107 protein-coding genes (2 of these 107 cut by a window edge) are annotated in these 114,436 nt (G+C 71.0%); 38 read left to right on the top strand and 69 right to left on the bottom strand.

Translation table 11 applies throughout. The annotated features are described in order from the left end of the window. From ruvX to Q0Z83_RS53410, 6 genes are all read right to left on the bottom strand, one after another. Window positions 1-421 carry the 5' portion of a Holliday junction resolvase RuvX gene (ruvX, locus tag Q0Z83_RS53435; protein ID WP_317791244.1) on the bottom strand. The gene continues 35 nt to the left of window position 1, outside the view, so 421 of the gene's 456 nt are visible here — the first part of the coding sequence; it begins with the start codon at window positions 419-421; the stop codon falls past the left edge of the window. Between the two features lie 266 nt (window positions 422-687). Then, window positions 688-3,369 carry an alanine--tRNA ligase gene (alaS, locus tag Q0Z83_RS53430; protein WP_317791243.1) on the bottom strand — a complete coding sequence of 894 codons (2,682 nt, stop codon included), beginning with the start codon at window positions 3,367-3,369 and terminating at the stop codon, window positions 688-690. Continuing rightward, a complete protein-coding gene (locus tag Q0Z83_RS53425) occupies window positions 3,366-3,656 on the bottom strand; it encodes a hypothetical protein (RefSeq protein ID WP_317791242.1) in 291 nt (96 codons plus the stop codon). The genes alaS and Q0Z83_RS53425 overlap by 4 nt, the downstream gene beginning before the upstream one ends. A gap of 32 nt (window positions 3,657-3,688) precedes the next feature. Beyond that, complete coding sequence (locus Q0Z83_RS53420) at window positions 3,689-4,138, bottom strand: DUF948 domain-containing protein (protein WP_317791241.1); 450 nt, start codon at window positions 4,136-4,138, stop codon at window positions 3,689-3,691. Between the two features lie 79 nt (window positions 4,139-4,217). Next, window positions 4,218-4,943, bottom strand: coding sequence for a hypothetical protein (locus tag Q0Z83_RS53415; protein WP_317791240.1), 726 nt, complete (start codon window positions 4,941-4,943; stop codon window positions 4,218-4,220). Window positions 4,944-5,179: 236 nt separating this feature from the next. Continuing rightward, window positions 5,180-5,821 carry a hypothetical protein gene (locus tag Q0Z83_RS53410; RefSeq protein WP_317791239.1) on the bottom strand — a complete coding sequence of 214 codons (642 nt, stop codon included), beginning with the start codon at window positions 5,819-5,821 and terminating at the stop codon, window positions 5,180-5,182. 757 nt (window positions 5,822-6,578) lie between these two features. Between Q0Z83_RS53410 and Q0Z83_RS53405 the strand changes: the two genes are divergently transcribed. Next, a complete protein-coding gene (locus tag Q0Z83_RS53405; protein WP_317791238.1) occupies window positions 6,579-7,070 on the top strand; it encodes a hypothetical protein in 492 nt (163 codons plus the stop codon). 890 nt (window positions 7,071-7,960) lie between these two features. Here the strand turns inward: Q0Z83_RS53405 and Q0Z83_RS53400 are convergent. The 9 genes from Q0Z83_RS53400 to Q0Z83_RS53360 all read right to left on the bottom strand — a co-directional run bounded on the left by Q0Z83_RS53400 (window position 7,961) and on the right by Q0Z83_RS53360 (window position 17,752). After that, window positions 7,961-8,467, bottom strand: coding sequence for a hypothetical protein (locus Q0Z83_RS53400; RefSeq protein WP_317791237.1), 507 nt, complete (start codon window positions 8,465-8,467; stop codon window positions 7,961-7,963). 534 nt (window positions 8,468-9,001) lie between these two features. Then, window positions 9,002-10,816 carry a replication-associated recombination protein A gene (locus Q0Z83_RS53395; protein WP_317791236.1) on the bottom strand — a complete coding sequence of 605 codons (1,815 nt, stop codon included), beginning with the start codon at window positions 10,814-10,816 and terminating at the stop codon, window positions 9,002-9,004. Window positions 10,817-10,979: 163 nt separating this feature from the next. Beyond that, the gene (locus Q0Z83_RS53390) at window positions 10,980-11,201 is read right to left on the bottom strand and encodes a hypothetical protein (RefSeq protein ID WP_317791235.1); all 222 of its coding nucleotides are present in this window, start codon (window positions 11,199-11,201) and stop codon (window positions 10,980-10,982) included. An 18-nt stretch (window positions 11,202-11,219) separates the two neighbouring features. Further along, entirely contained in the window at window positions 11,220-12,422 is a 1,203-nt protein-coding gene (locus Q0Z83_RS53385) for an MFS transporter (RefSeq protein WP_317797372.1), read from the bottom strand. Window positions 12,423-12,472: 50 nt separating this feature from the next. Then, window positions 12,473-13,060 carry an ArsR/SmtB family transcription factor gene (locus tag Q0Z83_RS53380; RefSeq protein WP_317791234.1) on the bottom strand — a complete coding sequence of 196 codons (588 nt, stop codon included), beginning with the start codon at window positions 13,058-13,060 and terminating at the stop codon, window positions 12,473-12,475. Between the two features lie 99 nt (window positions 13,061-13,159). Continuing rightward, window positions 13,160-14,962 (bottom strand): aspartate--tRNA ligase, encoded by a 1,803-nt coding sequence (aspS, locus tag Q0Z83_RS53375; RefSeq protein ID WP_317791233.1) that lies wholly within the window; start codon window positions 14,960-14,962, stop codon window positions 13,160-13,162. A 97-nt stretch (window positions 14,963-15,059) separates the two neighbouring features. Further along, window positions 15,060-15,869, bottom strand: coding sequence for a hypothetical protein (locus Q0Z83_RS53370; protein WP_317791232.1), 810 nt, complete (start codon window positions 15,867-15,869; stop codon window positions 15,060-15,062). Window positions 15,870-15,998: 129 nt separating this feature from the next. Continuing rightward, on the bottom strand, window positions 15,999-16,520 hold the full coding sequence (locus Q0Z83_RS53365) for a GNAT family N-acetyltransferase (RefSeq protein WP_317791231.1): 522 nt from the start codon (window positions 16,518-16,520) through the stop codon (window positions 15,999-16,001). Window positions 16,521-16,564: 44 nt separating this feature from the next. Beyond that, window positions 16,565-17,752, bottom strand: coding sequence for an alanine racemase (locus tag Q0Z83_RS53360; protein WP_317791230.1), 1,188 nt, complete (start codon window positions 17,750-17,752; stop codon window positions 16,565-16,567). Between the two features lie 29 nt (window positions 17,753-17,781). Between Q0Z83_RS53360 and Q0Z83_RS53355 the strand changes: the two genes are divergently transcribed. Further along, window positions 17,782-18,702: an aminoglycoside phosphotransferase family protein gene (locus Q0Z83_RS53355; protein WP_317791229.1), complete on the top strand. Its 921-nt coding sequence runs from the start codon at window positions 17,782-17,784 to the stop codon at window positions 18,700-18,702. An 11-nt stretch (window positions 18,703-18,713) separates the two neighbouring features. Here the strand turns inward: Q0Z83_RS53355 and Q0Z83_RS53350 are convergent, their stop codons facing one another. From Q0Z83_RS53350 to Q0Z83_RS53335, 4 genes are read right to left on the bottom strand one after another with little or no spacing between them, the layout of a single operon-like run. Then, window positions 18,714-20,063, bottom strand: a complete 1,350-nt coding sequence (locus Q0Z83_RS53350; RefSeq protein ID WP_317791228.1) for a beta-N-acetylhexosaminidase — start codon at window positions 20,061-20,063, stop codon at window positions 18,714-18,716. A gap of 41 nt (window positions 20,064-20,104) precedes the next feature. Continuing rightward, window positions 20,105-20,944 (bottom strand): carbohydrate ABC transporter permease, encoded by an 840-nt coding sequence (locus tag Q0Z83_RS53345; RefSeq protein ID WP_317791227.1) that lies wholly within the window; start codon window positions 20,942-20,944, stop codon window positions 20,105-20,107. Continuing rightward, a complete protein-coding gene (locus Q0Z83_RS53340) occupies window positions 20,941-21,822 on the bottom strand; it encodes a carbohydrate ABC transporter permease (RefSeq protein WP_317791226.1) in 882 nt (293 codons plus the stop codon). Before Q0Z83_RS53340 ends, Q0Z83_RS53345 begins: the two co-directional genes overlap by 4 nt. After that, window positions 21,819-23,081 carry an extracellular solute-binding protein gene (locus Q0Z83_RS53335; protein WP_317791225.1) on the bottom strand — a complete coding sequence of 421 codons (1,263 nt, stop codon included), beginning with the start codon at window positions 23,079-23,081 and terminating at the stop codon, window positions 21,819-21,821. The genes Q0Z83_RS53340 and Q0Z83_RS53335 overlap by 4 nt, the downstream gene beginning before the upstream one ends. A 160-nt stretch (window positions 23,082-23,241) precedes the next feature. On the opposite strand from Q0Z83_RS53335, the gene Q0Z83_RS53330 reads away from it, so the two are divergent. From Q0Z83_RS53330 to Q0Z83_RS53315, 4 genes are read left to right on the top strand one after another with little or no spacing between them, the layout of a single operon-like run. Then, window positions 23,242-24,537, top strand: coding sequence for a MarR family transcriptional regulator (locus Q0Z83_RS53330; protein WP_317791224.1), 1,296 nt, complete (start codon window positions 23,242-23,244; stop codon window positions 24,535-24,537). Beyond that, on the top strand, window positions 24,534-25,772 hold the full coding sequence (locus tag Q0Z83_RS53325; RefSeq protein ID WP_317791223.1) for an amidohydrolase/deacetylase family metallohydrolase: 1,239 nt from the start codon (window positions 24,534-24,536) through the stop codon (window positions 25,770-25,772). The genes Q0Z83_RS53330 and Q0Z83_RS53325 overlap by 4 nt, the downstream gene beginning before the upstream one ends. Beyond that, a complete protein-coding gene (locus tag Q0Z83_RS53320) occupies window positions 25,772-26,152 on the top strand; it encodes a RidA family protein (protein ID WP_317791222.1) in 381 nt (126 codons plus the stop codon). The genes Q0Z83_RS53325 and Q0Z83_RS53320 overlap by 1 nt, the downstream gene beginning before the upstream one ends. Window positions 26,153-26,199: 47 nt before the next feature. Then, window positions 26,200-27,837, top strand: coding sequence for a serine/threonine-protein kinase (locus tag Q0Z83_RS53315; protein WP_317791221.1), 1,638 nt, complete (start codon window positions 26,200-26,202; stop codon window positions 27,835-27,837). A 657-nt stretch (window positions 27,838-28,494) separates the two neighbouring features. Here the strand turns inward: Q0Z83_RS53315 and Q0Z83_RS53310 are convergent. Beyond that, complete coding sequence (locus Q0Z83_RS53310; protein ID WP_317791220.1) at window positions 28,495-31,638, bottom strand: bifunctional cytochrome P450/NADPH--P450 reductase; 3,144 nt, start codon at window positions 31,636-31,638, stop codon at window positions 28,495-28,497. Between the two features lie 47 nt (window positions 31,639-31,685). Here Q0Z83_RS53310 and Q0Z83_RS53305 point away from each other — a divergent pair, with 47 nt between their 5' ends. The 8 genes from Q0Z83_RS53305 to Q0Z83_RS53270 all read left to right on the top strand — a co-directional run bounded on the left by Q0Z83_RS53305 (window position 31,686) and on the right by Q0Z83_RS53270 (window position 39,169). Further along, the gene (locus tag Q0Z83_RS53305; protein WP_317791219.1) at window positions 31,686-32,255 is read left to right on the top strand and encodes a TetR/AcrR family transcriptional regulator; all 570 of its coding nucleotides are present in this window, start codon (window positions 31,686-31,688) and stop codon (window positions 32,253-32,255) included. A gap of 204 nt (window positions 32,256-32,459) precedes the next feature. Continuing rightward, window positions 32,460-34,484, top strand: a complete 2,025-nt coding sequence (locus Q0Z83_RS53300) for an acyltransferase family protein (protein WP_378079122.1) — start codon at window positions 32,460-32,462, stop codon at window positions 34,482-34,484. Between the two features lie 136 nt (window positions 34,485-34,620). Beyond that, window positions 34,621-34,923, top strand: coding sequence for an urease subunit gamma (locus Q0Z83_RS53295; protein ID WP_317791217.1), 303 nt, complete (start codon window positions 34,621-34,623; stop codon window positions 34,921-34,923). Further along, window positions 34,920-35,327: an urease subunit beta gene (locus tag Q0Z83_RS53290; protein WP_317791216.1), complete on the top strand. Its 408-nt coding sequence runs from the start codon at window positions 34,920-34,922 to the stop codon at window positions 35,325-35,327. Before Q0Z83_RS53295 ends, Q0Z83_RS53290 begins: the two co-directional genes overlap by 4 nt. Then, window positions 35,324-37,042: an urease subunit alpha gene (locus Q0Z83_RS53285; RefSeq protein ID WP_317791215.1), complete on the top strand. Its 1,719-nt coding sequence runs from the start codon at window positions 35,324-35,326 to the stop codon at window positions 37,040-37,042. The genes Q0Z83_RS53290 and Q0Z83_RS53285 overlap by 4 nt, the downstream gene beginning before the upstream one ends. After that, window positions 37,043-37,687, top strand: a complete 645-nt coding sequence (locus Q0Z83_RS53280) for an urease accessory protein UreF (RefSeq protein WP_317791214.1) — start codon at window positions 37,043-37,045, stop codon at window positions 37,685-37,687. It begins immediately after the preceding gene. A gap of 38 nt (window positions 37,688-37,725) precedes the next feature. Continuing rightward, window positions 37,726-38,424: an urease accessory protein UreG gene (gene ureG / locus Q0Z83_RS53275; RefSeq protein ID WP_317791213.1), complete on the top strand. Its 699-nt coding sequence runs from the start codon at window positions 37,726-37,728 to the stop codon at window positions 38,422-38,424. Between the two features lies 1 nt (window position 38,425). Next, window positions 38,426-39,169, top strand: coding sequence for an urease accessory protein UreD (locus tag Q0Z83_RS53270; protein WP_317791212.1), 744 nt, complete (start codon window positions 38,426-38,428; stop codon window positions 39,167-39,169). A 32-nt stretch (window positions 39,170-39,201) separates the two neighbouring features. Here the strand turns inward: Q0Z83_RS53270 and Q0Z83_RS53265 are convergent, their stop codons facing one another. From Q0Z83_RS53265 to Q0Z83_RS53230, 8 genes are all read right to left on the bottom strand, one after another. Next, window positions 39,202-40,104: a sigma-70 family RNA polymerase sigma factor gene (locus Q0Z83_RS53265; RefSeq protein ID WP_093613916.1), complete on the bottom strand. Its 903-nt coding sequence runs from the start codon at window positions 40,102-40,104 to the stop codon at window positions 39,202-39,204. Window positions 40,105-40,314: 210 nt separating this feature from the next. After that, window positions 40,315-40,569: a hypothetical protein gene (locus Q0Z83_RS53260; protein WP_317791211.1), complete on the bottom strand. Its 255-nt coding sequence runs from the start codon at window positions 40,567-40,569 to the stop codon at window positions 40,315-40,317. Between the two features lie 251 nt (window positions 40,570-40,820). Then, window positions 40,821-42,827 carry a serine/threonine-protein kinase gene (locus Q0Z83_RS53255; protein ID WP_317791210.1) on the bottom strand — a complete coding sequence of 669 codons (2,007 nt, stop codon included), beginning with the start codon at window positions 42,825-42,827 and terminating at the stop codon, window positions 40,821-40,823. Window positions 42,828-43,190: 363 nt separating this feature from the next. Further along, window positions 43,191-45,920 (bottom strand): cyanophycin synthetase, encoded by a 2,730-nt coding sequence (gene cphA / locus Q0Z83_RS53250; protein WP_317791209.1) that lies wholly within the window; start codon window positions 45,918-45,920, stop codon window positions 43,191-43,193. Beyond that, window positions 45,917-46,723 (bottom strand): cyanophycinase, encoded by an 807-nt coding sequence (locus Q0Z83_RS53245; RefSeq protein WP_317791208.1) that lies wholly within the window; start codon window positions 46,721-46,723, stop codon window positions 45,917-45,919. Before Q0Z83_RS53245 ends, cphA begins: the two co-directional genes overlap by 4 nt. A 54-nt stretch (window positions 46,724-46,777) precedes the next feature. Beyond that, on the bottom strand, window positions 46,778-47,707 hold the full coding sequence (locus Q0Z83_RS53240; protein ID WP_317791207.1) for an acyl-ACP desaturase: 930 nt from the start codon (window positions 47,705-47,707) through the stop codon (window positions 46,778-46,780). Between the two features lie 37 nt (window positions 47,708-47,744). After that, window positions 47,745-49,055, bottom strand: coding sequence for a histidine--tRNA ligase (gene hisS, locus Q0Z83_RS53235; protein ID WP_317791206.1), 1,311 nt, complete (start codon window positions 49,053-49,055; stop codon window positions 47,745-47,747). A 24-nt stretch (window positions 49,056-49,079) separates the two neighbouring features. Continuing rightward, the gene (locus Q0Z83_RS53230) at window positions 49,080-49,778 is read right to left on the bottom strand and encodes an MBL fold metallo-hydrolase (RefSeq protein WP_317791205.1); all 699 of its coding nucleotides are present in this window, start codon (window positions 49,776-49,778) and stop codon (window positions 49,080-49,082) included. Window positions 49,779-49,968: 190 nt separating this feature from the next. Here Q0Z83_RS53230 and Q0Z83_RS53225 point away from each other — a divergent pair, with 190 nt between their 5' ends. Both Q0Z83_RS53225 and Q0Z83_RS53220 read left to right on the top strand, forming a co-directional pair. Further along, the gene (locus Q0Z83_RS53225) at window positions 49,969-50,853 is read left to right on the top strand and encodes a peptidylprolyl isomerase (RefSeq protein WP_317791204.1); all 885 of its coding nucleotides are present in this window, start codon (window positions 49,969-49,971) and stop codon (window positions 50,851-50,853) included. 32 nt (window positions 50,854-50,885) lie between these two features. Further along, window positions 50,886-51,761: a peptidylprolyl isomerase gene (locus tag Q0Z83_RS53220; protein WP_378079128.1), complete on the top strand. Its 876-nt coding sequence runs from the start codon at window positions 50,886-50,888 to the stop codon at window positions 51,759-51,761. A gap of 138 nt (window positions 51,762-51,899) precedes the next feature. Here the strand turns inward: Q0Z83_RS53220 and Q0Z83_RS53215 are convergent, their stop codons facing one another. From Q0Z83_RS53215 to ruvC, 8 genes are all read right to left on the bottom strand, one after another. Then, window positions 51,900-54,296 (bottom strand): RelA/SpoT family protein, encoded by a 2,397-nt coding sequence (locus tag Q0Z83_RS53215; protein ID WP_317791203.1) that lies wholly within the window; start codon window positions 54,294-54,296, stop codon window positions 51,900-51,902. Between the two features lie 133 nt (window positions 54,297-54,429). After that, entirely contained in the window at window positions 54,430-54,972 is a 543-nt protein-coding gene (locus Q0Z83_RS53210; protein ID WP_317797370.1) for an adenine phosphoribosyltransferase, read from the bottom strand. A 79-nt stretch (window positions 54,973-55,051) separates the two neighbouring features. Further along, window positions 55,052-56,224, bottom strand: a complete 1,173-nt coding sequence (gene secF, locus Q0Z83_RS53205; protein ID WP_317791202.1) for a protein translocase subunit SecF — start codon at window positions 56,222-56,224, stop codon at window positions 55,052-55,054. Between the two features lies 1 nt (window position 56,225). Continuing rightward, the gene (gene secD / locus Q0Z83_RS53200) at window positions 56,226-58,106 is read right to left on the bottom strand and encodes a protein translocase subunit SecD (RefSeq protein ID WP_317791201.1); all 1,881 of its coding nucleotides are present in this window, start codon (window positions 58,104-58,106) and stop codon (window positions 56,226-56,228) included. A gap of 165 nt (window positions 58,107-58,271) precedes the next feature. Then, window positions 58,272-58,670 carry a preprotein translocase subunit YajC gene (gene yajC / locus Q0Z83_RS53195; protein ID WP_317791200.1) on the bottom strand — a complete coding sequence of 133 codons (399 nt, stop codon included), beginning with the start codon at window positions 58,668-58,670 and terminating at the stop codon, window positions 58,272-58,274. Window positions 58,671-58,827: 157 nt separating this feature from the next. Further along, the gene (gene ruvB / locus Q0Z83_RS53190; RefSeq protein WP_317791199.1) at window positions 58,828-59,874 is read right to left on the bottom strand and encodes a Holliday junction branch migration DNA helicase RuvB; all 1,047 of its coding nucleotides are present in this window, start codon (window positions 59,872-59,874) and stop codon (window positions 58,828-58,830) included. Continuing rightward, the gene (ruvA, locus tag Q0Z83_RS53185; protein WP_317791198.1) at window positions 59,871-60,473 is read right to left on the bottom strand and encodes a Holliday junction branch migration protein RuvA; all 603 of its coding nucleotides are present in this window, start codon (window positions 60,471-60,473) and stop codon (window positions 59,871-59,873) included. The genes ruvB and ruvA overlap by 4 nt, the downstream gene beginning before the upstream one ends. Beyond that, the gene (gene ruvC / locus Q0Z83_RS53180) at window positions 60,470-61,000 is read right to left on the bottom strand and encodes a crossover junction endodeoxyribonuclease RuvC (RefSeq protein WP_317791197.1); all 531 of its coding nucleotides are present in this window, start codon (window positions 60,998-61,000) and stop codon (window positions 60,470-60,472) included. Before ruvC ends, ruvA begins: the two co-directional genes overlap by 4 nt. 140 nt (window positions 61,001-61,140) lie before the next feature. Here ruvC and Q0Z83_RS53175 point away from each other — a divergent pair, with 140 nt between their 5' ends. Continuing rightward, window positions 61,141-61,659, top strand: a complete 519-nt coding sequence (locus tag Q0Z83_RS53175) for a hypothetical protein (protein WP_317791196.1) — start codon at window positions 61,141-61,143, stop codon at window positions 61,657-61,659. Here Q0Z83_RS53175 and Q0Z83_RS53170 read toward each other — a convergent pair. The 3 genes from Q0Z83_RS53170 to pdxT all read right to left on the bottom strand — a co-directional run bounded on the left by Q0Z83_RS53170 (window position 61,656) and on the right by pdxT (window position 63,626). Next, window positions 61,656-62,192, bottom strand: coding sequence for a Uma2 family endonuclease (locus tag Q0Z83_RS53170; RefSeq protein WP_317791195.1), 537 nt, complete (start codon window positions 62,190-62,192; stop codon window positions 61,656-61,658). The two genes, Q0Z83_RS53175 and Q0Z83_RS53170, sit on opposite strands and share 4 nt — an antisense overlap. Window positions 62,193-62,258: 66 nt before the next feature. Continuing rightward, entirely contained in the window at window positions 62,259-63,011 is a 753-nt protein-coding gene (locus Q0Z83_RS53165) for a YebC/PmpR family DNA-binding transcriptional regulator (protein ID WP_317791194.1), read from the bottom strand. Between the two features lie 18 nt (window positions 63,012-63,029). Next, window positions 63,030-63,626 (bottom strand): pyridoxal 5'-phosphate synthase glutaminase subunit PdxT, encoded by a 597-nt coding sequence (gene pdxT / locus Q0Z83_RS53160; RefSeq protein WP_317791193.1) that lies wholly within the window; start codon window positions 63,624-63,626, stop codon window positions 63,030-63,032. A gap of 114 nt (window positions 63,627-63,740) precedes the next feature. Here pdxT and pdxS point away from each other — a divergent pair, with 114 nt between their 5' ends. Next, complete coding sequence (pdxS, locus tag Q0Z83_RS53155) at window positions 63,741-64,637, top strand: pyridoxal 5'-phosphate synthase lyase subunit PdxS (protein ID WP_317791192.1); 897 nt, start codon at window positions 63,741-63,743, stop codon at window positions 64,635-64,637. Between the two features lie 75 nt (window positions 64,638-64,712). Here pdxS and Q0Z83_RS53150 read toward each other — a convergent pair whose 3' ends face one another. From Q0Z83_RS53150 to pgsA, 4 genes are read right to left on the bottom strand one after another with little or no spacing between them, the layout of a single operon-like run. Next, entirely contained in the window at window positions 64,713-65,273 is a 561-nt protein-coding gene (locus Q0Z83_RS53150; protein ID WP_317791191.1) for a hypothetical protein, read from the bottom strand. A 30-nt stretch (window positions 65,274-65,303) separates the two neighbouring features. Further along, window positions 65,304-66,440 (bottom strand): glycosyltransferase family 4 protein, encoded by a 1,137-nt coding sequence (locus tag Q0Z83_RS53145; RefSeq protein ID WP_317791190.1) that lies wholly within the window; start codon window positions 66,438-66,440, stop codon window positions 65,304-65,306. A gap of 8 nt (window positions 66,441-66,448) precedes the next feature. Continuing rightward, window positions 66,449-67,315 carry a phosphatidylinositol mannoside acyltransferase gene (locus Q0Z83_RS53140; protein WP_317791189.1) on the bottom strand — a complete coding sequence of 289 codons (867 nt, stop codon included), beginning with the start codon at window positions 67,313-67,315 and terminating at the stop codon, window positions 66,449-66,451. Beyond that, complete coding sequence (gene pgsA / locus Q0Z83_RS53135) at window positions 67,312-67,932, bottom strand: phosphatidylinositol phosphate synthase (protein ID WP_317791188.1); 621 nt, start codon at window positions 67,930-67,932, stop codon at window positions 67,312-67,314. Before pgsA ends, Q0Z83_RS53140 begins: the two co-directional genes overlap by 4 nt. A gap of 177 nt (window positions 67,933-68,109) precedes the next feature. Between pgsA and Q0Z83_RS53130 the strand changes: the two genes are divergently transcribed. Continuing rightward, entirely contained in the window at window positions 68,110-70,272 is a 2,163-nt protein-coding gene (locus tag Q0Z83_RS53130) for an elongation factor G-like protein EF-G2 (protein WP_317791187.1), read from the top strand. On the opposite strand, the gene Q0Z83_RS53125 is transcribed toward Q0Z83_RS53130, so the two are convergent. Further along, on the bottom strand, window positions 70,269-71,438 hold the full coding sequence (locus Q0Z83_RS53125; protein ID WP_317791186.1) for an FAD-dependent monooxygenase: 1,170 nt from the start codon (window positions 71,436-71,438) through the stop codon (window positions 70,269-70,271). The genes Q0Z83_RS53130 and Q0Z83_RS53125 overlap by 4 nt on opposite strands. A gap of 53 nt (window positions 71,439-71,491) precedes the next feature. On the opposite strand from Q0Z83_RS53125, the gene Q0Z83_RS53120 reads away from it, so the two are divergent. Continuing rightward, the gene (locus tag Q0Z83_RS53120) at window positions 71,492-72,091 is read left to right on the top strand and encodes a TetR/AcrR family transcriptional regulator (protein WP_317791185.1); all 600 of its coding nucleotides are present in this window, start codon (window positions 71,492-71,494) and stop codon (window positions 72,089-72,091) included. Here Q0Z83_RS53120 and Q0Z83_RS53115 read toward each other — a convergent pair. From Q0Z83_RS53115 to Q0Z83_RS53105, 3 genes are all read right to left on the bottom strand, one after another. Further along, the gene (locus tag Q0Z83_RS53115) at window positions 72,041-72,574 is read right to left on the bottom strand and encodes an HIT family protein (protein ID WP_317791184.1); all 534 of its coding nucleotides are present in this window, start codon (window positions 72,572-72,574) and stop codon (window positions 72,041-72,043) included. The genes Q0Z83_RS53120 and Q0Z83_RS53115 overlap by 51 nt on opposite strands. Window positions 72,575-72,634: 60 nt before the next feature. Beyond that, the gene (gene thrS / locus Q0Z83_RS53110; RefSeq protein WP_317791183.1) at window positions 72,635-74,632 is read right to left on the bottom strand and encodes a threonine--tRNA ligase; all 1,998 of its coding nucleotides are present in this window, start codon (window positions 74,630-74,632) and stop codon (window positions 72,635-72,637) included. 108 nt (window positions 74,633-74,740) lie between these two features. Beyond that, on the bottom strand, window positions 74,741-75,661 hold the full coding sequence (locus tag Q0Z83_RS53105; protein ID WP_317791182.1) for an ADP-ribosylglycohydrolase family protein: 921 nt from the start codon (window positions 75,659-75,661) through the stop codon (window positions 74,741-74,743). 96 nt (window positions 75,662-75,757) lie between these two features. Here Q0Z83_RS53105 and Q0Z83_RS53100 point away from each other — a divergent pair, with 96 nt between their 5' ends. From Q0Z83_RS53100 to Q0Z83_RS53085, 4 genes are all read left to right on the top strand, one after another. Beyond that, window positions 75,758-76,447, top strand: a complete 690-nt coding sequence (locus tag Q0Z83_RS53100) for a response regulator transcription factor (protein WP_043525920.1) — start codon at window positions 75,758-75,760, stop codon at window positions 76,445-76,447. 2 nt (window positions 76,448-76,449) lie between these two features. Further along, on the top strand, window positions 76,450-77,871 hold the full coding sequence (locus tag Q0Z83_RS53095; RefSeq protein WP_317791181.1) for a HAMP domain-containing sensor histidine kinase: 1,422 nt from the start codon (window positions 76,450-76,452) through the stop codon (window positions 77,869-77,871). A 251-nt stretch (window positions 77,872-78,122) separates the two neighbouring features. Continuing rightward, entirely contained in the window at window positions 78,123-80,351 is a 2,229-nt protein-coding gene (locus Q0Z83_RS53090) for an RICIN domain-containing protein (protein WP_317791180.1), read from the top strand. A gap of 15 nt (window positions 80,352-80,366) precedes the next feature. After that, the gene (locus Q0Z83_RS53085; protein ID WP_177319708.1) at window positions 80,367-80,513 is read left to right on the top strand and encodes a hypothetical protein; all 147 of its coding nucleotides are present in this window, start codon (window positions 80,367-80,369) and stop codon (window positions 80,511-80,513) included. On the opposite strand, the gene Q0Z83_RS53080 is transcribed toward Q0Z83_RS53085, so the two are convergent. Both Q0Z83_RS53080 and Q0Z83_RS53075 read right to left on the bottom strand, forming a co-directional pair. Then, window positions 80,504-81,526, bottom strand: a complete 1,023-nt coding sequence (locus Q0Z83_RS53080; protein ID WP_317791179.1) for an adenosine deaminase — start codon at window positions 81,524-81,526, stop codon at window positions 80,504-80,506. The genes Q0Z83_RS53085 and Q0Z83_RS53080 overlap by 10 nt on opposite strands. Before the next feature lie 11 nt (window positions 81,527-81,537). Next, window positions 81,538-82,278: a methyltransferase domain-containing protein gene (locus Q0Z83_RS53075; RefSeq protein ID WP_317791178.1), complete on the bottom strand. Its 741-nt coding sequence runs from the start codon at window positions 82,276-82,278 to the stop codon at window positions 81,538-81,540. 64 nt (window positions 82,279-82,342) lie between these two features. Between Q0Z83_RS53075 and Q0Z83_RS53070 the strand changes: the two genes are divergently transcribed. Then, window positions 82,343-83,320: an aldo/keto reductase gene (locus tag Q0Z83_RS53070; RefSeq protein ID WP_317791177.1), complete on the top strand. Its 978-nt coding sequence runs from the start codon at window positions 82,343-82,345 to the stop codon at window positions 83,318-83,320. After that, window positions 83,314-83,544 (top strand): hypothetical protein, encoded by a 231-nt coding sequence (locus Q0Z83_RS53065; RefSeq protein ID WP_317791176.1) that lies wholly within the window; start codon window positions 83,314-83,316, stop codon window positions 83,542-83,544. The genes Q0Z83_RS53070 and Q0Z83_RS53065 overlap by 7 nt, the downstream gene beginning before the upstream one ends. A 114-nt stretch (window positions 83,545-83,658) precedes the next feature. On the opposite strand, the gene Q0Z83_RS53060 is transcribed toward Q0Z83_RS53065, so the two are convergent. The 7 genes from Q0Z83_RS53060 to Q0Z83_RS53030 all read right to left on the bottom strand — a co-directional run bounded on the left by Q0Z83_RS53060 (window position 83,659) and on the right by Q0Z83_RS53030 (window position 87,860). Then, entirely contained in the window at window positions 83,659-83,862 is a 204-nt protein-coding gene (locus tag Q0Z83_RS53060; RefSeq protein ID WP_011905669.1) for a cold-shock protein, read from the bottom strand. A gap of 356 nt (window positions 83,863-84,218) precedes the next feature. Then, window positions 84,219-84,491, bottom strand: coding sequence for a DUF4235 domain-containing protein (locus Q0Z83_RS53055; protein WP_317791175.1), 273 nt, complete (start codon window positions 84,489-84,491; stop codon window positions 84,219-84,221). Further along, window positions 84,491-84,856 carry a DUF3618 domain-containing protein gene (locus tag Q0Z83_RS53050; RefSeq protein ID WP_317791174.1) on the bottom strand — a complete coding sequence of 122 codons (366 nt, stop codon included), beginning with the start codon at window positions 84,854-84,856 and terminating at the stop codon, window positions 84,491-84,493. Before Q0Z83_RS53050 ends, Q0Z83_RS53055 begins: the two co-directional genes overlap by 1 nt. A 6-nt stretch (window positions 84,857-84,862) precedes the next feature. After that, a complete protein-coding gene (locus Q0Z83_RS53045; protein ID WP_317791173.1) occupies window positions 84,863-85,312 on the bottom strand; it encodes a phage holin family protein in 450 nt (149 codons plus the stop codon). Between the two features lie 48 nt (window positions 85,313-85,360). Next, window positions 85,361-86,542, bottom strand: a complete 1,182-nt coding sequence (locus Q0Z83_RS53040; RefSeq protein ID WP_317791172.1) for a mechanosensitive ion channel family protein — start codon at window positions 86,540-86,542, stop codon at window positions 85,361-85,363. Between the two features lie 125 nt (window positions 86,543-86,667). Then, on the bottom strand, window positions 86,668-87,489 hold the full coding sequence (locus Q0Z83_RS53035) for a DUF1206 domain-containing protein (protein WP_317791171.1): 822 nt from the start codon (window positions 87,487-87,489) through the stop codon (window positions 86,668-86,670). A 44-nt stretch (window positions 87,490-87,533) separates the two neighbouring features. Further along, window positions 87,534-87,860 (bottom strand): hypothetical protein, encoded by a 327-nt coding sequence (locus Q0Z83_RS53030; protein ID WP_317791170.1) that lies wholly within the window; start codon window positions 87,858-87,860, stop codon window positions 87,534-87,536. A gap of 42 nt (window positions 87,861-87,902) precedes the next feature. On the opposite strand from Q0Z83_RS53030, the gene Q0Z83_RS53025 reads away from it, so the two are divergent. Continuing rightward, window positions 87,903-88,190, top strand: coding sequence for a GNAT family N-acetyltransferase (locus tag Q0Z83_RS53025; RefSeq protein ID WP_317791169.1), 288 nt, complete (start codon window positions 87,903-87,905; stop codon window positions 88,188-88,190). Between the two features lie 168 nt (window positions 88,191-88,358). Here Q0Z83_RS53025 and Q0Z83_RS53020 read toward each other — a convergent pair whose 3' ends face one another. Next, complete coding sequence (locus Q0Z83_RS53020) at window positions 88,359-89,927, bottom strand: glycoside hydrolase family 3 protein (protein ID WP_317791168.1); 1,569 nt, start codon at window positions 89,925-89,927, stop codon at window positions 88,359-88,361. A gap of 123 nt (window positions 89,928-90,050) precedes the next feature. On the opposite strand from Q0Z83_RS53020, the gene Q0Z83_RS53015 reads away from it, so the two are divergent. The 6 genes from Q0Z83_RS53015 (at window position 90,051) to Q0Z83_RS52990 (ending at window position 97,882) form a co-directional block, all read left to right on the top strand. Next, complete coding sequence (locus Q0Z83_RS53015) at window positions 90,051-90,176, top strand: hypothetical protein (protein WP_275413259.1); 126 nt, start codon at window positions 90,051-90,053, stop codon at window positions 90,174-90,176. Between the two features lie 16 nt (window positions 90,177-90,192). Then, the gene (locus tag Q0Z83_RS53010; RefSeq protein WP_317791167.1) at window positions 90,193-91,143 is read left to right on the top strand and encodes a TIGR03557 family F420-dependent LLM class oxidoreductase; all 951 of its coding nucleotides are present in this window, start codon (window positions 90,193-90,195) and stop codon (window positions 91,141-91,143) included. A gap of 10 nt (window positions 91,144-91,153) precedes the next feature. Further along, entirely contained in the window at window positions 91,154-92,797 is a 1,644-nt protein-coding gene (locus Q0Z83_RS53005) for a RecQ family ATP-dependent DNA helicase (RefSeq protein ID WP_317791166.1), read from the top strand. Between the two features lie 75 nt (window positions 92,798-92,872). Beyond that, window positions 92,873-94,027 (top strand): LCP family protein, encoded by a 1,155-nt coding sequence (locus tag Q0Z83_RS53000; protein ID WP_317791165.1) that lies wholly within the window; start codon window positions 92,873-92,875, stop codon window positions 94,025-94,027. A 94-nt stretch (window positions 94,028-94,121) separates the two neighbouring features. Next, window positions 94,122-95,894, top strand: coding sequence for an HSP90 family protein (locus Q0Z83_RS52995; protein ID WP_317791164.1), 1,773 nt, complete (start codon window positions 94,122-94,124; stop codon window positions 95,892-95,894). After that, complete coding sequence (locus Q0Z83_RS52990) at window positions 95,891-97,882, top strand: hypothetical protein (RefSeq protein WP_317791163.1); 1,992 nt, start codon at window positions 95,891-95,893, stop codon at window positions 97,880-97,882. The genes Q0Z83_RS52995 and Q0Z83_RS52990 overlap by 4 nt, the downstream gene beginning before the upstream one ends. Before the next feature lie 20 nt (window positions 97,883-97,902). On the opposite strand, the gene Q0Z83_RS52985 is transcribed toward Q0Z83_RS52990, so the two are convergent. Both Q0Z83_RS52985 and Q0Z83_RS52980 read right to left on the bottom strand, forming a co-directional pair. Further along, on the bottom strand, window positions 97,903-98,577 hold the full coding sequence (locus Q0Z83_RS52985; RefSeq protein ID WP_317791162.1) for an MBL fold metallo-hydrolase: 675 nt from the start codon (window positions 98,575-98,577) through the stop codon (window positions 97,903-97,905). A 70-nt stretch (window positions 98,578-98,647) separates the two neighbouring features. Next, on the bottom strand, window positions 98,648-101,356 hold the full coding sequence (locus Q0Z83_RS52980) for a helix-turn-helix transcriptional regulator (RefSeq protein WP_317791161.1): 2,709 nt from the start codon (window positions 101,354-101,356) through the stop codon (window positions 98,648-98,650). Between the two features lie 97 nt (window positions 101,357-101,453). Between Q0Z83_RS52980 and Q0Z83_RS52975 the strand changes: the two genes are divergently transcribed. Beyond that, window positions 101,454-102,509 (top strand): class I SAM-dependent methyltransferase, encoded by a 1,056-nt coding sequence (locus Q0Z83_RS52975; RefSeq protein ID WP_317791160.1) that lies wholly within the window; start codon window positions 101,454-101,456, stop codon window positions 102,507-102,509. A 115-nt stretch (window positions 102,510-102,624) separates the two neighbouring features. Here Q0Z83_RS52975 and Q0Z83_RS52970 read toward each other — a convergent pair whose 3' ends face one another. Further along, complete coding sequence (locus Q0Z83_RS52970; protein ID WP_317791159.1) at window positions 102,625-102,843, bottom strand: HXXEE domain-containing protein; 219 nt, start codon at window positions 102,841-102,843, stop codon at window positions 102,625-102,627. Between the two features lie 184 nt (window positions 102,844-103,027). Here Q0Z83_RS52970 and Q0Z83_RS52965 point away from each other — a divergent pair, with 184 nt between their 5' ends. After that, window positions 103,028-103,531 (top strand): hypothetical protein, encoded by a 504-nt coding sequence (locus Q0Z83_RS52965; RefSeq protein ID WP_317791158.1) that lies wholly within the window; start codon window positions 103,028-103,030, stop codon window positions 103,529-103,531. 135 nt (window positions 103,532-103,666) lie between these two features. Here Q0Z83_RS52965 and Q0Z83_RS52960 read toward each other — a convergent pair whose 3' ends face one another. Together Q0Z83_RS52960 and Q0Z83_RS52955 are read right to left on the bottom strand one after the other, a co-directional pair. Further along, entirely contained in the window at window positions 103,667-104,074 is a 408-nt protein-coding gene (locus Q0Z83_RS52960) for a VOC family protein (RefSeq protein WP_317791157.1), read from the bottom strand. A 157-nt stretch (window positions 104,075-104,231) separates the two neighbouring features. Next, window positions 104,232-105,023, bottom strand: a complete 792-nt coding sequence (locus tag Q0Z83_RS52955; RefSeq protein WP_317791156.1) for an AraC family transcriptional regulator — start codon at window positions 105,021-105,023, stop codon at window positions 104,232-104,234. Window positions 105,024-105,068: 45 nt separating this feature from the next. Between Q0Z83_RS52955 and Q0Z83_RS52950 the strand changes: the two genes are divergently transcribed. After that, a complete protein-coding gene (locus Q0Z83_RS52950) occupies window positions 105,069-106,178 on the top strand; it encodes an FAD-dependent monooxygenase (protein WP_317791155.1) in 1,110 nt (369 codons plus the stop codon). On the opposite strand, the gene Q0Z83_RS52945 is transcribed toward Q0Z83_RS52950, so the two are convergent. The 5 genes from Q0Z83_RS52945 to Q0Z83_RS52925 form a co-directional block, all read right to left on the bottom strand. Then, a complete protein-coding gene (locus Q0Z83_RS52945) occupies window positions 106,175-106,801 on the bottom strand; it encodes a response regulator (protein ID WP_317791154.1) in 627 nt (208 codons plus the stop codon). The genes Q0Z83_RS52950 and Q0Z83_RS52945 overlap by 4 nt on opposite strands. Next, window positions 106,798-108,066, bottom strand: coding sequence for a sensor histidine kinase (locus Q0Z83_RS52940; protein ID WP_317791153.1), 1,269 nt, complete (start codon window positions 108,064-108,066; stop codon window positions 106,798-106,800). The genes Q0Z83_RS52945 and Q0Z83_RS52940 overlap by 4 nt, the downstream gene beginning before the upstream one ends. A gap of 2 nt (window positions 108,067-108,068) precedes the next feature. After that, window positions 108,069-108,809, bottom strand: coding sequence for an ABC transporter permease (locus tag Q0Z83_RS52935; RefSeq protein WP_317791152.1), 741 nt, complete (start codon window positions 108,807-108,809; stop codon window positions 108,069-108,071). 5 nt (window positions 108,810-108,814) lie between these two features. Next, the gene (locus Q0Z83_RS52930; protein WP_317791151.1) at window positions 108,815-109,708 is read right to left on the bottom strand and encodes an ABC transporter ATP-binding protein; all 894 of its coding nucleotides are present in this window, start codon (window positions 109,706-109,708) and stop codon (window positions 108,815-108,817) included. Between the two features lie 82 nt (window positions 109,709-109,790). After that, window positions 109,791-110,930, bottom strand: a complete 1,140-nt coding sequence (locus Q0Z83_RS52925; RefSeq protein WP_317791150.1) for a glycosyltransferase — start codon at window positions 110,928-110,930, stop codon at window positions 109,791-109,793. Window positions 110,931-111,050: 120 nt separating this feature from the next. Between Q0Z83_RS52925 and Q0Z83_RS52920 the strand changes: the two genes are divergently transcribed. Then, window positions 111,051-111,479 (top strand): SRPBCC family protein, encoded by a 429-nt coding sequence (locus Q0Z83_RS52920; protein WP_317791149.1) that lies wholly within the window; start codon window positions 111,051-111,053, stop codon window positions 111,477-111,479. Here the strand turns inward: Q0Z83_RS52920 and Q0Z83_RS52915 are convergent. Further along, complete coding sequence (locus Q0Z83_RS52915) at window positions 111,470-113,032, bottom strand: phytoene desaturase family protein (RefSeq protein ID WP_317791148.1); 1,563 nt, start codon at window positions 113,030-113,032, stop codon at window positions 111,470-111,472. The genes Q0Z83_RS52920 and Q0Z83_RS52915 overlap by 10 nt on opposite strands. A gap of 81 nt (window positions 113,033-113,113) precedes the next feature. On the opposite strand from Q0Z83_RS52915, the gene Q0Z83_RS52910 reads away from it, so the two are divergent. Further along, a complete protein-coding gene (locus Q0Z83_RS52910; protein ID WP_317791147.1) occupies window positions 113,114-113,578 on the top strand; it encodes an SRPBCC family protein in 465 nt (154 codons plus the stop codon). Between the two features lie 241 nt (window positions 113,579-113,819). On the opposite strand, the gene Q0Z83_RS52905 is transcribed toward Q0Z83_RS52910, so the two are convergent. Beyond that, window positions 113,820-114,436: the 3' end of a hypothetical protein gene (locus Q0Z83_RS52905; RefSeq protein WP_317791146.1), read on the bottom strand. It continues 634 nt past the right edge of the window; the window shows 617 of its 1,251 coding nt (coding positions 635-1,251); its start codon lies beyond the right edge, outside the window; it ends in the stop codon at window positions 113,820-113,822.

The raw sequence follows: 114,436 nt of genomic DNA, 5'->3' as shown, positions 1-114,436 counted from the left end.
GCAGGATCTCCACAGCAGCCGCCTGGTCCACCACCGCCCGCTGGCGCTTGCCTTTCACACCACGCTCCGACAGGCGCCGGCTCGCCACCACCGTCGACATCCGCTCGTCGGTCAGCAGCACCGGCACCGGCGCGAGCACCGCGCCGAGCCGATCCGCATACGCGCGAACGTGGCCGGCCGCCACACCCTCACGCCCGTTCAGCGCCACCGGCAGCCCGACGACGACCTCGGTCGCCTCGTGCTCGGCCACCAGCCGGGCCAGCTCCGTCATGTCCTTCGGAGTGCCGTCGTCACCGGTCTCCCGGTCCCGCGACACGGTCACCACCGGGCTGGCCAGGATCCCGTCCGGGTCGCACTTGGCGACACCGATCCGTACCTGACCCACGTCCACACCCAGGCGGACGCCCCGAGTGAAGCGCATGTTCACGCTCCCACCCTGCACAGCAGCAACCCGCATCTCCCGTCCCCGATTACGCACTGATGCGAAGAGTAGCGATCGGCCTCTTCGATGATCGTCACCGATCGCGACCAAGAGCTTAGCCCCAACGCCCGCCGAACCGCCGCCACCCGGGGCAAGGCCTAAAGATCCGCTAAGAAATGGGGTACCCAAACAACAACGACCGATCACCGAAAGTGATGAGAAGAGCGCCCCGGAGGATCCTCCGGGGCGCTCTCTTCAGTGCGATCTCACGCCTTGTCGGCGACTGCCTGCTCGATCGCGACGAGCAGGCGAGGCGCCTCCTCGGCCGGGACACCGCCGCCCTGCGCCAGGTCGGCGTTACCGCCGCCACGGCCGGACAGCGCCGCCTTCACCAGGTCCTGCGCCGAGATACCCCGGCTCTTCGCCGTACCGTTGATCGCGACGATCAGCGACGCCTTGCCGTTGGACCGGGCGGTCACCGCGACCACCGCGGGACGCGCCGCGTCGATCTTGCCGCGGATCTCCTGCGCCAGCGTCCGCACGTCGTTGACGGCCGCACCCTCCGGCGCCTCGGTGCCGACGTACGCCACACCGCGCACGTCCTTCGCCTGGCCGGCCAGCGCGGCCGCCCCGCCGAGGACCATCTGCGCCCGCAGCTTCTCCAGCTCCTTCTCCGCGTCGCGCAGCGCCGTGACGGTCTGCTCGACCCGGTCGGCGACCTGCTCGCCGGGCACCCGGAACAGATCGGCCAGACGGGACACCAGCAGGTGCTCCTTGGCCAGGAAGCTGAACGCGTCCAGGCCGACGAGCGCCTCCACGCGGCGTACCCCGGAGCCGATCGACTGCTCGTTGAGGATCTTCACCAGGCCGAGCTGGCCGGACCGCGCCACGTGGGTGCCACCGCACAGCTCACGGGCGTAGTCACCGACCTCGACCACCCGGACCTCGTCGCCGTACTTCTCGCCGAACAGCGCCATCGCGCCGAGGCGCCGCGCCTCCTCCTGCGAGGTGACGAACGCGTTCACCTCCAGGTCGCGCAGCAGCACCTCGTTGATCTGCTGCTCGACGTCGAACAGCACCGACGGGTTCACCGCGCCCGGCGTGTGGAAGTCGAACCGCAGCCGGCCCGGCGCGTTCAGCGAACCCGCCTGGGTCGCCGACTCGCCGAGGAAGTTACGCATCGTCTGGTGCACCAGGTGGGTCGCGGTGTGCGAACGGGAGATCGCCTTACGACGGTTCACGTCGATCTCGGCGAGACCGGTCTCCCCGGCGCGCACCTCGCCACGGACCACCCGCGCCTTGTGCACGATCAGGCCGGGCAGCGGCTGCTGCACGTCGACGATCTCCAGCCGGCCGCCGCCGACGTTGATCACACCGGTGTCGGCCTGCTGGCCACCGCCCTCCGCGTAGAACGGGGTGGTGTCCAGGACCAGCTCGACGAACTCGCCCTCACCGGCCACCTCGACCCGACCGGAGTCACCGATCAGCGCCCGGACCCGCGACTCGCGGGTGATCTCCTGGTAGCCGGTGAACTCGACCGGGCCGCCCGCGTCCAGCGCCGAACGGTACGCCGACAGGTCCGCGTGACCGGTCTTGCGCGCCGCCGCGTCCGCCTTCGCCGCCGCCTTCTGCTCCGCCATCAGCCGGCGGAAACCGTCCTGGTCGACCTGCAGGCCCTGCTCCTGCGCGATCTCCAGGGTCAGGTCGATCGGGAAGCCGTACGTGTCGTGCAGTTTGAACGCCTGCGAGCCGGACAGCTGGGTCTTGTTCGACGCGCGGGTCTCGGCGATCGCGGTGTCCAGGATCGTGGTGCCCGCCTTCAGCGTGGAGAGGAACGCGTCCTCCTCCGCGTAGGCGTAGGTGGAGATCCGGCCGAACTCCTTCGCCAGCTCCGGGTACGACGGGGACATGCAGTCCCGCGCGATCGGCAGCAGGATCGGCAGTGCCGGCTCCTGCCAGCCGAGCAGCCGGATCGCCCGGATCGCCCGACGCATGATGCGGCGCAGCACGTAGCCACGGCCCTCGTTGGACGGCACGATGCCGTCGCCGATCAACATCAGCGCGGTACGGACGTGGTCCGCGATCACCCGCAGGCGCACGTCGTCCGGGTGGCTCTCGGACGCCGCGTGGCCGGAGCGCTTGCCGTACTCCTTGCCGGTCATCTCCGCGGCCCGGGACAGGATCGGCCGGACCTCGTCGATCTCGTACAGGTTGTCGACGCCCTGCAGGATCGACGCGATGCGCTCCAGGCCCATACCGGTGTCGATGTTCTGCTTCGGCAGGTCACCGACGATCGTGAACTCTTCCTTCGACTTCACGTCGGTGATCTCGTGCTGCATGAAGACCAGGTTCCAGAACTCCAGGTACCGGTCCTCGTCGACCTCCGGGCCGCCCTCCTTGCCGTACGCCGGACCGCGGTCGTAGTACAGCTCGGAACACGGCCCCGCCGGGCCGGGGATGCCCATCGACCAGAAGTTGTCCTTCTTGCCGCGGCGCACGATCCGCTCCGCAGGCAGGCCGGTCTGCTTCCAGATCTCGATCGCCTCGTCGTCGTCGAGGTAGACGGTCGCCCAGATCTTCTCCGGGTCCAGGCCGAAACCACCCTGCTCGACCGGCTTCGTGGACAGCTCCCACGCCAGCGGGATCGCGCCCGCCTTGAAGTAGTCGCCGAACGAGAAGTTGCCGTTCATCTGGAAGAACGTGCCGTGCCGGCTGGTCTTGCCGACCTCGTCGATGTCCGGCGTCCGGATGCACTTCTGCACGCTCGCCGCACGTGAGTACGACGGGGTCTGCTGCCCCAGGAAGAACGGGACGAACTGCACCATGCCGGCGTTGATGAACAGCAGGTTCGGGTCGTCGATAGCCGGCAGCGGGGCACTCGGGACCACCGTGTGCCCGTTCGCCTCGAAATGCGCCAGGAAGCGCCGCTTGACCTCTGCCGTCTTCATCGATTTCCCTCCTGCGAGCCGGGCTGCGCGTCGTCACGCAGATCGGCGAATTTGTCCTCATACAGCTCACCCGCGGCGAACGCCTCGTGGATCTGCTGCTCCCGCTCGGCCATCCCCTCGCGGACGTCCTCCACGAAGCTACGCAGCGACTCGACGAGGCCGCCAGCGGATTCCGACAGGGACGTGGCGATGCCCGTCGGGGTGAACTCGTTGGCCTTCTGATTCAGCTTGCGGACGACGAGGGCGCCGACGGCCAAGCCGACGCCGAGCCACAGTAGGCGCTTCATGACGGCGTACTACCTCTCTCGCGCTCGGCGCCTCAGCGGGCGGCCTTGCGGCGCTGCTTGATCGCGGCGCGAACCTCGCGCTCCTCCTCGGCGTGCCGGCGAGCGGCCGCCGCCTTGCGCAGCCCGTAACCGAACGAGGCGACCTTGACCAGCGGGTTGGCCGCGGCCGCGGACACGACGGTGACCAGGTTCGCGACGTTCGCGGACACGTTCTGCGCGTGCTCGGTCATCGTGTCGACCTTCGCGAGCTGCACGTTCACACCGTCCAAAGAGACCTGAACCTGTCCCAGAGCGACGTTCACGTTCTCCACCGTGGTGTTCACGTTCGTCAGCAGCGGGCCGGTCCGGTCCACGGTGTCGTTGATCGCGTGCGTGGTGGCGTCGATCGTGCGCCCCAGCTTGAGGATCGGCACGGCCAGCACGAGGACGAGCATCAGGAAGGCGCCCGCCGCGATCAGACCTGCGATATCTCCGGCATCCATGTGGCGCGTTCTCCTATTCGGGTGGTCACGGTTCGGCGGGTCGACCAACAGACCCTACCGTCCGTGACCACCACACGCGTCACGACGTCGCGGGTGTCGGCTCGCTCTGCTGGAAGATGGAATCGTCCGTGGGCAGAACCTGGTCCGGCTGCACACCCTGCGGGCCCGGTGCCGGGTCCGTCTTACCGCGTTCGTCCTCGATCGCGTTCCACACCTTGATGCTCACCGTCGATCCCACGCACGAGGCCGGATCGATCGGTTCCGGGGCCTCCGCACCCGCCTGCGGGTTCTGCTCCGCCGAGACCTGGTCCACCGCGCAGCCCGGCAGGCCGACCGCCAGGTCCAGGGTCAGTTCGTCGCGCTGCCAGCAGGTGTAGGTGCCCTCCTCGGCCTTCACCGGCATCTCCGGGCAGCCCGCGACCTTACGCTCGCTCCACCCGGCCTTGGTCAGCGCCTGCGAGTAGACCTTGGTCGTCTCCTTGAACGACTGATCCGACTCGGACACCCGCTCCCGGAACTCGCACACCCCCAGACACAGGCTGTTGCCGGTCTCGAAGTCCTTGTCGTTCTTCGACGCCCACGCCGGAACCTCCAGCGCGTCCAGCGAGGCCAGCACCGGGTCGCTGGACGCCGCCCGTACCCCGAAGAACGCCGGCAGGACCAGCAGCACCAGCGCCGCGAGCGACACCAGCGTGATCACCCGCAACCGGCGCTGGGTGCGCAGCTTGTGCCGCAACTCGGCACGCAGGCCGTCCGGCCCGTCCTCGCCCTCCGGGCTCGGCTTCCCACCGGTCCCGGTCCGCACGTCATCATCGTCATCGGACGGTACGGCCGGAGCGCCCGCCCGGGCACCGGCGACCACACGGCCGCTCGCGCCCGCCGAACCGGCCGGCTGACCCGGGACGCCGGCTGCACCGCGCCCGGCCGGAGCTGCGGTCCCCACGCCTGCCTTGCCCGACGTGATCGTCCCGGTGGCCCGTCCGGGAGTGACAGCCCCGACGGACGCGGCACCCACCGAGGCGGCGCCCACGGACGCGGCACCTACAGACGCGGCTCCCACGGACGCGGCTCCCACGGCACCGGTGACCGAGCCCACTGCCGGTCCACCGTCGGAACCCGGTCCGCCACGACCCGGCACAGCCGCGCCACCACGGGCGGCACCCGGCCCACCCGGGCCCATGCCCCCTGGTCCACCGGGACCACCAGGCCCACCGGGACCGCCTGGTCCACCGGGGCCCATGCCGTCGCCGGGCCCACGGCCGCCGTTGCCATCCGGCCCGCGGCCGCCTCGGCCGTCCGGCCCGTCGAGTCCACGACCGGGGACGGACGCGCCGCCGAGCGCTCGCGACGGACCATCCGGCCCGTCACCACGACCGGGAACAGCAGCGCCACCCATCGCCCGCGACGGACCATCCGGACCTGCTGGGCCACGGCCGGGCACCGCCGCACCGCCCGCCGCCCGCGACGGACCATCCGGACCTCGGCCGGGCACGGACGCGCCACCCATCGCCCGGGACGGACCATCCGGCCCGTCACCACGCCCAGGAACAGCAGCGCCACCCATCGCCCGCGACGGACCATCCGGGCCATCCGGACCCACCGGCCCACGACCAGGGACAGCGGCACCGCCCATCGCCCGCGACGGACCGTCGGGACCGGCCGCGCGACCGGGGACGCCGCCACGCGAAGGGCCGTTCGGGCCGCGACCGGGCAGACCGGAAGGCTCGCCGTCGGGGCCGCCGCCCATCGAGTTGATCTGATCGTCGTCCGGGCCGGCGTGACCCGGAGGCCTGATCGACCGCGAGGGTCCCTCGTCCGGACTCCGCCCGGGCAGCCCCGAGGGTCTGCCACCAGGACCGGCCCCACGACCGCGCGGTCCGCCGGGCCCACCGTCCGGACCGGCCATACCCGGGCCACCATCCGGACCCGCCATACCGGAACGGCCACCATCGGGCCCACCCATACCGGGACGGCCGGAGTCAGGCCCACCCATACCGGGACGGCCGGAGTCTGGTCCCATGCCGCGGGGCGGCATGCCGTCGGCGTCGCCGGGGCCTCGGCCCGGGCCGCCGTTGGGGCCGGGGCGTCCGCGGCCGGGTGCCATCGCACCCGCCGGGGCCGCGCCCATCGCTGTCGGGGGCATGCCGTCCGGGCCGGTCGGCGGTCGTCCGGGGACAGCCGCGCCGCCTCGGGCCGGTCCCTGGCCGCGGCCCGGTCCCTGACCCGGTACACGGGCTCCGCCTCGCGGTGGCCCGTCCGGACCGCCGTCGGGGCCGGGACGACCGACCGCGGCACGTCCGGGAGCGCCCGGGCCCATCCCCGATGCCGGTCCGGCACCCGGCGGGAGTGCCGGAGCGCCGCCACGTGCGGCGCCCGGGCCGGGTGGGAGAGCCGGTGCGCCCGCTCGTGCGGTGCCGGTGTTGTCCGGGCGCAGACCACTGTGCCGGCCGGTGTGTTCCTCGGGTTCGGACGGGAATCCGCCCTGGGGGCCCGATCCGTCGGCACGAGCCGCCCGGCGGCCCGGTCCGGCCTGTTCGGGCACGATGACGGCGCCCGTGCCACGGTCCTCGCCGGGCTGCGGGCCACGACCGGGACGCTGGATCACACCGGAGGTGCTGTCGGCCATCGCACCGGCCCGGCCGGGAACAACCGGGGTGCGGGCACCCTGACGACCGGGGACGACCGGTGGGACGACCGCCGCGCCGCGGACCGGCCGGCCGTCGCCGGGGCCGATGCGACGCGGGGCGGGAACGTCCGGGGTCCCGGTGAAACCGCCCGCCTCGGGCTCGTCGGGGTCGGCACCCTGGTGCGCGTTACGACGACGGCGTTCCTCACTCCTGGTGAGGCCCTCGCCTCCGGGGCGGCCCGGCGCGCCGCGGCGGGTGACGTTCTGGGTGCCGCTCTCACCCGTGGGCGGCACGAAAGCATGTGAACCGGTGTCCGAGCCGGTCTGCACGAACGAGTGTGAGCCGGTGTCGGAGCCGGTCTGCACGAACGAGTGCGAGCCGGTGCCGGAGCGCAACGCGCCGTCCGGGGCGCCGTGCCGACCGGCGCCGGGACCGGCCGGAGCCGCATGTCCCGGACGGTGAGCGCCGTCGCCGTCGACCGGCTGACCGCCACGACCGGAGTGCCGGCCGGTCGGTCCTTCGGCGGTGCCTTCTTCGGCCGGAGCACGGCGAGCCCGGGCCCGGCCGGAACGGTCGCCACCGGCGCCGGGCCCGCCGGGCACCGCCGCCGCACCATAGGTGCCGGGAGCGCCCCGGCCGCCCTGCTCATAGCCGTTCGGAATGGCCCCGGACTGGTGAACGGGGTCATACCCACCCGGGACGGGCCCGGACTGGTGAACCCCATCCCGACCGCCCGGAATCGGACCGGACTGATGGACGGCGTCCCGACCGTTCGGGATCGGACCGGACTGATGGACCGCGTCCCGACTGTTGGGGATCGGACCGGATTGGTGACCACCGTCGTAGACGTTCGGAATCGGCCCGGACTGGTGCCCGGCGTCGTAGACGTTCGGGATCGGACCCGACGAATGCACGGCGTCGTAGCCGGTGGGAATCGGCCCCGACTGGTGGACGGCGTCGTAAGCGTTCGGGATCGGGCCGGACTGGTGAACAGCGTCGTAGCCGCTCGGGATCGGGCCGGACTGGTGGATACCGTCGGGACGGCCCGGCGACACCGGGTCTGATGGGCGGAAACGGTCTCGGGCCGGGGCGCCGGGCGACACCGGCCGCACCCCCGGTGAGACCGGCCGCACACCTGGTCCGGCGGGTCGGGCGCCCGGGGAGACGGGTCGCGCACCGGGCGGGGCGGGGCGGCTCATCGGGATCTCGGGCGCGTTGCCGGACGGCGGCACGACCGGGGCACCGGCCGGCGGCTGCCCGGGGAACACCTGCCCGGACGGATCGGGGGTGATCGGCCGACGGCCACCACCGGCCTCCGGCCCGGCCACGGCGCGCCCACCCTGCGGCGGCCCACCCCGGCGAGCACCCGGCGGCATCTGACCAGGCGGAGGACCACCCGGCGGCATCTGCCCGGGCGGAACAGCACCGGACTGAAGAGCACCGGGCGGACGAGCGCCAGGCTGATTAGCACCAGGCGGAACAACACCAGGCGGAACAGCGCCAGGAGGAACAGCGCCCGGCTGACGAGCGCCAGGAGGAACAGCGCCAGGTTGACGAGGGCCAGGAGGAACGGCGCCGGGCGGAACAACACCAGGCGGAAGGCCTCCGGGCGGGCCCCCGGCGGGCCGCGGCCCGCTCGGCCCCGGCCCACGGCGACCACGGCCCTGCTGATCGAACGGAACCTGCCCGGCGGGATCCCCACCGGGCGGCATCTGCCCCGGACTGACCGGTCGAGCCGGCATCTGACCGGCCGGAGCCTGCCCCGGCGGCATACCAACCGGACGCTGACCGGGCGCCGGATTACCCGGACGCTGGCCACCCCGTCCCGGCGGGACCTGCCCGGGCGGGAAGGCCCCGGCCGGCGGCGCGCCGGGTGAGACCTGAGCGGCTCGCGGCGCCTGCCGGCCACCGGTGCCCTCGGCGTCGCCCGGACCGTCACCGGGGAAGCCGTCCTCGGAACCGCCGGGGAACGCGAAGTCGTCGTCGGGAGCCTCGTCCGGACCCGGGGCCATCCGCCCCGACTTGCTGGTCCGGGCCTCTCCGGGACGGACACCGGGGCCGATCGCCCCGGCTTCCTCCTTGGCCGTGCGCAGGTCGTCGAGCCAGCCGGTCTCCTCGCGCGGGACCTCCTGGGGAACGGCCGGCTGCTCGGCACGGCCGCCGCCACGCCCGAAGCGCCGACGGTTCTTACCGCCCTGGCCGGCTTCGTCGTCGGGCCGTTCGGCACCCCGCCCTGTCACCGCTGTTCCTTCCCGGCACTGTCGCCGCTGTCGTCACTGCTCCCGGCACCACCCGCGACCGGTCCACTCCCGGCCACCACAGCAGCACCGTCACCACTCCCGGCCGGATCAGCCGAGCCGGTCCCGGCATCCGAGGCGCCTCCGGCATCCGAGACCGAGACGGTCCCCGTGGCCGAAGAGTCCCCGGCTTCGGTGACCGAACCGCCCCCGGCCGAGTCGCCTCCAACCGAGCCGCCTCCAACCGAGTCGACCCCGGCCGAACCGACCCCGGCCGAACCGACCTGAGCCGATTCGCCCGGTCCGTTCCCGGCCGAACCGCCCGGTGACGAGTCCGCCGAAGACGATGACTCATCCGCGGCCCGAGCACCACCCGCCGCGCGGTCCGCCGTACTCACCGAAGCGGTGACCGGCCCGTTCGCCGGTGTCCGCGTCGTGGGGCCGAGGCCTCGCACGATCCGGCGAAGTCGCGGCACCCGTTCACCGACGGCGCGTTCGGCGCCATGATCGGTCGGCCGATAGTAGTCGGTACCGACCAGATCGTCGGGGACATACTGCTGGCGGACCACACCGCGTGGATCGTCGTGCGGGTAGCGGTAGCCCCGGCCGTGACCGAGACCACGTGACCCCGGATAGTGCGCGTCACGCAGGTGAGGCGGGACCGGACCGCCGCGACCGGCGCGGACGTCGGCCATCGCCTCGCCGAGGGCGACCGTGACGCTGTTGGACTTGGGCGCGGTGGCCAGGTGCACGACGGCGTGGGCCAGGTTGAGCCCGGCCTCGGGCAACCCGACGCTCTGCACGGCCTGGGCGGCCGCGGTCGCCACGAGCAGCGCCTGCGGATCGGCCATGCCGACGTCCTCACTGGCGAAGATGACGATGCGCCGGGCGATGAACCGCGGGTCCTCACCGGCGACGAGCATCCGGGCCAGGTAGTGCAGGGCCGCGTCGGGGTCGCTGCCGCGCATGCTCTTGATGAACGCGCTGATCACGTCGTAGTGCGCGTCGCCGTCACGGTCGTAGCGGACGGCGGCCACGTCGACGGCTTTCTCCGCCGTGGCGAGATCGATCTCGGTGACGTCCTGCGCGAGTGCCGATCCGGCCGCGGCTTCGAGGGCGGTCAGGGCTTTGCGGACGTCGCCGTTCGCCAGCCGTACCAAATGGTCCTCGGCATCTGCGGTAAGGGTGACGGCGCCGCCCAGGCCGCGCTCGTCGGTGGTCGCGCGGCGGAGCAGGTCGCGGACGTGCTCCTCGCCGAGGGACTGGAGGGTGAGCAGCACGCAGCGGGAGAGCAGGGGCGAGATGACCGAGAAGTACGGGTTTTCGGTGGTCGCCGCGAGCAGAGTGACCGTCCGGTCCTCGACGGCGGCAAGCAGCGAATCCTGCTGGGTCTTGCTGAAGCGGTGCACCTCGTCGATGAACAGCACGGTCGGCGGCCCGCCATAACGCCGCTCACGCCGGGCCGTGTCGATCACCGCGCGCACGTCCTTGACCCCGGCGGTCAGCGCGGACATCGCGACGAACTTGCGGTCGGTGGCGTTGGCCACCAGATGCGCGATGGTGGTCTTGCCGGTGCCGGGCGGGCCCCAGAGGATCACCGACATCGGGCTGGCGCCGGTGACCAGCTGGCGCAGTGGAGCGCCGGGGGCGAGCAGGTGCTCCTGGCCGATCAGCTCGTCAAGGGTGACGGGACGCATCCGCACCGGCAGCGGCGCGTCGCCGGCCGGCCGCCCGAAACCGGCCGTCGCGGCATCGGCCGGAGCCGCTGCCCGTGCGTCCGGCGGTGCGAGGGAGAAGAGCCCGTCCGTTTCCATCACGACCGACAGTACCGGCCATCCGGACCTGATCCGAAACGCCGCCTTCCGTCCTGTGGATAACCTTCGAGCAGCAACGACAGCCTCACCGAGAGTGGCGGAAAACACCTCCGGCCCGCCCCCGGGGGAAGGGCGGGCCGGAGTAGCCGGAGGGCCGGGGCGGTCAGCCGCGGCCCGGGCGGCGGCCGTAGAAGCGGCGGCCGGAGCCGTTGCCCGCACCGGCGCGCGGGCCGCTGCCGATGCCCGCCAGGTAGAGGGCGAGCAGCAGCAGGCCGAGCGAGGCCATGGTGGAGAAGTTGAACAGGTCGGGGGCGCCGAAGTTGGTGTCGAGCAGGTCGGCGAGCAGGTAGATGCCGAAGACTACGGCGGCGGCGATGGCGAGCATCGGTTCCTCCGGGGGGTGTCAGAGAGCCAGTGACTCGCTGGTACCCGAATGGGAGGGCTCCCGAAACACGGTCTTCGATTTCACCAGATAGAGCGGAGCCGCGGCGGCCAGCACGACCGCTCCGGCGAGGATCGCGACGGTGGTGCCCGCGCCGGCGGCGACCGCGGTGAGGACGACCGCGCCGATCGCGAAGCCCGGTGCGGCGACCATCGAGTTGAGCGAGAGCAGGCTCGCCCGGTACGGCCCCTCGGCCTGCCGGTGCAGCAGCCCGGAGTGCACCGGATTGGCCGCGCCGTGCACGGCGTAGCAGATCAGGAACGCGCCGATCACCCCGACCGGTCCGGCGAACAGGCCCATCCCGGCGACTGTCAGTCCCTGCGTGATCCGCAGCGTGAATCCGGCCCAGCGGGCGCCGACCCGGCGGATGAGCAGCGGCGCGAGGGCGGCTCCGGCCGCGGACGCGCCCCAGGCGGCCGAGCTGACCGGACCCAGCAGCGGGCCGGCCGCGGTGGTCACCTCACTGAGCCGCACCGGCATCAGTTTCTCGAAGGTGACCATGCCGAAACTCCACAGGAACTCCACCCCGACCAGCGCCTGCACCACCCGCGAGCGCCGGGCCAGACCCAGCGCGCCACGGATCGCCACCGGCACACCACGGAGCGAGGCCACGAATGCGGCCTTTCCGCGAGCGGGGCGATCCTCGGTCATCAGCAGCGCCACGGCGATCGTGCTGAGCAGGCTCAGACCAAGGGCGGCCAGCACGGGTACGGCCAGAGCGCTCACCGCCCCGAGCGGCCCGAGCCAGACCAGGCCGCCACTGGCCAGGGCCGCACCCGCCATCGCCAGGCTGCACGCGACCTCACCGCGGCTCAGTCCGCCCTCGATGTCGGCTTCCGGGTCGGCGGCCAGGGACTGGTCGACGAACCAGGACTCCAGCGGCCCGCTGTCCAGCGCGCGGTAGACGCCCTGGAGCAGATAGGAGACCGCGAGCAGGGCGACCGTGTCGGCGACCACGAACAGGGTGAGCGCGGCCAGGTTGACCAGGCCGGCGGCGAGCAGCACCGGTCGTCGGCCGAGCGCGTCGGCCAGCCCGCCGGTGGGCAGCTCCAGCATCAGCACGACGACGCCTTGGACGGCGACGGCCGCACCGATCTGGGCGATGCTCAGCCCTCGCCCCAGTGGCAGCAGGACCAGGACCGGGATGAGCAGCCCGACCGGCATCCAGCGCAGGCTCAGCAGGATCAGGTAGCGGGATCGGACCTGGGCCGCGGTCACTTCGCCTCCTCCACATAGGGCATGGCGCCGTAGAAGAACAGCACCGGTCGCGCGTCCGGCTGGGGATCAGCCAGCGCACGTGATCGATGATTTTCTATCAGTTGCTCCAGATCGGCATGCATCTCGCGTAGCTGCTCCGCGCCGAGAGTGAGCGCGTAGTCACCCATGCCGGCGACATCACGCCACTCCGGGGACTCGCCGGGCGCGCGCAGGCGCCACGCCTCGACCCGCCGGACGAGCTGATTGAGCTGGTACGACTCCAGCCAGTCGACGGCGGCGGCGGCATCCGGATCGTCCGGGTAGTCGCTGCGCTGCCAGGTGGACAACTGGTGCAGGGCCCGCCACCAGCGCTGCCGGCCGCTGCCGGGTCGGTCCTCCTCGACGACCAGGCCGGCCTCGGCGAGCTGGCGCAGGTGGTAGCTGGTGGCGCCGGTATTCGTCTCGAGGGCCTCGGCCAGGCGGGTGGCGGTGGCCGGGCCGTCCAGCCGCAACTGCCCGAGCAGGCGGATCCGCAAGGGGTGGGCGAGCACCCGGATCTGTCGGGAGCTCAGGTGCACCTCGGTCATGCGCTCATCGCTCGTCATGCATCAACAATAACTGTGCACAAAATCTATGCACAACTTCTTTGCATGGAGCCGACGAAAAAGGCCGGCGACCCGGGTCGCCGGCCTTGCTCGGTGGAACTAGTTGGAGTGCTGGACCGGCGCCGCCTGGCCGTCGGTGCCGGGCGTGCCCGCCGCCGCCTTCGGTTTCGCGTCGATGCCCGCCTCCAGGCGCTGCTGCGCCGTGATCGGGGTCGGCGCGGTGGTCAGCGGGTCGAACCCGCCCCGCGTCTTCGGGAAGGCGATCACCTCACGGATCGACTCGTTGCCACTGAGCAGCATGCACGTCCGGTCCCAGCCCAGCGCGATGCCGGCGTGCGGCGGCGGGCCGTACTTGAACGCCTCCAGCAGGAAGCCGAACTTGTCCGCGGCCTCCTCGGGCGTGATGCCCAGCAGGTCGAACACCCGGCTCTGCACGTCACCGCGGTGGATACGGACCGAGCCGCCGCCGATCTCGTTGCCGTTCACCACGATGTCGTACGCGTACGCCAGCGCCTTGTCCGGAGCCGACTCGAAGTTGTCGATCCACTCCTCGTTCGGCGAGGTGAACGGGTGGTGCACGGCGGTCCAGCCACCCTCGTCCGTCTTCTCGAACATCGGCGCGTCGACCACCCAGCAGAACGCCCAGGCGGACTCGTCGATCAGGTTCGCCCGCTTGGCGATCTCGATCCGGGCCGCGCCCAGCAGCTCCTGCGCCTCCCGACGCTCGGTCGCCGCGGCGAAGAAGACCGCGTCACCCGGCTTCGCGCCGACCTGGTCGGCCAGGCCGGACAGGTGCTCGGGCGACAGGTTCTTCGCGACCGGGCCCTTCGGCTCACCGGTCTCCGCGTCCAGCACCACGTAGGCCAGGCCGCGGGCGCCCCGGGCCTTCGCCCAGTCCTGCCAGCCGTCCAGCTCCTTACGGGTCTGCGCGGCGCCACCCGGCATCACCACCGCACCGACGTAGCCGCCGGCGTCGATCGCACCGGCGAACACCCGGAACGCGGTGCCACGCAGGTAATCGGTCAGCTCGACCAGCTCGACGCCGTACCGCAGGTCGGGCTTGTCGGAGCCGTAGCGGTTCATCGCGTCGGTCCAGGTGATCCGCGGGATCGGCAGCTGGACCTGGTAGTCGGCGAGCTCGCTCCACAGGCGGGCGACGATCTCCTCGCCGAGCTCGATGATGTCCTCCTGGGTGACGAAGGACATCTCGATGTCGAGCTGGGTGAACTCCGGCTGCCGGTCGGCGCGGAAGTCCTCGTCGCGGTAGCAGCGGGCGATCTGGTAGTAGCGCTCCATGCCGGCGACCATCAGGAGCTGCTTGAACAGCTGCGGGGACTGCGGCAACGCATACCAGGTACCGGGCTGGAGACGGACCGGCACCAGGAAGTCGCGGGCGCCCTCCGGCGTCGAGCGCGTCAGCGTCGGCGTCTCGATCTCGTTGAAGTCGCGGGCGTGCAGCACCTCGCGGGCGATCTGGTTGGCCCGGCTGCGCAGGCGCAGCGCCTTGGCCGGGCCGGAACGCCGCAGGTCCAGGTAGCGGTACTTGAGGCGGAGGTCGTCGGAGGCGGTGATGGTGTCGTCGACCGGCAGCGGCAGCGGAGCCGCCTCGGAGAGCACGATCAGCTCGGCGGCGACCACCTCGATCTCGCCGGTGGCCAGCTCCGGGTTCTCGTTACCGGCGGGGCGGGCGTTGACCTCGCCGACCACCTTCACACAGAACTCGTTGCGCAGCGCGTGCGCGTCCTCCTCGCGGAACACGACCTGGACCACGCCGGAGGCGTCACGGAGGTCGACGAAGATGACACCGCCGTGGTCGCGCCGACGCGCGACCCACCCGGCGAGCGTCACCGTCGTGCCGGCGTCGCTCGCGCGCAGAGTGCCGGCGTCATGGGTACGGATCACGGAAACGTCTCCTAACAGGGATCGCGTCCTTAACAGGGTTCGCGGGGCGCACCCGACATTCTGTCAGGAGCGCCCCGCGCCGCGTGCCACGGGCCGGTCACCGGTCCTCGGGAACCCGCCAGGCTGTGGCACGCAGGCCGGCGGTGCCGGAGCCGCCGACGTCGATGATCTCCACCAGGACCAGGCCGGCCGGGGCCGCCGCGGTGAGCACACACAGCGCGGTGCCGGCCTTGACCTCCACCTGCAGGCCCCGCCCGAGCGGGCCGGTGCGGATCGCCCGGTCACAGTCGGCCGCGTCGGCGTCGGCGCTCACCTGGCGGCTCCCGCCGGTCGCGCCCACGCCGAGGCTGAGCTGTGCCGGCCGGGTCCCGCAGCCGCCGTCGTAGCGGAGATCGGCGAGCACCTCGGCCGCGTCGGCCCGAGGTTCGTCCAGGTCCATGTGCAGCACGCCGGCACACGCCACCTGCAGGCGGAGCGGCTCCTTGGCGTACGCCACCGGGTAGCGCTCGGGCTCCGGCGGCCGGCTGCGGACCGGCTCCGAGGCCATCGGGGCGAACGACGGCCGGGGCGTCGCGGCGGCCCGGGTCGTCTCCAGTACCCGCCAGGAGAACCAGCCGGCGGCGCCCGACGCGAGCAGCGCCAGCAGGCTGAACAGCACCGCCACGACCACGCCGGGTCGGCGCCGCGCCCGCACCGGTCCGGTCGGGACCACGATGTCCCGCGCCACATTCCCCCGGGCGGCCCGCTCGCGCGCCGCACGTTCACGGGCGGCCTGACCCTCCTCGGCGGCGGCGAGCGGCTCGGTCGGGCCGTCCGGATAACCCGGGTCAGGGGTGCGCTGATGGGGCACCCGATGGTCGGGTCGGTGGGCGGCGGGTTCCCGGGGAGCTGCGCGGAATACGGACATGGCGGACTCCCATGGCGCAGACGGTTGAAGTGCTCTTTCGACGCTCAATCACCGTAAACACCATCGATCCACTGGGCCATCCCCCACGAGGGGACGACCACCCGCGAGTACGGCGATCCCGCCGACGATTCACCCGACCGCCGCAGTGACCACCGTCGTCAGATCGCGGCGCCAGTCGTGGCACCGCAGCGGGTTGCCCTTGGGGAACTCGAAGTCCACCGCACCGAGCAGCTCGAACCCGGTCCGGCGGCAGAGCGCGTTGGAGGGCCCGTTGTCGACCCGTGGGAAGGCGTGGCCCCACCGGATCCGGTCCTGGCCGGCCGCGTGCGCCAGGGTCCGGGCCAGCGCCCGCCCGGCCAGGCCCCGGCCCTGGAACTCGGGCAGCACCTTCCAGCCGAGCTCGTAGACGAGTTCGCCCCGCCACTCCTTCTCCCAGTAGCCGACCGACCCGACCGGCCCGGACTCGCCGACCACGATCAGGAACATCTCGGTGGTGCCGTCGGCGATGCCCGCCAGGATCCGCCGGTGCCGGGCGACCAGAGCCTCCTCCGGCTCGACCCCGGCGAGGAACGCCTGCATCTGCGGGGTGTTCGCCCGACGCTGGAGCTCCGGCGCCCGTTCGTCCCATCGCTCCAGCCGGAAGTCGGTCACAGCGCCTCCTGGAAACTCCAGCCGGAAGTCGGTCACAGCGCCTCCTAGAAATAGGTGTGCAGCACGTCCACGACCCGCCGATCCTCGTCGACGACCGGGATGTCGCGCCACTTGTCGAAGGCGGTGCACGGGTGCGAGATCCCGAACCGGATCAGGTCCCCGGGCGTCAGGGTCGTGCCCTCCACAGTCAGGTAGGTGTGGTGGTCGTTGAGCTTCGTCACCCGTACCCCGGTGGCCGGCTCGATCCGCCCGTCGGCCCGGCGCAGTTCCCGCGGCTCGGGCAGCCCTTCGTCGAACGGCGCGTCGCGTTTGCCCATCCCGGCGATGGCCAGGCCCGGCTCGGGCGCCGAGATCACCTGGGCCCAGATCTCCAGCGCCGCCGCCAGCGACCCCTCGCCGGGTACCCGGTTGAACGGTGTCCGCTCCCGGTAGAACCCGTCGTCGTGGCTGACCGTGGCGCCGCTGCGCAGGATCAGCCGGGCCGTCTCGCGGAGCCCGCCGAGACGGTCGACGACCCGGTCGAACCAGGCGCTGCCCCCGGCCGCGACGATCGGCCGGCCGGGCAGCAGACCGGCCGCGACCAGCCGGTGCACGCCTTCGGCGAGCTGATCCAGGTACGCGTCCACGGCGTCCTGATCACGCAGTTGCCCCTCGTAGCCGGCCACCCCGGCGAGCTCCAGCCCGGGGGCCGCGACCACCGCCCGGGCGACCGCCTCCAGCTCGTCGAGACCCCGGACCCCGGTCCGCCCGCCGTCGTGGCCGAGCTCGACGAGCACCCGTAGCGGCCCCCCGGTCCCGGCCGCGGCGGCCACCCCGGCCGGCGAGTCGACCTGGAAGTACGCCTCCCACCCGGCGGCACTCTCGGCGGCCAGCCAGCGCAGCGCCGTCCGGTCGAGGACCTCGTTGGCGATCAGTACCCGGTCGATGCCGAGCCGCCGGAGCACGAGCGCCTGGTTCGGGGTGGCCACGGTCAGCCCCCATGCCCCGGCCGCGGTCTGGGCCGCCAGGAGCCCCGGCGCCATCGTGGTCTTGGCGTGTGGTGCGAGGTCGAACCCGTGCCGCCCGGAGTACGCGGCCATGGTCGCGATGTTGGCCTCCACCGCCGCCCGGCGCACCACCAGTAGCGGCCAGGTGAAACCGCCGTCGAACAGCCCGAGCCCCCGTGGATCGACCGGCCCGTCCGGCGCCCAGAAGCCTTTGCTCCGCCAGTCGACGGTCATGTCGATCGTCATATCGCCCTCCGGTTGTCAGACTTCTCGTCATGGTCGACACCACGCTCTCCGCCGGATTCCGCCGCAACGTCGAGCAGACGTGGGGTGCCGCCGGGCGGGCGTGGTTGTCGGAGCTGCCCGGCCTGGCCGACCGGCTGATGACGGAGTGGGAGCTGTCGCCGGTCGGCCCGCTGCCACTGAGCATGAACTGGGTCGGCCGGGTCCGCCGGGCGGACGGCACCGCGGCCGTGTTGAAGCTGGGTGTGCCGGCGAGCGGTCATCTCGCCGACGAGGCCACGGCGCTGGAGTGTTTCGGCGGGCGGGCGGCCATCCGGGTGCTGGCCCGCGACGACGAGCGGGGTGCGCTGCTGCTGGAGGAGGCCCGGCCGGGCACCCCGGCCACGTCGCTGACCCCCACGGACGACCCGGCGGCGACGGCGGTACTGATCGAGGTGATCAGGCGGCTGCACCGGCCCGCCCCGGACGGGGTCGCGCTGCCGGAGCTGTCCGGCCGCATCGCGTCGTTCCGTAACCACCTGCGGCGTTTTCCGGGTGACGATCCGCTGCCCCGGCACCTGGTGGAACGGGCCGCCGGGCTCTTCGAGGAACTGTGTGCCAGCGCGACCGGGCGGGTGGTGCTGCACGGCGACCTGCACCACGACAACGTGCTGGCCGCCGAGCGGGAGCGGTGGCTGGCGATCGACCCGCACGGTGTCGTCGGCGATCCCGGGTACGAGGTGGGCGCGATGCTCTACAACCCGGATCCGCACGCGCCCGGCGACACCGTCCTGAACGCCGTCGAGGCCCGGATCGAGCAGCTCGCCGACGGTCTCGGCATGCCGCGTGAGCGGGTGCTGGCGTGGGGTTTCGTCCAGGCGGTGCTGTCCGAGGTCTGGTCCTGCGAGGGCGACGGCATGGTCAGCGGGCGGCCGCTGCGGCTGGCCCGTCGCCTCCTGCCGCGGCTGCCCTGACCGGGCTCCGGTCACCCCGGCTCGCCGCGCAGGTCGGCGGTCATCTCGTGCAGTTCGGCGAGACGGTCGACGAGGTCACGGGGGTGACCGGGCGCGTTCGGGCGGGCGTGCTCCGGGCGTGGCCCGGTGAGTGGGCGGTAGTCGACGCCCAGCGCGTCCAGGTGTTCCAGGTGCCGGGGCAGGCGGGCGGCGAAGTCGGCGAAGTCGCGCTCAGCCGGCCCCCAGAGCACCTCGGCCAGGGCGCACAGCCGGGGGAACGCCATGTACTCGACCCGGCGCAGCGACTCCATGTGCTCGGTCCAGAGGTTCGCCTGGGCACCGAGGACGAGCGGGGAGTCCGGCGGCTCGTAGGCGTAGACGTCCTCGAGGGTGAGGAGCGTGCCGACCGGGGTGGGCTCGCCCGGGTCGTCGGACTGCCGGTAGTCGAGGTAGAGGTGCACGTCCGGGCAGCAGACGACCTGGTGCCCGGCCCGGATCGCCACAGTGGCCGGTTCGATGCCACGCCAGGCGGCGATCACCGCACCGTCCGGTGCCCCACCGGCCAGGACCTCGTCCCAGCCGTAGACACGACGGCCCCGGGCGGCCAGGTGGGCGGCCATCCGCGCGGTGAAGTCGACCTGCAGCTCGCGGCCGCCAGGCCACTCGTCGGTCGGGCACTCGTCGCCGCCGATGCCGATGACCTCGGACGGGAAGACGTCGCAGACGTGGTCGAGGACCTGCCGGCAGAAGTCCAGGGTCGCCTCGGACAGGTTGAGGACGTGGCGGGAGATGCCCCAGCCGGTCCGGACCGGACCGTCGAACCCGTTGCCGAGCTCCGGGTACGCCGCGATGGCGGCCTGCATGTGCCCGGGCATGTCCACCTCGGGCACCACGGTGACGTGCCGCTGCGCCGCGTACTCGACGATCCGCCGCAGGTCGGCGGTGGTGTAGAAGCCACCGTGCGGCTGATCGTCGTAGCGGTCGTGGATCCGGGAGCCGAGCATCGTCGACGAGCGCCACGCGCCGACCGAGGTGAGCCGCGGCCAGGCCGGCACCTCGATCCGCCACCCCTGGTCGTCGGTGAGATGCAGGTGCAGCACGTTGAGCTTGTGAAAGGCGATCAGATCAACGAACCTGAGCACATCGGGTACGGGCATGAAGTGCCGGGCCACGTCGAGCAGGACACCCCGCCAGGTGAACCGGGGCGCGTCCTCGATCCGGCCGCACGGCACCGGCGACCCCAGCCGATCGAGGGTCTGCCGGCCGTAGAACAGGCCGGCCTCGGAACCGCCCCGCAGGACGACGCCCTCGGGCGCGAGCTCCAGCACATATCCCTCGGGTGCGAGGTCGTGATCGAGACGCGCGTCGACGAGTGCACCCACGGTGGTGCCGGGCTCCACCCGTACCGAAGAAGGCTTGGGAATCAATCTTTGACCGCCCCTCCGAGACCCGCGACGAGGCGGCGCCGGACGATGAGGAAGAAGATCAGCACGGGCAGCGTCATCAGCGTCGAGGCGGCCATGATCGCACCCCAGTCGTTCTGGTCGGGCTTGAAGAAGACCAGCAGCGCCATCGGCAGCGTCTGACGGTCCGCCTCGCTGATGATGAAGGTCCGCGCGAACAGGAAGTCGTTCCACGCGTGAATGAAGGAGAACACGCTGGTGGCGGCCAGCCCCGGGGCGGCCAGCGGGAGAAGGATCCGGCACAGCACGGTGAACCGGCCGGCGCCGTCGAGCTGGGCCGCCTCGTCCAGTTCGTCGGGGATCGCCTGCACGAAACCGCGCAGCATCCAGATCGCGAACGGCAGGGTGAACGCGGTGTGCACCAGCACCAGCGAGCCGAGCGTGTTCAGCCCGATCCCGGGTACCACCGTGCCCACGTCACGGACCAGGAAGAACAGTGGAATGGTGAGCGCCTCGATCGGCACCATCTGGGCGATCAGGAAGGTCACCAGCAGGGTGGTCCGGAACCGGAACCGGAACCGGGTCAGCGCGACCGCGGCCAGGAACGCGATCAGGCCGGAGACCAGCACCACGACGAGCGCCACGACCAGGCTGTTGAGCAGGTAGCGGCCGAAGTCCTCGACCGCGAGGACCCGGCGGAACGCGTCCAGTGATGGGGCGAGCGTCCACGGCTTCTGGTCCAGTGACTGGATCTCGCCGGCCGGTTTCACCGCGGCCAGCACCATCCAGTAGATCGGGAAGACGGTGACCAGCGCGATCAGCACCGCCACCGAGTCGAGCAGACGACGTCCGGCTCTCACCACTGTTCTCCCGACCGGCGCAGCGCCCGCAGGTAGACGAGGGTGACGGCGAGCAGGATCAGCATCGTCACCACGCCGATCGCGGCGCCACGGCCGTACTCGCTGGAGGCGAAGGCCTGCTGGTAGGCGTACACGTTGAGGGTGAGGTTCTGCCCGGCCAGGCCGCCGCCCCGGGTCATCACGTAGATCTGGGTGAAGACCTTGAAGTCCCAGATGATCGACTGGATGACGACGATCGCCAGCACCGGCCGCAGGATCGGCACCAGGATCCGCCAGAACGTGCGCCACGTGCTCGCGCCGTCCAGGGCGGCCGCCTCCAGCACCGATTTCGGGACGGCTTCGATCCCGGCGTACAGGGTGACCATCACGAACGGGAAGGACGCCCACACCACCACCGCGCCGACCAGGCCGAACGCGGTGTACCTGTCGTACATCCAGTTGAAGCCCTCGATGCCGAACAGTTGGTTGACGAAACCCAGGTCGGTGTCGAAGAGGAACATCCAGGTGGTCGAGCCGGAGACGGCCGGAACCGCCCAGGCGGCCATCGCGGCCAGCGACAGCAGCAGACGCGGGATCCGGCTGATCCGGGTCAGCAGCACCGCCAGGCCCGCACCGACGGCCAGGGTGGCCAGCACGCACCCGGCCGCGAACAGCACGGTGGCCAGCAGCACGTCCCAGAACCGGGCGTCGGCGAACAGCCCGGTGTAGTTCTCCGCCGCCACGAACCGGGTCGGTTGTCCGCCGCTGACCTGCGCCTGGGTGAAGTCGAGCACCGAGAGCAGGCCGAGCTGGTACATCGGGTAGAGGAAGAGACCACCGAGCACCACCAGGGCCGGCAGAAGCAGCCACAGTGGTGCCCGGGTGCGTACTCGGCTCACTTGGTCAGGGCCTCGTCGATCAGCTCGGCGGCCTCAGCGGTGGCCTCGTCGACGCTCGCCTTACCGGTCGCCACCTTCTCGATCATGGTGGGCAGCACGGCCGAGGCGTCGATCTTGCCCCAGCCCGGGTCGAGTGGGACGAACTTCGTACCGGCGTCGATGGTGTCGATGAACGGCTTGACGAAGGGGTCCTTGGCGACCACCTCGGCACTGGCCGCCTTCAGGGTCGGCAGGTTGCCCATCGCGTCGTACATCTCGGCCTGGTACTTCCGGCCGGCCAGCAGGGTGAGGAAGTCGGCCGCCAGGGCCGGGCGCTGCGCGTTCTTCATGATGCCGAGGTTGTTGCCGCCGGCGAAGGCGGGCGCGATCGAGCCCGCGGTCAGACCGGGCAGCGGCACGACCGTGTACCTGCCCTTGGCCGCACCGGCGTCCACGGCGGCCCGGTTGAAGTTGCCGAGGATGCCCATCGCCGCCTTGCCACTGGCGAACAGTTCGACGGTCTTGCCGCCGGTCAGGTCGGCGCAGTTCGGCGGCGGGCAGTTGTCCTCGGCGATCAGGTCGGTGTAGGCCTTGAGACCGGCCCGGGACGGTGCCGAGTCGATCGAGGTGATGTCACCGCCGTTGGCCCAGACGAAGGGCATCGCGGCGTACGTGTACTTGCCGCCCACCGCGACTCCGAACAGCTCCGGTCGCGCCGCCCGGACCGCCCGTGCCGTGGTGGTCAGCTCGGCCAGGGTGGCCGGCGGCTTCAGCCCGAGCTCCTGGAGCACGTCGTTGCGGTAGTAGAGCGCCCGCACCCCGACGTACCACGGCACCCCGAGCAGGGTGCCCTGGTAGGTCGCACTGGCCTTGGCGTCGGCGGCCAGGTCGGCGCCCTCCGGCCAGTCGGTGACCACCGTGCCCAGGTCGGCGAGGCCACCGGCGGTGGCGTACTCGGGCAGGTCGGTGTTGCCGTATTCGACGACGTCGGGCGCGCTGGCCGGGTCGTTGAAGGCGCCCTTGAACCGCTCGCTGCGGGTGTCCACCGCGATGTACTGCACGTCCACCGTGGTGTCCGGGTGGGCGGCGGTGAACTCGGCGATCGCCTCGTCGACCACGGCCTCCTTCGGCGCGCGGTTCGGCTCGTCGAAGAGCCACACCTTGAGGGCGCCGGTCCGCGGCCCGCCGTCGGTCGCGGCGGTTCCCGGCGTGGAGGTGGAGGGGGCACAGGCGGTGACCGTCAGGGCCAGTGCGGCAGCCGCCGCGAGTCGCAGTCTCATCAGCACTCCATACGAACCAGGTTCGTTAATAGTTCGTTTTCGATGCGCCCTAGCGTGCGGCCCTGACCATGCGATCGTCAAGAGTGACTTGACCCGGCGAGGTTGGTCGGCGACGCTACGACGGCAATAACGAACTACTTGAGAACGAGACGGGGCCGGCATGATCGGATTGGTGGTGCACGCCAGCCACCGGGCACGCTTCGCCGACGCGGCCGGCACGCTCACCGGCGTCGAGTTCGCCTGGGCGGTCTACGAGCGCGAGGACGAGATCCGCGACCGGGTGTCCGGCCTGCTCCGCGACCACCGACCGGCCGGACTGCTCCTCGGCCTGGTGCCCTACGCCCGGGCCCGCGACCTGATCCCGGCCGACCTCCCGGTCACCGTCACCCGCTCGGCCGCGCTCGACCTGGCCCTGGCCTGGGCCCGCGCCCGCGGTAACGGATGGCCCGCCACCCCGGTCAGCGTCGACACGTTCACCACCGAGACGATCGACGAGGTGGCCGCCGCCCTCGACCTGGACCGGACGGCGATCTCGGCGCTCCCGTTCGACCCGGACCAGCCGGTCGCCGAGGTCGCCGACTTCCACCGGGAACACCTGGAACGCACCGGCGCGCCCTACGTGATCAGCGTCCGGATGGGTGTGGCCGCCGCCCTGGACGGCCGGACCGCCGTGCTGCACGCCCTGGCCACCCCCGGCACCATCCGCGCCGACCTGCACGAACTCGCCCTGCGCATGCACACCAAACGGGCCGACGGCCAGCGTTTCGCGGCCGCGCTGTTCCTGGTGGCGAAGCCCGAACAGAGCAGCGATCTGGACCGGGCCCGGGTGGGGCTGCAGCACCTGCTGCTGAACACCCCCGAGTTCGCCGACGCCTGGATCGACCATCGCGGCGCGCGCGGGGTGCTGGTCTTCGCGCCCGCGTCGCTGTTCGAGAGCGTCACCCAGCACTGGGTGGGCCTGCCCGTCCTGGCCGAAGCCCGCGAGACGCTCGGCATCCGGGCCGTCGCCGGGTTCGGCATCGGCGCCTCGGCACGGCTCAGCGTCACCCTCGCCGAGCGGGCCGCGGCCCGGGCCGAACAGGACGCCGACCCGGGCGCCTACCTGTTCACCGGCGACGGGATGTCGATCGGCCCGATGGGCGCGTCGGCCACCCCGCTCACCTACACCTACCGGGAGCACGGCGAGATCGAGCGCCTGGCCGGGCGGGCCGGCCTCAGCCCGGCCACCCTGTCCCGGCTCGCCGCGATCGAACGGAACCTGGACGGCCAGCCGCTGTCCCCGGCCGAACTCGCCCGTACGCTCGGCATCACCGACCCCAGCGGGCGCCGGCTGATCCGCAAGCTGACCGGCGCGGGCCTGGTGACCGAGACGGGCAGCGCACAGGAGAGCCGCAAGGGCCGCCCGACCCGGCTGTACCGGCTCGCCATCACTACGGCCCTGGACGCCGCCCGATGATCTGGGACCTGCTACTCACCGGCGGCACGCCCGGCGACGTCGCGATCCGGGACGGCCGGATCGCCGCGATCGGCGACCTGCCCCGGACCGCCCGCACCGTCACCGACGTCACCGGCTGCCTGATCACCCCCGGCCTGATCGACGTACACACCCACGTCGGGCCCGGCTACTGGGGCATCGACCCGGATCCGATCGCCTGGCGGTCAGGCGTCACCACCTGGGTGGACGCCGGGTCGGCGGGCGCGTACACCGCGGCCGGGCTGCGCGCGGTCGCCCGGTCCGCCGCGGTCCGGGTCCACGCCCTGCTCAACATCTCCGCCGTCGGCCTGGCCGGACGCACCGGCGAGAGCCGCGACCTGGACAACTGCGACGTCGCGCTGGCGATCGACACCATCCAGGCCGACCGTGACCTGTTCCACGGCGTCAAGGTGCGCATCGACCGGGAGACCGTCGGCGCCAACGGGGTCGAACCGCTGCGCCGCGGACTGGCCGCCGCCGAGGCGTGCCGGGTCCCGGTCATGGTCCATATCGGCACCGCACCGCCCGCCCTGGACGAGGTGCTCGACCTGCTGCGGCCGGGCGACCTGGTCACCCACTGCGCGAGTGGCATCGCCGCACCGCTCGGCCCGGCGGTCCGCGACGCCGTCGGCCGGGGTGTGCTGCTCGACCTCGGGCACGGCTCCGGCGGCTTCGCCTTCGACGTCCTGGAAGCCCAACTGGCGGCGGGCCTGCGGCCGTTCACGATCTCCACCGACCTGCACGCCCGGTCCCTGCACGGCCCGGTCTTCGACCTGCCGACCACGATGGCCAAACTGCTCGCCTGCGGCGTCGCGCTGCCCGAGGTGATCGCGGCGGTCACCGAACACCCGGCGCGGGCGTTGGGCCTGCCCGGCGGTTCCCTCACCGTCGGCGATCCCGCCGACCTGGCGATCTTCGAGGTACGGGACGAGCCGCTCACCGTCGTCGACGCGCACCGGCAGGTCCGGGTCGCACCGATCCGACTGCACAACCGGGCGACGTACGTGGCCGGCCGTCCCCTGCCGCCCCGGCTGCCGGCCGCCGCACCGCCGTGGATCCCGCTCACCGATGCGCAGCGGGCCGCCCTGGCCCGCCGCGAGCACGACCTCCGTGCCCTGCTCGCCACGCCACTCGTCGACGTCGACGGACTGGCCGAACAGTTCCCCCGAACCTCCCCAGATCCGACCCTGCCCCGATCCGAACCGAGGAGTTCCTGATGCCCAAGCGCGCTGTGATGACCGACAAGGCGGCGCCCGCCGGTGGCCCGTACTCGCACGCCGTCGTCGCCGGCGACACCATCTACCTGGCCGGCGCGATCCCGGCGCTGCCCGACGGCACCCGGGTGACCGGTGACTTCGCCGAGCAGGCGCACGCCGCCTTCCGCAATCTGGCCGCCGTCGCCGAGGCGGCCGGTGCCAGCCTGGACGACGCCGTCCGGGTCGGTGTCTACCTGCGCGACTTCGGCGACTTCCCGGCGATGAACGAGATCTACCGCGAATACATCAAGGGCGACCACCTGCCGGTCCGCACCACCCTGCCGGTACCCCTGGTCGGCTTCGACATCGAGATCGACGCCGTCCTCTACACCGGCGAGTAGACACCCGTCACGGGTAGCCGGGCGCTCTCCTGGGTAGAGGGACATCCATGCCTCACACCGGAGAGTTGCTCGGCGGACGTTACCGGCTCGACGATCGGATCGCCGCCGGTGGCATGGGTGAGGTCTGGCAGGCCACCGACACCGTGCTCGGCCGGGCGGTCGCGGTGAAGACGCTGCTCGCCGACCGGGCCACCGATCCCGGCTTCCAACGCCGGTTCCGGCACGAGGCACAGGCCCTGGCCGCGCTGCGCCACCCGGGTGTGGTGCCGGTCTACGACTTCGGGAACACCGCGGTCGAGGACGCCTACCTGGTGATGGCCCGGGTCGAGGGGCAGCCGCTGAACCGGATACTCGCCGAACGCGGGCGGCTCTCCCCCGCCGAGACCATGTCGGTGGTGGCGCAGGCGGCCCAGGCCCTCGAAGCGGCGCACGAGGCCGGGATCGTCCACCGCGACGTCAAACCCGGCAACCTGCTCATCGAACCGGACGGCACGGTAGTGCTCGTCGACTTCGGGGTGGCCCGCTCGGCGCACTCGGGCACGGTCACCGGCGCGGGCGAGGTGGTCGGCACCGCCCTCTACATCGCACCCGAACAGGTCGCCCAGCATGTGGCCGGTCCGGCCGCCGACGTGTACGCGCTCGGCGCCCTCGCCCACCACTGCCTGGCCGGCCACCCGCCGTTCGAGGGCCGCAACCCGATCGCGATCGCCCTGCAGCATCTGGAGGACGAGCCGCCGGAACTCCCGGCCGACGTGCCACCGGAGGTCCGCGAGATCGTCCGGATCGCCCTGTCCAAGAAACCCGAGGACCGTTTCTCCTCGGCCGGCCTGATGGCCGAGGCGGCTCGCACGGCGGCCGCCGGCCTCGATGCCGGATCGCCGGTGGCGGAGGTTCCGGTGACCGGCCCGGACGACGACCTCGCCGCCACTCGGGCCGGATCACCGTGGATCGGCGTCCTTGGGATGCAACCACTCGACGACACCGCAATCAGCGCCGCCCTTGTCGACACTGCTCCCGGCACCGCACCCGACCACCCCACTCCCGGCATCACACCCGACCATCCCACTCCCGGCATCACACCCGACCGGACCGCTCCCGGCCGCACGGCGCCTGGCGCCGCACTCGATCACACGGCTCCCGGTGCCGCGCCCGGCCGCGCCGCTTCCGGTGCCACGCCCGGAAGCGCCGCTTCCGGTGCCGTCCCGGTGGTTGTTCCCCTACAGCGGCCGGCGACGCCGGATCGGACCGGGCCGGGCACCGGGGCCCGCGCTGACCGGCGGCGCCTTCTTCCGCTGTTCGTGCTGGCCGCGGTCGCTTTGCTGGGCGGTCTGGGGGTGCTGGTCGCGACCGACCCACTGGGCTGGTTCGGCGGCGGGCCGCAACCGACGACGAACGCCCCGGCCGCTCCGGTGAGCTCGGCGCCACGATCCGCCGACGCCCCGGCGGGCGGCGACGGGGGTAAGGAGACGACCCGGCCGGAACGAACCGAGCAGACGGAGAACGACGACCGGCCGACGAACACGACGACGACCACCCGGCCGGCCGAGCCCACGGCGACCACCGCACCGACCGTGACCGAGACGACCGGCGAGACCGCCACCCCGACCGCGACGGCGACGACCCCGGCCGAGACCGGCGAACCGGGCGACGACGAGACGGACCCGGGCGACAACACCGAAAACTAGAGAGGGCCACTGCCGACCTGCCGTTGATCTTGTGAGTATGCGCCCGTCGAGCAGCCCTAACCCTCACAAGATCGCCGGCAGTCGGCGCCCACCGCATCGATCCTGTGACGTTTCGGCCGGCCGGCCGGCCGGCGCAACCTCACAAGATCGTGGCAGCAAACCACGACCTCGACTGCAAAGACCCCGGAGGCCATCCCAACGACACGGGAGGAACTCCTAAAACGCCCCACCAGCGACGCGGGAGGAACCCTAAAGCGCTTCACCAGACATCTGAGCGACGCGGGAAGAACCCTAAACGCCGCCGAAGCAGCCATACCGTGCCGCCGACTGATCGCCTTACGTCCGGAGGCAGCCCAGGCGTGCCGCTCGCCGGTCAACCAGGCCCTGGAGACAGCCCTACGATGCCGTCGGCCGCTCGGCCCACGACTTCGTCGGTGCCGGATCACGGACGGACCGATCACGGCTCGCACCGGCGAACCGACCAGACCCTGACTCCGGAGGGTCTCTGGAGAGGGCCACTGCCGCCCGGCCGTCGATCTTGGTGAGGTCACGCCCGTCGAACAGCCCTGACACTCACAAGATCGCCGCCAGCCGTACCCACCGTGCCGGCCTACGGTCTGATCCGGACCGCCGGCCGGCACAAGGGATGAGAACCGATCAGGCGAAGACGTCCTGCTGGTAGCGGCCCGCCGCCTCCAGGGAACGCAGCCACGCCTCCGCCTCGACCGCGGTCGCCCCGGTGTGCCGGCGGAAGATGGCGTACAGCTCGTCGCGGACGGCCGGGGCCATCCGGGCGCCGTCACCGCACAGGTAGATGTGACCGCCCTGTTCGAGCAGCTCCCACACGGCGTCACCCTGGGCGGCGAGGGCCTCCTGGACGAACCGGTGCGGGTGCCCGTCGACCGCGGAGAACGCCAGGTGCAGGTCGGTCACACCGTCGGCGGCCCACTGTTCCATCTCGGCCCGGTACAGCCAGTCATGCGACGGATGCCGGCAGCCGTAGAACAGCTTGGCGGGGCCGCTCCCGGCCGTACCGGCACGCTCCTGAAGGAAGCCGCGCAGCGGAGCGAAACCGGTGCCCGGCCCGATCAGGATCATCGGGGTGGCCGGGTCGGCGGGCAGCCGGAACGGCGGCGCCGGCACCCGGACGTGGCCGTAGAAGACGTCACCCGGTGACAGCCGCGCCAGGTACTGCGAGCACATGCCGCGGTAGCGCCCGTTGCCGGTCCGGGACGGCCCGTCGACCAGGCCGACCGTGATCGTCACCAGGGACGGGTCGACGGTCGGCGACGACGAGATCGAGTAGAACCGCGGCTTGATCGTGCCGACCAGTTCGAGGAAGACCGCGAACGGCAGCTCGACCGCCGGGAACCGCTCCAGCAGCGACAGCACCGAGACCCGCTTGGCCAGGATCTCGTCGGCGTACAGGTCGGCCGAGGTGGTCCACGCGGTCAGCTGCCGGGTCGTCCACGGGCACTCGGTGTGCTCGGCGAGGACCGCGATCTGCCCACGGGTGGCCGGCTCCTGCAGTTCGACGAAGTCGGTGAGCAGGAGCCCGGCGGTGACCGGCACACCGATCGGCAGCCCGGTCGGCCGCTCCCCCGCTTGTCCGAGACGGATCACCAGGTCGCGGGAGACTCGCAGGGTGTGCAGGGCCCAGTCGACGAGCTCGGGATCGTTCTTGGCGTAGACGGCCAGGTGATCGCCGGCCGTGTAGGTGACACCCTCGGGCAGCTGGACGGTGATCGCCTTGACACCGGGCCGGGGCGCCTCACGGCTGAAGTCCCAGAGGCCGGTCGGGTCGCCGACCAGTTCCTCCACCGACATGACCATGACCGGGTGCGCCTGGTCGGAGACGACGGCGGGCCGGATCTGGTCCTCGCCGAGTACCTCGACGCTGTACCTCGGGCCGTCGGCGGCCTTCGATTCGGCGCCGAACTCGGTGGCGAGCGCACTCCACAGCCCGTTCAGCCAGCTCTGCGCCATGCCGTCGAAGTCGGCCGAGGCGTCGGTCTCGCCACGCTCGACGATGGGCTGCGCGCCCGCTCCGGCGAGCTTCGCAAAAACGCGACGGGGGTACGCCTGGTAGGTCGCCCACTGGGTGTTGCCGTTGCCCAGCACCGCGAACCGCACGGAGTCCAGCGTCCCGGCCGGGATGTCGAGGTCGTCGAAGGCCTGCGCGTTGTCCGGCGCCTTGCCGTTGTAGCTGGACGTGACGACGGCGAGCAGCCCGTCGGCGGGCAGGTCGGCGGCGAGTTCGTCGAGCGTCTGCACGGTCACGTCGAAACCCGACCGGCGGGCCCGGTCGGCCAACTGCTGGGCGAGGTCCTCGGAGGTGCCCAGGTTGGACCCGAAGGCGACGCGTAGCCGTACCCCCGAAGCTTGAACCTCGGCGGTCTCGGACGTCTCGGCGACCGGCTCGTCGAAGGAGAGGCGCTCGTGCGCGAGACGGGGACGGACCCGCAGCCGGAAGCCGTCCGGCTTGATGGTGAGGGTCTGCTTGATCCGCAGCCGGTGGCCGGCCGGGTCGGCGATGGCGAAGCGCTGCAGCAGCATGGCCAGCGCGAGGCGGGCCTCGGTCAGCGCGAACTGTCGGCCGATGCAGGCCCGCTCGCCGTTGCCGAACGGCTTGTACGCGTGCGGGTGGTGTTGGGCCTTGGCCTCGGGCAGCCACCTGTCGATGTCGAACGTCTCCGGGTCGGACCACGCCGACGGGTGGGTGTGCAGCGGTTTGAGGATGACCGCGATCTTCTGGTCGGCCGGGATCTCGTAGCAGCCACCGAGCGTGGTCGCCTCTCGCGAGGCCAGGCCGATCGCGGTGATCGGCGAGTGCAGCCGCAGCGTCTCGTCGAGGATCCGCGGGATCACGTCGAGCTTCATGATCAGCTCGTAGGTGGGCACGGTGTCGCCGGGCAGGATCCGGTCCACCTCGGCGTAGGCCTGGGCCAGGACGTGCGGGTTGCGCATCAGGTGATGCAGCGCGAAGGAGAGGGTGCCGCTGGTGGTCTCGTGCCCGGCGATCAGGAAGGTGAGGACCTGGTTGCGGATGTTCTCGTCGGAGAGCCGGGCGCCGGTCAGCGGGTCACTGGCCTCCAGCATCAGGCCGAGCAGGTCGTTCGACTTCTCGCCGGAGGCCCGGCGCACCCGGATCACCTCGTCGACGGTGTCCTGCATGACGGCGATATCCGATTTGTACGCCGCATCGGCCCGCTTCTTCAACCCGGTGACCATCGGCAGCTGCCGGGTCCGGTTCATCGCCTCGGTCAACGCGTTGCCCATGGCCTGCAGGAACGGATGCAGCTCGGCCTGCTCGAAGGACCGGAACTGCTGCCCGAACCCGGCGAGCGTGATGGTGTCGAGGGCGAGCCGGGTCATGTCGTCGGCGACGTCCACCTCGGTGCGCCCGGACCACGCGCCGACCAGGTTGCCGGCGATCTCCAGCATCTGCGGGAAGTACGCCTTCATCGACCGCTGACTGAAGGCGGGCAGCAGGATCCGGTGCGCCTGACCCCACACCTCCTCTTCCTCACGCGCGGTGAAGAGGCCGTCACCGGCGAAGTCGCGGACGTGCGCGAGCGGCGGGTCGATCGGCTTGTAGAAGCGGGACTCGTCGCAGACCTCGGCGACCAGGTCGGGGTCGTGGACGAAGACGACGTGCCGGCCGGCCAGATTGAGCCGGTAGATGCCGTCGGGGTGCTGCGCGGCCAGGTCGGCGAAGAACCGGTGTGTGCCCTCCACCGGCACCTGCAGTCCATTGCCGACGATCGGCAGTCCGCGGGGGGTGGGAATCGCGGCGCTCACGGGGGTCCTCCTCAGCCATACGGTGTATGGCTACTACCATACGGCGTATGGCTGAATCCGCTAAGTCCGGTGATCAACGTTTAACAAAGGGCGCAATCCTCCAAGCGGCTCTGAACATCGTCGACACCGACGGCGTGGACGCGCTGAGCATGCGCAAACTCGCAGGCCAGCTGGGTGTCAACCCGATGTCGATCTACCACCACGTGGAGAACAAAGCGGCCCTTCTGGACGGACTGACCCGCCTGGTCACCGATGGCGCACGTCACATCGCGGTCGGGGAGGGAACATGGCAGGAACAACTGCGCAATCTGGCGTACGAGTTCCGGTCGCTGAGCCTCGCCCACCGCAACCTGATCCGGTACGCCTTCGCGAGTGACGACTTCATCCAGCGCGACGGCCCGATGTGGCGGACACTCTGCACCGTGCTGCGCACCGCGGGACTGCCCGAGAGCGAGGTCGAGCGGACCGGTGCGGTTCTCGCCGTGCTCGTCGGCGGACTGCTGCACACCGAGGTCAACGGCACGATGCGGCGCCTGATCGGTTCCGGCCAGGCGGACGACGCCGGTTTCGCGCTCGCGGTCCAGTTGTTGATCGACGGAGTGGCCGCCCGAGTGTGAGCTGTCCTCACTATGAAGTTGTGATGAACCGGCTGTGGAAGACCTGTGTCGCCGCAGGTAAGCTCGGCCCCCGATCCCGGCCGGTCACTCATCGCTAGGTAGGACATGTCGGTCACTTACGACGCCCAGCTCCACAGTGCGCGGCCGGGGACAGCCTCCCCTCCCGCGCCCCCGCACCTCGGTTTCCGACCGGACATCGAGGGAATGCGCGCCATCGCGGTGACCCTCGTCGTGCTCTCGCACGCCGGCATCACGAGCCTCGAAGGCGGATACGTCGGTGTCGACGTGTTCTTCGTGATCTCCGGCTTCCTGATCACGACCCTGCTACTCAAGGAGCTGAGCCGCACCGGGACCGTCTCGCTGGCCACCTTCTACGCCCGGCGCGCCACCCGGCTGCTGCCCGCGTCGACCGTGGTCCTGCTGGTCACCGTGACCGCGGCCTGGCTGTGGCTGCCGGCCACCCGGTTCAAGTCGATCTCACTGGACGCGATCTACGCGACCTTCTACGGCATCAACTGGCGCCTGGCGAACGAAGGCGTCCAGTACATGAACGCCAGCGCCGAGCCCTCCCCGCTGCAGCACTTCTGGTCGCTCGCGGTGGAGGAGCAGTTCTATCTGGTCTGGCCGCTCCTCCTGCTGATCTTCGCGCTGGCCTTCGGCAAGCGCCGGGCCCCGGTGATCATCACACTCGTGCTCGTGGTCGCGGCGTCACTCACGGTCAGCGTCCTGCAGACCTCGACGTCGGCGCCGTGGGCCTACTTCGGAGCGCACACCCGTGCCTGGGAGCTGGCGGTCGGCGCGCTGATCGCGGTCGGCGCGACCCGGCTGGCCGGGCTGCCCCGCGGCCTGGCCGCCGGCATGACCTGGGCCGGCATGGCAGCGGTGATCGCCTCCGCGTTCCTCTACAACGAGGAGACGCCGTTCCCCGGCTACGCCGCCCTGCTGCCGGTGCTCGGCGCGGCCGCGATCATCGCCGGTGGCACGTCCGGCCCGAGCGGCAGCGCCGCCACCGTCCTGCGCACCTGGCCCTTCCAGCAGATCGGCCGGTACTCGTACAGCTGGTACCTGTGGCACTGGCCGGTCCTCATGATCGTCCCGCACATGCTGGACGTCGAGCCGAACGTGCCGCTCAACCTCGGTCTGGCCGCCGGGGCGCTGGTGCTGGCGATCGGGTCGTACCACCTCATCGAGAACCCGGCCCGCAACCAGTCCTGGGTGAAGGCCAAGGCCCGCCGCGGTCTGGCCGTCGGACTGGCCCTGTCCTGCTTCGCCGCCCTGGTCGCCCAGGCCGGTGCGATGAAGCCGCCGCAGCTGGCCAAGGGCGCCCCGGCGGTGGACACGGCCGAAGCCGTCGCCGGCGCGACCGACCCGGAGGCGGAGCTCCGGCGGATCATCGCGGCCTCGGTCGGCACCGGCAAGCTGCCGTCGAACACCACGCCCAAGGTGCAGAACGCGCGCAAGGACAAGCCGAACTACTACAACGACCGGTGTCACCTGGACTATCTGGACGCCGCGGCACCCAACCCGTGCCTGTACGGCGACCCGGCCGGCGCGCGGACCGTGTTCCTCTTCGGTGACTCGCACGCCGCGCACTGGTTCCCGGCGGTCGACGCGGTCGCCAAGGAACGCGGCTGGAAACTCGAGGTCCGTACCAAGAGCGCGTGCAACGCCGCCTCGGTGGTCACCTTCAGCCCCGGGCTCAAGCGCGTCTACAGCGAATGCCCGACCTGGCGCGCCGAGGTGCTCGCCGAGATCAAGCAGGCGCAGCCGTACCTCGTGGTGATGTCCTCCAGCGGCAACGACGGCAACCCGCTCGTCGACGACGCCGGCACCCGGCCGAGCGGCGCGCAGCTGGACGCCGCGTGGGCGGCCGGCTGGGACGCCACCTACAAGGCGATCAAGGGGACGCGGACGAAGCTGGTGCAGATCCGGGACACCCCCTGGCCCGGCTACAACGCGCCGGAATGCCTGGCCGAGCACTCGGACAAGGTCTCCCGCTGTGTCGCTCCGGCGATCGAGTCGATCGTCCAGCCGCAGCGGCAGGTGCTGGTCGAGCAGAACGCGAAGCGCAACGGCGTCCAGATGATCGACGCGCTCCCCTGGTTCTGCACCACCGACTCCTGCCCGGCCCTGGTCGGCAACGTGCTGGTGTGGCGCGACGACGACCACATCACCACGAAGTACTCGGCGATGTTGGCGCCCCTGCTGAGCGCGCGGCTACCGAAGTAAACAATTCGGAAACGGCCCCGGCACCGCGTGGAAGCACGCGATGACGGGGCCGTTCCATGTTTTGATCAATCCAGGGTTACACGTCCGAAACTTCCACCTGCGAGCATTCCGTGGCGCGATCAGCAGGAGGTTCCCTTTGTTCCTCAGCCAACACGAGCAGGAACGCCTGCTCATCCACGTCGCGGCCGACGTCGCCCAGCGTCGCCGAGACCGGGGCCTGCGGCTCAACTATCCGGAAGCCACCGCCATCATCACCGCCTTCCTGCTGGAGGGGGCACGCGATGGGCGTACCGTGGCCGAGCTGATGGATGCCGGGCGGCGGGTGCTCACCCGGGCCGACGTCCTGGACGGCGTGCCCGAGATGCTGGCCGAGGTACAGGTCGAGGCCACCTTCCCGGACGGCACCAAGCTGGTCACCGTGCACGGGCCGATCTCGTGATCCCGGGCGAGATCCTCTTCGGGGACGGCGACATCGAGATCAACGCCGGCCGCCCGGTCATCGCGCTGACCGTCCGCAACACCGGAGACCGGCCGGTGCAGGTCGGATCGCACTTCCACTTCGCCGAGTCCAATGCGGCCCTGGAGTTCGACCGGACCGCGGCCTGGGGCCACCGGCTCGCCATCCAGGCCGGCACGTCGGTCCGGTTCGAACCGGGCATACCCCGCGACATCACCCTCGTGGCGCTGGCCGGCAACCGCATCGTCCCCGGCCTGCGCGGCCTGGCCGGCGGGCCACTCGACCAGCCCGCGCCACCGCCGGAGCCCGACCCCACCGACATCGAACCGGCCGGCTCCCTCGACGAGGACACCGGCGAGGGCGAACACAACGGGAGCCCACGATGACTTCTCTGGACCGGAGCCGCTATGCGGCGCTGCTCGGGCCGACCAAGGGTGACCGGATCCGGCTCGCCGACACCAACCTGCTGATCGAGATCGAGGAGGACCGCAGCTCCGGCCCGGTCCCCGGCGACGAGGTCGTCTTCGGCGGCGGCAAGGTGATCCGCGAATCGATGGGCCAGGGCCGGGCCACCCGGGCCGAGGGCGCCCCGGACACCGTCATCACCGGCGTCGTCGTCCTCGACCACTGGGGCATCGTCAAGGCCGACGTCGGCATCCGCGACGGGCGGATCGTCGCCATCGGCAAGGCCGGCAACCCGGACACCATGGACGGCGTACACCCCGACCTGGTGATCGGCCCCGGCACCCAGATCCTCGCCGGCAACGGCAAGATCCTCACCGCCGGTGCGATCGACAGCCACGTCCACCTGATCAGCCCGACCATCCTGGACACCGCGCTGGCCGCCGGCATCACCACCATCATCGGCGGCGGCACCGGCCCGGACGAGGGCACCAAGGCCACCACCGTCACGCCGAACTCCTGGCACCTGGCCCGGATGCTGGAGTCCCTGGACACCTGGCCGATCAACGTGCTGCTACTCGGCAAGGGCAACACGATGTCCGCCGAGTCGATGTGGGAGCAGCTGCGCGGTGGCGCCGGCGGTTTCAAACTGCACGAGGACTGGGGCACCACTCCGGCCGCGATCGACGCCTGCCTCAAGGTGTGCGACGCGTCGGGCGTGCAGGTGGCGATCCACACCGACACCCTGAACGAGGCCGGATTCGTCGAGGAGACGCTGCGCGCCATCGCCGGCCGGTCGATCCACGCCTATCACACCGAGGGCGCCGGGGGCGGTCACGCGCCGGACATCATCACCGTCGCGTCGCACCCGAACATCCTGCCGTCGTCGACCAACCCGACCCGGCCGTACACCCGCAACACCCTCAGCGAGCACCTGGACATGCTGATGGTCTGCCACCACCTGAACTCGTCGGTGCCGGAGGACCTGGCGTTCGCCGAGAGCCGGATCCGGCCGTCGACCATGGCCGCCGAGGACTACCTGCACGACCTGGGCGCCATCTCGATGATCGGGTCGGACTCGCAGGCCATGGGCCGGGTCGGTGAGGTGGTCACCCGTACCTGGCAGACCGCGCACGTGATGAAGGCCCGGGTCGGCGCCCTGGCCGGCGACGGCGCCGCGGACAACAACCGGGCCAAGCGGTACGTCGCGAAGTACACCATCTGCCCGGCCCGCGCCCACGGCATGGACGCCCAGGTCGGCTCGGTCGAGCCGGGCAAGCTCGCCGACCTGGTCCTCTGGGACCCGGCGTTCTTCGGGGTACGGCCGGCGGTCGTCCTCAAGGGCGGCATGATCGCGTACGCGCAGATGGGTGACGCGAACGCCTCGATCCCGACGCCGCAGCCGATGCTGCCCCGGCCGATGTTCGGTGCCTACGGTGTGGTCCCAGCGCAGACGTCCCTCGCGTTCGTCGCCCCGGCCGCCATCGACGCCCTGCTCAGCGACCGGATCGGGGTGAAGCGGGCGCTGGTCCCGGTCGGTGACACCCGCTCGGTGGGTAAGGCCGACATGCCGCTGAACGACGCCATGCCCCGGATCGAGGTCAAGGCGGACACGTTCGAGGTACGCATCGACGGCCAGGTGATCGAGCCGGATCCGGTCGACGTGCTGCCGATGGCCCAGCGCTACTTCCTGTTCTGAATGAGCCTCGCCACGCTGCTTCTGCTCGCCGACGGGCGGCTGCCCTCCGGTGGGCACGCGCACTCCGGCGGGCTGGAACCGCAGATCGCCAACGGGCGGGTCCGCGACATCGGCGGCCTGGACGGGTTCCTGCGCGGGAAGCTCGCCACCAGCGGCCTGGTCTCGGCGGCGTTCGCGGCCGCGGCCTGCGCCGACGTCGAACGGGCAGCCGAACTGGACGCCGGTCTGGACGCCCGTACCCCCTCGCCGGCCCTGCGGAAGGCGTCCCGGGCTCAGGGCCGGGCGCTGCTGCGGGCCGGTCGGGCGATGTGGCCGATCGCCACGATCGGCCGGGAACCGCATCAGCCCGTCGCTCTGGGCGCTCTGGCCGCGGCGGCCGGGCTGACACCGGCCGAAGCCGCGATCGCCGCGGCGCACGGTCTGGTGACCGGTTCGGCGAGCGCCGGGGTCCGGCTCCTCGGTCTTGATCCGTACGCCGTACACGCGCTGCTGGCTCGGCTGGCCCCCGAATGTGACCGGATCGCGGCGGCGGCCACGGCCCGGTCCGGCGACCCGGTCGACGAGTTGCCGGCCGCGGGCGCCCCCCTGCTCGACATCGGCGCCGAGCACCACGCCACCTGGGAGGTCCGGCTCTTCGCGTCATGAGGAGGACCGGCCACCCGCACCCTGAAGGGCAGGAGACAATGCATCCCGAACTGCACGAACACGGTCCCGACGAGGTTCCGCACACCCACCCCGACCCGGGCGTCGACCCGCACACGCCGCTGGGCGAGGGTCCCCGGGCGCTGCGCATCGGCATCGGCGGACCGGTCGGCTCGGGCAAGACCGCCCTGGTCGCGGCACTGTGCCGGGCCCTCGGTGCGGAGATCCGCCTGGCCGTCGTGACCAATGACATCTACACCACCGAGGACGCCGACTTCCTGCTGCGCAACGGCGTCCTGCCGGCCGAGCGGATCCGCGCCGTGGAGACCGGCTGCTGCCCGCACACCGCGATCCGCGACGACATCTCGGCCAACCTGGACGCCGTCGAGGATCTCGAGGAGAAGCTCGGCCCGCTGGACCTGGTGCTGGTGGAGAGCGGCGGCGACAACCTCACCGCCACCTTCAGCAAGGGCCTGATCGACCAGCAGATCTTCGTGGTCGACGTGTCCGGCGGGGACAAGGTGCCCCGCAAGGGCGGCCCCGGTGTGACCACCGCCGACCTGCTCGTGATCAACAAGACAGACCTGGCCCCGATGGTCGGCGCCGACCTGTCGGTGATGGACCGCGACGCGAGGGCCCGGCGGCACGAACTGCCCACGGTCTTCCTGTCGCTGGCCGAGGACAAGCAGGCCACGCCGGTCGCCGACTGGATCCGCGGCCTGGTCGCGGCCCGGGTCTGAGGTGCGGGCGGAAGCTCGGGTCGTCGCCGAGTACGACGGGCGGGGCGGTACCCGGCTCGCCGTACTGCGCGGCGAGTCGCCGCTGCTGCCGCGCCGGACCGGGCGGCCCGCCGACGGCGGTGTGACGGTTCATCTGGTGGGTGGCGCGGCCGGGCCGCTGCGCGGCGACGAACTGCGGCTGGACGTCGTGGTCGGTCCCGGCGCCCGGCTGGAGATGCTGAGTGTCGCGGCCTCCCTGGCGCTGCCGGGCCGGGCCGCGCCGCCGTCCCGGCTGACCGTCACCGCGTCGGTGGCGGCCGGTGGGACGCTGCGATGGTCGCCGGAACCGCTGATCGCGGCCGCGGGCTGCGACCACGACGTGGTGACGCGGGTGGACGTGGCCGAGGGCGGGACGCTGCTGTGGCGCGACGATCTGGTCTGCGGGCGGCATCGGGAGGCGTCCGGCGCGGTCCGGGCGGACACCCTGATCCGGTACGGCGGAGCCGTCCTCTACCGCCATGAGCTGGCCGTCGGCCCCGGTGCTCCGGGCTGGGACGGCGCGGCGGTGCTCGGTGGGGGACGGGCGATCGGCACCGTCGTGATGGCCGGGCCGGAACTACCGGAACCGGCCGTCCTCGGCCCGGATGCCGCGTCGATGCGGCTGGCCGGACCAGGTCTGCTGGCGACCGCGGTGGGTGAGGACATCCGCCAGGTCAAGACGGCACTCGATGCGGTGGGGCTCGCACCGCTGTCGCAAGCGTGTTGAGACAGCGGCACGAGCCGTACCGGTGACCGAGCTCAGGCGGCGACCGCTATCGGCACGCCGTGGCTGTCGGTCAGTGCCAGCCTGGTGTGCAGGCTGCCCTGCTGGGCGACCTTCGCGAAGTACTCGCTGCGCCGACGCTGGAGGCAGCCCTTCCTGGTCCGTGGTCCCCCCGCCGCCACGGTCAGCAGTTCCGGTGCGAGCGAGCTGTTCAGGCCCTCCCGGAGCAGCCTCAGCGCCTCGGTGCGCAGCTGGGAGATCCGGGATTCGGTGACGCCGAGCCGGGCCGCCACCTCGCTCAGCGGTTGTTCCTGCAGAAAGGATTCCTGCACCACCTGCCGGAGCCGTTCCGGCAGGGCCTGGATGGCCTGGTGCAGATACCCGAGGCGTTCCCGCTTGAGGAGCAGATCCTCGGGCCCTTCAGAAGTCTCCGGCACCATCTCCTCGGCTGCTCCGGTGGGGAATCCCTGGAGGCTGAGCAGGGAGGCCTTCTGCACGTCGTCCTCGACGCTGGCCAACTCGTTGACGCCGATGCCGAGCATCTCGGCCACTTCGGCGTCGCTGGGCGTACGGCCGAGCGCCGCGGTGAGCTCCTGCCTGGCCGTCGCGGCACGCCGGGCCCGGGCCCGCACCGATCGGCTGGCCCAGTCCTGCCCGCGCAGTTCGTCGAGCAGGGCGCCGCGGATCCGGACCGCGGCGAAGCGGTGGAAGGGGATCCCACGGGTCACGTCGAAGGAACGGGCCGCGCCGAGCAGAGCCGCGAAACCGGCCGACGAGAGGTCATCTGCGTGGACATGGCCGGGCACCCGGTTGAGCAATTCCCGGACCAGATGGCCAACCATCGGCATGTTCTCGCGGATCAGGTCCTCGATGTCACGCGCGGACGGCGCGTCATGGATCATGCCGATGGTGGCGGGGAGTTCGGTCGTGGTGGTCACGTAGTCCTCCTCGCTGGTACTAACCGGCTGGTGAAACCGGCTTACGAGAAGAACAGTGAGCGCCTACGGGTGCAGCGTCAGCCGAACTTGGTTGCTTTTGTGGAGTTTTTTCATGAAAAACCTCAGGCCTGAGAGGACCACCACGGACCAACGAGGTTTAAACACGGAACCCGGCCGCGGTTCACGGCCGGGTTCGCGGAAATCGAGTGATCAATGCAGCACCGGGGCACGGAGCGCCGACACCTCGGCCAACTCCTCGTGCACCCACACCATCCGCTGCACCGCGATCTCCGGGTGATCGCCGAACTCCTCCGCCACGCCGGCGGCACAACCGTCACTGCCGTACCGCAGGATCATGGTGGTGATCGCTTCCTCCACCGCCGTCCGGGAGGGACTCTGGGACGGCTGGAGGTACGAGACGAACAGCGCCTCGGCGGCCAGATCCTTCACTGCTGTGCTGATCATTTCTGTCGAACTCCCCGATGTCGACGACCTGCTTGAACTCGGCTGACACCACGATCTACCCGGGCTCTCGCCCATCATCCGCTCGGGTGCCTTACGGGCCGGCAGCCACGCCGTGCCAAAGTGCCGCAATCCGGACTCCCGGATCGGAGCAGAAGCGCCTGTCGGTCTAGGTTCACCGTAACTCTACGGTCGGACCTTCGGCCTCCGGTTTTCCGCCGCCGATCGGGTGGACTGCCTGCCCGTTCCTACGATCAGGTGGTCGGGCAGACGTCGACTTCCTCGTCGCAGTCGTCGTTTCGGACCGGCGGTGTGGCCGGCGTGGTGGTGACCGGCGGGGTCGTGGTCTCACCCACCCCGGGGTTCTCGGAGGCGGTCGACGGCGGCGGCAGCGAGGGTGGCGGCGGCGTGGTGGGCGTCGTGGTGCCGCCGGTCGGGTCGGTGCCGGTCGTCGTGGTCGAGGTGCCCGGTTGCGGGTTCACACTCGGCTTCACCGACCCGGAGCGGGTCGGCGACGGCTTGATGACCACGTTGCCGCTCGGGCCGACCGAGATGGCCGGTGACGTCGCCGGGTCGGCGAACCTGGCCTCCCCGTTCTCCAGGATCTCGACCGGTCGAGCCGGGTCGCCCGGCTTCTCCGACACATACGTCTCGCAGGTCTCGTCGTTGAGCTTGAAGACCAGCGGGGCCAGGTTGCTCTCTCCGTAGCGCCCGGTGAGCTGCATGGTGACGGTGCGCTGCGATGGAATCGGCGCGTGCGAGGCGACCGTGACCATCCGGTCCTGCTGGGTCAGGGCGACCTTGCCGTTGCCGGAGAGGGTCTGGTCACCGTTCATCAGGAACCAGAGGCTCCAGCCGTTGATCGGGGTCTTGGCTCGGTTGGCCAGGGTGACCTGCGCCTTGAACCGGACGCCGTCATCCGACCAGACCGCGTAGCTGACCACACAATCGCCGGTGGGCGGGACCACGGCCGGGCCGGGCGTCCCGTTGGCCTGCGGTTCGCCGGTGCGCGGACCGCCGAGAGCCGTCCAGCCGTAGGTGAGAGCGCTCAGCACGGCGACCGTGCCGGCGACCACGACGATCCGGCGGATCCGGCCCTGCGCACGGTTCGGCGGGCGACCGGCCGGCGGCGCCGACGACGACCCACTCGCACCGTGCCGCAACGACGGTGATGGTGAGGGTGAGGGTGAGGCGGTGGTGTGGGCGGGCGGCGTGAACGGCTCGGGAGCGGCCGCAGCGGCGTGCTGAGCCGGTTTCGGGGCGGTGGTCGGCTCGGCGCCCATGGTGGTCCGGTCGCCGGCCGCCATGGCCGCCGCGGCGGCCGCCGGGCCGAAACCCGAATACGGGTAGCCGGACGGCAGGATGAAGGTGTCCTCGCCGTCCTCCCAGTCCGCGTCGAACCCGGAGGTGACCAGCGGCGCGCCGGCCGAGATGGTGGCCAGCGCACCGGCCAGCTCGGCGCTGGACGGCCGGTCGCCGGGCAGCTTCTCCAGGCAGCGGGCGATCAGCGCGTCGACCGAGTGGGGCAGGCCGTCCACCGGGGGCAGCGGCTCGGGCTCCACGTACTGATGGGCGCGCAGCAGGGCGGTGGTGGTGCCGACGTCCCACGGCAACTGGCCGATCAGCATCCGGTAGATCAGCAGGCCGACCGCATACACGTCGGTGGCCGGGCTGACCTGGCCGCCCTCCAGCCGCTCGGGAGCGAGGTAGGCCGGGGTGCCCATCAGGCTGCCGTCGGGGTCGGTGTCGTTCTCCCCGATCAGGGCGGAGATGCCGAAGTCGACCACCTTGGCGCCGGACGGGGTGAGCATGACGTTGGCCGGGGTCACGTCGCGGTGCACGATGCCACGCGAGTGGGCCGAGGCCAGGGCGGCCGCGACCTCGGCGGCGATCCGGGCCGCGGTGGGCCACGGCAGGGTCCGCACCCGGGCCAGGACGGCGGCCAGCGACTCGCCGTCGACGAGCTCCATCACGACGTACGGCACCGGCTCACCGTCGACCGTGGTGGCCTCGCCGTAGTCGTACACATTGGTGATGTGTGGATGGGTGAGCCGCGCCGCGGCCTGGGCCTCCGCCCGGAGCCTGCGCCGGAACGACGGGTCGGCGCTCGTCGAGGGTGGCAGGACCTTGACCGCGACCTGCCGCCCGAGCACCTCGTCGAACCCACGCCAAACCACTGACATCCCGCCTGCGCCGAGACGCTCGACCAGTCGGTATCGACCGGCGAGCAATCCCGAACCGGGCAGGTCCGCCGTGCTCATGTGCCCCCACATGCGCGCTTCAAGAGGAAAACGCCGGACCGCACCGCCATGCCGTCCGACGCCGGGCGAGTCGGGCCCGACCATCGGACTCCGAGCATCCCCCATCGACGGCGAGGATGTTAGTCCCTATCAGCCGCCAGTACGACCCGTCACATTGCGATCTACCTGCGGGTCGTTACGGTGCGTCGGCCCATGTGATCCCCCCTTTAGAGGGACGCCGAACGCGCAGCGTGACCGAGAGTGCACCTATTGCCCGCTTCGTCAGAACTTTCGCTCTCAACCAATCGAGTGACTTCATCACGCAGGGGATCACTGAAGGTCAAATGATCACTACGCAGGGAGATCAAATCTGTCCATGATCTGTCAACCGCGAACCGGGGTTCCGGCCAGTCTGCGTGCCGAATGCCGGGACGGCAGCGCCGCGACCCCGGCCCGCACCGGTGTCCCGCCGGCCGGGGTCGCCCCCAGCTCGGCCAGCCAGGCCCGGATCGGCGCCCACTTCTCATAGATCACCAGGACCACCTCACCCGGTACGGCCAGCCGCAGCGCCGCCGTGACCGCCTCCCGGTAGCCGTCCGCCCGTACCGCGGTGAGCTGCGGACGACGGGCCCGCATCTCCCTCTCCACCAACCCGGACACCTCGCCGACCGGCCGGCCGCGCGGATCGGTGTCCTCGTAGAGCACCACCCGGGTCAGGCCGTCCGCGAGCACCTGGGCCGACGCGGCCAGCAGGTCGTCGCGCCGGTCGCCGGGCAGCGTGACGGCGGCCACGCAGCGCTCCGGACCCCACAGCCGGTGCAGGGTGCGCAGCGTGGTGGCCAGCGCCGCCGGGTTGTGGGCGTAGTCCACGAACACCGACACGTCACCGAGCCGGAACAGGGTGCCCCGGCCCGGGTTGGCCACCGCCGGGTCGAACTCGGCGAGCCGGTCGGCCAGGCTCTCCGGCCGGGCGCCGAGGGCCCGGGCGGCGGCGATGGCGGCCAGCGTGTTCGCCGCGACGTGCAGGGCCGCTCCGCCGTACGCCCCGGGCACCTCGGCCAGCCGGAGCAGAGGTGTCCGCCGCGCCCCGGTCGCCTGCACCAGCCAGCCGTCGTGCAGCACGTAGGCCGCCCCGCCGCGGGCCAGGTGCTCGGTCAGCACCGGGCTCTCGGTGTCGAGGGAGAACCAGACCAGGCGCTTGCGGTCGGCCCGCACCCGAGGCCGGTCGGCCAGGCTCCGCACCCACGGGTCGTCGGCGTTGAGGACCAGCGTCCCGCCGTCCCGGACCCGCTCGGCCACCACCGCCTTGACGTGCGCCAGATCCTCGACGGAGTCCAGCCCGTCCTGGCCCAGGTGGTCGGCGGTGATGTTGGTGATCACCCCGACGTCCGACCAGTCGTAGCCGAGCCCGCGCCGCAACAGGCCGCCACGGGCCGTCTCCAGCACCGCCACCTCGACGTGCGGGTCGCCGAGCACCATCTGCGCCGACCTCGGCCCGGTGGCGTCGGCCACCTGGACCGTGCGCCCGTCGATGACCACCCCGTCGGTGCTGGTCACGCCGGCCCGCATGCCGCTGCCCGCGAGCAGGTGGGCGATCAGCCGGGTGACGGTGGTCTTGCCGTTGGTCCCGGTGACCGCGACCGCCGGGATCCGGCCGTCCGACCCGCTCGGGAACATCGCCCGCACGATCGCGTCGCCCACGTCCCGGGGTCGGCCGTGCGCCGGCGCCAGGTGCATGCGCAGGCCGGGGACCGCGTTGACCTCGATCACTCCGGCGGTGACCGGCTCGCCACCGGGCTGGAGCGGAGCGCCGATGTCCGGCAGCCGCAGGTCGATGCCGGCGATGTCCAGGCCGGTCAGTGCGACGATCCGCTGGCAGAGCCGGGTCACGTCCGGGTGCACCTGATCGGTGACGTCCCGGCTGGTACCGCCGGTCGAGAGGTTCGCGGTGTCGCGCAGCCAGACCGTACCGCCCTCGTCGGGCACCGACTCCGGGGTCAGCCCGGCGCGGCGCAGCACCCGGTCGGTGGTCTCGTCCAGGTCGATCCGGGTCAGCACCCGGGAGTGCCCGGGGCCGCGCCGCGGGTCGGCGTTGACCCGCTCGACCAGCTCGGCGACGGTGGCCGTGCCGTCGCCGAGGACATGCGCGGCGACCCGTTCGGCGGCCGCCACCACCTCGCCGGAGACCACCAGCACCCGGTAGTCACGGCCGTCGAGCTGCTGCTCGACCACCGCCTCACCACCGATCGCGGCGAACGCCTCGGCCACCTCCTCTGCGGTGTTCAGGTGCAGGGCCACGTCCCGCCCCTGGCGGCCGTGCCGAGGCTTCACCACCACCGGCGCGGTCAGCTCGCCGAACAGCCGCAGGGCGTCCTGGACGGTGGCGGCCGCACCGCCCGGGGCGACCGGAACGCCCGCCTCGTCGAGCAGCCGCCGGGTGACGTGCTTGTCCCCGGCGATGTCCACGCCGACCGCGCTGGTCCGGTCGGTCATCGCGGCCCACGCGAGCCGACGCCGGTGCCCCCAGCCGAGTCGGAGCAGGCTGAGGTCGTCGAACCGTTCCACCGGGATGCCGCGGCGCCGGGCGGCCGCGATGATCGACCGCGTGCTGGGCCCGGTGGCCTCGCGTTCGGCCAATTCGGCGAGGCCGGTGAGCCGCTCCGACAGCACGGCGGCGGACGGGCCGGCACCCCCGTGCACCTCGAGGACCAGGTCGATCGCGGCCCGGAACAGCTCACCGGGCACCGACGACTCGGGCGACTCGTCGACCGGGCACTCCATGATCACGTCGTAGGTGCCGGTCTCCCCGGTGCCGACCGTTCGGCCGAAGCCGACCTCCCGGCCGATCAGCTGGGAGAGTTCGATGGCGACGTGTTCGGTGACGTGCCCGAAGTAGGTGCCACCACGCAGCCGGCTGACGAACCCGCCCGGTGTGCCCGCCGCGCAGTGGTGCTCGGCCAGGCCCGGCACGGCCCGGAGCAGCCGCTCGGTGAACCCGGTGACGTCGGTGGTCTCCACCCCGGTCAGGTCGCCGAGGAGGAGCCGGGCCACCACGGCGGGCCGGGAGAGGTAGACGTTGGGGCCGCGCAGACGGCGCAGGCTTTCGATCTTCATGCGGCTCGTTCCCGTTCTGGGGAAGGCGGGCCGGTGACGGGTCGGCGGCCCGTGAGGTGAAAGGTGCAGCCGGCCGGCAGCACATGGATCCGGGCTCCGGCGAGCGCGATCGGCCCGGACGGCGGAACCCGGATGTCGGTGGCGGTTCCGGCGTCGACCACCGTCACCGCCCCGCTGCCGAGGACCTCGAAACTGTCGCCCCCGGTCAGGATGGCGGTGTCCTCGTCGATGCCCACACCCAGCTCATGGGGGTAGCAGGCGACCGCGCTGAGCAGCCGGTTGAGTCGGCCCCGCTCGGCGAAGTGCTGATCGATCAGCACGCACGGCAGGAATTCCAGCCCGGGGCCGGTGCGCACGCTGTCCGCGGCCACCCCGGGACGGTCTCCGCCAGTGATCATGGTGGCCGACATCATCGCGGCGCCCGCGCTCGTCCCGGCCAGGATCACCCGGCCCTCGGCGACGAGCGCGTGCAGCAGCGTGTCGACGGCGGTGCCGCCCAGGACGGTGATGATGCGCTCCTGATCGCCGCCGGTGAAGAAGACGCCGGTGGCGTCGCGCAACGCGGCCTCGGCCTCGGCGCTGTTCGCGTCGGCACGGCAGGCGAGAGGCAGGGCGCGGACCGCACCGGCACCGAGATCGGCGAACCTTTCGCGGTACGCGTCGGCCGTCGTCGCCGGCGATTCACTGGCCGTCGCGATGACCACGATCCGGGCCGCGGCCGCCCCGGCCAGCTCGACGAACCGGCCCAGCAGGGCGGGACCGGCAGCCCCACCCATGATCAACAGCCGGCTGTTCCCCTCCACACTGCTGAGGTTAATCGGAACAAAACCGAAACATCCGGCCAATCCGAATGCGGCTCAGCTTTCCCCAAGCCGTTTCCGCCGGGCCTCGCGCTTCTCCTCGAACCGGACCGCCTGCGTCTCCAGCTCGCTCATCTGCGCGGCCAGTTCCTCCCGCGCCCGCTCGCCGTCACCGCGCAGATCGGTCCGGTCCCAGACGTTCCACTGGCGCAGCACCGGCTGGAGCACCTCGTCCCGGTGCTGGCGCAGGTCGTAGATGCCGGCCAGCGCGATCAGCACCGCCTTGCGGCCGAAGCCGGCGATGTTCGCCCCCGGCATCTGGAAGTTCGCCGTGACGTTCGCGACCGCCCGCATCGCCTGGTCCGGCGCCAGCTCGAAGGCCGCCGCCAGCAGGTTGCGATAGAAGACCATGTGCAGGTTCTCGTCGGCCGCGACCCGGGCCAGCAGCTGCTCGGCGATCGGGTCGCCGGTCGCCTTGCCGGTGTTGCGGTGCGAGATCCGGGTGGCCAACTCCTGGAACGCCACGTAGGCGAGAGAGTGCATGATCTCGTGGCCGTTGACGTTCACATACCCGGACTGCATGTGGTCCATCCGGGCCCGCTCCAGCTCGACCGGGTCCACCCCGCGGGTGACGGTCAGATAGTCACGGATCGCGATGCCGTGCCGGCCCTCCTCCGCGGTCCACCGGTGCACCCAGGTACCCCAGGCGCCGTCCCGCCCGAAGAGCGTGGCGATCTCGTGGTGGTAGGAGGGCAGGTTGTCCTCGGTCAGCAGGTTGACGATCAGCGCGGTCCGCGCCACGTCCGGCAGCTTCGAGTCGTCCGGCCGCCACGGCTCGCCGTCGAGCAGCCCGTCGAAGGTACGCCCCTCGCTCCACGGCACGTACTCGTGCGGGAACCACTCCTTGGCGAGCGCCAGGTGCCGGTCGAGGTTGGTCGCGACGACGGGCTCCAACTCGATCAGCAGCGCGGTCTGGTCCAGCGGCATCCGCTCACGGTAACCGCCGGACCATCCTCACGTAGCGTCAGCGCGCCGACACGTTCGGGTAGAGGTCGGCGGTCGGCGGCTGCCAGGTCGCCGCGTCCGCCTCCACCTGCTCACCGGAGCGGATGTCCTTCACCGTGTCCGGCTCCCCCGGGAACCAGACGAACGGGATGCCCCGACGGTCGGCGTACTGGATCTGCTTGCCGAACTTCGCCGCCGTCGGCGCCACCTCGGTCGCGATCCCCCGCCGGCGCAGCGACGACGCGATCCGGTCGCACTCGACCCGCTTGTCGTCACTGGCCAGGGCGATCACCACACAGGTCGGCACCGACCGGGAGACGGTCAGCGCGTCCTGCCCGAAGAGCAGGCCGAGCAGCCGGGACACCCCGATCGAGATGCCGACGCCGGGGAACCTCGTGTTACCGACCGAGGCCAGGTTGTCGTACCGGCCCCCGGAGGTGATCGAGCCGAACCGCTCGTACCCCTGGAGCATCGTCTCGTACACCGTGCCGGTGTAGTAGTCGAGCCCACGGGCGATCTTCAGCTCGGCCCGGACCAGGCCCGGCGCGTGCTCGTTGGCCGTCTCGACGACCTGGAGCAACTCGGCCAGGCCCTCGTCCAGCAGCGGGTCGGTGACCCCCAGCGCCCGGACCCGGTCGGCGAACGAGCCGTCGGTCGCCGAGATCTCCGCCAGCGCCAGACAGGCCGCGGCCTGCGCGTCGGTGGCGCCGGCCGTCTCGACCAGGGCCGCCGCCACCTTCTCCGGGCCGATCTTGTCGAGCTTGTCGACCGTACGCAGCACCTGCGCCGTGTCGGCCAGGCCGAGGCCCCGGTAGAAGCCCTCGCAGACCTTGCGGTTGTTGACCAGGATCGTCGCGTCCGGAATGGGCAGTGACTTGAAGACGTCGCCGATCACCAGCGGCATCTCGGTGTCGAAGTGGAACGGCAGGGTGTCCCGGTTCACCACGTCGATGTCGGCCTGCAGGAACTCCCGGTAACGACCCTCCTGCGGGCGCTCACCACGCCACACCTTCTGGATCTGGTAGCGCTTGAACGGGAACTGCAGCCTGCCGTTGTTCTCCGTGACGAACCGCGCGAACGGCACCGTCAGGTCGAAGTGGAGGCCCAACTGGTCCTCGCGCTTGGCGTTCTCCTCCTCCTGCAGGCGGTGCAACAGGTAGACCTCCTTGGAGGTCTCGCCCTTGCTGAGCAGGGTGTCCAGCGGTTCGACGGCGCGCGTCTCCAGGGAGGCGTAGCCGTACAGCTCGAATGTGGATCTGATCTTGTCGAGCACCTGCTGCTCGATGATGCGCTGGGGCGGCAGCCACTCGGGAAAGCCGGAAATGGGCACTGGGGTCTCTCCTACCGGGAACGACTACAGGAAGCGACCGGGCGCGGCGATCAGATCCCGCAGGTACGGGTTCGACGCGCGCTCACGGCCGATGGTGGTGGCCGGTCCGTGGCCGGGCAGCACGACGGTCTCGTCGGCCAGCGGCAGGACCTTGTCCCGCAGACTGGCCATCATCGTCGGGGTGCTGCCACCCGGCAGGTCGGTGCGTCCGATCGAGCCCGCGAAGAGCACGTCTCCAGAGAGACAGATCTCCTCCGCGTCCCAGGAGGAGTTCGCTCCGGGCAGGCGGAACAGCACCGACCCGCCGGTATGGCCGGGCGCATGGTCGACGGTCACCTCGATGCCCGCGATCGTCAGGACCGCGCCGTCGGTCAGCTCGGCCACGTCCGCCGGCTCGGTGTAGGGCAGGCGCCCGCCGAACATCGAGGTCAGATCGGCACTCAGGCCCTTGGCCGGGTCGGCCAGCATCTCCCGGTCGGCGGGGTGCACATAGGCGGTGATGCCCCGCGCGCCGCAGACCGGCGCCACCGAGAAGGTGTGGTCCAGGTGCCCGTGCGTGAGCAGGACCGCGGCCGGCGACAGCCGGTGCTTCGCCAGGGTCTCCTCGAGCTGGTCGAGCACCCCGATGCCCGGGTCGACCACCAGACACTGCTCCCCCGGACCGGCGGCGACCACATAACAGTTGGTGCCGAAGGCCTGGGCCGGAAAGCCGGTGACGAGCACGGTGGTTGCCTCTCAGGAATCTGGGTGCGAATCGTAACGAGAGTAGCCGGGCGGGCGCACGCCACTTTCTCAGGAGGTACCCGTACACTCTTGCGGGCGTGTGGCGTGCCGCACCCCTTGACATGTAGAGGTGCTCCTGTGATTCCGGGCAGGCGTTCCTGTGATCCCAGGCAGGGAAGGACAGCGTTCGGTGGCTTCCAGCAAGGACCGGCAGCGCAAGCTCGCGCGGGCCAAATTCGACCGGCAGCAGGCCCGCCGGGCTGAGCGCGAGCGCCGCCGTCGCCGGGTCTCGGCGGGCGTCGGCACCACCCTCGCGGTCCTGCTCATCGCCGCCGGCGGTGCCTGGATCGGCGGTGCCTTCGACAGCGACGAGGCGACCACCGACACCAGCGCCCTCGACCAGTGCCTCTGGACGCCGCTGAGCGTGGAGAGCAACGCCGACCTCAAGGAGGTCGGCACCCCGCCGACCACCGGCCTGCCCGAGTCCGGCACCGAGACCATGACGATCAGCACCGACAAGGGTGTCCCGATCGTGGTCGACATCGATGTGGCCGCCTCGAAGTGCACCGCGGCCAGCTTCTCGTACCTGGCGGGCAAGCAGTTCTTCGACAACACCGAGTGCCACGAGCTCACCACCGAGGGCGCGCTGCGCTGCGGTGACCCGAGCGGCACCGGCCAGGGCGGGCCGACCTACAGCTACTACGACGAGAACCCGCCGGCCGCACCCACCCCGGAGCCGAGCGCCTCGACGGCTCCCGCCGCGACCGTGCTCTACCCCAAGGGCACCGTCGCCGTGGTCGGCAACCCCAAGGGTGTCAACGGCAGCCAGTTCCTGATCTTCCACAAGGATTTCGCCACCGCCGACCCGCAGTACTCGATCCTCGGCAAGGTCACCAGCGGTCTCGACACCCTGGACGCGATCGCCAAGGTCCCGACGGTCGAGAACAGCTCCGGTGACAAGGTCAAGCCCAAAGACAAGATCACCATCAAGACCCTGACCGTCGGCGCGGCGGCCACCGGCACGGCCCCGTCCGCTGCCGCCAGTGTCGCTCCCTCAACAGGCGCCCAGTCGTGAGCGAAGGTAGAGACAGCAGCATGGAGGAGACCGTGTCGTCGACCAAGGACCGGCAGCGCGCGGCGGCGCGGGCCCGGCTCGAGAAGGAGATGGCCGAGCGCGCCTCGGCCGCTCGTAAGCGCCGGCAGCGGCAGGCGATCATCGGCTCGGCCCTCGCGGTCGTCGTCATCGCCGGCGCGGCCTTCTTCGTCGTCCAGGCGATGAAGGACGACAAGACCACCGAGGCGGCCGCTCCGGACTCCTCGGCCAGCGCCGACCCCGCGGCGAACGTGCCGCCGGCCGGCCCCGGCACGGTCAACTGCGTCTGGACGCCGGCTGACGAGTCGGGCGGCGGCAAGGTCAAGGACGTCGGTCTCCCGCCGGTCAACGTGCCGAACACCGGCAAGTCGACCCTGACCTTCGAGACCAACCTCGGTGCCATCTCGGCCGACATCGACCTGAGCAAGGCCCCGTGCACCGGCGCGAGCTTCAAGCACCTGGCCGAGAAGAAGTTCCTCGACAACACCAAGTGCCACCGCCTGGTCAACAAGGACGGCTTCAAGGTCCTCCAGTGCGGCGACCCGTTCGCCACCGGCGAGGGCTACCGCGACACCGACGGCACCGGCGGGCCGAGCTACACCATGGTCGAGGAGAACCTGCCGACCGACGAGAAGAAGCCGTACCCGGCGGGCTCGATCGCGATGGCCAACACCGGTCAGCCCGGCAGCACCGGCAGCCAGTTCTTCATCTGCTCCGAAGACACCGTGCTCCCGGCGAATTACACGCTGCTCGGCACCATCAACAAGGGCCTGGACATCGTCCGCAACGTGGTCAAGGCCGGCGACGACGGCGCCTTCGAGCCGTCGCCCGGTGGTGGCCGCCCGAAGACCGAGGTCCTGATCAAGACGATGACACTCGCCGCGGCCTGATCTTCGCAGCGCATCCCGGGCCGGCATCGAGGTTCCCACCTCGGCGCCGGCCCGATCGTTTTCCGACATGAAAACGGCGGGCCCTCCGATCCGGAGGGCCCGCCGTTTCTCGTTTCGTCAGGCGCCGTTCTCGTTTCGTCAGGCGCCGGAGGTGACCCGATAGGCGTCGAAGACGCCGTCCACCTTGCGGACCGCGGCGACCAGGTGACCCAGGTGTTTCGGGTCGGCCATCTCGAAGGTGAACCGACTCACCGCCACCCGGTCCCGGGTGGTGGTGACCGTCGCGGACAGGATGTTCACCCGCTCCTCGGACAGCACCCGGGTCACGTCGGCCAGCAACTTGTGCCGGTCGAGCGCTTCCACCTGGATGGCCACCAGGAAGGTGGACGCCGACGTCGGTTTCCAGCTGACCTCGACCACCCGCTCGGACTGGTCACGCAGGTCCTGAGCGTTCGCACAGTCCTCCCGGTGCACGCTCACCCCACCGGAGCGGGTGACGAACCCGAAGACCGCGTCGCCGGGCACCGGGGTGCAGCAGCGGGCCAGTTTGACCCAGACGTCCGAGACGCCCTTCACCACCACACCCGGGTCCTGCGCGGAACTGCGGTTACGCGGCGGGCGGGTCGCGACGGCGGTCTCGGCGATGTCCTCGACCGCGCCCTCCTCGCCACCGAACCCGGCGACGAGTTTCTGCACCACCGACTGGGCGGAGACGGCGCTCTCGCCGACTGCGGCATAGAGCGACGCCACATCCGGCAGGTGCAGGTCGCGGGCGATCGTCATGAGGTTTTCGCTCGTCAGCATGCGCTGCAGGGGCAGGCCCTGCTTACGCATCGCCTTGACGATCGCCTCCTTGCCGTCCTCGATCGCCTCCTCGCGGCGCTCCTTGTTGAAGAACTGCCTGATCTTCGTCCGGGCGCGCGGGCTCTTCACGAAACCGAGCCAGTCCTGCGTGGGACCGGCGGTAGCCGACTTCGACGTGAAGATCTCGATCACATCGCCGTTCGACAGCGGCGACTCCAGCGGCACCAGCTTGCCGTTGACCCGCGCGCCGATGCACTTGTGCCCGACCTCGGTGTGCACCGCGTAGGCGAAGTCGACAGGCGTCGAGCCGGTCGGCAGCGGGATCACGTCACCCTTCGGCGTGAAGACGTAGACCTCCTGGCTGGACAGGTCGAACCGCAACGCGTCCAGGAACTCGGACGGGTCACTCGCCTCCCGCTGCCAGTCCAGCAGCTGCCGCAGCCAGGTCATCTCGTCGATGTGCGCCGGCGGGCCGACGATCGTCGCGCCCTTCTGCTCCTTGTACTTCCAGTGCGCGGCGATGCCGAACTCCGCCGTACGGTGCATGGCGAAGGTCCTGATCTGCATCTCGACCGGCTTGCCGGTCGGACCGATCACCGTGGTGTGCAGCGACTGGTACATATTGAACTTCGGCATCGCGATGTAGTCCTTGAACCGGCCCGGCACCGGCTGCCAGTTCGCGTGGATGACACCCAGCGCGGCATAGCAGTCACGGACCGTGTCGACCAGGATACGGACGCCGACCAGGTCGTAGATGTCGTTGAAGTCGCGACCCCGCACGATCATCTTCTGATAGATCGAGTAGAGGTGCTTGGGACGGCCGGTCACCTCGGCCTTGATCTTCGCCGATTTCAGGTCGAGCTGGACCCGGTTGGTCACCTGGCGCAGCAGCGCCTCACGCTGCGGCTGGTGCTCCCCGATCAGGCGGTTGATCTCCTCGAACCGCTTGGGGAACAGGGTGCCGAAAGCCAGGTCCTCCAGCTCCCACTTGATCGTGTTCATACCGAGGCGGTGGGCCAGCGGGGCCAGGATCTCCAGCGTCTCCTTGGCCTTCTGCTCCTGCTTGGCGCGAGGCAGGAAGGTCAGGGTGCGCATGTTGTGCAGCCGGTCGGCCAGCTTGATCACCAGGACGCGCGGGTCCTTGGCCATGGCGACGACCATCTTGCGGATCGTCTCCGCCTTGGCGGCGTCACCGAGCTTGACCCGGTCGAGTTTCGTCACGCCGTCGACCAGCAGCGCCACCTCGGCACCGAAGTCGTTGCGCATGCTCTCCAGCGAGTAGTCGGTGTCCTCGATGGTGTCGTGCAGCAGCGCCGCCACCAGGGTCGTGGTGTCCATGCCGAGGTTGGCCAGGATCGTCGCGACCGCCAGCGGATGCGTGATGTACGGATCGCCGGACTTCCGATACTGCCCGGAATGCCACCTGGCCGCGACATCGAACGCCTTCTGCAGCGCCCGACCGTCGGCCTTGGGATGGCTGGCCCGATGCGTCGCGATCAGCGGCTCCAGGACCTCACTGACCTGCGTGCTCTGCCACGGCGCATTGAAACGGGCGAGACGGGCGCGGACCCGCCGCCCGGTGGGTGCGCTCGCCAGGCCGGCGAAGCCGCTGCCGGGCTCATCCGCGGGCGCGAGTGGCTGGGTGGTCTCAGGATCGCCAGTCGGGCTCTCGCCCGGACTCTGGGTCGGTTGCACCGTGCCCTCCGCCGGAGGGGCGACGTCGCTGGACACCGGCCTCCTCACACGTTCGCCGGGATCATCTGGTCTGTTCGGAACGCCCATCCTACCCGCACCGCCTCACCGAATACCCCGGCCGAACCTACGAATAAGCAGGCCCGAGCGGGCGAATAGCATCGAAGACGGATCAAACGGTCAACAGCGCGTGTACCTTGCGGGGGCTGAGCCGCTCCCGACCGTCCAGGAAGCCGAGCTCCATCAGCACGGTGAAGCCGGCCACCACGCCACCGGCCCGCTCGACCAGGTCCATGGTCGCACCCGCGGTGCCGCCCGTCGCGAGGACGTCGTCGACCACCAGAACGCGCTGTCCGGGCACGAACGCGCCCTCGCTGACCTCCAGGGTGGCCTCGCCATACTCCAACCCGTACGACGCGGAGAAGGCCGGTCGTGGCAGTTTGCCGGCCTTGCGCACCGGGACCACACCGGTGCCGGTCGCATACGCGATCGCCGCCGCCATCACGAAACCGCGCGCCTCGACCCCGGCCACCACGTCGAAAGACCCGGCCCCCCAGTGCGCGACGATGCCGTCGATCACCTTGCGGAACGTGGGCCCGTCACCGAAGAACGGCATCAGGTCCTTGAAGACGATGCCCGGTTTCGGGAAATCCGGCACGTCGACCGTGCCTCCGGCGACCAGGGCCGCCATCTCCGGGCCGCTGTCGCCGGTCATCTCGCTACTCACGGCGGCCAGCCTAGTGGAACGGCCCGCCACCCCGATGGGGTGGCGGGCCGTAGTCCGTACTCCAGGATCAGCGACGCTTGCCGCCGGGCCGGTTGCCGGCCCCGCCGCCCTGACGCTTGGCCACCGGGCGGGCGCCCGGCCGCGGAGTGGTGCCGCCGGCGAACGCCGGCACCTCGTCCGAAGCGGTGCGGTTGCCCGAGCGGGTACGCTCGCCGCCCGCTGCCACGTCGTCGGAGCGCTGCGCCCGGCGGGCCAGCACCCGGGCGTTGTGGCTCTTGATCTTCGGCTCCTGGTCCTTCAGGTAGCTGAGCACCGGAGCGGCGAACACGATCGACGAGATGACACCGACGCCCATGCCGACGAAGAGCACCAGACCGAGGTCCTTCAGCGTGCCCGCGCCGAGCAGACCGGCACCGATGAACAGCACGCCACCGACCGGCAGCAGCGCCACCAGACCGGTGTTCAGCGAACGCATCAGGGTCTGGTTGACGGCCAGGTTGGTCGCCTCGGCGTAGGTCCGGGTGCTGCCCGCGGTGATGCCGCGGGTGTTCTCCCGGACCTTGTCGAAGACCACGACCACGTCATACAGCGCATAACCGAGGATCGTCAGGAAGCCGATCACGGTGTACGGCGTGACCTCGAACCCGACCAGCGAGTACACCCCGGCGGTGATCAGCAGGTCGAGCACCAGGGAGGCGAGCGCCGCCGCGGCCATCCGCCACTCGAAGCTGACCACCAGGTAGGCGGTCACCAGCACCAGGAAGATGGCCAGACCCAGCAGGGCCTTGTTGATGACCGCGCCACCCCAGGCCGAGGAGACCTGCTGGTCACTGATGTCGCTCTCGGCGACACCGAGGTCGGTCGCGATGGCCTGCTTGACGTCGCTCATCTCGGTCGCGGTCAGCGCCGCCGACCGGACCTTGAAGTTGGCCTCCGCGCCCGCGCCGACCTGCTGCGCGGCGTTGACCTGAGCGTTCGGCTCCACCGCGTGGACCGCGGTGCGGACCGCGTCGTACACCGCGTCCTGGGTGATGGTCTTGCCCGCGACCTGGGCCGGCACCGAGAACTCACTGCCACCGGCGAACTCGATGCCCAGGTGGAAGGTGCGGATGAAGAAGCTGCCGATGGCGATCAGCACCAGCACGCCGGCGATCGTGAACCACATCTTGCGGCGGCCCACGATGTTGATGTTCGCCTCGCCCCGGTACAGGCGGTTGGCGAGACTCGAGGAATTGGCCATGTCAGGCCTCCTTCACGCGCGAGGAGACGGGCTCCTCGGTCTGGCTGCTGCGCAGAACGCGGCCGAGGCCGCTGACCCTGGGCGACAGGAACGCCTTGGTACTGGCGAGAACCGTCATGATCGGGTGCCGGAACAGGAACACCACGAGCAGGTCGAGCACGGTCGAGAGACCCAGCGCGAAGGCGAGCCCCTGCACCTGGCCGATCGACACGATGTAGAGAACCACGGCACACATGATCGTGATGGCGTTCGCCGAAAGGATCGTGCGCTTGGCCCGCTGCCACGCCCTCGGGACCGCACTGCGCGGGCTCCGGCCCTCGTGGATCTCGTCCTTCAGTCGCTCGAAGTAGATGACGAACGAGTCCGCCGCCACACCGAGCGAGACGATGAAGCCGACGATACCGGCCAGCGTCAGGGTGAAGCCGATCGAGCGGCCCAGGAAGACCAGGGCGCCGAAGGTGAGCAGGGCGGAGAGCCCCAGGCTCAGGAAGATCACCAGGCCGAGCATGCGGTAGTAGAAGAACGCGTAGATCGCCACCAGGCCGAGGCCGATCGCGGCGGCGAGCAGACCCGCCTCCAGCTGCTGGTCACCGACGGTCGCGGTGATCGTCTGGGCCGGGCCGGCCTGGAAGGTCACCGGGATGGCACCGAAGTTGAGCTGGTCGGCGAGCTTCTTGGCGCTCACCGCGTCGAAGTCGCCGGTGATCTGCGACTGGCCGGTCAGCACGGCCTGGATCTGCGGGGCCGAGATGACCTCCTTGTCCAGGACCACGGCCACCGAGCAGTGCGTCTCGCCGGAGGACCCGAACGCGCTCGCCGCGATGTAGCAGGGCTCGGTCGCGCCCGCGTTGAACGCCTTCCGGGTCAGCTCGGCCCACTTCTTCTGGCCCTCGCTCTTGAAGTCGAGCGAGACGACCCACTGGCCGGTGGTGCTGTCCAGCTGCGGGGCGGCCTGGCTGATGTCGTCACCGACCACCTCGGCCTTGTCCAGCTGCACCTTGGCGCCGTTGTAGCAGGCGACCACCGTGCTGTTGACGTCGTCGATCGAGCCGTTCGGCCGCTGGTCGAGCTGCTTGCAGCTGATCGTCGGCACGTTGAACTGCATGGCCGGGTCGAGCGCGTTGACCTCGGCACCGGTCAGCGACGCGAACGCCTTGAACGGCAGGCCGGCCGTCGGGTCGGTGGTCAGGTCCACCGGCCCGGTCAGCTTCTCGGCCGCGGCCCAGGCCGCTCCGACCTTCTTGGCGACGGCCTCACGCTGGGCCTTGATGTCCGCGGTGACCGGGGCCGGAGCGGCGGCCGAGGCCGACGGGGCGGCCGCGGACGGCTCGGCCGACGGGGTGACACTCGGGCTCGGCGCCTCGGCACCGCCACCCTGGCCGCCCGTCGAGGCCTTCGGCGCGCCGGACGACGGCTTGACCGAGGGCGACCCGGACGCGGCCGGGGCGCCGCTGGCCGGGGCGCTCGGGGCCGCGCTCGGCGGGTCGACCGCGACCGAGGAGACGTCACCGGTCACCGCGGTCAACAGCCGGAACCGCATGTTCGCGGCCTGAGCGAGGCTCTTCAGCTGCTCCTCGGCCTTACCGGCGAGCGAGACGACGATGGTGTTGTCGCTCTGGATGACCACCTCGGCCTCGGAGACGCCGAGCGCGTTGACACGCTGTTCGATGATCTCCCGGGCGGTCTCCATGTCCTCTTTGTTCGGCGGAGCACCCTGCTGCGACGCGATGTAGGTCGCCTGCGTGCCGCCGATCAGGTCGAGGCCCAGCTTCGGCTCCAGGCGCTGCTTCCAGCTGCCCGAGGCGCCGGCGGCGAAGAAGACGAGCAGATAGAGGACGACGAAGACCAGACCGAGCACGCCGAGTTGGCGTCCAGGATGCATTTGTCCCTGTGGTGGTCGTGCCACGGCTTTTGGTCTCCCTGTGTTTCGGCCGCGCGGCGGCGCGGCGCCATCTGTCTGTGACCGGCCGTCGACTGTCGAACGGCGGGCTGACGCACCGGCCCCGTTACTAACCTCAACGCGGCCGGTGCGTACGGGAAATGCGGGTCAGTCCTGCTTACGGGTCTCGGTGACGGGGCTCTCCGGCCCGTCGGTCACCGTCGCCGTGTCACCACCGGGCACTTCATCGGGCTCCGGGATGGCCTCGCCGGACTTCTGGACGACCCGGGCGATGGCCGGACGCGCGAATCGCACCTCGACACCCGGCGAGATCTCCAGAAGGACCTCGCCGTCGGCCATGCCGGTGACGGTGCCGTGCAGGCCGCCGATCGTCACGATCTGGTCGCCCGGACCGAGCGAATTCTGCATGTCCTGAGCCTCACGGCGCCGCTTCTGCTGCGGCCGGATCATGAAGAAGTAGAAGACGGCGAAGAACAGCGCGATGATCAGGAAGAACGACAGATCACCGCCGCCGCCGGCGGCTTGGGCATAGCTTGCCTCACGCACGAAAAAAGGCCTTCCGTCAGCCGCCGGCGCAACGGGTGGGCGGGCGCCGCGGCGATATGCGAATCCGGATGGAACGGCGGCGAGTCTAATAGGTCAACCTGGAGATAACGAATGCGGCACACGTCACGTTCACATCACGGGGGATAAGTTGCGCGGATCACGCGTCCCGGGCGAAGAGGTCACCCTGGAACACGCCATGGCGACCGTCCGTAGGCGGAGTCTTCCCCAGATGGGCCCAACCGGCCTCGGTGGCGACCCGGCCCCGCGGGGTCCGGGCCAGCAAACCGGCCCTGACCAGGAACGGCTCGCAGACTTCCTCGACCGTGTCAGACTGTTCGCCGACCGCTACAGCGAGTGTGGACAGACCGACCGGGCCGCCCTTGAACGACTCGATCAGCGCTCGCAGCACCGCCCGGTCCAGACGGTCCAGGCCGAGGGCGTCGACGTCGTAGACGTGCAGCGCCGCCTTCGACACCTCCTCGGTCACCACGCCGTCGGCCCGCACCTCGGCGAAGTCACGCACCCGGCGCAGCAGCCGGTTCGCGATACGCGGTGTGCCCCGGGACCGGCGGGCGATCTCCGCCGAGCCCTCCGGCGTGATCTGCACCCCGAGGATCCGGGCCGACCGGTGCAGCAGCGCGTCCAGATCCTCGTGTGAGTAGAAGTCCAGGTGGGCGACGAAACCGAATCTGTCGCGCATCGGGCCGGACAGCAGGCCGGCTCGGGTCGTCGCGCCGACCAGCGTGAACGGCTCCACGTCGAGCGGGATCGCGGTCGCGCCGGGGCCCTTGCCGACCACCACGTCGACCCGGAAGTCCTCCATGGCGCTGTAGAGCAGCTCCTCGGCCGGCTTGGCGATCCGGTGGATCTCGTCGATGAACAGCACGTCGCCCGGGGCCAGGCCGGTCAGGATCGCGGCCAGATCGCCGGATCGCTCGATCACCGGGCCGCTGGTGGTCCGGATACCGGTACCGAGTTCGGCCGCCACGATGTTGGCCAGGGTGGTCTTGCCGAGGCCGGGCGGGCCGGAGAGCAGGATGTGGTCGGGCGGGGTGCCCCGGCCCATCGAGGCCTTGAGCAGAAGCTCCAGCTGATCGCGGACCCGGTGCTGAGCGATGAAGTCGGACAGCCGGCGAGGCCGGACACTGGCCTCCGCGTCGAGCTCCTCATCGAACGCGTCGGGCGAGACGAGTTCCTCGCTCATCGGGTCTTGCCCAGCAGGCGGATCGCGTGCCGCAGCAGCACCGGCACCGGCGGGGTCTCACCGTCGATCGTCTCGGCGACCGCGGCCACCGCCTGATCGGCCTGCGACGCGGTCCAGCCGAGCGCCAGCACACCCTGCCGGACCTGCTCCTGCCAGCCGCCGTTGAGCAGCCCGGCCGAACCCGTCCCGACCAGGTGGATCGGGCCGATCTTGTCCTTGAGCTCCACGATCATCTTCTCCGCGCCGCGCTTGCCGATACCCGGGACGGCGGTCAGGACGGCGACCTCACCACCGGCCAACGCACGGCGTACGACATCGGGTTGGTGAACCGCGAGAACCGCCTGCGCGATCCGCGGGCCGACCCCGTTGGCCGTCAGGAGCAGCTCGAAGAGCTGTTTCTCGTCGTCGTCGGCGAAGCCGAACAGGGTCAGCGAGTCCTCCCGGACGATGAGCGTCGTCGCGAGCCGCGCCTCGGCGCCGGTGCGCAGCCCGGCCAGGGTGCCCGGGGTGCAGAGGACACGCATGCCGACACCACCCACCTCGACCACGGCGCTGTCGTGGAGGATCGCGGTGACCACACCGCGCACGCTGGCGATCATCGGCTGCTCCTGCGGGCGGCGGCGGCCACTGCCGCGGCCTGTTGAAGGGCGCGGGTGCCCCCACGCCAGATGTGGCAGATGGCGATAGCAATGGCATCGGCCGCGTCCGCCGGCTTGGGCGGTGCGGACAGCTTCAGTAACCGGGTCACCATAGCGGTGACCTGTGCTTTGTCGGCGGTGCCGGAGCCGGTGACGGCCGCTTTGACCTCACTCGGCGTATACGTCTGGACCGGCAGCCCGGCCCGTGCCCCGGCCAGGATCGCCACCCCGCTGGCCTGCGCGGTGCCCATCACCGTCCGGGCGTTGTGCTGGGCGAACACCCGCTCGACGGCGACGCTCTCCGGCTGATACTGCTCGACGAGGGTGGCCAAGGTCCGGTCCAGGTGCAGCAGGCGCTGGGCGATGTCCTCGTCCGCGTCGCTGCGCACCACGGTGTAGCCGATCAGCTTGCCCGGACGCCCCGGCATCCCCTCGACGACGCCGACACCGCATCTCGTCAGCCCCGGATCGATGCCGAGCACCCGCACAGACTGCCTCCCCCTCGCGAACGTGTGTTCGACACCCTAATACGCGAGCCTCTTGCGGCCTTCGCCGACACGCCTCGACGATGGAGTCCGGGAGGCCGGTCAGACACCCCGTTTCGACGATGGAGTCCGGGAGGGCGGTCATGCACCTCATTCCGCCGATGGACGACGAGCCGCCAGCCGACTACGTCGCGTTCGTCACGCAGCACGCCCCCGGGTTGCGCGCCGAGGCCGCCCGCCTGGTCGGCGGGTCGCCGGTGGCCGAGCAGATCTACCTGGCGGTGCTGACCGACCTGGCCGGCCGGTGGCGGCGACTGTGCTGGCTGGGCCGCACGGAGAGTCACATGCGGGAGCGTCTGACGGCACGGACCGCGCAGTGGCGCGACGACCAGGTCTACGAGGTGGACGTCCGCGTCCTTCGACCGCCGGATCCGGTGGTCCCGGTCTTCACTCAGGGCGGCAGCCTGGCGTTACGCAAGGCCAAAATCCTCGACGGTACGGCCAGAGCCGACCTGGACGCCCTGGCCGACGCGGAGATCGCGTGGGTGCACGCCTACCTGAGGTCCCAATGGCGCCGCCTGCTCCGCTACGTGATCGGCAGCGTCCTGTTACTGGCCGTGATCATCCAATACATCACCTGGCTCGGCGTCGACCCAGCCTAGGCCCGCTTGGACCGATACTCCGCTTCGAGGTCGGATAGCAGCACCGTTCGCTCCCTGACATAGGTAGGCGCGTCGCCGGACAACGCCAGCCGGTGCATCAGGACCACGGCGTCGTTCTCATCACGGTCAGAGGTCTCGTCGACGATCCAATACTCCGGGATGCCACACGAGGCAAACCAGTTGGCCTTGTGCGTGTACTCACCGTTCTCAGAGTTTCTCGACACGACCTCGATCACGATCTGGTATGCGTCGCCAGGCAGGTTCGAATACGTCAGCTTGCCACTCGGCAGTGGACCCGCAAGCACACCAAGATCCGGCAACCTGCAGTCACGCGGCCGGTTTCCACGCACACCAGGATCTTGGTATGCGTCGAGCCCAGCCGCGTGCAGCATGAGCAGAAGACGCCTGGTCGTGTATTTATGCCAAAAGGTCGAGGGCGTCATGATGACGAGGTTTCCGCCGTGCAGTTCGTAACGAAAACCCTTGGGCAGGGAGAGAAGGTCTTCGACATCCAGGTCCTCGAGCAATGACATGTCTAGCTCCGTCATGGCGGTCAACACCCCCTCATCCTACATGACTAGTAGCGCCCTAACTACCCGTCACTCGTCAATAGCGGCCATCACCTCATCGGAGATGTCGGCGTTCGAGTAGATGTTCTGCACATCATCGCAGTCCTCGAGGACGTCGATCAGCTTGAGCACCTTGCGGGCCGCGTCCTCGTCGAGCGGCACGGTCATCGTCGGCACCAGCGACGACTCGGCCGAGTCGTAGTCGATGCCCGCATCCTGCAGCGCCGTCCGCACCTTGACCAGGTCGGTCGGTTCGCTGACCACCTCGAACGCGTCGCCCAGGTCGTTGACCTCCTCGGCGCCCGCGTCGAGGACGGCGAGCATCACGTCGTCCTCGCTGGAGTCGCCCTTCGGGACGATGACCACGCCCTTGCGGTTGAACAGGAACGTCACCGAGCCCGCGTCGGCGAACGAGCCGTGGTTGCGGGTGAGGCGGGTGCGCACCTCGGTGGCCGCCCGGTTCCGGTTGTCGGTGAGGCACTCGATCAGGATGGCGACGCCGTTCGGGCCGTAACCCTCATACATGAACGACTGCCAGTCGGCGCCGCCGGCCTCGGCACCGGAGCCGCGCTTGACCGCGTTGGTGATGTTGTCGTTGGGGACCGACGACTTCTTCGCCTTCTGGATGGCGTCGTACAGCGTGGGGTTACCCGCCGGGTCGCCACCGCCGGTCCGGGCCGCCACCTCGATGTTCTTGATCAGCTTGGCGAACATCTTGCCGCGCTTGGCGTCGATGACGGCCTTCTTGTGCTTGGTCGTCGCCCACTTGGAGTGGCCGGACATGCGTAACCTCCGCTTTGATCAAAGGGCCTGGCGGACCATCTCGACGAAGTACCGATGGACACGAAGGTCGCCGGTGAGCTCCGGGTGGAAAGCCGTGGCGAGCAGGTTCCCCTGCCGAACGGCCACAATCCTACCGGCGGCGTCCCCCTCAGCCACGCGGCCCAGCACCCGCACGTCGCGGCCGATCTGTTCGACCCACGGGGCACGGATGAAGACGGCGTGGAACGGGCCGCCCTCGATGCCCTCGATCTCGACCGGCGCCTCGAACGAGTCGACCTGCCGGCCGAACGCGTTACGCCGCACGGTCATGTCGATGCCCTGGAACGACTCCTGGTCCGGACGGCCGTCGAGCACGCTCGCGGCCAGCATGATCATGCCGGCGCAGGAGCCGTACACCGGCATGCCGTCGGCGATCCGCTTGCGGATCGGGTCGAGAAGCCCGAAGGAGACCGCGAGGTTGCTGATCGCGGTCGACTCGCCGCCCGGGATCACCAGGCCGTCGACGTCGGCCAACTCCTCGGGCCGGCGGATCGGCCGGGCCAGCACGTCCGACTCGGCCAGCGCGGAAAGGTGTTCTCGCACGTCGCCCTGAAGGGCCAGCACTCCGATGTTCACCGGCCCACCATATAAAGCAGGCCACCGACCGTCCGATTGGCTATCGGAACCGGCGGCACGGCCTCCTAGCATCCGTTCCGTCAACCCGATCGCGCTATGAGGAGCCGAACCCACATGTCTGAGAACCAGCCCGCCATCGGAACCGCCCGCGTCAAGCGCGGCATGGCCGAGATGCTCAAGGGCGGCGTGATCATGGACGTGGTCAACGCCGAGCAGGCGAAGATCGCCGAGGACGCGGGCGCCGTCGCGGTGATGGCCCTGGAGCGGGTCCCGGCCGACATCCGCGCGCAGGGCGGCATCTCCCGGATGTCCGACCCCGACATGATCGACGGCATCATCAACGCCGTCTCGATCCCGGTGATGGCCAAGGCCCGGATCGGCCACTTCGTCGAGGCCCAGGTCCTCCAGTCGCTCGGCGTCGACTACGTCGACGAGTCCGAGGTGCTGTCGCCCGCCGACTTCGCCAACCACATCGACAAGTGGCAGTTCACCGTGCCGTTCGTCTGCGGTGCCACCAACCTGGGCGAGGCCCTGCGCCGCATCACCGAGGGCGCGGCCATGATCCGCTCCAAGGGCGAGGCCGGCACCGGCGACGTCTCCAACGCCACCACCCACATGCGTAAGATCCGCGCCGAACTCCGCCGCCTCCAGACCCTCCCCGAAGACGAGCTGTACGTCGCGGCGAAGGAGCTGCAGGCTCCGTACGAGCTGGTCAAGGAGGTGGCCGAGGCCGGCAAGCTCCCGGTGGTCCTGTTCACCGCGGGCGGCATCGCGACCCCGGCCGACGCCGCGATGATGATGCAGCTCGGCGCCGAGGGCGTCTTCGTCGGCTCCGGCATCTTCAAGTCCGGCAACCCGGCCCAGCGCGCCGCCGCGATCGTCAAGGCCACCACGTTCCACGACGACCCGGACGTGATCGCCAAGGTCTCCCGCGGCCTCGGCGAGGCCATGGTCGGCATCAACGTCGACGACGAGCCGGTCCCCCACCGCCTCTCCGAGCGCGGCTGGTAGTCGTTCCCTCGAAGGCCCCGCCTCGGCGGGGCCTTCTTCTTTCCACCACCGGCTCCGCGGTGGGGTGCGGGGAGGTCAGCGGGCCGGTGCCGGCAGCGGGGGCTCGGCCGGTGGGGCCGGGGTCGGTACGGTCAGGGCCGCGGGCAGGGGTGGCAGGTCCGGGAGTGCCGGCTCGACGATGTCGAAGTACTCCGGGCGCGGGTAGCGGCGGGCCAGGCGGAGCAGGCGGACGAAGAGGCGGCGGCGGGCGCTCAGCGCGTCGCGTACCAGATCGGTGTGGACCTGGCGGGCCAGGACCACCCGGCGGCTGGTGGCGATCAGGGTGCGCACCGCCGGGTCCGCCGGGTCGAGGGTGACCGCCTGCAACTGGCGGGTCAGGTCGTTCTCGGCGGATTCGCGGTCGCCCGGTTCGGCGTCGAGGGCGAGGCGGGCGGCCGCGTACAGCTCGACCGTCTCGGCCTGTTCGGCGACCACCGCCGCGGCGGCCGCCCGGCGCATCAAATGCGCGTCGAGCGCACGCTCGGCTGACTGAGCCCGCGTGTGCAGGCGTTCCACCCGCTGGGCGGTCCAGCCGAGGTACGCCGAGAAGATCGCGGCCAGCACGACGACTCCCACCACCCACCACATGCCGGGCATCGTAGTGCCCGACGTTTACCGCACCAGTGGTCAGGACCACTCGTCGTCGAAAACTCTCCCATCGGTGGCCTCGATGGCGGTGGCGTAGACCTCGAGTACCCGGTTGGCCACACTCGGCCAGTCGAACGCTCCGACGGCGAGCCGGGCGCACGATGCCAGTTCGCCACGGCGGACCGGATCATCCAGCAGTTCGCCCAGCAGCCGGGTGAGAGATGCCTGGTCACCGTTGGGGAAGAGGGCTCCGGCCCGGCCGCCGTCCAGCACCCGGCGGAACGCGTCGAGGTCGCTGGCGGCGATCGTGGCTCCGGCCGCCATCGCCTCGGTGAGGATCATGCCGAAGCTCTCGCCGCCGGTGTTGGGTGCCACGTAGACGTCGACGCTGCGCAGCATCCGGGCCTTGTCCGGTTCGGAGACGAGACCGAGGAACTCCACCCGGTCGTGGAATTCCTTGGGGATGTCGTCGTAGAGCTCGTCGCGGTCGCCCGGCCCGGCCACGAGCAGCCGTAGGTCGGGTCGTTCTCGAGCGAGCGCCACGTACGCCGTACGCAGCAGGGGAAAGCCTTTGCGAGGCTCGGTGAAACGGCCGAGGAAACCGAGGGAACCGCCGTCGCCGGGCCATCCGGGCAATGGCGGAGCCGAGGCGAATTTGCGGACCGCGACGCCGTTGGGGATCTCGACCGCGCCGCCACCGAGGTGTTCGACCTGGACCTTGCGGGCGAGTTCGCTGACCGCGATCCGCGCGGTGATCTTCTCCATCACCGGCTGGAGGAAGTTCTGCAGGCCGGCGAGCGCCCGGGACCGGGTCATCGCGGTGTGGAAGGTGGCGACGACCGGACCGCGGGCGGAGACCACGGCCAGGAAGGACAGGCTGGGCGAGAACGGCTCGTGCACGTGCAGCACGTCGAACTCGCCGTGTTTGAGCCAGCGCCGGACCCGGGCGGTGGAGATCGGGCCGAACGAGATCCGCGCGACCGATCCGTTGTAGGGCAGTGGCACGGCCCGCCCGGCCGACACCACATAGGCGGGCACGTCGGCGTCGTCGTCGGCGGGCGCGAGGACGCTGACCTCGTGACCGAGTTCGAGCAGAGCCTCGGCCAGGTCCATGATGTGGTTCTGCACACCGCCCGGGACGTCGAAGGAGTAGGGCGAGACGATCCCGATCCGCACCGAGCCTCCTAGAGCCAGAGCTTCTGGAGCATGTGCCAGTCCTGCGGGTGGTCGGCGATACCCGCGGCGTACGCGTCGGCGAGCATCTGGGTGGTCCGCTTGACCCGCTCGTCGAGGGGCCCGTCGGTCGGTGGGACGACCTCGCGCATCAGCGACGTGGTGCGGTGCTCGTCGAACCACAGGTCGACCGCGTAGAGCGGGGAGCCGGTGCGGATGGCGAGGATCGCCGGTCCGGCCGGCATCCGGGTGCGCCCGCCGAAGAACTCCACCTCGACGCCGTTCTTGGAGAGGTCACGGTCGCCGAGGAGGGCGACCACCCAGCCCTTCTCGAGATGTTCGGCGAGCACGTCGAGCGGCGGCCGCTGCCCGCCGGTGAGTGGCAGCACCTTCATGCCGAGCTTCTCCCGGTACGCCAGGAAGCGCTCGTACAGCGACTCGGGTTTGAGCCGTTCGGCGACGGTGATCAGCGGCCAGTCGTGCGAACACACCCAGGCTCCGGCGACGTCCCAGTTGGCCATGTGCGGCAGTGCCAGGATGACGCCGCGGCCGTCGGCGGCGCCCTTCTTCAGTTTCTGGTAGCTCTCCGGGAGCATGAAGAACCCGTCGAGGAAGTCGGCGCGGCGCTGCGACGGCAGGCGGAACGCCTCCATCCAATACCTGGCGTAGGACCGCAGCCCGTCGCGGACCAGGGTGTCCGGCATGTCCTCGCCGACGACCTGGCGCAGGTTGCGGCGCAGCCGCTGGGTGGCCGGCCCGTTGCCCCGGTAGGCGCGGTCGGCGGCGGTCCGGAACAGTGCTTTCGCGATCGGCAGCGGCAGGGCGCGGACGATCCCCCACCCGGCCGAGTAGCCGAGATCGATCAGTCGGTCTTTCACTCGGTGGGCACCTTCGGCTCGGTCTTGGCGGCGTGGATGAGGCGCTGGAAGGCGGTGATCACGGCCAGCGCGGCCAGCACCCACATCGCGGCGGGCATGCCCCAGTCCTGCCCGGCCGCGCCGAGCAGGCCGCCGACACCGACGATGAGCAGCCGTTCCAGCCGCTCGGCGATGCCGACGTCGGCGTTCAGCCCGAGGCTCTCGGCACGGGCCTTCACGTAGGACACGACCTGCCCGAAGACCAGGCTGATCAGGGTGGCGACGACACCGCCGTACGGGTTGCCCTCGGTGGCCAGGTAGTAGACGACGGCTCCGAACACGGCGCCGTCGGCGATCCGGTCCATGGAGGAGTCGAGGAGTGCCCCGAACTTCCCGGAACCGCCCCGCATCCGGGCCATTGTGCCGTCGAGCACATCGGTGAGCGCGAACGCGGTTACGATCACGGTGCCCCAGAAGAGGTGACCTTGCGAACCGAAGTACGAGCCGATCAGCACACCGACGGTGCCGGCGACGGTGACCGCGTTGGGTGACACCCCGATCCGGAGCAGGAAACGGGCGAGCGGGTTGACGCCGTACGAGACGACGGCACGGGCCGTTGTTTGAACGATCTTTGCCATGGCTGTCCCACCATAACGGCGTGCGACCAGCGGTGGTACGGCTCGGCCCCCGGGTTGGCCGTATCGTCACCATCCGGCACCTTTGCAGGGCTGAAGGTCCTTGCGACCACTACCGCGCCGGGTGTGGGATTCAGACAACAGCGGCGTAACAAAGAGGAAACGACGGGAGCGCTCGGCATGGCGCAGAAATCTTCGGAGAAAGGGCTTGCCGGCGCCGGTGCGCCGGTGGTGACCGAGCCCGGCAGAGTTCGCAACGTGGTGCTGGTGGGCCACTCCGGTTCCGGGAAGACGACCCTGGTCGAGGCGCTGCTCGCCGCGACCGGGACGATCCCGCGGGCCGGCGGTGTGGCGGACGGCACCACGGTGACCGACCACGATCCGGCGGCGATCCGGCAGCAGCGCTCGGTGGCGCTCGCCTGCGCGCCGCTGCTGCACGACGACGTGAAGATCAACCTGTTGGACACCCCGGGGTTCGCCGACTTCGTCGGTGAGCTGCGGGCCGGTCTGCGCGCGGCGGACGCGGCCCTGTTCGTGGTTTCCGCGGTCGACGGTGTGGACGACTCCACCGTCGCGCTGTGGGAGGAGTGCGCCGCGGTCGGCATGCCGCGCGCCGTCGCGATCACCCGGCTGGACCACCCGCGGGCCGACTACGAGGAGGCGCTGCAGGACTGCCAGGAGGCGTTCGGTGACAACGTGCTCCCGGTCTTCCAGCCGATGCTCGGCGACGACGGCCAGTCGGTGGCCGGTCTGCTCGGCCTGGTCACGCTGCGGGTGCTGGACTACTCGGCGGGTTATCCGCCGGTCGCCCGGGAGGCCGAGCGGGAGCACCTGAACCCGATCGCCGACGACCGGAACACGCTGATCGAGGGGATCATCGCGGAGAGCGAGGACGAGACCCTCATGGACCGGTACGTCGGTGGCGAGCTGATCAGCACCGACGCGCTCATCCCGGACCTGGAGAAGGCCGTCGCGCGGGGCAACTTCTACCCGGTCATCCCGGTCTGCGCGCACACCGCCGTCGGCCTCGACGCCCTGCTGGATCTGCTGGTCAGCGGTTTCCCGTCACCGCTGGAGCACGATCTGCCGGTGGTCACCGGGGTGGACGGCTCGCCGCGTTCCCCGCTCGTCTGCGACCCGGCCGGCCCGCTGGTGGCCGAGGTGGTGCGCACCACGATCGACCGGCACGTCGGCCGGGTGTCGCTGGTCCGGGTCTTCTCCGGCACCCTGCGCCCGGACCAGACGCTGCACGTCTCCGGGCACGGCATGGCCGAGCGCGGTCACCCCGACCATGACGCCGACGAGCGGGTCGCGCACGTCTACTCGCCGCTCGGCGCGCAACTGCGTGAGGTGCCGCAGGCGATCGCCGGCGACATCTGCGCGATCACCAAGTCGGGCAGCGCGGAGACCGGTGACACCCTGTCCGGCAAGGACGACCCGCTGCTGATGGCGCCGTGGTCGATGCCGGAGCCGCTGCTGCCGATCGCCGTGGTCGCCAAGACCCGCTCGGACGAGGACGCACTCGCCAAGAACCTGGCCCGGCTGGTCGCCGGTGACCCGACACTGCGGCTGGAGCGCAACCCGGAGACCCATCAGCTGGTGCTCTGGACGATGGGCGAGTCACACGCCGACGTGGTCCTGGACCGGCTCCGCGCCGGTGGTGTCGAGCTGGACACCGAGCCGGTGAAGGTGGCGCTGCGGGAGACGTTCGGCGCGACCGCGAAGGGCCACGGGCGGCACGTCAAGCAGTCCGGCGGCCACGGCCAGTACGCGGTCTGCGACATCGAGATCGAGCCGCTGCCGCGCGGTGAGGGTTTCGTGTTCGTGGACAAGGTGGTCGGTGGCGCGGTGCCGCACAACTACATCCCGTCGGTGGAGAAGGGTGTCCGCGCCCAGCTGGAGAAGGGCATCGCGGCCGGTTACCCGGTAGTGGACCTGAAGGTGACGCTCTACGACGGCAAGGCGCACAGCGTCGACTCGTCGGACGCGGCCTTCCAGACGGCCGGTGCGCTGGCCCTGCGGGCCGCCGCCGAGCAGGGCGCGATCACCCTGCTGGAGCCGGTGGACGAGATCGAGGTCCGAGTGCCGGAGGCGTTCGTCGGCGCGGTGATGAGCGATCTCTCCGGCCGGCGGGGCCGCCCGATGGGCAGCGAATCAGGTGGTACGGGCGAGGCGAGCACGGTCCGGGCCGAGGTGCCGGCGACCGAACTCGTGCGGTACGTGGTGGAGCTGCGCGCCCTCACGTCGGGCACCGGCACGTTCACCCGCCGGTACGTCCGGCACGAGCCGATGCCCCCGCACCTGGCCGAGGCGGTCCGTAAGGAGCACGCCCCGGCTCGTTAGATCGCGATGGCGTTGGCCGCCTCGTGCATCGGCGCGAGAATCCGGTCGATCATCTGCTCCTTGCGCGGGTGGTACTTCAGGGTCCGCATGCCGTAGTTGCGGAAGGCGATGCTGAGGCGGCCGCCCGGCACCATGTCCTTGGCCATCTTGCGGCCGAAGGCGAGGTTCTTCTCCGCGTACGGCCGCATCGCGCGCTCGTACGCGGAGAACCCGCCCGGGGTGCCCAGGTGCCGACCGAGCAGGTATGCCCCGACCAGGGCCAGGCTGGTGCCCTGGCCGGACGCGGGCGCCGGGCAGTGGGCGGCGTCGCCGAGCAGCGCGACCCGCCCGGCCGACCAGGACGGCAGCTCGACCTGGCTCATCGAGTCGAAGTAGAAGTCGGGTGCGTCGTCCATCGCGTCCAGGAACTCCGGCACCTTCCAGCCCTGCCCGGCGAACGCCGCCCGGACCAGTGCCTTCTGCCCGGCGACGTCCCGTCGGTCGACGTCCAGCAGCGGTGATGCGAAGGTGAGGCCGACCCGGGCCGGCTGATCCGGCTCCATGGCATAGGCGAAGACGAGCCGGCCGGGACGGGAATACATGACCTCCTCGCGCTCCAGGCCGAGCAGGTTGGGCACGGTGTAGATGGAGATGTAGGCGCCCAGGTGGCTCAGCGGCGTCGCACCCATCACCTTGCGCCGGGTCGCCGAGTGCAGCCCGTCGGCACCGACCACGTAGTCGAAGCGCCGGGGCGCGCCCTTCTCGAACGTGACGTCGACACCTTCCGGACCGTCCTGGAGGGTGTCGACGGCGTCACCGAACACGTACTCCACCCGGTCGGCGGTGGCGTCGTGCAGGATGCGGCTCAGATCCCACCGCATGATCTCCAGGTCGTCGCCGCGCCGGCCCATCAGCAGGTCGGCCGGGAGGGCGGCGATCGGGACGCCGTTGCTCTTGACGTAGGTGATCCGCCGCATCCCGGTGTCGGCGGCCTGGCAGGCGGCGAGCAGGCCCATCTTGCGCAGCACCTCGGTGGCCGAGCCGCGCACGTCGACCTTGTAGCCGGCCTCGCGCAGCCCCTCGGCCCGCTCCACGACGGTGACCTGCAAGCCCCGCTCGGCCAGCCAGAAGGCGAGAGCCGGTCCGCCGATACCGGCGCCGGAGATCAGTACCCGTGAGTTCGTCATGCGCTTACTATACAAACGTCTTATACGTTTGTATAGAAGTTAGGATCACCGGCATGGGTCACCGCGAGGAGCTGCTGCGAGGCGCCAAGAAGGCGCTGCTGGAGAAGGGGTATGCCCGGACCACGGCGCGCGACATCGTGGCGCTGTCCGGCACCAACCTCGGCTCGATCGGCTACCACTACGGCTCCACCGAGGCCCTGATGACAGCCGCGATGCTCAGCGCGATCGAGGAGTGGGGTGACGCGCTGGGCCGGGCGCTCGGCGAGCCCGACGACGACACGGGTGATCCGATGCTGCGGTTCTGGCGGCGGGTGATCCGCTCGATCCAGGCCGACCGGCCGCTCTGGCTGGCCAGCATCGAGGCGATGCTCCAGGCCGAGCACAACCCGGCGCTGCGCGAGCAACTGGCCGGTGGCATGCGGGCCGGACGATCCGGCATGGCGGCGCTGCTCACCGGGATCCCGGAGGATCAGCTCGACGCCGAGACGGTCGCCTCCCTGGGCGCGGTGCAGATGGCCCTGATGTCCGGGGTGCTCACCCAGTGGCTGACCGACCCGGCGACCGCCCCGTCCGCGGAGCAGATCGTCACCGGGATCCGGGCCCTAGGCGGCGGGCCAGGCCTTGGTCAGCAGGTCGCGGGTGTCGGCGAGTAACTGTGGCAGCACCTTGGTCATACCGATCACCGGCATGAAATTGGCGTCACCACCCCACCTCGGCACGATGTGCTGGTGCAGGTGGGCGGCGATACCGGCGCCCGCGATGGCGCCCTGGTTCATCCCCAGGTTGAAACCGTGCGGGCTGCTGACCGTGCGCATCACCCGCATCGCGGTCCGGGTGAAGGCGGCCACCTCGACGGTCTCCGCCTCGGTCAGGTCGGTGTAGTCGGCGACGTGCCGGTACGGGCAGACCATCAGATGCCCCGGGTTGTACGGGTAGAGGTTGAGCAACGCGAACACCAGCGCGCCCCGGGCCACCACCAGCGACTGCGCCTCGGGCAGCGCGGGGGCCAGACAGAACGGGCAGCCGGCCGGCCTCTCATACCCACCCTCGGGCCGGTCCTCGCCCTGAACGTAAGCCAACCGGTACGGCGTCCAGAGCCGCTCCAGCCCATCCGGATCGCCCGTCCGCTCACTCACGTTCGCATCCTATGCGCACGCGGCCGGTTCCCCATGGCGGGAAACCGGCCGCGGCGAAGATCAGGCGGCGGAGGGCCCGATGTTGGTACGGGAGCGGACCACCTCGACCACGTGGGCGACCGCCTCGTCGATCGAGACACCGTTGCGCTGCGAGCCGTCCCGGTAGCGGAACGACACCGTACCGCCGCTGACGTCGTCATCACCGGCGATCGCCATGAACGGGATCTTCTGCTGCTGCGCGGTGCGGATCTTCTTCTGCATGCGGTCGGTGGAGTAGTCCACCTCGGCCCGGATGCCCGCCTTCTTCAGCTTGGCCACGAACTCGGCCAGGTAGTCGGCGTGGTCGTCGCGGATCGGGATGCCGACCACCTGCACCGGCGCCAGCCAGGCCGGGAACGCGCCCGCGTAGTGCTCGACCAGCACACCGAAGAACCGCTCGATCGAGCCGAACTTCGCCGAGTGGATCATCACCGGTTCCTGGCGGGTGCCGTCGGCCGCCTGATACTCCAGACCGAACCCGGCGGGCTGGTTGAAGTCGTACTGGATGGTCGACATCTGCCACGTACGCCCGATCGCGTCCTTCGCCTGCACGCTGATCTTCGGGCCGTAGAAGGCGGCGCCACCGGGATCGAGCACCAGCTCGAGACCGGACTCCTTGGCCACGTCCTCCAGCACGCGGGTGGCCTTCTCCCACTGCTCGTCGGTGCCGATGAACTTCGAGCTGTCCGGGTCGCGGGTCGACAGCTCCAGGTAGTAGTCGTCCAGGCCGAAGTCGTCGAGCAGCGACCGCACGAAGTTCAGCAGGTGCTTGATCTCGCCCGGGGCCTGCTCGGCGGTCACGTACGAGTGCGAGTCGTCCTGGGTCAGGCCGCGGACCCGGGTCAGGCCGTGCACCACGCCGGACTTCTCGTAGCGATACACCGTGCCGAACTCGAACAGGCGCATCGGCAGCTCACGGTAGGACCGCCCACGCGACCTGAAGATCAGGTTGTGCATCGGGCAGTTCATCGCCTTGAGGTAGTAGTTCGCCCCCTCCAGCTCCATCGGGGGGAACATCGTGTCCTTGTAGTACGGCAGATGGCCCGAGGTGTGGAACAGGCCCTCCTTGGTGATGTGTGGACTGCCGACGTACTGGAAGCCCTCCTCGATGTGGCGGGCGCGGACGTAGTCCTCCATCTCGCGCTTGATCACGCCACCCTTCGGGTGGAAGACCACCAGACCCGACCCGATTTCATCGGGGAAGGAGAAGAGGTCCAGCTCGGTGCCCAACTTACGGTGGTCCCGGCGCTCGGCCTCGGCAAGACGGGTGAGGTACGCCTTGAGCTCGTCCCGCGACGGCCACGCCGTCCCGTAGATCCGCTGCAGCTGCGGGTTCTTCTCACTGCCCCGCCAGTACGCGGCGGCCGAGCGCATCAGCTTGAACGCCGGGATGAGCCGGGTCGACGGCAGGTGCGGACCGCGACACAGGTCGCCCCAGACCCGCTTGCCGTCCTTGTCCAGATTGTCGTAGTGGGTGAGCTCGCCGGCACCGACGGCGGCGGCCTCCTCGTCCACATCGCCCTTGATGTCGACCAGCTCGAGCTTGAACGGCTCGGCCGCCAGCTCGGCCTTGGCCTCGTCGAGCGTCCCGTACTCCCGGCGGTGGAAGGTCTGCCCGGCCTTGACGATCTCCTGCATCCGCTTCTCGAGCTTCGCCAGGTCGTCCGGCTGGAACGGCTTCTCCACGTCGAAGTCGTAGTAGAAACCGTCCCGGATCGGCGGGCCGATGCCCAGCCTCGCCTCCGGGAACACGTCCTGCACGGCCTGGGCCAGCACGTGCGCGGTGGAGTGGCGCAGCACGTCCAGCCCGTCCGGGGTGTCGATCGCGACCGGGGTCACCTCGGTGTCGGCGGCCGGCGCCCAGGCCAGGTCGCGCAGCCGGCCGTCGGCCTCACGGACCACGACGACCGCCTTCGGCCCGTGGGCGGGGAGCCCGGCGGCGGCCACCGCGTCGGCCGCCGTAGTCCCGGCCGGGACGACTAGTGGGTCGGCCACGACGGGTGTACGGGGTGCAGACACGATGGGTCTCCTTCGTAGTAAACAGCCGGTCGCTCTCCGGGCCGGCCCACCGATGCTATCGGCCGGGTTTGGGCGGTCTTCCGGCGGCGCGCTACAAGTCGCTACAGCTCAGTCGCCACCGGCGACCGCGAACCAGCCGGGCAGTTCCTCGCGTGCCGACAGCCACGCCCCGGGAATGCCGTCCCGGCCGGTGTGGGCCGCCACCACTCCCCCGGCGATCGCCGCCGTGGTGTCCACGTCGCCACCGGCGACCACACAGGCCGCCACCGCGGCCGGGTAGTCGTCGAGGAACCGGTCGGCCACCCAGAGCGCGAACGGCACCGTGTCCATCGCCGTCGCCTGGCCGCCGGAACCGAGCCGCTCGGCGGCCTCGGCCACGTCGGCCCGGCCCAACCCGGCCGCCTCGGTCAGGCCGTCGTGGACCGCGCCGGCCGGGGTGTGCCCGGCGGTGGCCCGCAGCAGCCGGCCACGGTCGGGGCGGTGGCCGTTGAGACGGGCGGCGGCGGCGAACGCGGCGGCCACCGACACGGCCACGCCACCGGCGATCCCCTCCGGGTGCGCATGGGTGACCTCGGCTGCCCGTACCCCCTGAATCGCCGCATGGGCCAGCGAATCCGCATGCCAGGCGCCCAGCGGCGCGGCCCGCATCGCCGCGCCGTTCCCGCAGGAACCCTGGCCGTTGAACGCCGCCGCGGCGGCGATCGGCCAGGGCAGCCCCTCCCGGATCTCACGGAGCATGACGACCGCGCCCGGGCCGTAACCGCGGTAGGGCTCGAACCGGTCGGCCAGCAGCGAGGCGAAACCGTCCCGGTCGAAGTCGCCCTCGGCCAGGGTCGCCACCAGGCAACAGGCCTGTTCGGTGTCGTCCGTCCACTCCCAGGGCGGTTCCGGGACACGGGCGTCGAGGAGGTCGGCGGGCCTGTTACCGGGCACGAAATACTGCGCTCCGAGGGCGTCACCGACGCTGAGGCCGGCGAGGCTGTCCTGGGCGAGGGCGAGACGGGTACCGGGGAAAAGTATGAATGACATCGGTACTTCGGATCGTATTCCATCACTGAGCGTCATCAAAGACTCTCGTTCGATCACCCTTTAGGTTCTCCCCGTCCGGGACGCTACGGTCTTCGCATGGCCACGGTGTTGCTCGTCGAAGACGACCATGTCGTGCGCGGCGCCATGCTCCGTTCGCTAGCCGACCGGGGGCACGCCGTGCACGCCGTCGGCACCGCTCTGGAGGCACTCCGGCGGGTCGCCGCGGAGACGCCTGACCTGGTCGTTCTCGACCTCGGGCTACCCGACCTGGACGGGTCGGACGCACTACGGATGCTCCGTGGCATCACCGACGTGCCGATCATCATCGCCACCGCGCGCGACGACGAGCAGACCGTCGTCCGGCTGCTGCGGGCCGGTGCCGACGACTACATGGTGAAGCCGTTCACCGGCGCCCATCTGGACGCTCGAATAGCCACCGTGCTGCGCCGTGTCGGCCGGGCCAGCCGCGCCGCGCAACCGGCCGTCCACGAGGTGGGCGAGCTCCGGGTCGACGTCGGCGAGCGCAGCGCCACCCTCGGCGATCAGCCGCTGGCGCTGACCCGCAAGGAGTTCGACCTGCTGGCCTACCTCGCCGCCCGTCCGGGCCGAGTGGTTTCCCGTCGTGAGCTGTTGGAGGAGGTATGGCGACAGCCATCGGTCGGCGAGGACCAGACCATCGACGTGCATTTGTACTGGCTTCGCCGGAAACTGGGCGAGTCCGCGGCGAAGCCCCGCTACCTGCGCACCGTGCGGGGGGTCGGATTCCGGTTGGTGGCGCCGGACTGAGGTTGCGGCTGGCGTACACCACCGCCGCCACGACCGCCGTCGCCGCACTGGTCTTCCTGGTCCCGCTCGGCTGGGAGCTGCGCACCGACCACCGCGAGGCCGCCCTGGCCGAGGCCGCGCAACGCACCTCCACGGTGGCCGGGGCCATCACGGCCGGCGCCGGTGAGAAGGGTGTCGCCGCCGCCGTCACGGCCGCCGGCGGCTCCCCGGTGGTGCACACCCCGGGCCTGTCCGCCGCCGCCGGTGGTCGGGCCGACGCCGGGCTGATCGACCGGGCCGCGGTCGCGCCGGAGCCGACGATCGAGTCCGTCGACGGGGGCGTGGTGCGCCTCCATCCGGTCACCGCCGGCGGGAAGACCCTGGTGGTCGAGGCGTTCGTGCCGGACGCCGAGCTCGACCACAACACCGCCCGGGACTGGTGGCTGCTGCTCGGACTGGCCGTGGTGCTGGTCGGCGGGGCCGTCGTGGTGGTGGACCGACTGGCCCGGGGCGCGGTCAACTCGGCCCGCGAGCTGGTCGACGCGGCACTCGCGGTGGGCGACGGTGATCTGGAGGCCCGGGTCACGCCGTCCGGGCCACGGGAGCTGACCGAGGCCGGTTACGCCTTCAACCGGATGGCCGACCGCCTGGTGACCTCCCGGACCGACGAGCGGGAGCTGGTCGCCGACCTGTCGCACCGGCTGCGGACCCCGTTGACCGCGCTGCGGCTGGACGCCGAGGCGCTCGACCCGGACGACACCCAGATCATCGACCTCACCGCCGACGAGGTGGACCGCCGTCGTGGCATCCGGCGCATCCGGACCGCGATCACCACCCTGGAGGACGAGGTCAATCATCTGATCACCACCACCCGGCAGGCGGTCGCGGACCGGGTCGCCGCCGAGCCGGAGGACGGGCTCTGCGACGCCAGCGAGGTGGTCCGGGAACGGATGATGTTCTGGTCGGCGCTCGCCTCCGACCAGGACCGGCAGTACCGGGTGGTCGGCGCGCACCTGCGCATCCCGGTGCCGGTGGCTCGCGCCGAGCTGGCCGCCGCGCTGGACGCGGTACTGGGCAACGTGTTCCGCTACACCCCGCAGGGCACCGCCTTCGAGGTGGCGCTCTCCCGCCGGGACGGCTGGGTGGCGCTGCGCATCGACGACGCGGGTCCGGGCATCCCCGACCCGGAGAGGGCGCTGCGCCGCGGCCAGAGCCAGCAGGGCTCGACCGGACTGGGACTGGACATCGCGCGCCGGGTGGCTCAGGCTACCGGCGGTTCGGTCAGTCTGGACCGGGCCGTGATGGGTGGGGCGAGCATCGTGATGCTGCTGGCCGACGCGGACGCCACCCCGAAACAACCGAGCCGGTTCGGCCTGGTCGGGCGGGGCCGGCCGGCACGCGACCGTGACCCGGGACGACGACGCTGGCAACGAGGACGGGAATGAGCAAGGGCTTCCATCGCCGCGACCCCGCAGAGGACCGTGTCCCCCGGAAGACACAGCGCTTGCTTATATCTGCTTTAAGAAGGTTCCCCTTCGCGGCACGGGCTGGCAGTGTTCCGTTCGATCCCATCCGGCTTCCCGGATCGCAACCCGCAGCGCGTCCCCATCGCCGCGATCCACGAAGCCAGCGCGCGGTGGGAGGCGGTCACCCCATGGACCCCTCCCACCGCCAACCCGCTCGACAAGGAGACGCCGTGTCCGCGCATCGCCGGCCGACGTTCCGCGGGTCGCCGTCTGGACGGCGCCGCGCGGCGGGATCCCCGACCACCCCACCGCCACGCTCCGCTACTTTCCGGCTCCTTCCGGTAGCCCTCGGCCTGGCGCTGCTCGGCGTCGGCGGCGTGGTCGGGCCCAGCGTGATCAACTACGGTCCGCCGGAGGACGACTACTCGCTCACCGCCCTGCCGACCGATGCCCCTGAGCAGGGGCTCGTCTACAGCGGTCTGAAACTGGCGGCGTCCGGTTCGGTCTGCGCCGGGGCGTACCTGGTGTTCGAGGAGACCTGCACGCACGGCCCCGACCCGGCGCCGGACGGCCTCTCGGTCCGCCGCGCCGTCGCTCCGGTGACAGCGGGCAGTGACGAGGTGACGGTCGTTCGCCGGGAGACCGGTGGAGTGCCCGGCGACGCCGAGATCGCCCGCGACGAGGGTGGCAGCGCGATCACCGCGGACGCCCCGGCCCTGATCCCGGACGCCGCGCCCGGTCAGGCCGACTTCATCCTCGGCCCGGACGACGTGGCCTGCGCCGGCGACGGCCGTACCGGCAAGCGGGTGCAGTTGCTCTACCTGCACGAGTCGGCGTCGGCCAGCCGATACGGCAAGTTCCTCAACTCGTTCCGTACCTGGGCGGCCGGGGTCGACGCGATCTACGACGCGAGCGCCGGCGAGACCGGGGGCTCCCGCCACATCCGGTACGTGACGACGCCGGAGTGCCGCCCCGACGTGGCCGAGGTGCAGCTGCCGGACGGGTCGCTGCGCTCGTTCGCCTCGACCATCGACGCGCTGCGCGGCCTCGGCTACAACCGGACCGACCGCAAGTACCTGATGTTCGCCGACACGAACCTCTACTGCGGCATCTCCACGTACGTCAACGACACCCGCCCCGGCCGCGGCAACCGCAACAACGGCGGCCCGTCGTACTCCCGGGTCGACTCCGGCTGCTGGAGCGCCGCGATGGCCGCCCACCAGCTGACCCACGCCCTCGGCGCGGTGCTGACCGACTCGCCGAACGCGACCGGCGCGGGCAGCTGCCTCGACGAGTACGACCTGCTGTGCGGGCGGGACCGGACCGGCAAGCCGGTGAAGAACGTGTGCCCGAAGAAGAACGACAACCGCCTCGACTGCGGGCACGACGACTACTTCAGCACCAACCCGGAGCCGGGCAGCTACCTGGCCGACCATTGGAACGTCGCGCTCAGTGAGTTCCTGCTGCGCAGCGACGGTGGCGACGACATCCCGGACGTACCCGGCGCCACCGTGCCGGACGAGAACGCGCCCGACCCGCGGCCGTCGGCGAGCCCGTCGGTCGCAGGCCCCTCGGCCGGCGTGCCCACTCCGGGCGCCAGCGCCGGCTCGCCGAGCCCGAGCGTCTCGGCGACCGTCCCGGTCCTCCCGGACCCGGGCGCCTCGGCACCGGTCCCGCAGATCGCGGTGACCCCCGTCGCGCAGCATCGCCCGACCGCCACGCCCCCGGCCGGCACCGGCGACGGGGACGGCGACGGCGTCGGTGCGCCGCCCGGCGTCACCAACGACGGGGTGCAGGCGGTGCTGGAGATCCGCGAGGCGACGAGCGGCTCGGTCCGGCTGATCTGGAGCGCCGGCTCGAACAACGCCGACTACGAGGTCCTCGTCGACGGCGAGCCGGTGGCCACCACCCGCGCCACCCGGGCCCGCCTGATCGGCCTCAAACCGGATGCGAAATACCTGGTCGAGATCCGTAACCGCAAGCTCGGCTACCTGGCCAAGGGCACCGCGGCGACAGCCCCGGCCGCCAGCCCGGTGCAGAACTCGTGGTTCGTGCTGACCAACTCGCTCACCGGCGGCGCGGCCGACCTGTACGCGGCCCGGGCCACCGACGGCACCCCGATCACCCTCGGCAGCGACGAGGGCGGCACCCAGCAGCAGTGGCAGCTGGTGCCGGCCGGTAACAACACCTACTCGCTGGTCTCCAAGGCCAGCAACAGGTGCGTCATCCCCCTCGGCGGCGCCGTGGTCGCCGGGGCGCCGCTGGTGCAGGGCGACTGCCAGGCCGGGACGGGCGCGCGCTGGACGCTGCGCGCCTCGGCCTACGGTTTCACGCTCCGCGCCGCCGGCGGTGATCTGGTGCTCGGGGTGGGCGCACAACGCTTCGGCACGCAACGCGTGCTGGTACTGCAGGAGGACACCGAGCAGCGGCACCAGAGCTGGACTGCTGTGCCGGACTGACGGGAGAAGAGAGCGATGCCCGATGTGCTGAGCAGGCCGGAGACCGAGCCGGACGACAATCCGGCCCGGTTCACCCGGCGACGACTGCTGCGCTGGCTGACGATCCTCACGATCGGCACCCTGACGATGGTCGCCTGCTGGCAGGACCCGCTCTACCCCTGAGCGGCGGTGTAGGCGTCGATCTCGGCGAGCAGCGCCGCTTTGCCCTCGGGTGCGCGGAAGCTGTGCCGTACGGCGTCGCGGGCGAGATCCGCGACGCCGGCGGTGTCCAGCTTCAGCAGGCGGGCCGCGGTCGCGTACTCCTGCTCCAGGGTGGTGCCGAACATCGGCGGGTCGTCCGAGTTGACGCTGATCGGGACCCCGGCCGCCACGAGTGTGGTGATCGGGTGCTCCTCGATGTCGGCGACCGCGCGGGTGCGCAGGTTGGACGTCGGACACACCTCGAGCGGGATCCCGTTCTCGGCGAGGTGGGCCATCAGCCGCTCGTCCCGGGCGGCGGCGATGCCGTGCCCGATCCGCTCGGCGCCGAGCTCGCGCAGGGCGTCCCAGATCGTCTCCGGACCGGTGGTCTCCCCGGCGTGCGGGACGCTGTGCAGGCCGGCCGCGCGCGCCTGGTCGAAGTACGGCTTGAACTGCGGCCGCGGAACGCCGATCTCCGGCCCGCCGAGTCCGAAACTGATCAGACCGTCGGGTCGCTCGTCGAGGGCGATCCGCAGCGTCTCCTCGGCCGCGGGCAGCCCGGCCTCGCCCGGGATGTCGAAGCACCAGCGCAGGTCCACGCCGAAGTCGCGGGCGGCTCCGATGCGGGCGTCCTCGATCGCCTCGCAGAACGCCTTGGCCGCGATGCCCCGCCGCACGCTGGAGTACGGCGTGACGGTCAGCTCCGCATACCGCACGTTCTGCCGGGCCAGCTCCCGCCCGATCTCATAGGTGAGCAGCCGGACGTCCTCGTCGTCGCGGATCAGGTCGACGACGCTCAGGTAGATCTCGATGAAATGCGCGAAGTCCCGGAACTCGAAGTAGTCGGCGAGCAGCGCCGGGTCAGCCGGCACCGGCGAGCTGCCCTCGTGCCGGGCGGCCAGCTCGGCGACGATGCGCGGTGACGCCGAGCCGACGTGGTGGACGTGCAGCTCGGCCTTGGGCAGGCCGGCGATGAACGACGTCAGGTCGGTCAAGAGAGTTCCCCCTAGATAGATGCCACCACGAAGATACGGCGGAAGGGGAACGCCACGAGGCCGTGCCGCACCGGGTGGTCGGCGATGATCCGCTCGGCCAGCGCGGCCCGGAAGACCGCCCAGGCGGCGTCGTCGAGGGCCGCACGGACCGGGCGCAGGGCGGTGCCCTCCATCCAGCGCAGCACCGGGTGTTCGGGCCCGTCCGCGGGTAGCAGATGCAGGTAGGTGGTCTCCCAGGCGTCCACGGTCGCACCGGCCGCGGTCAGGGTCTCGGCGTAGCCGGCGGCGTCGGAGACCGGGTCGGCCCGCAGCTCGATCGGGGACAGGTCCCGCGCGGCGCGGTGTCCGGGGCTGTCGGAGTTGCCCGGCACCTGCATCGCGATCCAGGCTCCGGCCGGCAGCTCGCGTGCCCAGCGGGCGAGCATCTCCCGGTGGTCGGGGACCCATTGCAGGGCGGCGTTGGTGACCACCACGTCGACGTCCGGCTCCGGCCGCCAGTCGGCGATGTCACCGAGGCGGAACTCGACCGGGCCGGGGTCGGCGGCGGCCTTTTCGATCATGTCGGCGGACGAGTCGATCCCGGTGATCCGGGCGTCGGGCCAGCGCTCGGCGAGGGTCCGGGTCAGCTCGCCCGGGCCGCAGCCGAGGTCGGTGACGGCTCGGGGCCGCTCCGCGCCGATCCGCGCGACGAGGTCGAAGAACGGGCGGGAGCGTTCGGCACCGAAGCGGCGGTAGACAGCGGGGTCCCACATGACAACCTCCTAAACCGTACGTACGTCTTGTTTAACGCTATCAGCCGAGCGGTAGGGTCACGACGTGGAAAAACGAAGCTTCCGTAGGCTGGGCCGGACCGTCGGCGTCGTGGGGCTCGGTGCCTGGCAGCTCGGGGCCGACTGGGGTCAGGTCAGCGAGGCCGACGCGCACGCCACCCTCCAGGCCGCCGTCGACTCCGGGGTCACCTTCATCGACACCGCCGATGTGTACGGTGACGGCCGCAGCGAGCAGATCATCGGCTCCTTCCTCGCCGACCACGCGGGCCTGACCGTCTTCACCAAGATGGGCCGTCGGCTCCCCCAGGAGGCCGCCAACTACCACCTGGACAACTTCCGAGCCTGGACCGACCGCTCCCGGGCCAACCTCGGGGTGGACACGCTGGACCTGGTTCAGCTGCACTGCCCGCCCACCCCGGTGTTCAGCTCGGACGAGGTCTACGACGCTCTCGACACGCTGGTCGAGGAGAAACGGATCGCGGCGTACGGGGTGAGCGTCGAGACGGTCGAGGAGGCGCTGGCCGCCATCGCCCGCCCGGGTGTCGCGAGCGTCCAGATCATCCTCAACGCGTTCCGCCTGAAGCCGTTGGAGCGGGTGCTGCCCGCCGCCGCCGAGGCCGGGGTGGGCGTCATCGCCCGGGTGCCGCTCGCCAGCGGCCTGCTCTCCGGACGCTACGACGAGAACACCACGTTCGGCGCCGACGACCACCGCAACTACAACCGGCACGGCGAGGCGTTCGATGTCGGCGAGACGTTCTCCGGTGTGGATTTCCGGGTCGGCCTGGAGGCGGTCGGCCGGCTGCGCCCGCTCGTGCCGGCCGGCGCGACGATGGCGCAATTCGCGCTCCGCTGGATCATCGATCAGCCGGGTGTCACCGCGGTGATCCCGGGTGCCCGTAACCCGGAACAAGCGCGTGCGAACGCGGCCGCCGCCGATCTCGCACCACTCTTGCCGGAAACCCGAGAAATGATCACTGCGGTCTACGATGAGTTGATTCGCCCGCAGGTGCACGACAAATGGTGAACAATGAAACCGAGCCGCCGCGGTTGAGAGGCTGGCTCACCATGTCCCTGGGTCTGCTCGCCGTCGTTCTCGGTGGGGTGTGGACGCTTCAGGGTCTGGACTACCTGGGCGACAGCCTGATGAGTGGGCAGAAGGTGTGGGCGGCGGTCGGCGGCACGCTGATCGTCGTCGGTCTGCTATTGATCATCCTCGGGATGCGGCGGCGCTCCCGCGGGCAGGGCTGACCGGGCCCCGCACGAAAGAGGCCCCGCAACCTCGATGAGGGTGCGGGGCCACGGTCGGGCCGACCTCCGCCAGGCGGTCGGCGAACCGGTCTCACGACCGGCTTAGATAAGGTCTCAGAGCGGGCGAACCTGCTCCGCCTGCGGGCCCTTCTGGCCCTGGGCGATCTCGAACTCCACCCGCTGGTTCTCCTCCAGAGTGCGGTAGCCGCTCGTCTGGATGGCCGAGAAGTGGACGAACACGTCAGCACCCCCGCCGTCGACGGTGATGAAGCCGAAGCCCTTGTCTGCGTTGAACCACTTCACGGTTCCTTGCGCCATGCTGAACTCTCCTTCTGAAAATGCCGGCCCGCCCAACCGCGGCAGCGCGGGGCCGATGACCGTTTTCGAGCAGCGGTACCGCGAGGCGGCCCTTTCAGAGGACGTCCCATCCACTCGGCCCTCGTGACACCTGCCGACCCTCCCGGGGTGGGGCCGGCGTCCCGCGGGTCCAGCGGAAGCTAGCGAACCACGTACGCAAAAACTGGCCACACTGTACCCGAAAATCGGGCCGTAAAGCTGCCCCTCGAAGGAATCCAATAATGGGTGACCGATATGGAAAAGGCCCCCCACTTCTGCGGAACGAGTCCGCAACGAAGCGAGGGGCCGCCAAGACACTTGTCTATACAGAAGATGATCTAGTCGGGCCAGGTGCCGGTCAGTTTGTGAGTGGTGATCACGCCGCCACGGTGGACCGCAGCCTTCACGACGGCGAAGATCGCGCCCTGCAAGGCGGCCGCGGTGAGGATCTCGCCCCAGCCCCGATCCGGGTCGCCGGCATCCGGTGCGTCGTCCTCTCCGGCCACCAGCTTCCACACTTCTTTGAAGAGGAAACCGGCGGCCGCGCCGGCGGCGAAACCCAGTGCCACGTTGACCGGCTTCAGTGCGACCTTCGACAGTTTGCCCGCCATCAACGCCTCCCTCGGACGATCAGGATGATCCCGGCCAACGCCGCGATCCCGGCGACCATCAGCACGGCCGGCATCGGATTGGCGCGCACCCGGGTCCCGGCCTGATGGGCCAACTCCCGTGGCGGAGTCTCGCGGATCCGGACGGCCGCACCGGTCGCCGCTTCCCGCGCCCGCCCGGTCATCTCGGCGGCCCGGATCAGCACCCGCTGTTTGGTCTCCTCGACCTGTTCCCTGGCACGGGCCTTCACATCCGCCCGCGCGGCCAGCGCCTGCACCGTCTCACCCAGATCGGCACGGGTCTGCCGGATGTCCTCCCGCAGCGCCACCAGGTCGGGTTTGGCGGCGGATCCGTTCTTGTCGCTCATGCCCGGCTACGCTCCTTGACCACGAGTTCCACTTCGTCCCTTAACCGCATATCTCACTTCGTCGACATCGGCCTTGACGCTCTCGATCGCGGCCAGTGGCTCCGGCGGCGTCGCCCGGCTCAGCTGAGCCTTGCCGAGCAGCGCGAGCACGCCGGCGGCGGCGAAGAGCACCACCGTGACGATCAGGGCGGCCAGCCAGAGCGGCATCACCAGGTCCAGGGCGATGACCACGGTCGCGATCGCCGCACCCAGGCCGTACAGCCCCAGCGCCCCGGCGCCGCCGAACAGCCCGGCGCCGATCCCCGCCCGCTTGCCCTTCTCCGCCAACTCGGCCTTGGCCAGTGTGATCTCGTCCCGGACCAGGCGGCTGAGCTGTTCACTGGCCTGCTGCACCAGCTCCGCGGTCGACTTCTCGGCAGTCGGCCGGACGGGAACGCCGTTCACGACATCGGCCATCATGTCCCCCTTTCCGTGTGATCGGGGTATGCCCTGATCAGAGGTCCCTCAATCCTTGCGCTCCAGCGCAACCGGGACGGGGCCGCCGAACACCACACCGCGGGCGTCGCCGTCGACTCCGCCGCTGAACACCCGGGCGGCGTCCGACTCGGCATCCGAATCGGCGTCCGGACCCCGCTGCGGCGCCGGCACGCCGGTCGGCAGCACGGCCTTCGCCAGCTCGGCGCGCATCCGCGGCACGGCGGCCCGCTGGTGCTGCCAGATCCACCCGACCAGCCGCTCCCGGACCAGGCACCGCAGGTCCCACAGGGCGGCCGCGTCGTTCGCGCTGACCAGCGCCCGCAGCCGGATCACCCCATCGGTCGCGCCGGTCACCTGGAGCACGCAGACCTTTCCGTTCCACAGATCCGACTCCTCACAGACCCGTTGAAGCTCGGCCCGCACCGGCTCGACCGGGGTCGCCCAGTCCACGTCGACCTCAGCCGTCCCGAGCACCGCCGACGACGTACGCGTCCAGTTCTGGAACGGTTTGGTGGTGAAGTAGGACGTGGGCAGGATCAGCCGCCGGTCATCCCAGATCTGCACCACCACGTAGGTCAGGGTGATCTCCTCGATCCGGCCCCACTCCTGCTCCACCACGACCACGTCGTCGACCCGGATGGCGTCGCTGAAGGCCAACTGGAGCCCGGCGAACACGTTGCCCAGGGTGCTCTGCGCGGCCAGGGCGGCGACCACACTGATCAGGCCGGCCGAGGCGAGCACGCTGGCGCCGAGCGCCCGGATGTCGGGGAACGTCATCAGCATGACGCCGATGGTCAGCACCACGATGGCGGCCACCGTGACCCGGCGCAGCATCACCACCTGGGTCTTGATCCGGCGGCTCTTGAGATTGTCCGGCACGTCGGTACGCCACCGGGCCAGCGCCATGTCCTCCAGCACCAGCAGGGTCGCGCCGACCAGCCAGGCGGCGGCCGCGATGCAGAGCAGCACCAGAGCGTGCACCACGCCGGAGCGGCCGGGGAAGTCACCGGCCCAGATCCGGACGGCCTGCTGCACGGTGACCAGGGTGACGGTGGTCAGGAACGGTTTGTGCATGGTCCGGGCCAGGTCGGCGGCGAGCGGCGAACGGCGCGCGACCCGTTTGACCAGCCAGTGGACGATCTCGACGAAGACGATCGCCGCGCCCGCCGCGCCGACGATGGCGAGCGGACCGGTGACGACGCTGGACACTTGGTCTTCCTTCCCACGAGCGTGTTACGGCCGGTGTCCAGCCTTGCCCGTGAGGCGGCCCGGAACACCGACAGCGGCGGATGTCAGACAAAGCTCACATCCGCCGCCGAGGTTCCGTCCAGGTGTCAGATCTTGCGGTACTTGGCCTGCGCCAGGCAGTAGACGCCGAACGCGGCGATGCCGGCGGCGATCAGGACCAGCAGCCAGACGCCCCAGGAGTAACCGGCCAGCGTCTTCAGCGCGGCGTCCAGGCCGCGGGCCTTCTCCGGGTCGTAGTTGACGGCCGCGGTCACCACGAGGAGGCCGGCGATCGCGTACGCCACGCCCTTGGCGGTGTAGCCGGCCATGCCCAGGCGGACGATCGGCTGACGGGTGCCGGCCGGCATCTCGTGGGTGTTCAGGTGACGGGTGAACTTCTTCTTGTAGCCGTAGATCGCCATGCCGACGCCGATGCCGAGCACCACGAGGCCGATCAGTCCGACCAGCACGCGGCCGCCGTCCGAGTCCATCAGACCGGACGCGCTGCTCGAGTTGCTGTCGCCCATCGAGGAACCGGCGCCCTGGACGATCTTGATGGCGTTCCAGGCGAGGTAGCCGTAGAGGACGGTGCGGGCGCCGGAGAGGACCCGCTCGGCCATCGCCCGGCGGTCCTGCGGGCCGCTCTCGCCGATCGCGGCTTCGAAGGCCTGCCAGATCGCCATCGCGATCAGGCCGACGGCGATGATGATCAGAAGTGTCTTGCCGAACGGCTGCTCGGCGATGGTCTGGAGGGCTCCGGACTGGTCACTGTCCTGTCCGGAGCCACCCAGGGCCACCTGAAGCGCGATCCAGGCGAAGAGCAGGTGGATGATGCCGTATCCGATGAAGCCGCCCCGAGCGAGAAGCTCCAGGGGCTTGCTCTCGGCGGCCCGTGACGCGGTGTGCTTGACGTTCGAGGCTGCGGTCATGCCCCCCAATGTGACCAGCGGCGACGATCGTCAAACACCGGACGCTACCGGGACACCTGGATCTGGATGTCGTCCTGCGTCACGCTCGTCAGCGACACCTGGAGCCCGCCGACGTCGACGGCCTGCTGGCCCTTGGTGACCTGGATCTGCTCGCCGGCGACGTCGAGGGTCACCGTGTTCTCGTCGGCGGAGACGAACTTGGCCTCCACCCCGAGCACCTCGACGCTGGCATTGGTCTCCCGGGCGATGGTCACGGTGCACTGGTCGAGTCCGCAGCTGACGTCGTCACCGCACCCGGTGAGCAGGCCCAGCCCGAGGACGGCCGAGGCGACGGCGGCGGCGATGCGGCGGCGCGGCATAGAGATCAACACCCTTTCACGGTACGGGGTACGAGCAAACCTAAGGTGACAAGAGTGAGCGAATACCTGGTCCACGACAACAGTGCCGAGCACCGATTCGAACTCGTCGTCGACGGCGAGGTGGGCGCACTGGCCACCTACCGTCTGCGCGACGGCGTGGTGAACATCCTGCACACCGAGACCGCGCCGGAGATGCGTGGCCGCGGCCTGGCCGGTGAACTGGCCCGGCAGACCCTCGATCAGATCCGCGAACGCGGCGACCGGGTCATCCCGTCCTGCCCGTTCTTCGCCAAGTGGATCGGCGAGCACCCGGACTACCAGGACCTGGTGGTCAAGCGCTGAAACGCCGACATCCCGCCCCCGCCGCCCCGCCTTCGCGATCTTGTGGAGTTCCGGCGTGACTCGACGAGATCGCGCCTGGCGGGAGGGGCGGCGGGAGCGGGACGGCCCCGGGATGGAGGTTCAGGCGACAGATCGCGGCGCCGGGTCTGCGGCGCCGGCTCGCAGCGCTCAGGCGGCGACGGGTTGCGGCGCTGGCTCCGGGACGTCGACCCCGGCGATGATCTCGGCGGCGGCCCGGCCCAGCGCGCGGGTCGCCCCGTGGGTGGCGATGTGCACCCCACCGGTGACCGTCACCGGGATGCCCATCTCGACCACGATCGCGTCCGGCCGGACGGCCAGCACGCCGGTCAGCGCGCGCTCGATCCAAGGGTGCCGGTGTACGTCCCGGACCACCAGGACCAGCGGCCGCTCCCCCGCGCCGGCCAGCACCGGCGCCGACGGGTCGGCCAGCGGCTCCAGGTCCTCGGCCTCGAACCGGACCGCGGTGGTGCCGGGCAACAGCTCGGCCAACGGGTCACCGACCCCCCACGGGGTCTCGCTGCCGATCGCGATGTTGCGCGGCGGCGCGAACTCGACCACGTGCGGAACACCGGTCACCGGCAGGGCCGGGCCGTCGGCGGTGCCGGTGACCCGGACCGCGCGACGCGCGGCGGCGAACCCGACCGTCGAGCCGAGCACCGCGACCCCGGCGCCGGCGGCCGCGTCGGCGACCGCGCGGGCCCCGGTCGCTACCTGGGTGCGGGTGGTCCAGGTGGCCAGCCGACGGACCCGGGCGACGGCGTCGCGCAGCCGCTCCTCGGTGATCTCCCCAGAGCGGACCGCCGCGACGATCGCGTCCCGCAGCCGGATCGCGGTCTGCTCGTCGGCGTGGTCACCACCGACACAGATGGCGTCCACCCCGGCGGCGATCGCCCGGACGGTGGCGCCCTCCAGGCCGTAGCGGCGGCGCACCCCCTGCATCTCGATGCCGTCGGTGACGATCAGTCCGTCGAACCCGAGTTCCTCGCGGAGCAGGCCGGTCAGGATGCGCGGGCTGAGGGTGGCCGGCAGCTCCGGGTCGTAGGCCGGGACCAGCAGGTGGCCGGTCATCACCGACTGGGCGCCGGCCGCGATCGCCGCCCGGAACGGGATCAGCTCGCACTCGGCCAGCTCGTCCACGGTGCGGGCGATCACCGGCACGTCGTGGTGCGAGTCGACGGCGGTGTCGCCGTGCCCGGGGAAGTGCTTGGCGCAGCCGGCCACCCCGGACTCCTGGAGCCCGCGGATGAAGGCGGCGGTGTGCCGGGCCACCAGCTGAGGCTCGGCGCCGAATGCCCGTACCCCGATGACCGGGTTTCCGGGGTTGCTGTTGACGTCGGCGTCCGGTGCGTAGTCGAGCGTGATGCCGGCGTCGGCCAGTTCCCGGCCGAGATCGCGGGCGACCGACTCGGTCAGCTCGGCGTCGTCGACCGCCCCGAGGGCCAGGTTGCCCGGGCGGGAGCTGCCGTGCCGAGACTCGAACCGGGTGACGTCACCGGCCTCCTCGTCGATGGCAACGATCACATCGGGGTTCTCCGAGCGGAGCTGCGCGGTCAGCGCGGCCACCTGTGCGGGTGACTCCACATTGCGGGCGAAGAGGGCCACTCCGCCGAGCCCGGTGCCGAGCCAGCGGCGGACCCAGTCCGGGGCGGTGGTGCCCACGAAGCCCGGTTGCAGTACCGCAGCTGCCAGTTCCGGCAATTCGCCGTGAATGGACATGAGCCCCCGTACCTCCGATGCGTTCGGCTCCCCCGTTACGGGGACCTATGTTCACACCCCCCGCAGACTTTAGTCAACAAACCTTTCTATTTGCTGTGGCATCCCGATCGCTAGGATGTGCACGTGCTCACTCCACTCGCCGCAACCGGGGTCGACTGGTCCGAGGTGCACGCCGTCCGCCTCCTCGGCATCGCCCTCGCCGTCCTCTTCCTGCTCTGGGCCATCCGTCGCATGTTCGGCGGCAAATAGGGGTACCGGGGGCGCCATGCGCATCGGATACTTCCTGTCGAGCGAGGAATACTCGCCCGCCGAGCTCATCGAGCAGGCTCAAGGCGCGCAACGCGCGGGCTTCCAGAGCCTGTGGATCTCGGACCACTACCACCCGTGGGTGGACGCCCAGGGCCAGAGCGCCTTCGTGTGGTCGATGATCGGGGCGCTGAGCCAGGCGACCGACCTGCCGATCACCACCGCGGTGACCTGCCCGACCGTCCGCATCCACCCCGCCGTGATCGCCCAGGCCGCCGCCACCAGCGCGGTCCTCACCGGCGGCCGGTTCCGGCTCGGCGTCGGCACCGGCGAGGCGCTCAACGAGCACATCTTCGGCGACGCGTGGCCCGAGCTGGACGTCCGGCTGGAGATGCTGGAAGAGGCCGTCGAGATCATGCGCGGCCTCTGGACCGGTGACAACTACTCCCACCGCGGGAAGCACTACACCGTGGAGAACGCCCGGATCTACACCCTGCCGGAACGGCCGGTGGAGATCCTGGTGTCCGGTTTCGGCCCCAAGGCGATCGAGGTCGCCGGCCGGATCGGGGACGGCTACGTGAGCGTCATGCCGGACGGCGACATGGTCGACCGGTTCCGGGCGGCCGGTGGCGGCGACAAGGTCGCGCAGGGTGGATTCAAGGCCGCCTTCGCGGACACCGCCGAGGAGGGCGCGCGGATCGCGTACGAGAAGTGGCCCAACGCCGGTGTGCCCGGCGAGCTCTCCCAGGTGTTGCCCACCCCCAAGCACTTCGAGCAGGCGTCGCAGCTGGTCGGCCCGGAGACGGTGGCCGAGACCTTCGTCTGCGGCAACGATCCGGAGAAGCACCTCGAGATGATCCGGAAGTACGCCGACGCCGGCTTCGACGAGATCTACGTCGCCAACTCCGGCCCCCACTACCAGGGCCTCTTCGACCTGTACGCCCGCGAGATCCTCCCGAAGATCGGATAGCCTCCCCTCGATGAAACTGCCGATCTATGGCCCGCGTCTGCGCCGGGTCGCCCGCAACCAGTTCGGCTGGCGCACCCTGCGGCCCGGCCAGTTCAAGCCGATGCGTGCCGTGCTGCGCCGTAAGGACGCCCTGGTGGTGCTGCCGACCGGCGCCGGCAAGTCGGCGATCTACCAGATCCCGGCGGTGCTGCTGCCCGGTCCGACCGTGGTGATCTCGCCGCTGCTCGCCCTTCAGCAGGACCAGATCGCCGCGCTCAACGACCGCGGCGACGCGAAGGTCCGCGCGGTCCGGGTCAGCTCGCAGGAGACGCCCAACCAGCAACGCGAGGCGATCGAGGCGGTCCGCCGCGGCGAGGCCGAGTTCCTGTTCATCACCCCGGAGCAGCTCAGCAACCCGGAGCGCCAGGCCGAGGTACGGGCACTCAAACCCGGCCTGGTCGCGGTCGACGAGGCGCACTGCATCTCGGCCTGGGGGCACGACTTCCGCCCCGACTACCTCGCACTCGGCGAGATGATCAAGCAGATCGGGCGGCCGCCGATCCTGGCGCTCACCGCCACCGCGTCACCGCCGGTCCGCGAGGACATCATCGCCCGGCTGCGCCTGAAGAAACCGGAGATCCACGTCTCCGGCCTGGACCGGCGCAACCTGTTCCTCGAGGTCGCGTACTGCCCCGACGACAACTACCGGTGGCGCAAGCTGACCACGATGCTCGACGAGGAGCAGCGGCCCGGCATCATCTACGTCGCCACCCGCCGCGCCGCCGAGGAACTCGCCGAGCGCCTCACCTCATCCGGCTATCCGGCCGCGTATTACCACGGCGGGATGGCCGCCGGCCTGCGCGAGCAGCGCCACGAGGAGTTCCAGGACGACAAGGTCGACATCATGGTGGCCACGTCGGCGTTCGGGATGGGCATCGACAAGCCGAACATCCGCTGGGTCGCGCACGTCGCCCTGCCGGACTCCCCGGACAGCTACTTCCAGGAGATCGGGCGAGCCGGGCGGGACGGCGCACCGGCTCGTGCCCTGCTGCTGTGGCGCTCCGAGGACGAGGCCATCCAGCGGTTCTTCCAGGGCGGTTCCCCCGACCCCGACGAGCTGCGTGACCTGGCCGGTGAACTGCACAAGGGCCCGGCCACCAAGACCGCGCTGCAGAAGGCCACCGGGCTCGGCCCGCGCAAGCTCGGGCAGTACCTCAACCTGCTCGAACAGGCCGGCGCGGTGCAGGGTGGACCGGGGCACAAACTGACCGTCCCGGCCCGCGCGCCCCTCCCGGCCGCGGCAGCCGAGGCGGCCTGCGCGGAGTACGAACGTCAGCAGGCGGTGATGCGGTCCCGGACCGACATGATGCGCGGGTTCGCCCAGTCCCGGCAGTGCCGTACCGAGACGCTCCTGGCCTACTTCGGCGAGGACCTGAAGAAGCCGTGTGGCCACTGTGACAACTGCGCCGACGGCACCGCCCACGAGATCGCCGCGGCCGAACCGGACGGCCCGTTCCCGGTGCACGCCCGCGTCAAGCACGGCGAATGGGGTGGCGGAATGGTGATGAACTACGAGGAGGATCGGATGACGGTCCTCTTCGACTCGGTCGGCTACAAGACGCTGTCGGTACCGGTCGTCGTCGAACAGAACCTGTTGGCGCGCGAGTCCGCCTGAGCCTCGCCGGAAGCGCTCCCAGCAGGTTGCGCGGATGTGCCATCATGCGCACGTTGCCGGTACGGGGGAGGCGGAATGGCGGCGGAAGCCAAACGACGATCGCCGTTGTGGGCGCGGATCTGCGTCGGCCTCGGCGCGGTGGTGCTGCTCGCCGGCGGCGGGACCCTCGTCGCCGGCCAGGCGCTGGTGTCCAAATACACCGACGCGATCACCGACGACAGCCTGCTCGCCCCGATCGCCGGGAAGCCCGCCGAGGCCGCCGCGCCGCCCGAGCCCGAGTCCGACATCGAGGGCGCGGTCAACATCCTGCTCGTCGGCATCGACCCGCGCGACGACCACACCGCTCCGCTGGCCGACTCGATCGTGATCGCGCACATCCCGGCCGACCGGCACAGCGCATACCTCTTCTCCATCCCCCGTGACCTGCGGGTCGACATCCCCGCCTTCCAGCCGTCCGGCACCGGGGCCGACCGCACGAAGATCAACGCCGCCATGGCGTACGGCAGCCGGCTCGGTGATAACAAGTACAGCGCCGCCCAGGGCTTCCAGCTGCTCGCGGCGACCGTCGGCAACGTCACCGGGATCAAGAAGTTCGACGCCGGAGCGATCGTCAACTTCGGCGGATTCAAGAAGATCGTCGAGGCGTTGGGCGGCGTCGAGATGGTCATCGACATGGACGTCAAGTCCGAGCACCTCGGGCCGGACGGCAAGACCCGGGAACGCATCTCCCGCTGTCGTAACGACCACACGTCGTCCAGCTGCGCGCATCCGTACACGGGGCCGCAGAAGCAGTACAAGAAGAGCGACGAACCGGTGCGGTTGCAGGCCTGGGAGGCGCTCGACTACGTCCGCCAGCGGTATGGCGACGACATGACCGACTACGACCGGCAGCGGCACCAGCAGCAGTTCATCAAGGCGATGGCGAAGCAGGCGATGAGCCGGGACGTCGTCACCGATCCCGGCAAGCTGCTCGCCGTCATGGACGCCGCCGGCGGTTCGCTGACCTTCGACGGCCGCGGGCATTCCATCCTGGAGTGGGCGCTCGAGATGAAGGCGCTCAACGTCGACGACATGATCACGGTGAAGCTTCCCGGCGAAGGGGTGTACGACGGCGGCTACCTGGGCGAGCGGTTCCAGGACGGCGTCGACGACTTCTTCAAGGCGGTCACCGAGAACCGGGTGCCGGCGTTCCTGATGGATCATCCGACGTTCATCAACGAGACGAACTGACCACCCCACCACCATCGCCGGCCGCGCGGAAATACAGCCGCGGAATGTCGTACCTCGTGGATAGCATCCGGGTCCGGATGAGACGGGGGTACGAGTGAGCTTCACGTTCCGGGTCGACCTGCGTGGTGTGGTGGACCTTCTGAGTCACCACCTCTACGCGACACCGCGTGTCTATGTGCGGGAGCTGCTGCAGAACGCCGTCGACGCGATCACCGCCCGGCGGCTCGGTGATCCGGCGGCGGCCGGGGAGATCCGATTCGAGCCGTCCGGTGACGGTGTGCTGCGGGTGCACGACAGTGGCATCGGCCTCACCGAGTCGCAGGTGCACGAGCTGCTGGCGACGATCGGGCGCAGCTCCAAACGTGACGATCTCGGGTTCGCCAGGCACGAGTTCCTCGGCCAGTTCGGCATCGGGCTGCTGTCCTGCTTCATGGTGGCCGACGAGATCCGGGTGGTGACCCGCTGCGGCGACCATCCGACCGTGTCGTGGGTCGGGCACAGCGACGGGCGCTATTCGGTGGAGCTGCCCGGCGAGCAGCGGGCTGCGCCGGGCACCACGGTCACCCTGGTCCCGCGCCGGGGCGAGGAGCATTGGCTCGCCGAGGCGACGGTCCGAGAGCTGGCCGGGTTCTACGGCTCGATGCTGCCGATCGGGGTCCGGGTCGGCGACGACGAGGTGACCTCGGGGCTCGCTCCCTGGGAGACCGGGGCCGGGGAGACCGCTCAGCAGCGGCGGGCGCGCCTCTTCTCGTACGCCGAGGAGGTCTTCGGTTTTGTGCCCTTCGACGTCGTTGATCTCGCCGCGCCGGAGGGTGGCGTCCGTGGTGTCGCGTTCGTGCTGCCGGCGCCGGCCAACCCGGCGGTGCGCGTCGCCCATCGGGTCTACCTGAAACAGATGCTGCTCTCCGAGAGTGTCGAGGGGCTGCTGCCCCCGTGGGCGTTCTTCGTGCGGTGTGTGGTCGACACGACCGAGCTGCGGCCGACGGCGAGCCGCGAGGCGCTCTACGACGACGGGCTGCTGGCGCAGGTGCGTGACACGCTCGGTGACGGTCTGCGGGGCTGGCTGGCCCGGCTCGGCGCGAGCGGCCCGGAGCGGCTGCGCGCGTTCCTGGCGATCCACCATCTCGGGGTGAAAGCGCTGGCCGTGCACGACGACGAGATGCTGCGCCTGGTGCACCAGTGGTGGCCGTTCGAGACGAATGTCGGCCCGCTGACGCTCGCCGAGTTCCAGGACCGGTATGGCGTGGTCCGCTACACCGCGTCACTGGACGAGTTCCGGCAGATGGCCCCGGTCGCCGCCGCGCAGCGGATCCCGCTGGTCAACGCCGGGTATGTGTATGACGCGGAGCTGCTGTCCCGGCTGTCCGCGGCGGTCGACACCGCGGTCGAGGTGCTCTCCCCGGCCGACCTGACGTTGCGGCTCGACCATCTCGACCCGGCCGAGGCCGAGGAGGTGCGGCCGTTCACCGTGCTCGCCCAGCGGATCCTCGATCGGCAGGGCGTCGAGGTGACGGTCCGGGCGTTCGATCCGGCGAGCCTGCCCGCGCTGTACCTGCTGGACGGTGACGCCGCGTTCCAGGGCGACATGCTGCGCGCCCGGGAGTCGGCCGACGAGCTGTGGGGTTCACTCCTCGACGTGTTCACCACCGGGGCGGAGAGCCGCTCCCAGCTGGTCTTCAACCACCGCAACCCGCTGGCCCGGCAGGCGATGAGCACGGGCGACGAGGAGCTCACCCGGTTCGCGGTCGAGGGCCTGTTCACCCAGGCGTTGCTGCTCGCCCGGCAGCCGATGACCCCGGCCGCGACCGCGGCGTACAACCAGTCGTTCCTGGGTCTGCTGTCCCGCGCGATGGGAGCACCGCGATGACCGTCGCCGAGACCGAGCTGGAGCAGATGCTGCGCGATGCCCGCCGGCTGAACGCCGGTCCGGCCAAGTGGACCGCGCTGGACAGCGTGTTCCGGCACGCGGACGCCGCCGGGCTGACCGAGTTCGGCTACCGCGCCCGGATGGGATCGCTCGACGAGCTGTGGCAGGGCGGCGAGCTCACCCGGTCGTTCCTCGCCTTCACCCACTGTCTGTCCGTTTTCGACAATCACCCCGACCTGGTCCGGCCGGGCGACGAGCACCACCTGCTCTGGGAGTTCAAGGCGGTCGCGGCGGGGCTGCCGTCGTTCCCCGAGGTGCCGCTCGACCGCGCCCGGCGGCTGCTCGACGAGATGGAGCGGCGCTACCTCGCCGGCGGCCACAGCCTGCACGCCGTCTACCAGCGGCGGGCGGTCGTCGCCCACCATCTCGGCGAGCTGGACGAGGCGGCGGAGTGGTTCGACCGGATGGCCACCGCCAAACGGGACGGCCTGTCCGACTGCGCCGGCTGCGTGCCCAACCGGGTGATCATCTTCCTGGCCGACCGCGACGACCACGAGGAGGCCGTCCGGCTCGGCGCGCCGCTGAGCGACAAGCAGACCTGCGGTGCGCAGCCACACCTGATCCAGGGCAACCTGCTGCTGCCGTACCTGCGGACCGGGCGGTTCGCCGAAGCCGTGGCGGCACACCGGTCGGCGTACCCGAAACTGCGCGAACACCGGATCCGCCTCGCCCACGTCGGCCTGCACCTGCAGTTCTGCGGCCTCACCGGCAACACCGACCGCGGCCTCACCCTCCTCGACCACCACCTGCCGTGGCTGGACCGGCCGTCGTCACCGGCCGACGCGATGAGCTTCGCGATCGGCGCCGTGATCGTGCTGCGCCGGCTGATCGAGGCCGGGCGAGACGCGCATCAGGTCCGGCGGCGCACCGACAACGGTGACCGGCAGTGGGCAAGCACGGTCCGGGAGCTGCACGACGAGATGCTGGCGCTGGCCCGCCGGCACGCGGCCGCGTTCGACAAGCGCAACGGCAACACGTATCAGAGCAGCACTCTGGAAGCCCGGATCGACGCCGACCCGGTGACCGGCTCACTGCCGCTCACCGTGTTCACCGGCCGGCCGATCGCCGAGCATCCGGGCCGGGCCGAAGTCGACGCCCTGATCCGGGCGATCGCCGACCGGACCGCCGCCCGCGACCACGCCGGCGCGGCCCGGCTCCGGCTGGAGGTGGCCCGCAGACTCCACGCCGGCCGGCAGTGGGACGACGCCACCGAGTCCGCCGAGGAGGCGGTGCGCAGCCTCGACCGGGTCGGGCTCACCGCCGAGGCGATGGCCGCCCGCTGGCTGCTGGTCGAGCTCCACCAGCGCGGGCACCGTCACCGGGAGGAGGTCCGCGCCCTGTTGGAGGAGCTGCTGGCCGCTCCGCACCGGCCCGAGCCGGTGCCGTCCCGGGCCGTCCTGCTGGAGAGACTGGCCGACGACCCGGGTCCGGGTCGTGACCGGGTCGGGCTGCTGCTGGAGGCGGCCGACCTGCATCGGGAGGCCGGCGACACGGCGGCCGAGACCCGGCTGGTTCTCAACGCGCTGAGCTGGGTGACCGAAGTTCCAGCCGACGCGGCGGCGCTGGTGTCCAGGGTGGACGCGCTCGTCGGTGAGGAGGTGCCGCCGTCCGTGCGGGCCGAGTTGTGCCGGTTGGAGGGCGGGCTCGGGCTGCGGGAGCAGGCACTGGAACGGGCCCGGCGCGATCCCGGCGACGATGGCGCCCTGCGGACCCGGGAGGCGTTCCTGCTGCTGGAGCTGGGCCGGGCGGCCGAAGCCGAGGTGATGGCCCGGCCCTGGGCCGACGACGATGACGGCGAGTGGTTCTGGGAGGCGTGCGTCATCGTGGTCCGCAGCTTGCAGGCCCGCGGCCGGGAGGCTGACGCGCTGGCGTTCCTGGCCGGCCACGATCTCGATCTCAGCGACATGGAGGACGTCTACCTGGACTGACACGCCGGCAGGCACGGTTGTCAGCCGGCGACGGCCTTGCGGAAGGCTTCGACGGCCAGGCCCGAGACGGCCCTACCGTGGCCGAAGACGGCATGGTCGAACTCCAACTCGGCCAGGCGGGCCAGGCTCTCGCCGGCGCGGATCGGGTCGGCCGTCACCGCCCGGGGCGGGGCGGACACCCGGCCGCGGCGGCTGCCCGCGGCGTCACCGGCGAACAGGACACCGCCGGACCGGTCGAGCAGGAACGAGACGTGCCCCCGGGTGTGGCCCGGGGTGTGCAGGGCGGTGAAGCCGGGCAGCGGTTCGGAACCATCGGCGGTGATCAACTGGTCGACCTTCGTCGGGTGGACCGTGCCGACCAGGCGGCTCACCACCTTGCCCAGGAGACCGGCCGGCTGTGCGGGCGGAATGTGACCACCGATCCACGGGACCTCGGCGGCGTGCGCGATCACCCGGGCACCGGTCCGCTCCCGCAGTGCGGCGAGGCTGCCGACATGGTCGGCGTGATGGTGGGTGACCAGGATCGCGGTCACCTCACCGAACGACCGTTTGATGCCGCGCAGGCCGCGTTCGATCAGCGGTGAGCGGCCCGGCAGGCCGGTGTCGACCAGGACCACACCGTCGTCGGTGACGACCAGGTGCACGTTGACGTAACCCATGTGGAGTTCGAAGACCCCGTCGACCACCTCTCGCACGACCAAGATTCTCTCAGTCGCCGCCGTCCCCGCCCACCCGGCCGGTGGACACGCCGGGAACGGGTGATCATCAGGTGGGTAGGAGACCGCGGGAACGGGCCTGTTCCACCGCGTCGTGGCGGGAGTGGGCGGCCAGTTTGGTCATGATCGCGGCCACGTGGGCGTCGACGGTCCGGACCGAGAGGACCAGGCGGGCGGCGATCTCCGGGTTGCTCAGGCCGTCGGCGAGCAGACGCAGCACCTCGGCCTGGCGTCCGGTGAGTCCGGCCGGGTTGTCGCGGGTCGCCGATCGGGGGCCGCGCGGGATCCGGGCGACGCCGAGTTCGCGCAGGTGGGAGCGGATTCGGCGGGCCAGCGGGACGGCGTCCAGGGAATCCAGGATCCGGACCGCTCCGAGAAGGTCCTCCACGACCGGGCTGCAACTGAGGGCAAGAGCCTGCTCGTACCGGCAGCCGCCACCGGCCCAGCGCCGAGCGGCGGCACGAGGAGCGGCAGCGGCGGCCGACAAGGCGGAGGGAACCGCAGCGGCGGCCGACAAGGCGGAGGGAACCGCAGCGGCGGCCGACAAGGCGGAGGGAGCGGCAGCGGCGGCCGAGGCGGTGCGAGCGACGGCAGGCGGCAGAGGAACGGCGGTCAGCTGGTCGTACGGCGGAAAGGTCTGGATCTCGGCGCCGAGCCGTCGCAACCAGAAGCTGAACGCACCGAGTCGCCGGCCGCCCTCCGCGGAAAGGATCTTCTGGAAGACCGGCGTCAGCCGGGCGGCCGGGGACGTGTCGCCGCGTAACCAGGCCGCCTCGGCCAGTGCCGCGCCGGCCGGTCCGATCCGCTGCGCCTCGCCGATGCCGCAGGCGATCTCCCACGCCTCGTCGAGGGGTGCCTCGGCGCCCGGCAACCCGCGGCGGGCCCGGCTCAGGCCGAGGACCACGAGCGCGGGCGAGCGCATCATGGTCGGCGCGTTCTCCTCCCAGCGGGCGTGCCGTTCGGCGTCGTCCCATTCGCTGAGATGCAGGTGCACCATCGAGCGGGTGATGTGCAGATAGCGGAGGAACCCGAGGACCTCGGTGCGTTCCGCGTAGGCCATGCCCTCGTCGAGCAGCTCACCGGCTTCCCGCAGGCGGAGATCGTCGATCAGGTGCCAGGCCAGGTTGGTGTAGGCGCGGCAGGCGTGATCGGTCTCGCCGGCGGCGCGGGCGACCGCCAGGCTCTCCTCCAGCAGAACCCGGCCGCGCGGGTCGTCGCGGTCCCAGAGGGCGTAGCCGACGTTGTTCAGCGCGTGCGACAGCACCCCGGTCGAGCCGGTGGCGCGGGCCAGGGTGATGGCCCGTTCGCCCGCTGCGACGGCGGCGTCCGGCCGGCCGCCCAGGGCATGCAGCTGTGACTGGTTGCTGAGGCCGAACGCGAGGGCGGCGTCGTCGCCCGCCTTCTCCAGCACGTCGACGGCCTCGGTGCCGGCGGTCTCGGCGGCCGGGCGGTCGCCCCAATACCAGTTGACCCGGGACAGCCGGCGCAGCGCGAGCCCGAGAGCGACCGGCCCGGGCAGTTCCCGGCGCAGGGCGACGGCCTCCCGCTGGGCGGTGACCGCCGGTCCGGCCAGGCCCAGCGTGTAGCACTCCTCGGCGTACGCCTCCAGAAGGTCGGCCCGCTGTCCGGGCGGGAACGCCGCCCGGTGTTCGAGGACCAGCCGGTAGTGGGCGGCCGCCTCCCGGTGCGACCCGGCGGCCGACGCCTCGGCTGCGGCAGCCGGTGCATAGTGGACGATCAGACCGGTGTCGCCGGCCTCGGCCGCGTGGTGGACGAGCCGGGACAGGTCGGCGTCGCCGTGTTCGCGCAGCGCGGTCAGCACGGCCCGGTTCGCGGCGATCCGGCGCGTGGCGGGCATCGACGCGGCGACGGCCCGGCGCATCAGCTCGTGCCGGAACTGCACCCGGGCCGGGGTGACGGTGAGCATGCCGCGCTGCTCGGCGGCGGCCAGCACCTCCAGGCCGCCCGGCACGATCGCGTCGACGAGCCAGTGTTCGGCCGCCGACGGAACCACCGCGAGCAGCGTCAACGCGTGCCGGCAGGGTTCGTCGAGCGATTGCAGGCGGGCGTGCACGGCTTCGGTGACGGTGGCCGGGACGCCGTCGGTGTCGCCGGTGCCGAGGACCTCGGTGACGAAGAACGGGTTCCCGGAGGTGACCTCGAAGACCCGCTCGGAGTCCAGTCCGTGATCGCCGACGAGGCGACGTACCGCACCGGCTGACAGCCGGGCCAGCGGCAGCCGGCGCATCGGGATTCCCGCGGCCAGGCCGAGCAGCCCGCGCAGCGGATGGCCGGCGTCGATCTCCTCGTCCCGGTAGGTACCGACCATCACCACCGGCAGCGCCGCGATCCGCCGGACCAGGAACCGCAGCACGTCCAGGGTCGCCTCGTCGGCCCAGTGCAGGTCCTCGACGACGAGCACGGTCGGGTGGCCGGGCCAGTCGAGTTCGGCCCGGAACGCCTCGAACACGCGGGACCGGTCGCCGGAGCCGAGCGCCTCGGTCAGCCCGGAACCCACCTTGCCGACCAGATCCCGCAGCGGCCCGAGGACCCGTGGGGTGGCCAGGTCGTCGCAGTAGCCGACGAGCAGCCGCCCCTCGGCCGGCAGCACCGAGCGGAGCGCGTCGACCAGGCTCGACTTGCCGATTCCGGCCTCGCCGGTGATCAGCACGACCGAACCGTGGCCGTCGAGGGCCCGGCGGGCGACCGCACCGAGCTCGCTCAGCTCGTGCTCACGCTCCAGCAGCGCCCGGGTCATGCCGCGGAGTCTAGGTGCCGGTCTAGGTATCCCCGGCCGTCGAGCTAGGTAGCCGACACCGATTCCGGACGGCCGTACCCCTTCTAGAAAGAGAGGCATGACAGTCAACGAAGCGAAACTGATGGAATTCGTGCACAGATTCGTCGGGGATCTGGGCGCCACCATGGCCGCCGGCGGCATCGTGATCGGCGACCGGCTCGGCCTCTACCGTGCCCTGGCCGAGGCCCCAGCCCTGCCCGAGGAACTGGCCGAACGCACCGGGACGGCGGCCCGCTACGTCGAGGAGTGGCTGCGTGGGCAGGCGGCCGGCGGCTACGTCGAGTACGACGCGCCGACCGGTCGCTACTCGCTCACTCCGGAGCAGGCGTTCGCGCTCACCGACCCGGACGGGCCGATCTTCGCGCCCGGCGCGTTCCAGTTGGCGCTCGGCGCGCTCCGGGCCGAACCGCGGATCGTCGCGGCGTTCCGGACCGGCGAGGGCCTCGGCTGGGGTGAGCACGACGAGGACGTGTTCACCGGGTGTGAGCGGTTCTTCCGGCCCGGATACAGCGCGCACCTGATCGCCGAGTGGCTGCCCGCCCTCGACGGTGTCGTCGAGCGACTGGAGGCCGGGGCGCGGGTCGCCGACGTCGGCTGCGGGCACGGGGCGTCGACGGTGCTGATGGCGCGGGCGTATCCGAAGTCGGTCTTCACCGGTTCGGACCGCCATCACGGGTCGGTCGACCAGGCCCGCAAACGGGCCGCCGACGCCGGTCTCGACGGTCGGGTCAGCTTCGAGAACGCCGGGGCGCAGGGCTTCGGCGGCGGGCCGTACTCCCTGGTCACCACTTTCGACGCGCTGCACGACATGGGTGATCCGCTCGGCGCGGCCCGGCACGTCCATTCGCAGCTCACCCCGGACGGCGCCTGGATGATCGTCGAACCGGCGGCCGGCGCGACGGTCACCGACAACCTCAACCCGGTCGGGCGGGTCTACTACTCGTTCTCCGCGTTCCTGTGCGTGCCGAGCGCCCTCTCCCAGGACGGTGGCTATTCACTGGGCGCCCAGGCCGGCGAGGAACCGATCCGCCGCCTGGTCACCGACGCGGGCTTCACCCGCTTCCGGCGCGTCGCCGAAACCCCGTTCAACAACGTCTTCGAGGCAAGACCCTGATCCGGTACGCCGTGCGCCGCCCACCGACCGCACCTACGGCGTCCCGCCGGCACACCGCGAGGGGGCTGCGGCTCACGACCGAAACGCGACCGCCGGGCTGAAACCCGGCGGGCCGTCAAAGCCGGCGGGACAAGACCTGGGCCAGGACGGTCAGGGCCACGGCGGCCACCGCCACCACGACGACGGTGCGGGTGGGGACCGGGGCCGGACGGAGGTGACGCCGGGTGAGGATCGCGTACGGCACGACCAGCACGACCGCCGTCACCAGGCCGGGGACGTAGCCGCGCACCAGCAACGCCTGTCCGACATGGACCACCCCGTGCCACCCGAACACCAGGTCGCGGTCAGCACCTCCTCCACGTCGTGGGTCGCCCAGGTGAGGAAGAGTCCGTAACAGACCAGCCGTCGGGACATGCCAGTGATCGTCACAGGATGCAACGACGACGGAAAGGGGTAGGTAAGAATGCTGACGGCCGCCGGTTGCCTCGGCCGGCCGACCGGAAGAAAGGGAAAAGCGCGTGACGGATCGACCGCTCTATGCCGAACTGGGGTTCACCGACGCCGAATGGGGGCTGCTCACCGGCCTGCCGCAGTCGGTGCTGACCGCCGCCAGTGCCGCCAGCCCGGACAGCGCGCGCAAGACCCGGGCCGAGAGCGCGGCCGGGCTGGACCGGATCTCGGACGCCCGGTCGTCGGCGAGCCCGCTGGTCGCGGCGGTCGCCACGGCCGCGGTCGCCGAGGCCGGTGACCCGGAGATCGGCGAGGAGCCGCCGGTGATCCAGCCGGGCGACCCGGCCGGGTACGCGGCGGACGTCGTCGCCCGGGCCGGAGAGGTGGCGGCGCTGCTGGCCGCGAAGGCGTCCCCGGCCGACGCCGAGACCTACAAGCACTGGCTCGTGGAGATCGCCGACGAGGTGGTGGGCGCGGCCTCCACCGGCGGTGTCCTCGGCATCGGCGGCGAAACGGTCACCGAGAGCGAGCGTACGTTCCGCGACCAGCTGGCCAAGGCCCTGGCCCGCTGAATGGGGTCGTCACCGCTGTCTCAGCGGGCCTGGGACAGCGGTGACCAACGGCTTCCGCCCGAGAGGCGCCTTGGTGGGCGGGAGTGTCGCCCGCCTCGCGGGGACAGCCACGGGACTTTGGACAGCCGTACCGAATCAAAGGTTTTCTCCGCGGTATGTACCGAAATGCCAGAGGTTGCCCTCGGGATCGCGCGCCGTGAAATCGTGTGATCCGTAGTCGGTGGTGAAGGGCTCGCGGATGATCTCGGCCCCGGCGGCGGCCGCGCGGGCGTGCAACGCCTCGATGTCGTCGGCGACGACGTAGGCGCCGAACGTTCCCGGTTTGAGGTTCCACGGGTCGTCCGGGTCGTCGCGGGTCGAGCCGAGCATGATGCCGCCGCCGAGGGGCCAGCGGAGTTCGGCGTGCGCGACGCGATCGCCCTCGCCGTGGACGGCCGTCGCGACGAATCCGAACGCGTCGGACAGGAAGCTGATCAGGGCACGGGCGTCGGTGGCCCGCAACGTCGGCCACACCTGCGGTGGCGGGGTCGTCTTGTCGGTCATGACCCCATCGTCGGCGGGCGGCGGCGGATCAGGCTTGGAGAAAACCGAACTCGTCGGCGGACGGCCGCGGATCAGGCCTGGACGAAACCGAACTCGTCGGCGGACGGCCGCGGATCAGGCCTGGACGAAACCGAACTCGTCGGCGGACGGCCGCGGATCAGGCCTGGACGAAACCGAACTCGTCGGCCAGCCAGCGCGACGGGGCGCAGCCGGCGAACGCCTGGAAGTCGCGGACCAGGTGGGACTGGTCGGCATAGCCGTGCGCGGCGGCCACGTCGGCGAGCCGGACACCGGGCCGGACCGCACGGCGAGCCCGGTCGAATCGGGCGATCCGGGCGGCCTCCTTGGGCCGGATGCCGAGTTCGGCGCGGAACCGGTCGGTCAGATGACGTCCGCTCCAGCCGATCCGCTCGGCCGCCTCAGCGACCGGCACACCGTCGCTGACCAGGTGGAACGCGTGCGTCACGAGCTCCGGGCCGGTGCTGTCGCGCAGCCGCCCGCCGAGCGCCCGGTCGAGGACGGCGAATCGGGCCGGCCAGTCCGGCGCCTCGGACAGCCGTTCCCGGACCTCCTCGACGAACACCCGACCGAAGACGGCGGCGGCGTCCACGTCGAGGTTCGCCACTTCCGCGGCGGGCCGCCCGAGCAGTGCCCGGCAGCCTTCCGGCCGGACCGCCACCTGCACTCCGGACTGGCTGCCGTCGTGGCTGATCAGGGCCGGGGTGAGGTGCAAGCCGCCGAGGAGCGCACGGTACCGCCCGGGAGCCTGTCCCGGATCGGGATGGGCGGCGATGACCAGAGGATCGTCCAGCGTGAAGATCAGTGTGAGATAGGGCGACGGCAGGCCCCGGTGAGTGGCCGGGGCGAGACCGCGCTGCCGGTAGCCGGAGTAGAACGCGACGTGCGGGCGCAGCACCGGGGCCGGGCGGGCGTGCGCGTACTCGTCCATCCCCCGAGTCTGCCCGGAGTCACCGTCGAGTGCGACGATTCGGGGATGCCGTACGCAGTCGTGATCGGAGCCGGAATCGGCGGGCTCGCCACCGCGGTGGCGTTACGCCGACGGGATTGGGACGTGACGGTGCTGGAGCGGGCCGCCGCCCTCGAACCGGTGGGCGCCGGTCTGGCCGTCGCCCCGAACGCGTTGCGGGTCCTGGACGCCCTCGGTGTCGGCGGACGGATCCGGGAGCTGTCCGGCCTCCAGGGGGCGGCCGGCATCCAGCGTCCGGACGGGCGATGGATCACCCGGACCGACGCCACGAAAGCCGCCGAACGCTACGGCGAGCCGGTGATCATCGTGCACCGGGCCACCCTGATGGAGACGCTCGCCGACGCTCTCGAACCCGGCACGATCCGGCTGGGCGAGCCGGCCGACGACGTCGACCCGGCGACCGGTGAGGTGGTCACCGCGGGCGGGCCGGTCACCGCCGATCTGGTGGTCGCGGCCGACGGACTGCATTCAGCGGTACGGGCGAAGCTGTTCCCGGCTCATCCCGGGCCGGTGTACACGGGCGTGACGAGTTGGCGGATCGTCGTCCCGCATCCGGGTGGCACCGTCCGACCCGCCGAGACCTGGGGTGACGGCAAGGTGTTCGGGGTGGCGCTGCTCGGCGACGGACGGGTCTACGCCTACGCGACCGCGCCCGCCCCGGCCGGCGCCCGGGCACCCGCGGAGATCGACGAGATGCTGCGTCTCTTCGGCACCTGGCACGAGCCGATCCCGTCGCTGATCAGGTCGGCCACCGAGGCGGTCCGCACCGACATCAGATGTCTCGACGAGTCGCTGCCCCGGTTCCACTCCGGTCGGGTGGCGCTGCTCGGCGACGCCGCCCACGCCATGACACCCAACCTGGGGCAGGGCGCCTGCCAGGCCCTGGAGGACGCGCTGGTGCTGGCCCGGCACGCGGAGGATCTGCCCGGTTATTCGGCGGCGCGGGTGGCCCGTACCACCGAGATCGCCCGTGCCTCGCGGCGGATCGGCCGCGTCGCCGGCCTGAGCAACCCGGTCGCCGCGTTTCTCCGCAACACCGCCATGTCGCTGGCCGGCCGTTTCGGGCCGGACACCGTGCTGCGCCAGATGGACCCGATCCTCAGTTGGCGCCCCTAGTCGCGGCGGATCAGGCCCTGCTCGATGGCGGTGGCGACGGCCGCGGCCCGGTCCCGGACGCCGAGTTTGGCGTAGGCGTGCAGCAGGTGGGTCTTGACCGTGGCCTCGCTGATGAAGAGGCGTTTCGCGGTCTCCCGGTTGGAGCAGCCGCGGGCGATCAGGGTGAGCACCTCGATCTCGCGCTGACTGAGCGGCTCCTTGGCCGGTGACCGGAGCCGACCCATGAGCCGGCCGGCGACCGCCGGGGAGAGCACCGACTCCCCGCGGTGGGCGGCCACGACGGCGCGGAACAGTTCCTCACGCGGGGTGTCCTTGAGCAGGTACCCGGTGGCACCGGCCTTGATCGCGGGTAGCACGTCGCTGTCGGTGTCGTAGGTGGTCAGCACCAGGACGCGGGCGGCCGAGCCGCGGGCCTTCAGCTCCCGGATCGTGGTGACGCCGTCCATCACCGGCATCCGCAGGTCCATCAGGACCACGTCCGGGGTGAGCGCCTCGGTGACCGCCAGGGCCTCCCGGCCGTCGCCCGCCTCGCCGAGCACGGTGAACCTGTCGTCGCCGGCGAACATGCCGCGCAGGCCGTCCCGGACCACCGGGTGATCGTCCACGATGACGACCCTGATCATGCGGTCCCTCCTAGGGCCAGTGCCGGTACGCAGGCGGAGACGGCGGTGCCGCCACCGGGTTCGGACTCGACCTCGAGGGTGCCGGCGACCCGGGTGAGGCGTTCCCGCATGGCGCGCAGACCGTATCCACCCTCGTCGGTCACCTCGCGGGGGGCGTCCGGGTCGAAGCCGGCCCCGTCGTCGCGGACGTCGAGCGTCACCACGTCCTCCATGTAGGACAGCGTCAGACCGACCCGGCCGGCGGCGGCGTGCTTGGCCACGTTCGCGAGAGCCTCCTGGGCGGTACGCAGCAGGGTCGTCTCGATCTCCGGCAGCAGCGGCCGGGCCATCCCGGTGGTGGTCAGGTCGGCGCGGACACCGTGCAGCTCGGACCAGCTCGTCAGCACCTCGCCGATGGCCTCCGGCAGGCGGGCCGCGTCCAGATGCTGGGGCCGTAGCGCCTGCACCGAGCGACGGGCCTCGGCCAGGCTCTCCCGGGCGAGACGTTTCGCGGCGGCCAGGTGCCGGTCGCGGTCGCCGGGGTGAGCCTCGGCCGCCTCCAGCTGGGTGACGATGCCGGTGAGTCCCTGGGCCAGCACGTCGTGGATCTCGCCGGCCATCCGCTGCCGTTCATTGTGGACGCCCGCCTCGTGCGCCTGCACCAGGAGCTGGGCGTGCAGTCCGGCATTCTCCTGGAGGGCGGCGGCGAGTTTGGCGTTGGCCTCGGCGAGCTGGTCGATCCGGCGGACCCGGGTGTCGGCCTCCCGCTCGTCCCGCAGGGTCACCCAGGTCATGATCCCGGCGATCAGCAGGTTGCAGGCCAGCACCGCGAGGTAGATGACGTACCCGTCGTCCTCGTCGGTGAAGGTGTCCCAGCCGCCGATCTGCGACATCGCGTTGATCGCGGCGACCGGGACGACGCCGAACAGCTGCCACCGGCCGGGCAGGGCGTAACCGAGGAAGATGTAGCCGGTCCAGGTGAAGACGCCGAACAGCGGGCTGCACATCACCAGCGTGAAGTTGAGGCCGAGCAGTCCGACCAGGAAGATCAGCATCAACGGCCGGTGCCGCTGCCAGGCCGGGTGCAGATCCACCCACCAGGCGATCCACAGGGCGGTCACGACGGTGACCGCGGCGGTGGTGCCGAGGCCTTTCTGGGGCAGGCCCTCGACACCCTGGGTGACCACCGACAGCAGCAGCGAGCCGAACAGGGTGCCGTAGGACAGCCAGGTGCGCCAGAGCTCCCGGTTCGCGGCCGGTCCCTCCAGCGCCTCAGGCTTGAACATCGTCACTCCCAGCGGAAGAGCTTGATCGCGGCGGTCCCGCAGATCACCAGGTATCCCACCAGAACCGTAATCGAGAGCAGCTCCGGTGACTGTCCCGTGAGAGCGTCGGTCATCAGATCCTGGCCGGCCGCGAACGGGGTGAAGTCGCCGATCCGCTGCAGTGCCTCCGGCATCAGCTCGCGGGGCGCCCACAGGCCGGCGAAGAACATCAGCGGGAAGAACAGGAACGTACCGATCGCGTTGGCGGTCTTGCCGGTCGGTGCGACCGCGGCCAGCAGCAGGCCGATGGAGAACGCTCCGGCGCAGTTGAGCAGGACGGCGAGCAGGAACAGGGCCGGGTTCTGCGGGAACGGCACGTCGAAGACGAGGATCGCCACCGTGTAGACCAGCACCATCGACACCAGCACGGTGACCAGGTTCATCACCAGCTGGGCGGCGAGCAGGGTGGGCGGCGCCGCCGGAGTGGTGGCGAGCCGGCGCAGGATGCCGCGCTCCCGATAGGTGGCCAGCACCGACGGCAGGCCCTGCAACCCGATGATGCCGATGGCCATGCCGAGGGCGAGTCCGGCGTAGAGGTCGATCACCCGCAGGCCGCCGAGTTCGGGCGGCGCCTCCTGCATGGTCGGCACGTTGCCCAGGATCACCACCAGCAGGATCGGGAAGAGCAGGGTGAAGAAGGCGTAGAGCGGGTCGCGCAGCGTGAGCCGGGACTCGGTGATCGTGATCTTGGTGAAGACGGACATGACGGTCACTCCTTGCCGGTCAGCTGGACGAAGGCGTCGTCGAGAGTGGACTGGTCGAGGGTCAGCTCGGCGGCCACGATGCCGTTGCGGGCGAGCACCGAGACGACCGCGTGCAGCAGATTGCCGGTGCCGACCACCTCGATCCGCGGGCCCTGCCGGCGCAACTCGCGCACCTCGGGCAGCACGGTCAGCAGCTCGTCCTCGATCGGAGTGGACGGCCGGAACCGGATCCGCTGCTCGTTGCCGGTCCGCTCGACCAGTCCGGCCGGAGTGTCCAGGGCCGCCACCGAGCCCTTGTCGATCACCACGATCCGGTCGCAGAGGCGCTCGGCCTCCTCCATGAAGTGGGTGACCAGCAGCAGGGTGACGCCACGGTCGCGGATGCCGGAGATCAGGTCCCAGGTCTCCCGGCGGGCCTGCGGGTCCAGGCCGGTGGTGAGCTCGTCCAGGATCGCGATCTTCGGGTTGCCGATCAGAGCCAGCGCGATCGACAGGCGCTGCTTCTGGCCGCCGGAGAGCTTGCCGAAGCGGGACTTCAGCTTCGGTGCCAGGCCCAGGTCGTCGGCGAGGGCCCGCCAGTCGGCCGGGTTCGGGTAGAACGTGCTGTACAGCTCCAGCGCCTCGCGGACGGTGATCTTGTCCTGGAGCTCGCTCTCCTGCAACTGCACACCGATGACCGACCGCAGCGACCGGTCACCGGCGGGACGTCCGAGGACCGTGATCGATCCCGAGTCGGGGGTGCGCAGGCCGCTGATGCACTCGACGGTGGTGGTCTTGCCGGCGCCGTTCGGGCCGAGGATCCCGAAGATCTCACCGGCCTCGACACTGAAGGACACGTCTCGTACGGCGACGGTCTCGCCGTACCTCTTCGCCAGGTTCTCGACCTCGATGACTGTCATGCATACAGCGTCGCCCGGAGGCCATGGTGCCCGAATCGAACAGCGGGCGACGGATCCGATCCACCGATCGGTTGATGCCGCCCTACACCGGGTCTTCCACCACGGCCGGGGTACGCCGCAGGCTCGCGTAGACCGAGCCGACCTGCGCGGCCACCCGCTTCCACGAGTACGCCTGCCGGGCCCGGTCCAGTGCCGCGGTCGCGTAGGTGAACCGCCGCACCTTGTCGTTGACCAGCCGGCGCAGCGCGCCGCCAAGGGCCCGCGGGTCCCGCTCCGGCACCAGATCGCCGGTCAGGCCGTCGACCACCGTCTCGGTGAGCGAACCGGCCGCCGGGCCGACGATCGGGACGCCACAGGCCATCGCCTCCAGGGCGGCCTGCTCCTCCCAGGGGGTGGCGATCAGCACGTCGGCCGACCGGTACCAGCTCGGCAGCTCCCGGTGCGGCACCGCGCCGACCAGCCGGAACCGGTCGGCCACCTTGAACTGCTCGGCCATCGACTGGAGCAGCCGGGCGCCCGGGTCGCCGGGGAGCCGCTCCGCGGGCGGGCCGCCGACCACCACCACCTCGGCGTCCGGCACGTACCGCATCGCCTGGATGACGTCGCCGAACCCCTTGCGCTCGACCAGCTTGCCGACCGACAGGATGCGGGGGCGCTCCGGGTCACGCTGGACCGCCGGGCCGTCCGGGGTGAACGTCTCGCTGTCCACGCCGGCCGGGACCACGATCAGGCTGGACCGCGGCACGCCGATCCGGACCAGGCCACGGACCTCCTCCTGGGTCTGCGCGACCACCCGGTCCACCGCCCGGCCGAGCGCCCGCTCGTAGCCGGACCGGGACGGGCCGTCCGCGACCTCACCGAACTCGCCCAACTCGTGGAACGACTGGACGACCGGGATGTTCAACTGCCGGGCGGCGGTCACCGCGGCCAGGCCGCTGGTCCAGAAGTGGGCGTGCGCCACGTCCGGCTGCCAGCCGTCGCGCCACTGCTCGCCGAGGATCCGGGCGAACTCCCCCATGTGCGGCAGCACCAGGTCGGACGGCAGCGGGCGGGGCGGGCCGGCCGCGATGTGGACCACGTGCACGCCGCTCGGGGTGACGACCACCTCGGCGACGTCCGGGTCCTCGCGTCGGGTGTAGATCCGGACGTCGTGGCCCAGTTCGGCCAGCGCGGCCGACAGGTCGGCGACGTCAGCGTTCTCGGAGATCATCGCAATGTGCACGGGGTCTCCTCCAGGGCCGGGGTCGGGTACGCGCCAGCAGTTGCCCGACAGCACGAACCGTAAACATGGGCGGACCGTTACGGACTTCGTGAGCAGGGTAAACCGGCTGTCGTGGCTATCGTGGCGCGAACCGTTCAGGCCCCACCCGACCAGGTCTTCGCCGTCCTCGCCGACGGGTGGACGTACAGCGACTGGGTGGTCGGCACCGTGCACATCCGGGACGTCGAACCGCAGTGGCCGGCTCCCGGCTCGAAACTCCACCACAAGGCCGGCCCGTGGCCGCTGTCGTTGCACGACTCGTCGACCGTCCTGGCCTGCTCGCCCGGCCACTCGCTGCGGCTGAACGCCGGGTTGTGGCCGCTCGGCGCGGCCGAGGTCGACATCCGGCTCACCCCGGTCGGCGACGGCGCCACCCGGGTGGAGATCGAGGAGGACTTCACCGAGGGGCCGCTGTTGTGGGTCCGCAACAAACTCAACGACCTGCTGCTGCACCGTCGTAACGTGGAGACCCTGCGCCGACTCGCCGACATCGCCGAACGTCAGCGGTAGATCACCCGGTGGGCGGCGCCGATGACCGCCGGGTAGAGCGGGTTGCCGTGCCGGGCCAGGGCGGCCCGCGCCGCGTTGGCGCCCGGCGCCCCGTGCACCCCGCCGCCCGGATGCGCCGACGAACTGCCCAGGTAGAGCCGGTCGACCGGGGTGTCGGCCCGTCCGATCCCCGGCACCGGCCGCAGGAACAGCTGCTGGAAGGCCGCCGCGGTCCCGCCGCCGAGCGCACCGCCGACCAGCGACGGGTTCTCCCGTTCCATGTCGCCCGGCGCGAACACGTGGCGGGCCACGACCTCACGCCGGAAACCGGGGGCATGCTCCTCGACGACCGCCTCCATCCGTTCGACGTGTTCGGCGATCTCGTCGGCGTGCCAGGACGAGCGGTGCGGCAGGTGGGTGTACGCCCACATCGACTCGGTGCCCTCCGGTGACCGGGTGGCGTCGGCCGTGGTCATCTGCCCCAGGAGCAGGAACGGCTTCGGCGGGATCTCGTCGGACGCGAGATGGGCGGCGTACCGGGTGAGCCCGTTCAGGTCGGCGCCCAGGTGGACGGTGCCGGCGCCGGCCGCGGCCGGGTTCGTCCAGGGCACCTTCGTCCGCACCGCCCAGTCGACCTTGACGGTGGCCCCGTCCCAGCGGAAGTGGGCCATGTCCTCGGTGAGCCGGGACGGCAGCCAGCGGTCGTCGACCAGGTCGCGATAGAGGGCCGGGGCGGGCACGTCGGCGATCACCGCCCGGCGGGCCCGCCAGTTCCGGCCGTCCGCCGTCCGTACCCCCATCGCCTGTCCTCGCGCCACCAGCACCCGGCTCACCGGCGCGTCGTAGACGATCTCGCCGGGGAAACGGCGGACCAGTGCCGACGTCAGCTCCTGCGCCCCGCCGACCGGGACCGGCCAGCCGACCTCCTGACCCAGCATGGCCAGCAGCCAGCCGTAGACGCCGCCGCCCGCCTCCTCCGGCGACAGGTCGGTGTGCAGGGCACAGCCGGCCAGTGCCAGGGCCGCGCCCTCCCCGTCGAACAGCTCCGAACTCAGCTCACGCACCGAGAGCACGAGCCGCCGGGCCAGCCGCAACGCGCCACCGAGCTGGAGCCGCCGGATCAGGCCCACACTGTTACGGACCGGCGGGAACGGCGTGAACAGGGTCTTCAACATCTCGTCGGAGACCGACCGCCAGTCGGTGTAGGCGTTGCGCCACCGGTCGCCGTCTCCGGGCGCGAACTGCTCCATCGACGCGGCGGTCCGATCGATGTCACGGCTGACCGTGGCGGCCCGGCCGTCCGGCAGCAGATGGGTGAACACGTCCGGCGCGTGGGTCCAGCGGACGTCGAGGTCCAGCTGTTTCAGCACCGGGGAGGCGTACCCGAGTGGGTAGAAGGCGCTGAACAGGTCGGAGAGGTAGCCGGGCGCGGTCAGGTGCCCGGAGCGGACCGCTCCGCCCGGTTGCGGGGTGGCCTCCAGCACCCGGACCGTCCATCCGGCGTCGGCCAGCAGGTTCGCCGCGACGAGACCGTTGTGCCCGGCCCCGACGACGATCGCGTCCACGTCGTCCACATTTCGCAAGCTACCCCGTGTTTAGGGCATCCACTCCCGGGCACCCCAGTGATCGTGACAGGCAAGTGAAGGGAGAACCTCGTGAGCACGGTCACCGAGTTCGTTGACGTCAACGTCCCGGTACGCACCGCCTACAACCAGTGGACCCAGTTCGAGGAGTTCCCCCGGTTCATGGAGGGGGTCAGCGAGATCCGCCAGCTCGACGACACCCACACGCACTGGAAGACCGAGATCGCCGGGATCAAGCGCGAGTTCGACGCCGAGATCACCGAGCAGCTGCCCGACGAGCGGGTGGCCTGGCACGCGACCGACGGCGAGAAGCAGGCCGGTGTGGTCACGTTCCACCGGATCGACGACATGCACACCCGCGTCACCGTGCAGATGGACTTCGATCCGCAGGGCTTCATCGAGACCGCGGGCGACAAGCTCGGCGTCATCGACCGCCGGGTGAAGAGCGACCTGCACCGTTTCAAGGAGTTCATCGAGAGCCGCGGCGGCATCGAGACCGGCGCGTGGCGCGGCCAGGTCGACCGGCCCGGCATCTGATCATTCGGCTCATCCAGGAGACGGCCACCCGGTTCGGGTGGCCGTTTCTGGTGTATTGCGGTGGGTATGCAAGGGTCATGACGCCGGCGCGGAACCCTCGGTCACCGCGGGCGAGCGCCCCAGCACCACCGGACATACCGGACCCCATTGATTTCGTACGGCTACGTGAAGCGCCGAACCTACGACGGCCCGGCAGGCGGAACACCGGGCCGAAGCCCGGCCGCCGGGCTGATCCAGTCGGTCACCGCTCAACCCGTCCGGCGCCGACGGCTTCACCGGTGCGGTCCCGGGCCTCCTTCGTGGGCGTCGCGCCGTTCCGTGGCGGACGGCCGGTTCCGGCGGTCGCGCTCCTGGTCGGGTCGTCGGTCACCGGAGCCCGCGACGGCTGCGTGCCGTGGCGCGGACTTCCCGGCACGGCCACCGACCCGTTCGTGTTCGCTTTCGCCCGCCGCGTTCGCCGGTCGCTGAGATCCGGCGTCGATGCGGATCCGGGCCTCCGGGTGGACGATGCCGGCCGTTTCCCGGACGACTTCGGTTGCCCGGTGACCCGCTTCGGCTGCTCGGCGTTCTTCGACTGCCCGGTGCCCTTCGGCTGACCGGCCCGCTTCGGCTGCCCGGTGCCCTTCGGCTTCTCGGCGCCCTTCAGTTGACCGGTGCCCTTCGGCTGCTCGGCGCCCTTCAGCTGACCGGTCCCCTTCGGCTGACCGGCCCTTCTCGGCTGCTCGGCGGGCGGCTCCGGCTGACCGTTGGCCGGGCCGGGCTGCTGGACCACCGGGCCCGGAACGTCCTGGGGGTCGCGGTCCGCCGGGCGCCGGAGCACCAGCGCGCCGATGCCGCCGTCGGCGCGGATCGCGTACC

Source organism: Actinoplanes sichuanensis (assembly GCF_033097365.1).
Classification (GTDB): domain Bacteria; phylum Actinomycetota; class Actinomycetes; order Mycobacteriales; family Micromonosporaceae; genus Actinoplanes; species Actinoplanes sichuanensis.
Note: the sequence above shows the minus strand (reverse complement) of the source record. Positions and strands in the feature narration are given on the sequence as shown.

Bases quoted from the DNA above. Each gene is read 5' to 3' on its own strand.
- alaS (WP_317791243.1), bottom strand. From the start codon at position 3,369: ATGAAGACGGCAGAGGTCAAGCGGCGCTTCCTGGCGCATTTCGAGGCG.
- Q0Z83_RS53425 (WP_317791242.1), bottom strand. From the start codon at position 3,656: ATGAAGCGCCTACTGTGGCTCGGCGTCGGCTTGGCCGTCGGCGCCCTC.
- Q0Z83_RS53420 (WP_317791241.1), bottom strand. From the start codon at position 4,138: ATGGATGCCGGAGATATCGCAGGTCTGATCGCGGCGGGCGCCTTCCTG.
- Q0Z83_RS53395 (WP_317791236.1), bottom strand. From the start codon at position 10,816: ATGGAAACGGACGGGCTCTTCTCCCTCGCACCGCCGGACGCACGGGCA.
- Q0Z83_RS53390 (WP_317791235.1), bottom strand. From the start codon at position 11,201: ATGCTCGCCATCGCCGCCGCCGTAGTCTTCGGCATCTACCTGCTCGCC.
- Q0Z83_RS53385 (WP_317797372.1), bottom strand. From the start codon at position 12,422: ATGCCGGTCGGGCTGCTCATCCCGGTCCTGGTCCTGCTGCCACTGGGG.
- Q0Z83_RS53380 (WP_317791234.1), bottom strand. From the start codon at position 13,060: ATGACGAGCGATGAGCGCATGACCGAGGTGCACCTGAGCTCCCGACAG.
- Q0Z83_RS53370 (WP_317791232.1), bottom strand. From the start codon at position 15,869: ATGTCCGTATTCCGCGCAGCTCCCCGGGAACCCGCCGCCCACCGACCC.
- Q0Z83_RS53360 (WP_317791230.1), bottom strand. From the start codon at position 17,752: ATGACGATCGACATGACCGTCGACTGGCGGAGCAAAGGCTTCTGGGCG.
- Q0Z83_RS53355 (WP_317791229.1), top strand. From the start codon at position 17,782: ATGGTCGACACCACGCTCTCCGCCGGATTCCGCCGCAACGTCGAGCAG.
- Q0Z83_RS53335 (WP_317791225.1), bottom strand. From the start codon at position 23,081: ATGAGACTGCGACTCGCGGCGGCTGCCGCACTGGCCCTGACGGTCACC.
- Q0Z83_RS53330 (WP_317791224.1), top strand. From the start codon at position 23,242: ATGATCGGATTGGTGGTGCACGCCAGCCACCGGGCACGCTTCGCCGAC.
- Q0Z83_RS53325 (WP_317791223.1), top strand. From the start codon at position 24,534: ATGATCTGGGACCTGCTACTCACCGGCGGCACGCCCGGCGACGTCGCG.
- Q0Z83_RS53320 (WP_317791222.1), top strand. From the start codon at position 25,772: ATGCCCAAGCGCGCTGTGATGACCGACAAGGCGGCGCCCGCCGGTGGC.
- Q0Z83_RS53315 (WP_317791221.1), top strand. From the start codon at position 26,200: ATGCCTCACACCGGAGAGTTGCTCGGCGGACGTTACCGGCTCGACGAT.
- Q0Z83_RS53305 (WP_317791219.1), top strand. From the start codon at position 31,686: ATGGCTGAATCCGCTAAGTCCGGTGATCAACGTTTAACAAAGGGCGCA.
- Q0Z83_RS53300 (WP_378079122.1), top strand. From the start codon at position 32,460: ATGCGCGCCATCGCGGTGACCCTCGTCGTGCTCTCGCACGCCGGCATC.
- Q0Z83_RS53285 (WP_317791215.1), top strand. From the start codon at position 35,324: ATGACTTCTCTGGACCGGAGCCGCTATGCGGCGCTGCTCGGGCCGACC.
- Q0Z83_RS53280 (WP_317791214.1), top strand. From the start codon at position 37,043: ATGAGCCTCGCCACGCTGCTTCTGCTCGCCGACGGGCGGCTGCCCTCC.
- ureG (WP_317791213.1), top strand. From the start codon at position 37,726: ATGCATCCCGAACTGCACGAACACGGTCCCGACGAGGTTCCGCACACC.
- Q0Z83_RS53260 (WP_317791211.1), bottom strand. From the start codon at position 40,569: ATGATCAGCACAGCAGTGAAGGATCTGGCCGCCGAGGCGCTGTTCGTC.
- Q0Z83_RS53255 (WP_317791210.1), bottom strand. From the start codon at position 42,827: ATGAGCACGGCGGACCTGCCCGGTTCGGGATTGCTCGCCGGTCGATAC.
- cphA (WP_317791209.1), bottom strand. From the start codon at position 45,920: ATGAAGATCGAAAGCCTGCGCCGTCTGCGCGGCCCCAACGTCTACCTC.
- Q0Z83_RS53240 (WP_317791207.1), bottom strand. From the start codon at position 47,707: ATGCCGCTGGACCAGACCGCGCTGCTGATCGAGTTGGAGCCCGTCGTC.
- Q0Z83_RS53210 (WP_317797370.1), bottom strand. From the start codon at position 54,972: ATGACCGGCGACAGCGGCCCGGAGATGGCGGCCCTGGTCGCCGGAGGC.
- secF (WP_317791202.1), bottom strand. From the start codon at position 56,224: ATGGCCAATTCCTCGAGTCTCGCCAACCGCCTGTACCGGGGCGAGGCG.
- secD (WP_317791201.1), bottom strand. From the start codon at position 58,106: ATGCATCCTGGACGCCAACTCGGCGTGCTCGGTCTGGTCTTCGTCGTC.
- ruvB (WP_317791199.1), bottom strand. From the start codon at position 59,874: ATGAGCGAGGAACTCGTCTCGCCCGACGCGTTCGATGAGGAGCTCGAC.
- ruvA (WP_317791198.1), bottom strand. From the start codon at position 60,473: ATGATCGCCAGCGTGCGCGGTGTGGTCACCGCGATCCTCCACGACAGC.
- Q0Z83_RS53175 (WP_317791196.1), top strand. From the start codon at position 61,141: ATGCACCTCATTCCGCCGATGGACGACGAGCCGCCAGCCGACTACGTC.
- Q0Z83_RS53170 (WP_317791195.1), bottom strand. From the start codon at position 62,192: ATGTCATTGCTCGAGGACCTGGATGTCGAAGACCTTCTCTCCCTGCCC.
- Q0Z83_RS53165 (WP_317791194.1), bottom strand. From the start codon at position 63,011: ATGTCCGGCCACTCCAAGTGGGCGACGACCAAGCACAAGAAGGCCGTC.
- pdxS (WP_317791192.1), top strand. From the start codon at position 63,741: ATGTCTGAGAACCAGCCCGCCATCGGAACCGCCCGCGTCAAGCGCGGC.
- Q0Z83_RS53150 (WP_317791191.1), bottom strand. From the start codon at position 65,273: ATGCCCGGCATGTGGTGGGTGGTGGGAGTCGTCGTGCTGGCCGCGATC.
- pgsA (WP_317791188.1), bottom strand. From the start codon at position 67,932: ATGGCAAAGATCGTTCAAACAACGGCCCGTGCCGTCGTCTCGTACGGC.
- Q0Z83_RS53130 (WP_317791187.1), top strand. From the start codon at position 68,110: ATGGCGCAGAAATCTTCGGAGAAAGGGCTTGCCGGCGCCGGTGCGCCG.
- Q0Z83_RS53125 (WP_317791186.1), bottom strand. From the start codon at position 71,438: ATGACGAACTCACGGGTACTGATCTCCGGCGCCGGTATCGGCGGACCG.
- Q0Z83_RS53120 (WP_317791185.1), top strand. From the start codon at position 71,492: ATGGGTCACCGCGAGGAGCTGCTGCGAGGCGCCAAGAAGGCGCTGCTG.
- Q0Z83_RS53105 (WP_317791182.1), bottom strand. From the start codon at position 75,661: ATGTCATTCATACTTTTCCCCGGTACCCGTCTCGCCCTCGCCCAGGAC.
- Q0Z83_RS53100 (WP_043525920.1), top strand. From the start codon at position 75,758: ATGGCCACGGTGTTGCTCGTCGAAGACGACCATGTCGTGCGCGGCGCC.
- Q0Z83_RS53085 (WP_177319708.1), top strand. From the start codon at position 80,367: ATGCCCGATGTGCTGAGCAGGCCGGAGACCGAGCCGGACGACAATCCG.
- Q0Z83_RS53075 (WP_317791178.1), bottom strand. From the start codon at position 82,278: ATGTGGGACCCCGCTGTCTACCGCCGCTTCGGTGCCGAACGCTCCCGC.
- Q0Z83_RS53065 (WP_317791176.1), top strand. From the start codon at position 83,314: ATGGTGAACAATGAAACCGAGCCGCCGCGGTTGAGAGGCTGGCTCACC.
- Q0Z83_RS53060 (WP_011905669.1), bottom strand. From the start codon at position 83,862: ATGGCGCAAGGAACCGTGAAGTGGTTCAACGCAGACAAGGGCTTCGGC.
- Q0Z83_RS53055 (WP_317791175.1), bottom strand. From the start codon at position 84,491: ATGGCGGGCAAACTGTCGAAGGTCGCACTGAAGCCGGTCAACGTGGCA.
- Q0Z83_RS53050 (WP_317791174.1), bottom strand. From the start codon at position 84,856: ATGAGCGACAAGAACGGATCCGCCGCCAAACCCGACCTGGTGGCGCTG.
- Q0Z83_RS53045 (WP_317791173.1), bottom strand. From the start codon at position 85,312: ATGGCCGATGTCGTGAACGGCGTTCCCGTCCGGCCGACTGCCGAGAAG.
- Q0Z83_RS53035 (WP_317791171.1), bottom strand. From the start codon at position 87,489: ATGACCGCAGCCTCGAACGTCAAGCACACCGCGTCACGGGCCGCCGAG.
- Q0Z83_RS53020 (WP_317791168.1), bottom strand. From the start codon at position 89,927: ATGTCCATTCACGGCGAATTGCCGGAACTGGCAGCTGCGGTACTGCAA.
- Q0Z83_RS53010 (WP_317791167.1), top strand. From the start codon at position 90,193: ATGCGCATCGGATACTTCCTGTCGAGCGAGGAATACTCGCCCGCCGAG.
- Q0Z83_RS53005 (WP_317791166.1), top strand. From the start codon at position 91,154: ATGAAACTGCCGATCTATGGCCCGCGTCTGCGCCGGGTCGCCCGCAAC.
- Q0Z83_RS53000 (WP_317791165.1), top strand. From the start codon at position 92,873: ATGGCGGCGGAAGCCAAACGACGATCGCCGTTGTGGGCGCGGATCTGC.
- Q0Z83_RS52990 (WP_317791163.1), top strand. From the start codon at position 95,891: ATGACCGTCGCCGAGACCGAGCTGGAGCAGATGCTGCGCGATGCCCGC.
- Q0Z83_RS52980 (WP_317791161.1), bottom strand. From the start codon at position 101,356: ATGACCCGGGCGCTGCTGGAGCGTGAGCACGAGCTGAGCGAGCTCGGT.
- Q0Z83_RS52975 (WP_317791160.1), top strand. From the start codon at position 101,454: ATGACAGTCAACGAAGCGAAACTGATGGAATTCGTGCACAGATTCGTC.
- Q0Z83_RS52960 (WP_317791157.1), bottom strand. From the start codon at position 104,074: ATGACCGACAAGACGACCCCGCCACCGCAGGTGTGGCCGACGTTGCGG.
- Q0Z83_RS52955 (WP_317791156.1), bottom strand. From the start codon at position 105,023: ATGGACGAGTACGCGCACGCCCGCCCGGCCCCGGTGCTGCGCCCGCAC.
- Q0Z83_RS52950 (WP_317791155.1), top strand. From the start codon at position 105,069: ATGCCGTACGCAGTCGTGATCGGAGCCGGAATCGGCGGGCTCGCCACC.
- Q0Z83_RS52945 (WP_317791154.1), bottom strand. From the start codon at position 106,801: ATGATCAGGGTCGTCATCGTGGACGATCACCCGGTGGTCCGGGACGGC.
- Q0Z83_RS52940 (WP_317791153.1), bottom strand. From the start codon at position 108,066: ATGTTCAAGCCTGAGGCGCTGGAGGGACCGGCCGCGAACCGGGAGCTC.
- Q0Z83_RS52935 (WP_317791152.1), bottom strand. From the start codon at position 108,809: ATGTCCGTCTTCACCAAGATCACGATCACCGAGTCCCGGCTCACGCTG.
- Q0Z83_RS52930 (WP_317791151.1), bottom strand. From the start codon at position 109,708: ATGACAGTCATCGAGGTCGAGAACCTGGCGAAGAGGTACGGCGAGACC.